At 61.2% G+C, this 115,343-nt stretch carries 98 protein-coding genes, 1 tRNA gene, 1 rRNA gene and 1 pseudogene (1 of these 101 running past the window's edge); 66 read left to right on the forward strand and 35 right to left on the reverse strand.

From position 1 onward, the window contains the following. Positions 1–147 precede the first annotated feature (147 nt). Positions 148–260 (forward strand): 5S ribosomal RNA (gene rrf, locus ACQ4WS_RS09325). A gap of 129 nt (positions 261–389) precedes the next feature. Here rrf and uraH read toward each other — a convergent pair. Beyond that, positions 390–743 carry a hydroxyisourate hydrolase gene (uraH, locus tag ACQ4WS_RS09330; protein ID WP_035824942.1) on the reverse strand — a complete coding sequence of 118 codons (354 nt, stop codon included), beginning with the start codon at positions 741–743 and terminating at the stop codon, positions 390–392. Positions 744–864: 121 nt separating this feature from the next. On the opposite strand from uraH, the gene puuE reads away from it, so the two are divergent. The 10 genes from puuE (at position 865) to ACQ4WS_RS09380 (ending at position 18,028) form a co-directional block, all read left to right on the forward strand. Next, a complete protein-coding gene (gene puuE / locus ACQ4WS_RS09335; protein ID WP_436475622.1) occupies positions 865–1,818 on the forward strand; it encodes an allantoinase PuuE in 954 nt (317 codons plus the stop codon). A 99-nt stretch (positions 1,819–1,917) separates the two neighbouring features. Continuing rightward, positions 1,918–3,384, forward strand: a complete 1,467-nt coding sequence (gene xdhA / locus ACQ4WS_RS09340; protein WP_436475623.1) for a xanthine dehydrogenase small subunit — start codon at positions 1,918–1,920, stop codon at positions 3,382–3,384. 10 nt (positions 3,385–3,394) lie between these two features. Beyond that, complete coding sequence (gene xdhB / locus ACQ4WS_RS09345) at positions 3,395–5,740, forward strand: xanthine dehydrogenase molybdopterin binding subunit (RefSeq protein ID WP_436475624.1); 2,346 nt, start codon at positions 3,395–3,397, stop codon at positions 5,738–5,740. A 9-nt stretch (positions 5,741–5,749) separates the two neighbouring features. Then, complete coding sequence (gene xdhC, locus ACQ4WS_RS09350; protein ID WP_436475626.1) at positions 5,750–6,829, forward strand: xanthine dehydrogenase accessory protein XdhC; 1,080 nt, start codon at positions 5,750–5,752, stop codon at positions 6,827–6,829. A 9-nt stretch (positions 6,830–6,838) separates the two neighbouring features. Then, positions 6,839–8,155, forward strand: coding sequence for a guanine deaminase (gene guaD / locus ACQ4WS_RS09355; protein ID WP_436475628.1), 1,317 nt, complete (start codon positions 6,839–6,841; stop codon positions 8,153–8,155). Positions 8,156–8,198: 43 nt separating this feature from the next. Then, positions 8,199–9,686 carry an adenosine deaminase family protein gene (locus ACQ4WS_RS09360; protein WP_436475630.1) on the forward strand — a complete coding sequence of 496 codons (1,488 nt, stop codon included), beginning with the start codon at positions 8,199–8,201 and terminating at the stop codon, positions 9,684–9,686. Between the two features lie 793 nt (positions 9,687–10,479). Further along, complete coding sequence (locus tag ACQ4WS_RS09365; RefSeq protein ID WP_436475632.1) at positions 10,480–13,881, forward strand: TonB-dependent receptor; 3,402 nt, start codon at positions 10,480–10,482, stop codon at positions 13,879–13,881. Between the two features lie 112 nt (positions 13,882–13,993). Next, a complete protein-coding gene (locus tag ACQ4WS_RS09370; protein WP_436475634.1) occupies positions 13,994–15,703 on the forward strand; it encodes a bifunctional metallophosphatase/5'-nucleotidase in 1,710 nt (569 codons plus the stop codon). Positions 15,704–15,719: 16 nt separating this feature from the next. Next, a complete protein-coding gene (locus ACQ4WS_RS09375) occupies positions 15,720–16,949 on the forward strand; it encodes a phospholipase D-like domain-containing protein (RefSeq protein ID WP_436475636.1) in 1,230 nt (409 codons plus the stop codon). Between the two features lie 8 nt (positions 16,950–16,957). Further along, complete coding sequence (locus ACQ4WS_RS09380; protein WP_436475638.1) at positions 16,958–18,028, forward strand: S1/P1 nuclease; 1,071 nt, start codon at positions 16,958–16,960, stop codon at positions 18,026–18,028. 36 nt (positions 18,029–18,064) lie between these two features. On the opposite strand, the gene ACQ4WS_RS09385 is transcribed toward ACQ4WS_RS09380, so the two are convergent. Then, positions 18,065–18,829 (reverse strand): DeoR/GlpR family DNA-binding transcription regulator, encoded by a 765-nt coding sequence (locus ACQ4WS_RS09385; protein WP_436475640.1) that lies wholly within the window; start codon positions 18,827–18,829, stop codon positions 18,065–18,067. A 75-nt stretch (positions 18,830–18,904) separates the two neighbouring features. Here ACQ4WS_RS09385 and ACQ4WS_RS09390 point away from each other — a divergent pair. After that, a pseudogene (locus tag ACQ4WS_RS09390) lies at positions 18,905–19,489 on the forward strand (NUDIX domain-containing protein); the annotation flags it as partial. A gap of 419 nt (positions 19,490–19,908) precedes the next feature. On the opposite strand, the gene ACQ4WS_RS09395 reads toward ACQ4WS_RS09390, so the two are convergent. The 7 genes from ACQ4WS_RS09395 to ACQ4WS_RS09425 all read right to left on the reverse strand — a co-directional run bounded on the left by ACQ4WS_RS09395 (position 19,909) and on the right by ACQ4WS_RS09425 (position 28,106). Next, on the reverse strand, positions 19,909–20,880 hold the full coding sequence (locus tag ACQ4WS_RS09395) for an ABC transporter permease (protein WP_131688622.1): 972 nt from the start codon (positions 20,878–20,880) through the stop codon (positions 19,909–19,911). A 4-nt stretch (positions 20,881–20,884) separates the two neighbouring features. Then, positions 20,885–21,964 (reverse strand): ABC transporter permease, encoded by a 1,080-nt coding sequence (locus ACQ4WS_RS09400; RefSeq protein WP_436475642.1) that lies wholly within the window; start codon positions 21,962–21,964, stop codon positions 20,885–20,887. Then, on the reverse strand, positions 21,961–23,490 hold the full coding sequence (locus tag ACQ4WS_RS09405; RefSeq protein ID WP_436475644.1) for an ABC transporter ATP-binding protein: 1,530 nt from the start codon (positions 23,488–23,490) through the stop codon (positions 21,961–21,963). Before ACQ4WS_RS09405 ends, ACQ4WS_RS09400 begins: the two co-directional genes overlap by 4 nt. Before the next feature lie 81 nt (positions 23,491–23,571). Further along, positions 23,572–24,567 (reverse strand): BMP family lipoprotein, encoded by a 996-nt coding sequence (locus ACQ4WS_RS09410; protein ID WP_436475646.1) that lies wholly within the window; start codon positions 24,565–24,567, stop codon positions 23,572–23,574. 458 nt (positions 24,568–25,025) lie between these two features. Then, a complete protein-coding gene (locus ACQ4WS_RS09415) occupies positions 25,026–25,928 on the reverse strand; it encodes a LysR family transcriptional regulator (RefSeq protein ID WP_436475648.1) in 903 nt (300 codons plus the stop codon). An 87-nt stretch (positions 25,929–26,015) separates the two neighbouring features. Further along, complete coding sequence (locus ACQ4WS_RS09420; protein ID WP_436475650.1) at positions 26,016–26,945, reverse strand: pseudouridine-5'-phosphate glycosidase; 930 nt, start codon at positions 26,943–26,945, stop codon at positions 26,016–26,018. 3 nt (positions 26,946–26,948) lie between these two features. Next, on the reverse strand, positions 26,949–28,106 hold the full coding sequence (locus ACQ4WS_RS09425; protein ID WP_436475651.1) for a carbohydrate kinase family protein: 1,158 nt from the start codon (positions 28,104–28,106) through the stop codon (positions 26,949–26,951). Between the two features lie 537 nt (positions 28,107–28,643). Here ACQ4WS_RS09425 and xapA point away from each other — a divergent pair. From xapA to ACQ4WS_RS09460, 7 genes are all read left to right on the forward strand, one after another. After that, the gene (gene xapA / locus ACQ4WS_RS09430) at positions 28,644–29,483 is read left to right on the forward strand and encodes a xanthosine phosphorylase (RefSeq protein ID WP_436475653.1); all 840 of its coding nucleotides are present in this window, start codon (positions 28,644–28,646) and stop codon (positions 29,481–29,483) included. A gap of 117 nt (positions 29,484–29,600) precedes the next feature. Next, the gene (locus tag ACQ4WS_RS09435) at positions 29,601–30,794 is read left to right on the forward strand and encodes a phosphopentomutase (RefSeq protein WP_436475655.1); all 1,194 of its coding nucleotides are present in this window, start codon (positions 29,601–29,603) and stop codon (positions 30,792–30,794) included. Next, positions 30,791–31,750, forward strand: coding sequence for a deoxyribose-phosphate aldolase (deoC, locus tag ACQ4WS_RS09440; protein ID WP_046685481.1), 960 nt, complete (start codon positions 30,791–30,793; stop codon positions 31,748–31,750). Before ACQ4WS_RS09435 ends, deoC begins: the two co-directional genes overlap by 4 nt. 12 nt (positions 31,751–31,762) lie before the next feature. Then, positions 31,763–34,144: an aldehyde dehydrogenase family protein gene (locus tag ACQ4WS_RS09445; RefSeq protein WP_436475656.1), complete on the forward strand. Its 2,382-nt coding sequence runs from the start codon at positions 31,763–31,765 to the stop codon at positions 34,142–34,144. 74 nt (positions 34,145–34,218) lie between these two features. Next, positions 34,219–35,541 (forward strand): thymidine phosphorylase, encoded by a 1,323-nt coding sequence (deoA, locus tag ACQ4WS_RS09450; protein WP_436475657.1) that lies wholly within the window; start codon positions 34,219–34,221, stop codon positions 35,539–35,541. Positions 35,542–35,623: 82 nt separating this feature from the next. Next, a complete protein-coding gene (locus tag ACQ4WS_RS09455) occupies positions 35,624–36,031 on the forward strand; it encodes a cytidine deaminase (RefSeq protein ID WP_034754695.1) in 408 nt (135 codons plus the stop codon). Positions 36,032–36,035: 4 nt separating this feature from the next. After that, positions 36,036–37,253 (forward strand): nucleoside deaminase, encoded by a 1,218-nt coding sequence (locus ACQ4WS_RS09460; RefSeq protein WP_436475848.1) that lies wholly within the window; start codon positions 36,036–36,038, stop codon positions 37,251–37,253. A 1-nt stretch (position 37,254) separates the two neighbouring features. Here ACQ4WS_RS09460 and ACQ4WS_RS09465 read toward each other — a convergent pair whose 3' ends face one another. The 4 genes from ACQ4WS_RS09465 to ACQ4WS_RS09480 form a co-directional block, all read right to left on the reverse strand. Next, entirely contained in the window at positions 37,255–38,418 is a 1,164-nt protein-coding gene (locus ACQ4WS_RS09465; protein WP_436475659.1) for a dipeptidase, read from the reverse strand. Positions 38,419–38,429: 11 nt separating this feature from the next. Next, positions 38,430–38,852 (reverse strand): VOC family protein, encoded by a 423-nt coding sequence (locus tag ACQ4WS_RS09470; RefSeq protein WP_070260147.1) that lies wholly within the window; start codon positions 38,850–38,852, stop codon positions 38,430–38,432. 159 nt (positions 38,853–39,011) lie between these two features. After that, positions 39,012–39,281: a hypothetical protein gene (locus ACQ4WS_RS09475; RefSeq protein ID WP_436475662.1), complete on the reverse strand. Its 270-nt coding sequence runs from the start codon at positions 39,279–39,281 to the stop codon at positions 39,012–39,014. 142 nt (positions 39,282–39,423) lie between these two features. Beyond that, on the reverse strand, positions 39,424–39,906 hold the full coding sequence (locus ACQ4WS_RS09480) for a hypothetical protein (RefSeq protein WP_436475664.1): 483 nt from the start codon (positions 39,904–39,906) through the stop codon (positions 39,424–39,426). 310 nt (positions 39,907–40,216) lie between these two features. On the opposite strand from ACQ4WS_RS09480, the gene ACQ4WS_RS09485 reads away from it, so the two are divergent. Then, complete coding sequence (locus ACQ4WS_RS09485; protein WP_436475666.1) at positions 40,217–41,152, forward strand: choice-of-anchor A family protein; 936 nt, start codon at positions 40,217–40,219, stop codon at positions 41,150–41,152. A 28-nt stretch (positions 41,153–41,180) separates the two neighbouring features. On the opposite strand, the gene ACQ4WS_RS09490 is transcribed toward ACQ4WS_RS09485, so the two are convergent. Continuing rightward, positions 41,181–41,864: a TetR/AcrR family transcriptional regulator gene (locus tag ACQ4WS_RS09490; RefSeq protein WP_436475668.1), complete on the reverse strand. Its 684-nt coding sequence runs from the start codon at positions 41,862–41,864 to the stop codon at positions 41,181–41,183. Between the two features lie 10 nt (positions 41,865–41,874). Further along, a complete protein-coding gene (locus ACQ4WS_RS09495; protein ID WP_436475670.1) occupies positions 41,875–43,344 on the reverse strand; it encodes an aminotransferase-like domain-containing protein in 1,470 nt (489 codons plus the stop codon). A 199-nt stretch (positions 43,345–43,543) separates the two neighbouring features. Here ACQ4WS_RS09495 and aptA point away from each other — a divergent pair, with 199 nt between their 5' ends. From aptA to ACQ4WS_RS09530, 7 genes are all read left to right on the forward strand, one after another. Continuing rightward, a complete protein-coding gene (aptA, locus tag ACQ4WS_RS09500; protein ID WP_436475671.1) occupies positions 43,544–44,860 on the forward strand; it encodes an omega-aminotransferase AptA in 1,317 nt (438 codons plus the stop codon). Positions 44,861–44,868: 8 nt separating this feature from the next. Next, positions 44,869–46,371, forward strand: a complete 1,503-nt coding sequence (locus tag ACQ4WS_RS09505; RefSeq protein WP_436475673.1) for a CoA-acylating methylmalonate-semialdehyde dehydrogenase — start codon at positions 44,869–44,871, stop codon at positions 46,369–46,371. A gap of 47 nt (positions 46,372–46,418) precedes the next feature. Beyond that, positions 46,419–47,786 (forward strand): NAD(P)-dependent oxidoreductase, encoded by a 1,368-nt coding sequence (locus ACQ4WS_RS09510; RefSeq protein WP_436475675.1) that lies wholly within the window; start codon positions 46,419–46,421, stop codon positions 47,784–47,786. Further along, positions 47,786–49,066, forward strand: a complete 1,281-nt coding sequence (gene preA, locus ACQ4WS_RS09515; protein WP_436475677.1) for an NAD-dependent dihydropyrimidine dehydrogenase subunit PreA — start codon at positions 47,786–47,788, stop codon at positions 49,064–49,066. Before ACQ4WS_RS09510 ends, preA begins: the two co-directional genes overlap by 1 nt. Positions 49,067–49,188: 122 nt before the next feature. Further along, on the forward strand, positions 49,189–50,673 hold the full coding sequence (locus ACQ4WS_RS09520) for an NCS1 family nucleobase:cation symporter-1 (RefSeq protein ID WP_436475679.1): 1,485 nt from the start codon (positions 49,189–49,191) through the stop codon (positions 50,671–50,673). Between the two features lie 16 nt (positions 50,674–50,689). After that, entirely contained in the window at positions 50,690–52,081 is a 1,392-nt protein-coding gene (gene hydA, locus ACQ4WS_RS09525) for a dihydropyrimidinase (RefSeq protein WP_436475681.1), read from the forward strand. 10 nt (positions 52,082–52,091) lie between these two features. After that, positions 52,092–53,327, forward strand: a complete 1,236-nt coding sequence (locus ACQ4WS_RS09530; RefSeq protein ID WP_436475683.1) for a Zn-dependent hydrolase — start codon at positions 52,092–52,094, stop codon at positions 53,325–53,327. A gap of 2 nt (positions 53,328–53,329) precedes the next feature. Here the strand turns inward: ACQ4WS_RS09530 and ACQ4WS_RS09535 are convergent, their stop codons facing one another. Together ACQ4WS_RS09535 and ACQ4WS_RS09540 are read right to left on the reverse strand one after the other, a co-directional pair. Then, complete coding sequence (locus ACQ4WS_RS09535; RefSeq protein ID WP_436475685.1) at positions 53,330–55,084, reverse strand: allantoate amidohydrolase; 1,755 nt, start codon at positions 55,082–55,084, stop codon at positions 53,330–53,332. Between the two features lie 73 nt (positions 55,085–55,157). Continuing rightward, positions 55,158–56,096, reverse strand: a complete 939-nt coding sequence (locus ACQ4WS_RS09540) for a LysR family transcriptional regulator (protein WP_034754583.1) — start codon at positions 56,094–56,096, stop codon at positions 55,158–55,160. Positions 56,097–56,227: 131 nt separating this feature from the next. On the opposite strand from ACQ4WS_RS09540, the gene ACQ4WS_RS09545 reads away from it, so the two are divergent. From ACQ4WS_RS09545 to ACQ4WS_RS09585, 9 genes are all read left to right on the forward strand, one after another. Beyond that, positions 56,228–57,454, forward strand: a complete 1,227-nt coding sequence (locus tag ACQ4WS_RS09545) for a urate hydroxylase PuuD (RefSeq protein ID WP_436475688.1) — start codon at positions 56,228–56,230, stop codon at positions 57,452–57,454. Next, positions 57,451–58,683 (forward strand): M20/M25/M40 family metallo-hydrolase, encoded by a 1,233-nt coding sequence (locus ACQ4WS_RS09550; RefSeq protein ID WP_436475690.1) that lies wholly within the window; start codon positions 57,451–57,453, stop codon positions 58,681–58,683. The genes ACQ4WS_RS09545 and ACQ4WS_RS09550 overlap by 4 nt, the downstream gene beginning before the upstream one ends. A gap of 63 nt (positions 58,684–58,746) precedes the next feature. Then, positions 58,747–60,108: an amidase gene (locus ACQ4WS_RS09555; protein WP_436475692.1), complete on the forward strand. Its 1,362-nt coding sequence runs from the start codon at positions 58,747–58,749 to the stop codon at positions 60,106–60,108. A gap of 129 nt (positions 60,109–60,237) precedes the next feature. Continuing rightward, positions 60,238–61,530 carry a paraquat-inducible protein A gene (locus ACQ4WS_RS09560; protein ID WP_436475694.1) on the forward strand — a complete coding sequence of 431 codons (1,293 nt, stop codon included), beginning with the start codon at positions 60,238–60,240 and terminating at the stop codon, positions 61,528–61,530. Next, positions 61,523–63,154, forward strand: coding sequence for a PqiB family protein (locus ACQ4WS_RS09565; RefSeq protein ID WP_436475695.1), 1,632 nt, complete (start codon positions 61,523–61,525; stop codon positions 63,152–63,154). Before ACQ4WS_RS09560 ends, ACQ4WS_RS09565 begins: the two co-directional genes overlap by 8 nt. Continuing rightward, entirely contained in the window at positions 63,151–63,747 is a 597-nt protein-coding gene (locus ACQ4WS_RS09570; RefSeq protein ID WP_436475697.1) for a PqiC family protein, read from the forward strand. Before ACQ4WS_RS09565 ends, ACQ4WS_RS09570 begins: the two co-directional genes overlap by 4 nt. 47 nt (positions 63,748–63,794) lie before the next feature. Next, positions 63,795–64,202, forward strand: coding sequence for a DUF2946 domain-containing protein (locus ACQ4WS_RS09575; protein ID WP_436475699.1), 408 nt, complete (start codon positions 63,795–63,797; stop codon positions 64,200–64,202). Between the two features lie 79 nt (positions 64,203–64,281). Next, the gene (locus ACQ4WS_RS09580) at positions 64,282–66,405 is read left to right on the forward strand and encodes a TonB-dependent receptor family protein (protein ID WP_436475701.1); all 2,124 of its coding nucleotides are present in this window, start codon (positions 64,282–64,284) and stop codon (positions 66,403–66,405) included. Positions 66,406–66,413: 8 nt separating this feature from the next. After that, entirely contained in the window at positions 66,414–67,757 is a 1,344-nt protein-coding gene (locus ACQ4WS_RS09585) for a PepSY-associated TM helix domain-containing protein (RefSeq protein ID WP_436475703.1), read from the forward strand. Here the strand turns inward: ACQ4WS_RS09585 and ACQ4WS_RS09590 are convergent. Continuing rightward, the gene (locus tag ACQ4WS_RS09590) at positions 67,729–69,126 is read right to left on the reverse strand and encodes a hypothetical protein (RefSeq protein ID WP_436475705.1); all 1,398 of its coding nucleotides are present in this window, start codon (positions 69,124–69,126) and stop codon (positions 67,729–67,731) included. The two genes, ACQ4WS_RS09585 and ACQ4WS_RS09590, sit on opposite strands and share 29 nt — an antisense overlap. After that, positions 69,123–69,551, reverse strand: a complete 429-nt coding sequence (locus ACQ4WS_RS09595; RefSeq protein WP_436475707.1) for a hypothetical protein — start codon at positions 69,549–69,551, stop codon at positions 69,123–69,125. The genes ACQ4WS_RS09590 and ACQ4WS_RS09595 overlap by 4 nt, the downstream gene beginning before the upstream one ends. Before the next feature lie 165 nt (positions 69,552–69,716). Here ACQ4WS_RS09595 and ACQ4WS_RS09600 point away from each other — a divergent pair, with 165 nt between their 5' ends. After that, positions 69,717–70,853 (forward strand): YncE family protein, encoded by a 1,137-nt coding sequence (locus ACQ4WS_RS09600; protein ID WP_436475709.1) that lies wholly within the window; start codon positions 69,717–69,719, stop codon positions 70,851–70,853. A 74-nt stretch (positions 70,854–70,927) separates the two neighbouring features. Further along, positions 70,928–71,314 (forward strand): hypothetical protein, encoded by a 387-nt coding sequence (locus ACQ4WS_RS09605; RefSeq protein ID WP_436475710.1) that lies wholly within the window; start codon positions 70,928–70,930, stop codon positions 71,312–71,314. Positions 71,315–71,613: 299 nt separating this feature from the next. Here ACQ4WS_RS09605 and ACQ4WS_RS09610 read toward each other — a convergent pair. Together ACQ4WS_RS09610 and ACQ4WS_RS09615 are read right to left on the reverse strand one after the other, a co-directional pair. After that, positions 71,614–71,687: transfer RNA gene (locus tag ACQ4WS_RS09610), tRNA-Pro, on the reverse strand. Positions 71,688–71,741: 54 nt separating this feature from the next. Then, a complete protein-coding gene (locus ACQ4WS_RS09615; RefSeq protein ID WP_436475712.1) occupies positions 71,742–73,835 on the reverse strand; it encodes an AsmA family protein in 2,094 nt (697 codons plus the stop codon). A 121-nt stretch (positions 73,836–73,956) separates the two neighbouring features. Between ACQ4WS_RS09615 and ACQ4WS_RS09620 the strand changes: the two genes are divergently transcribed. Genes ACQ4WS_RS09620 through arsH form a run of 3 tightly spaced genes read left to right on the forward strand, consistent with a single transcriptional unit; the run spans position 73,957 to position 75,477 of the window. Next, positions 73,957–74,328 carry an ArsR/SmtB family transcription factor gene (locus ACQ4WS_RS09620; protein WP_436475714.1) on the forward strand — a complete coding sequence of 124 codons (372 nt, stop codon included), beginning with the start codon at positions 73,957–73,959 and terminating at the stop codon, positions 74,326–74,328. After that, positions 74,325–74,747, forward strand: a complete 423-nt coding sequence (gene arsC, locus ACQ4WS_RS09625) for an arsenate reductase (glutaredoxin) (protein ID WP_436475716.1) — start codon at positions 74,325–74,327, stop codon at positions 74,745–74,747. Before ACQ4WS_RS09620 ends, arsC begins: the two co-directional genes overlap by 4 nt. Position 74,748: 1 nt before the next feature. Beyond that, on the forward strand, positions 74,749–75,477 hold the full coding sequence (gene arsH, locus ACQ4WS_RS09630; RefSeq protein ID WP_436475717.1) for an arsenical resistance protein ArsH: 729 nt from the start codon (positions 74,749–74,751) through the stop codon (positions 75,475–75,477). Positions 75,478–75,525: 48 nt separating this feature from the next. On the opposite strand, the gene ispB is transcribed toward arsH, so the two are convergent. Beyond that, positions 75,526–76,515: an octaprenyl diphosphate synthase gene (gene ispB / locus ACQ4WS_RS09635; protein WP_322427377.1), complete on the reverse strand. Its 990-nt coding sequence runs from the start codon at positions 76,513–76,515 to the stop codon at positions 75,526–75,528. 304 nt (positions 76,516–76,819) lie between these two features. On the opposite strand from ispB, the gene rplU reads away from it, so the two are divergent. The 5 genes from rplU (at position 76,820) to proB (ending at position 80,237) form a co-directional block, all read left to right on the forward strand. After that, the gene (gene rplU, locus ACQ4WS_RS09640; RefSeq protein ID WP_034754730.1) at positions 76,820–77,131 is read left to right on the forward strand and encodes a 50S ribosomal protein L21; all 312 of its coding nucleotides are present in this window, start codon (positions 76,820–76,822) and stop codon (positions 77,129–77,131) included. A 40-nt stretch (positions 77,132–77,171) separates the two neighbouring features. Continuing rightward, on the forward strand, positions 77,172–77,444 hold the full coding sequence (gene rpmA, locus ACQ4WS_RS09645) for a 50S ribosomal protein L27 (RefSeq protein WP_010395157.1): 273 nt from the start codon (positions 77,172–77,174) through the stop codon (positions 77,442–77,444). A 113-nt stretch (positions 77,445–77,557) separates the two neighbouring features. Continuing rightward, positions 77,558–78,667: a GTPase ObgE gene (gene obgE / locus ACQ4WS_RS09650; protein WP_034754647.1), complete on the forward strand. Its 1,110-nt coding sequence runs from the start codon at positions 77,558–77,560 to the stop codon at positions 78,665–78,667. Between the two features lie 13 nt (positions 78,668–78,680). Continuing rightward, complete coding sequence (locus ACQ4WS_RS09655) at positions 78,681–79,091, forward strand: hypothetical protein (RefSeq protein ID WP_436475720.1); 411 nt, start codon at positions 78,681–78,683, stop codon at positions 79,089–79,091. 27 nt (positions 79,092–79,118) lie between these two features. Then, a complete protein-coding gene (gene proB / locus ACQ4WS_RS09660) occupies positions 79,119–80,237 on the forward strand; it encodes a glutamate 5-kinase (RefSeq protein WP_436475721.1) in 1,119 nt (372 codons plus the stop codon). A 127-nt stretch (positions 80,238–80,364) separates the two neighbouring features. Here proB and nth read toward each other — a convergent pair whose 3' ends face one another. Further along, the gene (gene nth, locus ACQ4WS_RS09665; protein WP_436475723.1) at positions 80,365–81,012 is read right to left on the reverse strand and encodes an endonuclease III; all 648 of its coding nucleotides are present in this window, start codon (positions 81,010–81,012) and stop codon (positions 80,365–80,367) included. Then, the gene (rsxB, locus tag ACQ4WS_RS09670) at positions 81,009–81,740 is read right to left on the reverse strand and encodes an electron transport complex subunit RsxB (protein ID WP_436475725.1); all 732 of its coding nucleotides are present in this window, start codon (positions 81,738–81,740) and stop codon (positions 81,009–81,011) included. Before rsxB ends, nth begins: the two co-directional genes overlap by 4 nt. A 363-nt stretch (positions 81,741–82,103) precedes the next feature. Between rsxB and ACQ4WS_RS09675 the strand changes: the two genes are divergently transcribed. Both ACQ4WS_RS09675 and ACQ4WS_RS09680 read left to right on the forward strand, forming a co-directional pair. Continuing rightward, on the forward strand, positions 82,104–82,844 hold the full coding sequence (locus tag ACQ4WS_RS09675) for a substrate-binding periplasmic protein (protein ID WP_436475726.1): 741 nt from the start codon (positions 82,104–82,106) through the stop codon (positions 82,842–82,844). Positions 82,845–82,923: 79 nt separating this feature from the next. Then, positions 82,924–83,070, forward strand: coding sequence for a hypothetical protein (locus ACQ4WS_RS09680; protein ID WP_436475728.1), 147 nt, complete (start codon positions 82,924–82,926; stop codon positions 83,068–83,070). Between the two features lie 54 nt (positions 83,071–83,124). Here the strand turns inward: ACQ4WS_RS09680 and ACQ4WS_RS09685 are convergent, their stop codons facing one another. The 4 genes from ACQ4WS_RS09685 to ACQ4WS_RS09700 form a co-directional block, all read right to left on the reverse strand. Then, positions 83,125–84,345: a polyhydroxyalkanoate depolymerase gene (locus ACQ4WS_RS09685; protein WP_436475730.1), complete on the reverse strand. Its 1,221-nt coding sequence runs from the start codon at positions 84,343–84,345 to the stop codon at positions 83,125–83,127. Between the two features lie 275 nt (positions 84,346–84,620). After that, positions 84,621–84,944, reverse strand: a complete 324-nt coding sequence (gene fdxA / locus ACQ4WS_RS09690; protein WP_034782458.1) for a ferredoxin FdxA — start codon at positions 84,942–84,944, stop codon at positions 84,621–84,623. A 332-nt stretch (positions 84,945–85,276) separates the two neighbouring features. Continuing rightward, positions 85,277–85,564: a protealysin inhibitor emfourin gene (locus tag ACQ4WS_RS09695; protein WP_436475732.1), complete on the reverse strand. Its 288-nt coding sequence runs from the start codon at positions 85,562–85,564 to the stop codon at positions 85,277–85,279. A gap of 89 nt (positions 85,565–85,653) precedes the next feature. Next, the gene (locus tag ACQ4WS_RS09700) at positions 85,654–87,051 is read right to left on the reverse strand and encodes a gluzincin family metallopeptidase (RefSeq protein ID WP_436475734.1); all 1,398 of its coding nucleotides are present in this window, start codon (positions 87,049–87,051) and stop codon (positions 85,654–85,656) included. Between the two features lie 200 nt (positions 87,052–87,251). Between ACQ4WS_RS09700 and ACQ4WS_RS09705 the strand changes: the two genes are divergently transcribed. The 4 genes from ACQ4WS_RS09705 to proX all read left to right on the forward strand — a co-directional run bounded on the left by ACQ4WS_RS09705 (position 87,252) and on the right by proX (position 91,519). Continuing rightward, positions 87,252–87,536, forward strand: coding sequence for a polyhydroxyalkanoic acid system family protein (locus ACQ4WS_RS09705; protein WP_436475735.1), 285 nt, complete (start codon positions 87,252–87,254; stop codon positions 87,534–87,536). 579 nt (positions 87,537–88,115) lie between these two features. Beyond that, positions 88,116–89,348 carry a glycine betaine/L-proline ABC transporter ATP-binding protein ProV gene (proV, locus tag ACQ4WS_RS09710; protein WP_436475736.1) on the forward strand — a complete coding sequence of 411 codons (1,233 nt, stop codon included), beginning with the start codon at positions 88,116–88,118 and terminating at the stop codon, positions 89,346–89,348. Then, positions 89,345–90,448, forward strand: coding sequence for a glycine betaine/L-proline ABC transporter permease ProW (gene proW / locus ACQ4WS_RS09715; RefSeq protein WP_436475738.1), 1,104 nt, complete (start codon positions 89,345–89,347; stop codon positions 90,446–90,448). Before proV ends, proW begins: the two co-directional genes overlap by 4 nt. A gap of 12 nt (positions 90,449–90,460) precedes the next feature. Next, on the forward strand, positions 90,461–91,519 hold the full coding sequence (gene proX, locus ACQ4WS_RS09720; RefSeq protein ID WP_436475740.1) for a glycine betaine/L-proline ABC transporter substrate-binding protein ProX: 1,059 nt from the start codon (positions 90,461–90,463) through the stop codon (positions 91,517–91,519). Positions 91,520–91,610: 91 nt separating this feature from the next. On the opposite strand, the gene ACQ4WS_RS09725 is transcribed toward proX, so the two are convergent. The 3 genes from ACQ4WS_RS09725 to ACQ4WS_RS09735 form a co-directional block, all read right to left on the reverse strand. Next, the gene (locus ACQ4WS_RS09725; RefSeq protein ID WP_436475742.1) at positions 91,611–92,081 is read right to left on the reverse strand and encodes a GNAT family N-acetyltransferase; all 471 of its coding nucleotides are present in this window, start codon (positions 92,079–92,081) and stop codon (positions 91,611–91,613) included. A gap of 47 nt (positions 92,082–92,128) precedes the next feature. Then, a complete protein-coding gene (locus tag ACQ4WS_RS09730) occupies positions 92,129–92,383 on the reverse strand; it encodes an acyl-CoA-binding protein (RefSeq protein ID WP_034782468.1) in 255 nt (84 codons plus the stop codon). A gap of 200 nt (positions 92,384–92,583) precedes the next feature. Further along, the gene (locus ACQ4WS_RS09735; RefSeq protein WP_101484045.1) at positions 92,584–92,940 is read right to left on the reverse strand and encodes an FKBP-type peptidyl-prolyl cis-trans isomerase; all 357 of its coding nucleotides are present in this window, start codon (positions 92,938–92,940) and stop codon (positions 92,584–92,586) included. Between the two features lie 197 nt (positions 92,941–93,137). Here ACQ4WS_RS09735 and ACQ4WS_RS09740 point away from each other — a divergent pair, with 197 nt between their 5' ends. The 6 genes from ACQ4WS_RS09740 to ACQ4WS_RS09765 all read left to right on the forward strand — a co-directional run bounded on the left by ACQ4WS_RS09740 (position 93,138) and on the right by ACQ4WS_RS09765 (position 101,137). Next, on the forward strand, positions 93,138–94,109 hold the full coding sequence (locus ACQ4WS_RS09740; RefSeq protein WP_495542689.1) for a YVTN family beta-propeller repeat protein: 972 nt from the start codon (positions 93,138–93,140) through the stop codon (positions 94,107–94,109). Positions 94,110–94,123: 14 nt separating this feature from the next. Further along, positions 94,124–94,963, forward strand: a complete 840-nt coding sequence (locus ACQ4WS_RS09745; protein ID WP_436475850.1) for a polysaccharide deacetylase family protein — start codon at positions 94,124–94,126, stop codon at positions 94,961–94,963. Next, entirely contained in the window at positions 94,960–96,000 is a 1,041-nt protein-coding gene (locus tag ACQ4WS_RS09750) for a sterol desaturase family protein (protein WP_436475747.1), read from the forward strand. Before ACQ4WS_RS09745 ends, ACQ4WS_RS09750 begins: the two co-directional genes overlap by 4 nt. After that, positions 96,000–96,827 carry an EI24 domain-containing protein gene (locus ACQ4WS_RS09755; protein WP_436475749.1) on the forward strand — a complete coding sequence of 276 codons (828 nt, stop codon included), beginning with the start codon at positions 96,000–96,002 and terminating at the stop codon, positions 96,825–96,827. The genes ACQ4WS_RS09750 and ACQ4WS_RS09755 overlap by 1 nt, the downstream gene beginning before the upstream one ends. Before the next feature lie 31 nt (positions 96,828–96,858). Continuing rightward, complete coding sequence (locus tag ACQ4WS_RS09760) at positions 96,859–97,644, forward strand: competence/damage-inducible protein A (RefSeq protein WP_436475751.1); 786 nt, start codon at positions 96,859–96,861, stop codon at positions 97,642–97,644. Between the two features lie 364 nt (positions 97,645–98,008). Next, positions 98,009–101,137 carry a transglycosylase domain-containing protein gene (locus ACQ4WS_RS09765; RefSeq protein ID WP_436475753.1) on the forward strand — a complete coding sequence of 1,043 codons (3,129 nt, stop codon included), beginning with the start codon at positions 98,009–98,011 and terminating at the stop codon, positions 101,135–101,137. A gap of 83 nt (positions 101,138–101,220) precedes the next feature. Here ACQ4WS_RS09765 and ACQ4WS_RS09770 read toward each other — a convergent pair whose 3' ends face one another. Then, on the reverse strand, positions 101,221–101,826 hold the full coding sequence (locus ACQ4WS_RS09770; RefSeq protein WP_436475755.1) for a glutathione S-transferase family protein: 606 nt from the start codon (positions 101,824–101,826) through the stop codon (positions 101,221–101,223). A gap of 130 nt (positions 101,827–101,956) precedes the next feature. On the opposite strand from ACQ4WS_RS09770, the gene ACQ4WS_RS09775 reads away from it, so the two are divergent. After that, positions 101,957–103,327, forward strand: coding sequence for a TAXI family TRAP transporter solute-binding subunit (locus ACQ4WS_RS09775; RefSeq protein WP_436475757.1), 1,371 nt, complete (start codon positions 101,957–101,959; stop codon positions 103,325–103,327). On the opposite strand, the gene ACQ4WS_RS09780 is transcribed toward ACQ4WS_RS09775, so the two are convergent. The 3 genes from ACQ4WS_RS09780 to ACQ4WS_RS09790 form a co-directional block, all read right to left on the reverse strand. Beyond that, positions 103,314–103,598, reverse strand: coding sequence for an XRE family transcriptional regulator (locus tag ACQ4WS_RS09780; RefSeq protein WP_099760471.1), 285 nt, complete (start codon positions 103,596–103,598; stop codon positions 103,314–103,316). The two genes, ACQ4WS_RS09775 and ACQ4WS_RS09780, sit on opposite strands and share 14 nt — an antisense overlap. After that, on the reverse strand, positions 103,595–103,945 hold the full coding sequence (locus tag ACQ4WS_RS09785; protein ID WP_436475760.1) for a type II toxin-antitoxin system RelE/ParE family toxin: 351 nt from the start codon (positions 103,943–103,945) through the stop codon (positions 103,595–103,597). The genes ACQ4WS_RS09780 and ACQ4WS_RS09785 overlap by 4 nt, the downstream gene beginning before the upstream one ends. Before the next feature lie 156 nt (positions 103,946–104,101). Next, complete coding sequence (locus ACQ4WS_RS09790) at positions 104,102–104,563, reverse strand: rhodanese-like domain-containing protein (protein WP_436475762.1); 462 nt, start codon at positions 104,561–104,563, stop codon at positions 104,102–104,104. Between the two features lie 384 nt (positions 104,564–104,947). Between ACQ4WS_RS09790 and glnA the strand changes: the two genes are divergently transcribed. From glnA to ACQ4WS_RS09825, 7 genes are all read left to right on the forward strand, one after another. After that, positions 104,948–106,363 (forward strand): type I glutamate--ammonia ligase, encoded by a 1,416-nt coding sequence (gene glnA / locus ACQ4WS_RS09795; RefSeq protein ID WP_029496182.1) that lies wholly within the window; start codon positions 104,948–104,950, stop codon positions 106,361–106,363. 156 nt (positions 106,364–106,519) lie between these two features. Continuing rightward, positions 106,520–107,029, forward strand: a complete 510-nt coding sequence (locus ACQ4WS_RS09800) for a DUF4124 domain-containing protein (RefSeq protein ID WP_436475765.1) — start codon at positions 106,520–106,522, stop codon at positions 107,027–107,029. Positions 107,030–107,034: 5 nt separating this feature from the next. Next, complete coding sequence (glnL, locus tag ACQ4WS_RS09805; protein ID WP_436475767.1) at positions 107,035–108,123, forward strand: nitrogen regulation protein NR(II); 1,089 nt, start codon at positions 107,035–107,037, stop codon at positions 108,121–108,123. A 48-nt stretch (positions 108,124–108,171) separates the two neighbouring features. After that, positions 108,172–109,659 carry a nitrogen regulation protein NR(I) gene (gene ntrC, locus ACQ4WS_RS09810; RefSeq protein WP_436475769.1) on the forward strand — a complete coding sequence of 496 codons (1,488 nt, stop codon included), beginning with the start codon at positions 108,172–108,174 and terminating at the stop codon, positions 109,657–109,659. A 146-nt stretch (positions 109,660–109,805) separates the two neighbouring features. After that, positions 109,806–110,771, forward strand: a complete 966-nt coding sequence (gene corA / locus ACQ4WS_RS09815; RefSeq protein ID WP_101484056.1) for a magnesium/cobalt transporter CorA — start codon at positions 109,806–109,808, stop codon at positions 110,769–110,771. 134 nt (positions 110,772–110,905) lie between these two features. Further along, entirely contained in the window at positions 110,906–112,288 is a 1,383-nt protein-coding gene (locus tag ACQ4WS_RS09820) for an ATP-binding protein (RefSeq protein WP_436475771.1), read from the forward strand. A gap of 414 nt (positions 112,289–112,702) precedes the next feature. Then, positions 112,703–115,343 carry the 5' portion of a TonB-dependent receptor gene (locus ACQ4WS_RS09825; protein ID WP_436475773.1) on the forward strand. 53 nt of this gene lie beyond the right edge of the window, so only the first 2,641 of its 2,694 coding nucleotides appear in the window; the start codon lies at positions 112,703–112,705; its stop codon lies off the right edge, out of view.

The raw sequence follows: 115,343 nt of genomic DNA on the forward strand, positions 1-115,343 counted from the left end.
CTTGTCCCTATAACCTTAGCAGGTACAGAGGATAAGACGGTACAACGTTGTGAGTTTGTTGATACTACTATTCATTACCCCAATCTTTGCTTCTTCCAGATTCAGGCTTTGTCGCTCCATCGAGGACAAACGCCAGTACAAGTTATGCCTGATGACCATAGCAAGTTGGTCCCACCCCTTCCCATCCCGAACAGGACCGTGAAACAACTTTGCGCCGATGATAGTGCTGCAACCAGTGTGAAAGTAGGTTATCGTCAGGCTTGTTATTCGCAGTAGAGAAAAACCCGACCAGAAATGGTCGGGTTTTTTTTCGTCTCGCACTTTGTCTGGCAAGGCTTGCAGGCGTAAAAAAAGCAGCGCTGCACGCTGCCTTTGTCGTCGAACGTCGCTTAACTTCCTCGATAAGTCGAATACGACCACGGCGACACCACCAGCGGCACATGATAATTCTCATCCGTATGCGCAATGCCGAAGGCCAGGGTGACCAGGTCGATGAAGCGGGGCGAGGGCAATTCCACCCCCTGAGCGGCGAAATAGTCGCCTGCATTGAATACCAGCTCATACTGGCCCGCTTTCATGCTATCGCCTTCCAGCAAGGGCGTGCTGCAGCGGCCGTCGCTATTGGTCATATCCATCTTCAATAACACTTTGCCTTCCGGCGCGACTGAAAACAGGGCCACCTTGACGCCGGCTCCCGGCCTGCCGTGGGCGATATCGAGTACATGCGTGCTGAGTTTTCCCATTTGCTATCCTGTATATAGGGTGAATGACTGTGCTTATCGTGCAAATCATATACCGGTGACTGCGCCGGGCTATATGATTGGGCATATAGCCAACATTGTCCTCCTATAGGCGCGCCTCCGCATGAACAATTACGAACATTATCCACGCGACTTGATCGGCTATGGCCATACTCCACCCCATCCGCAATGGCCGGGCAAGGCCCGCATCGCCCTGCAATTCGTCCTCAATTACGAGGAGGGGGCGGAAAACAGCGTGCTGCATGGCGATCCCGCTTCGGAAACGTTTTTATCGGAAATGATCGGTGCGGCCGCTTTTCCTGCACGCCACCTCAGCATGGAGTCGATTTATGAATACGGTTCGCGCGCCGGGCTGTGGCGTTTGTTGCGTATGTTCGAGGAGCGGCGCCTGCCGCTGACCGTGTTTGGCGTATCGATGGCCTTGAAACGCAATCCGGATGCGGTGGCCGCCTTCCAGGAACTGGGACATGAAATCGCCTGTCATGGCTTGCGCTGGATTTCCTATCAAAACATGGATGAAGCGACGGAACGCGAACACATGCGTGTAGCCGTGCAGATCATCCGCGAATTGACAGGTTCCGCCCCGCAAGGCTGGTACACGGGGCGCGATTCGCCGAATACGCGCAAACTGGTGGTCGAGCACGGCGGTTTCCGCTACGACGCCGATTATTATGGCGATGACTTGCCATTCTGGGAGAAAGTGGCGTACACGGATGCCGCCGGCCTGCCCGCCGTGCAGCCGCAGCTGATCGTGCCCTACACCCTGGACACGAACGACATGCGCTTTGCCGCCATGCAAGGCTTTAATTCTGGCACGCAGTTTTTCGATTATCTGAAGGATGCCTTCGATGTGCTGTATGCGGAAGGCGATCCGAACGGCTTGAACCAGCCGAAGATGTTGTCGGTGGGTTTGCATTGCCGCCTGGTGGGGCGTCCGGGACGGGCCGCGGCGCTGGCGCGCTTCCTCGACTATGTGCAGCGCCAAGAGCAGGTGTGGATCACGCGCCGCATCGATATTGCCGAACATTGGCATGCGACACATCCTTGTACTATTTGATGGGTATTGATATTGGATGATAAGTAAAATCAGTCTTTGCATATAGTTGTCCCATATGCCGGTGTTAATCTCCTATACTGGGACTATACCGAGGCCAGCATGTCAGAACCGATCCGCTTTTATTACCGTGGTGCCGTACAGGAAGTACGCAATGCCGCCCCTACGCAGACTGTGTTGCAGCACCTGCGCGAGGATTTGCATTGCACGGGCACCAAAGAGGGCTGCGCCGAAGGCGATTGCGGCGCTTGTACGGTGGTCATCGGTAGCCTGGTGGATGGCCAGGTCGAGATGAAGGCTGTCAACGCTTGCATCCAGCTCACGCCCACCCTCGATGGCAAGGCCCTGTTTTCCGTGGAAGACTTGCAACAGCCCGACGGCGCCTTGCACCCGGTGCAGCAGGCGATGGTGGAATGTCACGGTTCCCAGTGCGGTTTTTGCACACCTGGTTTCGTGATGTCGCTGTGGGGCATGTATCTGCAGAAAAACGGAGCTACTCCCACGCGCTGCGAAATCGACGATACGCTATCCGGCAATCTGTGCCGCTGCACCGGCTACCGGCCTATCATCGATGCGGCCAGACGCATGGGCGAACTGCCGCGTGTCGCGTTTGACCGCGATGCCCTGGCGCAGCAATTGCAGGCGCTTCAGCGCGACAGCGCGAGCACCTATGAATACGGCGGCCAGCACTTTCACGCACCACGCAGCATCGATGAACTGGTGGCACTGCGCGCGGCAAAGCCGCAAGCGTGCCTGCTGGCCGGCTCCACCGACGTGGGCCTGTGGGTGACCAAGCAATTGCGCGACCTGGGCGACATCATTTATCTGGGCAACGTGGCAGCCCTAAAAACCATCGCCGTGGACGATGGCAAGCTGCACATCGGCGCCGGTGCCAGCCTCAACGATGCCTATGCGGCGCTGTGTGGGCACTATCCGCAAGAATTGTCGGAACTGTGGCAGCGCTTTGCTTCCTTGCCGATCCGCAACGCGGGTACCTTGGGCGGCAATGTGGCGAATGGTTCGCCCATCGGCGATTCGATGCCGTGGCTGATTGCACTGGGCAGCGAGATCGTGCTGCGCGGCCCCGGCGGCCAGCGCAGCATGCCGCTGGAAAACTTCTATCTCGGTTACCAAAAGAAAGATCTGCAGCCCGACGAGTTCGTCGAAGCCGTGCGCGTGCCCTTGCCGCGTGCCGACGTGCATTTCCGCACGTATAAACTGGCCAAGCGCTTCGACCAGGATATATCGGCCGTGTGCGCCGCGTTTGCCTTCCAGCTCGACGGCGAGCGCATCATCGATGCGCGCATCGCCTTTGGCGGCATGGCGGCCACGCCGCAACGCGCCGCGCAAACGGAAGCGTTTTTGCAGGGACAGTCGTGGACGGAAGACAACCTCGTCATCGCCATGCGCTTGTTGGCCGACGATTACGCGCCCCTGTCGGACATGCGCGCGTCGAATACCTACCGCATGACGACGGCGCAAAACCTGCTGCGCCGCTTCTGGCTGGAAACACGCCCTGGTGCGCCTTTGCTGCGCACTGCCGTCAACGCCTACGCTTGCCGCGCCTGAAAGGAGCAGCATGAACCATCCTGCCACGCCTGAACTGCGAGCGGCCGCCTGGGCCGCCGTGGGCAAGCCCAGCCCCCATGAATCGGCGCAATTGCATGTGCTGGGACAAGCCACGTACACAGACGATATTGTCGAACTGCAAGGCACTTTGCACGCGGCGTTGGGCTTGTCGCAAAAGCCCCATGCGCGTATCACGGCCATGGATGTCTCGGCCGTGCGCAGTGCGCAGGGTGTCGTCGCCGTCTACACGGCGCAGGACATTCCCGGCACCAATGATTGCGGCCCCATCATCCACGACGACCCCATCCTGGCTTGTGATCTGGTGCAATACGTGGGCCAGCCCATCTTCATCGTCGTGGCCGACACGCATGACCATGCACGCCGCGCTGCCCGCCTGGCGCAGATATCGTATGAGGAATTGCCTGCGATCATGACGCCGCAGGCGGCCAAGGCCGCGCAATCATATGTGTTGCCGCCGATGCAATTGACGCGTGGTAACTACCAGGCCGCCTTCGAGGGCGCGCCGCACGTGGTCAAGGGCCAGCTGTATGTGGGCGGACAGGAACAGTTTTATCTGGAAGGACAGATTTCCTACGCCATCCCCAAAGAAGCGCAGGGCATGCTGGTGCTGTGTTCGACCCAGCATCCGAGTGAGATGCAGCACGTGGTGGCGCATGCGTTGGGCGTGCATTCGCACAACATCACCGTCGAATGCCGGCGCATGGGCGGCGGTTTTGGCGGCAAGGAATCGCAATCGGCCCTGTGGGCGGCGGCCGCATCGATTGCGGCGGCAAAACTGCAGCGTCCCGTGAAACTGCGCGCCGACCGCGACGACGATATGCTGGTGACGGGCAAGCGCCACTGTTTTTACTATGAATACGAAGTAGGCTACGACGACGAGGGCAAGATTCTTGCCGCCAAGGTCGACATGACCACGCGCGCCGGCTACTCGGCCGATCTGTCCGGCCCCGTCGCCACGCGCGCTGTTTGCCACTTCGATAACACCTATTATTTGTCCGACGTGGATATCCGCGCCGCCTGCGGCAAGACGAATACGCAGTCGAACACGGCTTTCCGTGGCTTCGGCGGGCCGCAGGGCGCCATTGCCATCGAGTACGTGATCGATGAAATCGCCCGCCACTTGCAACGCGATGCGCTCGATATCCGCCTGCTCAATTTCTATGGCCGCAACGAAGCCGAGGGGCGCAATGTCACGCCGTACGGGCAAAAAATCGTCGATAACGTGATCCACGAGCTCGTCGCTGAGCTGGAGGAGAGCAGCGATTACCGCGCGCGCCGCCGCGCCATCGATGCCTACAACGAGGCCAGCCCTATTTTGAAGAAGGGCCTGGCATTCACGCCGCTGAAATTCGGCATCGCCTTCAACGTCACGCATCTGAACCAGGCGGGTGCCTTGGTTCACGTGTATGTGGATGGCTCCGTGCTGGTCAACCATGGCGGCACGGAAATGGGGCAGGGCATCAATACCAAGGTCATGCAGGTGGTGGCGCACGAGCTGGGCCTGGACCTGGACAGAGTGCGGGCCACGGCCACCGATACCAGCAAGGTGGCGAACACATCTGCCACGGCAGCGTCCACCGGTGCCGACCTGAACGGCAAGGCGGCGCAGGATGCAGCGCGCCAGATCCGCGAACGCCTGGCCGATTACGCGGTCAAACTGTATGGCGGCGACGTTGCTGCTGTGCGCTTCTTCGATAACCATATCCATGTGAATGGCCATGTCGTTGCGTTTGCTGAACTGGTGCAGAAGGCGTATCTGGCTAGGGTGCAACTGTGGTCGGACGGCTTTTATGCCACGCCTGGCTTGTCGTGGGATGCAAAGACGATGACGGGCCATCCGTTTTCCTACTATGCGTATGGCGCGGCCGTGGCCGAAGTGGTGGTCGATACCTTGACGGGGGAATGGAAGTTGCTGCGCGCGGACGCCTTGTACGATGCGGGCCAGTCGCTTAACCCCGCGATTGATCTGGGTCAAGTGGAAGGCGCATTTATCCAGGGCATGGGCTGGCTGACGACGGAGCAGCTGTGGTGGAATGCGGCGGGCAAGCTGATGACGCACGCGCCATCGACATACAAGATTCCCGGCATTTCGGATTGCCCGGAAGATTTTCGCGTCAAGCTGTTCCATAACCGCAACGTGGAAGACAGCATCCACCGTTCCAAAGCCGTGGGCGAGCCACCGCTGCTGTTGCCATTTTCCGTCTTCTTTGCTATTCGCGACGCCATTTCCAGCGTGGGTCATCATGCCGTGCAACCACCGCTGAATGCCCCTGCCACCAGCGAGGAAATCCTCAAGGCGGTGATGGCCGTGCAAGCGGCGCATGCCGGCGCCTAGGAGCAAAGAATGAGCGACTGGCTGACAGCAATCGAAAATGACACGCAGGCCTCCGTGCTGGTGACGGTCGCCCTGGTGGAAGGTTCCGGCCCGCGCGAAGCGGGCGCGAAGATGCGCGTCAGCCTCGATGGCCAGGTCGACACCATCGGTGGCGGCCACCTGGAATTGCGTGCCGTGGAAATCGCCAACACCATGCTGGCCACGGCAGATACCCATGCGCGGCTCGCGCGTTTTGCGCTGGGCCCCAGCCTCGGACAATGCTGCGGCGGCGTCGTCCACCTGGCTTTTGAATATGTCGATGCCAGCCTGGCAGGTGTGCTGGCCGCCTTGCGCGAACGCCGCCAGCAAGACAGCTGGCGTTTGACTGCGCTCGACGGTGAACCCGCCTCGGCGCTGTTCGACGCTGCCGGTAGCTTGATCGCCGGCACGCCAGGCCAGGCGCCTGACACGTTTTCGCGTGAACGCAGCACCCATGTCGCTCAGGATGGGAAGGGGCGGCGCTGGTTGGTCGACCCTTGCCTGGCGCCGCGCGCGCACCTGACCTTGTTTGGCGCCGGTCACGTGGGTGCCGCCATCGTGCGTGCGCTGGCCCACTTGCCCTGCAATATTACCTGGGTCGATGAACGCGAAGACATGTTTCCCGCAGCGTTGCCGGCGGGGCTGCCAAGTAATGTGCGCATCGCCGCCACCGACACGCCCGAGGAATTCATCGCCATGGCGCCGCCGGGCGGCAGTTTTCTCGTCATGACGCATAGCCATGCGCTGGATCAGCGCTTGACGCAAGCCATCATGGAGCGCGAGGATGCTGGCTGGTTCGGCTTGATCGGTTCGCACACGAAACGCAAGCAATTCGAGCACCGCCTGCAGGCGCGCGGCGTGCCGGACGAGCGCATTGCCGCCATCGTGTGTCCGATCGGCATGCCCGGCATCCGCAACAAGGCCCCGGCCGTGATCGCCGCCTCCGTTGCCTGTCAATTACTCATGGTGTGGGAGCAAGCCGCCAGCGCGGCCCTGGCCGCACCGCTGCGTCTGGCCTCTGCCAGCGCACCGCCGCGCCGCCCAGCACGCGCCGCCATTCACCCGTTATAGAAAGAAGTCATGCCGATTGTTCCCGCCACATTGCAAGCTTACCGTGCCAGCTTGCTGCACTTTCACGCCGATCCTGCTTTCACCGAGGAGGCGCACGCCTGGCATGCGGACGGTTTGCTGATCGTGTCCGATGGCAAGGTTGTGGCGGCTGGCGATTACGCGCAACTGCAAGCGACTTTGCCGCCTGGCACGCATATCGTCGATTACCGGGGCAAGCTGATCGTGCCGGGCTTTATCGACACGCATTTGCATTTCCCGCAGACGGAAATGATCGCCTCGCCCGCGCCGGGCTTGTTACCATGGCTGGAAACATATACCTTTCCCACCGAGCGCGCGTTTGAGAATCCCGAGCATGCGCGCAACGTGGCCGAGTTTTTCCTTGATGAACTGCTGCGCTGCGGCACCACCACGGCGATGGTATATGGCAGCGTGCATCCGCAATCGGTGGACGCGTTCTTTGGCGCCAGCGAGGCGCGCGGCTTGCGCATGGTGGCGGGCAAGGTCATGATGGACCGCAACTGTCCCGAGTTCCTGCGCGACACGGCCGAGTCGGGCGCGCGCGAAAGCGAAGAGCTGATCCGGCGCTGGCACAAGCATGGCCGCTCGCTGTATGCCATCACGCCCCGTTTCGTGCCCACCTCGACGAATGAGCAGATGTACCTGGCGGGCGAACTGGCGCGCGCCTATCCGGATACGTATCTGCAGACGCATGTGTCGGAAAATGAGGATGAGTGCCGCTGGGTGCGCGAACTGCATCCGCAGGCGCGCAGCTACCTCGACGTGTATGACCAGTACGGCATGCTGCGCCCGCGCGCCATGTTCGGCCATTGCATCTGGCTCGACGAGCGCGACCGCGCGCGCATGGCGGAAACGTCCTCGGCGGCCGCCATTTGTCCTACATCAAACCTATTCCTCGGTAGCGGCCTGTTCGATTTCGAGCGGGCCGATGCGGCGCGCGTGCTGCTGTCGCTGGCGACCGACGTGGGTGGCGGCACCTCGTTCTCGATGTTGCAAACCATGAACGAAGCCTATAAAGTAGCACGCTTGAAAGGCAGCTATCTGCCCGCCTTGCGCATGTTTTATCTGGCGACCCTGGGCGCCGCGCGGGCCATGCAACTGGAAGGCACCCTGGGCAATTTTTCGGCTGGCACGGAAGCGGACTTCATCGTGCTCGATAAGCAATCGACGCCGCTGCTCGAGCGCCGCACGGCCGGCTGTCAAAGCCTGGAGGAATTGCTGTTTGCCTTTGCGCTGCTGGGCGACGACCGCGCCGTGGCTGCCACCTATTCAGGCGGGCAATGCGTGCATGTGCGGGGGCAGGGCTGACCTACCCGTTGTTCCATACGAATTATCCTGAGCGAGAACGCGAATGCACATAAAACTCACTGGCCTGGCGCTTGGCGCCGCGCTGGCCTTGACCGGAACGGCGCAGGCCGCACCGTCTTCCAATGAAGCGGCCACCGCGCGCCATTTTGCCGCCCTGGTGTCGGGCGCGCAGCCGAAGACAGCCGAGTTGAGCCTGTTTTTTTCCATGATGCCCAAGGGCGGTGATTTGCATCACCATTACTCGGGCGCCATTTACGCCGAGCAATTCCTCGACTGGGTCGACAAGGAAAACTATTGCGTCAACAAGACGACGTACCGCATCGAAAGCAACAAGGACGTCGTGGCAGCCGAGCGCGCCAAGCCGGCCGCGCAGCGTGGATGCCTGTCGTCCACGGAAGTGTTTGCCGACGCTGGACTGTATGCGCAATTGCTGCAGCGCTGGTCGACCAAGGATTTCTATAACCACGGCGCCATCCAGACGCCGCCGGACCGCACCTTCTTCGATACCTTTGGCTACTTCGGCCCCGTCGCATCGACCAATACGGCCGACGGCCTGAAAACCCTGAAGCAGCGCGCCATCGCGGAAAACCTCAGTTACATCGAGACGATTTTCGAGCTGTCGCCATTCGTGCAAAACACGCAGTTCGACCAGCAGGTGCTGGCGCCGGGCTTGCAGCCGGCAGTGTTGCACGCCGTGCTGGCCAACTGGACGCAGAACCTCGAGCAGGATGCCAGCTTCCAGAAAAGCATCAGCGCCTATAACGACAACGTCAACACCAGCAGCGCCGGCATCGACGATGCCAACTTCACCATGCGTTACCAGGCGTATGTGCTGCGTTTCCTGTCGCCATCGCAAGTGTTCTCCTCCATGGTGGCCGCGTTCAAGGCAGCGAGCCTGAATCCGCTGCTGGTGGGCGTGAATATCGTGGGCCAGGAAAGCGTGAACGTGTCCATGCGCGATTACAGCCTGCACATGGAAATGTTCAAGTTCCTCAAGGCAAAGTATCCGAACGTCAAGATCGCCTTGCACGCCGGTGAGCTGGCGCTGGGCATGGTGCCGCCGGAAGGCATGGCGTTCCATATCGCGGAAGCCATCGATGTGGCGGGTGCCGACCGCATCGGCCACGGCATGGATATCGCCTACGAGCGCAATGCGCTGGCGACCATGCAAAAGATGCGCGAACGGGGCATTCCCGTAGAAGTGAATCTGACCAGCAACGATTACATTCTCGGTATCAAGGGGCAGGCTCATCCGATCACTCTGTACCGTAAATATGGCGTACCGTTCGTGATTTCCACCGATGACGCGGGCGTCTCGCGCAATACCCTGTCGAATGAGTATGTGCTGTTTGCCAGCCAGTACAAGACCGATTATGCGGAAATCAAAAAGCTGTCATACAACAGCCTGCGTTATTCCTTCCTGGCGGAAGCGGACAAGCAACGTTTGCTGAAAGCGCTCGATGTCCGTTTCACCCGTTTTGAAGCGCAAATTGCCGCGGCCGACAAGGTGGGCAAGAGCAGAAAACCGTAAGTTGCACGACGTTCACAACTGATACTTTCAGGGCGGCCGGATATTCCGGCCGTTTTCCATTTACCTTCTCAAATTCCTATAGTGTTTTTCTGTTAATTTTGTGGCGGCCATGCGACACAATTAACGGCAGATACACGACTTTATCCAATTTCCTGGATGAATCAATTTCAAGTACATATTGCTCATTTATAATCACGCGCCATAAGCCCGGACGCTGTCAGTACGATATCAATCCAGCTAGTTACCCTATGCTATTTATATTTTAAATATATAAATATGTAAAAAAAATCGTATTTGTCATCCATTTTTTGATGATGCATAGTGGGATGAAGGTGATATTAAAAAGTCACAATTCATCTGGGCGATATCGTATGAAGATGGGTATTTGCAGTAAATAAAGGTGAGATGCAGAATGAAACAAACAGTCGCGCAGCTAAATGACGACATTCTTCTGTATTTTACCGCCGTGTCACAGTCTTGAAATATTTAACAATTACACTCGCGGCTTGCCATGTTAGCCGGGTAAGCATGTCGGATGAATGACACAGGTGCTAGCGCCCTGGGTCGTACGGATTGGATGCAGTTTTTCCGCCGTTATTGTCTGGATAGGAATAGCTGTGATGTGTGGAGCGGCGTTTTGTGATGGTCTTGTCAGGACCGCAGCCAGTCCCGCCGGCGTAACAGTTGCAGCATCGTAAAGAGGAGATCTTGTGTTTGTGTTGCTGTGCGGCGCAGCCGGGCGGTGAGGCAATCGGGGATTTTCAAAAAATAATAGTCTTTTCTGGGATTAAAGATGATCAATCACAAGCGACTTCGGCTAACGCAAATCGCGTTGAGCCTGTCTATTGCACTGGCAGCGGCACCATCGTTCGCACAGAACACTACGTCTTCCATTGGCGGCCGTATCTCGGCCACTGACGGCAAGCCGGCAGCTGGCGCGCAAGTTAATATCGTTCACGTTGAGTCCGGTTCGGCCAGCAACGTGACCACCGATGCAGAAGGCCGTTATGTTGCGCGCGGCCTGCGTGCCGGCGGTCCTTACACGATTACCATCACCAAGAACGGTGAAGTGGAAAAACGTGAAAACGTTTTTGTGGACTTGGCTGAAACAGCCAACGTCGATGCCACCCTGGGCGCACCGATGCAAGTGGTTAGTGTGGTTGGCTCTGGCGTGCGTGCACAGATTTTCAACCGCAACAATATGGGAGCTGGTACCAATATCAGCTCGGCAGACCTGGCTTCCCAGGCATCTATCTCGCGTAGCCTGCAGGACTATGCACGTGCTGATCCGCGCCTGTCGCAAACGGACAAGGATCGTGGCGAGATTTCCGTTGCCGGCCAGAACTCGCGTTACAACTCGATGACGATTGACGGCGTAGCCGTGAACGATACCTTTGGCCTTGAGGCTTCCGGTACTGCTACCGGTAAACAGCCGATTTCGATCGAAGCCATCCAGTCCGTGCAAGTGAACGTCGCCAACTATGACGTGACACAAAAAGGCTACACGGGCGCCAATATCAATGCTGTGACCAAGTCCGGTACTAACAAGGTCAAGGGTAGTGTCTATTATGTTTTCCGTAATGACAAGATGGCTGGTGATCGCTACAACGACACAACTGGCGAATATTATGCGCCACCGAAATCGAAAGACACTACCAAGGGTATCACCCTGGGCGGCCCGCTGATTGAAGACAAGTTGTTCTTGTTTGCAAACTACGAAAAGAGCAGCAGCAGCCGCAGCTCGCCGACGTTTGGTCCAATTGGCAGCGCGCTGACCAACGTGACGATTCCACAAGCGGCTATCGATAGTGCCATTGCGATTGGCCAGAATACCTACGGCATCCCAATCGGTACGTCGGCAGTACCTGGTGGCACCGAATTCACAGCCACTGAAAAGCTGTTGAAGTTGGACTGGAACTTGACCGATACCCAGCGGATGATGCTGCGCTACTCGAAGACTGAACAGTCGGAACCAATCTTCCCTGGCTTCACGAAAGATGGCTTGTCGCTGAGTTCGTATTGGTATGCCCAGAACAAGAGCTTGGAGACCCTGGTGGCCCAATGGACCTCCGAGTGGACGCCGACTTTCTCGACCGAAGTGAAATTCTCGACGCGCAAATATGATAGTGTGCCGCAGAACAATGCCAATCTTCCATCTATAGGCCTGAAATTTACTGGCGCCGCGCCAATTGGCTCGCCTTCCGGTTTGAGTACTGCAGACCGTTACCTGAATTTCGGTACCGAATCGAGCCGTCAAAAGAACGTCTTGAATAACAAGGCGCTGGACGCTTATGTCGGTGCCACGTGGTCGTTGGGTGAGCATGAAATCAAGTTCGGTACTGACTATAACGCAACCAAGGTCTATAACGCCTTCTTGCAAAACGTCAATGGTAACTATACATTTGGTTGCGTGACTGGTCTCAGCTACTCGTTTGGCGCCTTGGACTGTACACAGGCAACGGTTGCTCAACAGCAAGCTGCAATCCTGGAAAACTTCCGGAGGGGGCGTCCTGCTTCCTACACGCTGCAGGCGCCGGTCGCTGGCGGTTCGCTCGATAATGCGATTGCCCGCTTCACGCTGAAAAATATCGGCCTGTTCGTGCAAGACAGCTGGAATGTCAACAAGCAGCTGACTGTAATGGCCGGTCTGCGCGTCGACGGTACGCGTATCGGTGAAAAACCAATCCGCAACGCGATCGCAGCTCAGCCTGTAGGCCCTGTCGTCGGTGGTCGTCAAACAGGTGGATTTGGCATCGATAATACGCATACGATCGATGGTGAAAACCTGGTTCAGCCACGTCTGGGCTTTAACTACAAGCTCGACGCGGCGCGCCCAACACAGGTGCGCGGTGGTTTCGGTCTGTTCCAAGGTGCAGCCATGGCTGTATGGCTGGGTAATCCATACCAAAATACGGGTGTGGCCACGCTGAACTATACCTGCAGCTCAACCGGTAAAGCATGCCCTACGAACGACGGTTTCTTCAGTACCGATCCCTTGAACCAACCTAGGAACGTTGGCGCCACTGTCCCTGCCATGAAAGTTGATGTGCTGAGCAGCGATTTGGCACAACCTTCTGTCTGGAAGGGTAATCTGGCGCTGGAGCATGAATTGCCATGGATGGGCCTGGTGTTTGGTGCGGAATACATGCGCACGCAAACCAAGGATGCGATCTACTATCAGGAGCTGAATCTGGGTGCGCCGACCAAGACTGGTACGGATGGCCGTGCATTGTACTGGGGAGCGAATGCTTACCTGAACAAGTGCTGGGATGTGAGCAAAGGTGCCCTGACAGGAAAGTCTGATTGCCGTGCTGATACCAAAGCCGGTAACAATGCCGCATTTGGCCAGGTACTGATGGCAACCAAGACCGACAAAGGCGCAGGTAATATCCTGACACTGTCGCTGCGCAGTCCAATGCGTAGTGGCCTCTCGTGGGGTACTTCGTACACCTACACGGACGCTACCGAAGTGTCGCCGCTGAGCTCGTCGACTTCCAGTTCGAACTGGGGTGGCCGTGCTTCGTTCAACCCGAACGAAAACGTTGCCTCGAATTCGAACTACATGGTTAAGGACCGCTTTACTGCCAACGTGAATTGGCAAAAGCGTTTCTTTGGCGAATACAAGACCGGATTCGGTCTGTTCTACGAAGGCCGTAGCGGTAAGCCATATAGCTGGACCTTCAATAATGACTTGAACGGCGACGGCCTTGGTGGCAATGACCTGATGTACATTCCAAAAGCACCAGGCTCGGGCGAAGTGGCGTTCTACGGCAAAACTGCAGCTGAGAGCGCAGCCAATGAAGCGGCATTCTGGAAAGTTGTGAACAGCAATGGCGATTTGCGCAAGGCCGCTGGCGGCGTTACTCACCGTAACGATAGCTTCTCTCCATGGACCAACAGCTTTGATGTGCGTTTCAGCCAGGAGGTGCCGGGCTTCTTTAAAGGTAATAAAGGTATCTTTACTTTTGATATCTTGAACGTTGGTAATATGATCAACCGTAAATGGGGACGTATCAACGAAGTTGCTTTCCAAGCGCAAGGTGGCCAGGTACGCAGCTTTGTCGACTTTGTTGGCATCGACCCACAGGGCCGTTATATCTATAACACCCGTCCGGTGACGGAAGGCACGGAAACGCGCCAAACCAAAGGCGAATCGCAATGGGCACTGCAAGCCACGATCAAGTACGAATTTTAATGTCGTAGTTGCCTCGTAGCTTGGCAAGTTGAAAACGGCTGGTGGCGACACCAGCCGTTTTTTTTATAGACCAGATGGTTTACTCTTTCCTCTTTTTGACAAATATCATTCCATGGCTCACTTCCTACGCACCCCGGTCGCCAGCGCGGCGCTGATTCTGTCCCTGTCTGCCTGCAGCAATTTTGCTTCCGCGCCGCAGCTTGCCGCGAGTGGCCCGATTGAAGTGAACCTGGTCGCCCTGAACGATTTTCACGGCAACCTCGAGCGCAGCAAATTTAGCTACACGAGCGTCGCCGATGCGGAGCGCAGGACGGTACAGGCCGGCGGCATCGATACCTTGTCTGGCGCTCTGACGGCGTGGCGCCGCGAAGATGCGCAACTGATCTTTGTCGGCAATGGCGACCTGGTCGGTGCCAGCCCCGCCATGTCGGCGCTGTGGGCGGACGAACCGAGCATCGTCGCCATGAACATGCTGGGCATGAAGGCCAGTTCGGTCGGCAACCATGAATTTGACCAGGGCAAGGCGGAATTGCTGCGCCAGCAGCGCGGCGGCTGCGACTCCGCGCGCGCGGATAAGGCCTGCAAGTTCACGCCGGACTTCAAGGGCGCCAGCTATACCTATATGGCGGCCAATGTCATCGACACGCAAACGGGCAAGTCCCTGCTGCCCGCCTACCGCATCGAAGAGGCGCATGGCGTCAAGGTGGGCTTGATTGGCGCCGTGTTGAAAGATACGCCGTCCGTGGTGACGGCCGCCGGCATTGCCGGCCTGCAGTTCGGCGATGAAGCGGACGCCATCAACGCCACCTTGCCGCAGTTGCGCGCGCAAGGCGTGGGCGTGTTCGTCGTGCTGTTGCACCAGGGCGGCGAGACGAAGGAAGCCGTCGACCAGGCCGATTGCAGCCATTTGAAGGGCGAAGTGGTCGACGTGGTGAAACGCCTCGACCCGGCCATTCAATTGGTCATCAGCGGCCATTCGCACCAGGGCTATCTGTGCCGTGTCGATGGCCGCCTCGTGACGCAAGCGCAGATGGGCGGACACATGTTGACGCGCATCAAGCTCAAGGTCGATCCCCTCAAGAATGCCGTCGTCGATGCCAGCGCGCAAAACGTCGTCATGCTGCCAGGTATGTATGAGCCGGACCCGGCCGTGGCAGCTTACCTGGAATCGGTCAAGCAGCGCAGTGCGGCCGAATTGTCGCGTCCCGTGGCCAGCATCGCCGTGCCGAATGTGGGCCGCGGCACCAAAGGCGGCGGCGCATCCCCGCTGGGCGATCTGGTGGCCGACAGCACCTTGTTCGGCGCGCGCGCTTTTGGCGCGCAAATTGGCCTGATGAACAATGGCGGCATTCGTAAGGACCTGGAAGCGGGCGCCGACCTGATGACGAACGTGGGCCAGAACCAGGCAGTTGTCCCGTTCGGCAATACCCTGATCGTCGTGAGTCTTTCCGGCGCACAAATCCGTACCTTGCTCGAACAGCAATGGCCGGGTGCCGAAGCGGAAGATAACAACTTGCTGCAAGTGTCCGAAGGTTTCAGCTATCGCTGGGACAGTACACGTCCCCAGGGGCAGCGCGTGCTGCCAGGCAGCATCATGCTCAATGGCAGCCCTATTGATGACAATCAACAATACCGTGTCGCCGCCAACAGTTTCCTCGCTGGCGGCGGCGACCGTTTCAGCGTGCTGGCAGCGGGCACGCGCCGCCTGGACACGGGCGTGCGCGACATCGATGCTTTCAGCAATTACCTGATAGCCCGCGCGCGCGCCGGCAAGCCGGCTGGCAGCGCCACGGCGGCCGGCCGCATCGTACGTGTCAAATAATTTACAAGGAATAACCATGCGTCGTTTATCTGTTTCCCTGCTCGTCACTACCCTGTTCGCGGGCACGGCCCACGCCGATTTCACCATTCCCGGCTTTGAGCTGGTGCACACTTCGCCCGTGGAAACGAGCTTGACCAATCCCGACCTGCGCGAGCCCGTTGCCGTGTGGAGCGAGCTGTTCGATTCTGCCAAGAAAGAGATCGTCATCGCCCAGTTCTATGCCGTCAGCAAGCCGGGTACGGCTTTTGAAAAAGTGCTGGCCAGCTTGACGGCCGCCGGCCAGCGCGGCGTGAAAATCCGCTTCCTGCTGGACCAGAAGGGCGTGGGCCTGTCGGAGGCGGCGACCATCGCCCGGATCAAGGCGATTCCGAATCTGGACTTGCGCCTCATCGATTTCAATAAAATCACGGGCAACGGCATCGTGCACGCGAAATACCTGGCCGTCGATGGCCAGGTGGCGTACATCGGCAGCCAGAATTTCGACTGGCGCTCGTTCGAGCACATCCATGAGACGGGCTTGAGAATCACCGAGCCCGCCATGGTGAGCCAGGTGCAAGCCATCTTCGAGCAGGATTGGCAAGCCCAGGCATTGACGTCGCAAGGCAGCCGCGCCACGGTGCTCAACAGTAAGGTGGTGCCGGCCAACTATGCGCAAAACGCATTTTTGCTGGCCAGCCCGAATGCGTACAACCCGGCTGGCGTGGGCGACTCGGAAACGGGCTTGCCCGCCTTGCTGGCGGAAGCGAAAATCGAAGTGCGCATCCAGCTGCTCGATTACGCGCCCTTGTCCTACGGCCCGAACCGCACGCGCCCGTACTACGCCTTGATCGACAACGCCGTGCGTGCAGCCGCCCAGCGCGGCGTGAAAATCAAGCTGATGGTGTCGGCCTGGAACACGGAAGCGCCCGCCATCGCCTACTTGAAAAGCCTGGCCCTGGTGCCGAACGTGGAAATCCGCATCGTGACGATTCCTGCCGCTTCGACGGGTTTCATTCCCTTCGCGCGCGTGATCCATAGCAAGACCATGAGCATCGATGGCAAGCTGGCCTGGGTCGGCACGAGCAATTGGGCGGGCGGCTATTTTGACTTGTCGCGCAACCTGGAAGTGGTGCTGCGCAACGACGCCATGGCGCAGCGCATTGCCGCGCTGCATGAGCAGACGTGGAGTTCGGCGTATGCGCAGCCTATCGACATCAACAAGCAGTATCCGAAACCGGCCAAGGCCGCGCCGCAAGGCAAGGAGTAATGGTGAACATGAAAAAATTACTCTGCGTGCTGGCGCTGGGCTCCGCTTTCGCTTCCGGTAATGTGCTGGCGTGGGGCAACGACGGCCACCGTGCCGTGGGCGCCATCGCCGATCAATTGCTCAAGGGTAGCGCCGCCCAGGCACAAGTGGCCAAGTTGCTGTTGCCTGGCGAAAGCCTGGAAAAGATCGCCAACTGGCCCGATTGCGTGAAGGGCACGTATTGCGGCCCGCAAACGCCGGAAATGCTGAGCTATGTGGCGGCGAACCCCAAGCATGGCGAATACCATTACACGAACGTGCCTTTTCAGAACGCGCACTACCATGACCATGGCGTGGGCACGGCCGACGACGATATCGTGCAAACGCTCAAGCAGGCGATCCTGGTGTTGCAAGGCAAGGCTGATGCGGCCAGCAATCCGCACGGCTTCAGCCAGCGTGTAGCCTTGATTTTGATCACGCACCTGGTGGGCGATATCCATCAGCCATTGCATGTGGGCAATGCGTTTCTCGGCAAGGATGGCCAGTTTTTCGTGCCCGCCACGCAGGCGCAGATTGACGACGTCGCCATTTTCAACGCACGCGGCGGCAACGATCTGCTGCTCGACGATGCGAAGATGACGGCACTGTCGGACGCCGTGATTCCCGCGCCGCTGCCCGCCGAGGATGGCGCAGCCAAGCCTGCCAGCAGCTATCCGAAGTCGCCCACCAAGCCCCTGCATTCCTACTGGGACACGACCGTGGTCGATTACGCCATGCGCCGCCTGAGCACGCGTACGCCGCAGCAGTTTGCGCGTACCGTGATCGCCAGCGCGCCTGTGGTGAGCGCCAATAGCGGAGACCCCGCCACCTGGCCGTATCAGTGGGCCGATGCCTCGCTGGCGGCGTCAAAGATTGCTTTCACGGACGTGGTGGCCGGCCCCGCCACGCAACAGACCAGCCGCAAGGGCGATGTCTATAACGTGTGGGCCTTGACGGTGCCGGACAACTATCCCGTGCCCAGCTCGGCGCTGGCGAAGCAGCAACTGATCGCGGGCGGCTATCACCTGGCCGCCGTGTTGCAATCGATTTGGCCGCAATAAAGATGTCATGCGAGAGCGGCCTGCGGGCCGCTTTTTTCATGCCAGGGTGACGCTGATTCCCATCTCGCGGTAGGGCGCGAGCAGGGCGTCGTCCACGTCGCGGTGCACGATGATATCGTTGACCTGGCTCAAGGGCGCGATCTGGAACGGCGAGGTCGTGTTGAACTTTTCCGGCGACGCCAGCACGACGGTGCGGCTTGACGCCTCGCTCAGGGCGCGTTTCACGCACGCTTCTTCATGGTCTCCCGTGGTGATGCCCGCTTGCGGATGCAGGCTGGACACGCCCATGAAATACAGGTCGGCGCGGATGCGGCCGATGGCTTCCACTGTCGCCGCGCCGACTCCCACGATCGAGTGCTTGTACAGGCGCCCGCCCAGCATCAGCACCTCGATGCCAGAATGATTCACCAGTTCGACGGCAATCGACGGGCTGTGCGTGACGATGGTGGCGCGCAAGTCGCGTGGCAGCTGGCGCGCCAGTTGCACGGCGGTCGTGCCGCCATCGAGAAATACCACTTGCCCCGTCTGTATCATGGCGCCCGCCGCGCGGCCGATGGCGGGCTTGGCTTCGGGTGATATCTGTTCGCGCCCCGCAAATGGCGCCAGCGCGGGCGAGCGCGGCAGCAAGGGCAGGGCGCCGCCGTGCACGCGTTCCAATAAACCCTCTTTCGCCAGTTCGCGCAGGTCGCGCCGTATCGTGTCTTCCGACAAGCCCAGGCTATCGCTGACGGCCCTGGCGACGATCTGGCCTTCGCGTTGAAGCAGGTTCAGCAGGTATTGTTTGCGTTGATGTGTCAGCATGATTTTTCTTGTATTTTCTTGATATTGCACGAGTTTGCATGATAAAGTCGAAAAGGACAAGGACAAGGAGACACTATGCGCGAAGAAAATAGCAGTCAGGAACGGGTACGCATCCAGGGCGTGCAGACCCTGTCGCACGACTGGTATCTGCTGCAAAAGACCACGTTCGACTATCTGCGCCGCGATGGCGAATGGCAGACGCAGACGCGGGAAACCTATGACCGGGGCGATGGCGCCACCATCCTGCTCTACAACAAAATCAAGCGCACGGTGATCCTGATCCGCCAGTTCCGCTTTCCCACCTACCGCGAAGGCCACGATGGTTTTCTGATCGAATCAGCGGCCGGCTTGCTGGAAGAGGCCAGCGCGGAGCAGCGCATCCGCGCCGAAGTGGAAGAGGAAACCGGTTACCGGGTGGGGCAGGTACAAAAGATCTTCCAGGCTTTCATGAGCCCCGGTTCCGTGACGGAGCGTTTGCATTTCTTTGTTGCCGAGTACGACCCCGCCAGCCGCATCGGCGATGGTGGCGGCCTGGCGCATGAAGGCGAGGATATCGAGGTGCTGGAGCTGCCGCTGGCGCAAGCGCTGCAGATGGTGGCCGATGGACGCATCTGCGATGGCAAGACCATCATGCTGCTGCAGCATGCGCAGTTGCACTTGATGCCAGTCAAGCAGGGTATGCAGATATTGATTGCCGGTCCCTACCGTTCCGGCACGGGCGACGATCCCGCCCTGATGGCGGCGAATGTCGCGGCCATGCAAGCCGTCTGCCTGCCCCTGTACGCCAAGGGGCACATGCCCGTGCTTGGTGAATGGCTGGCCTTGCCCATGCTGGCGCTGGCTGGTTCGCGTCAGGTGGGCGATGTTGTGTATGAGGAACTGTTCCATGCACATGCGACGCGCCTGCTCAGTCACTGCGATGCCGTGCTGAGGATAGGCGGTGCGTCTGGCGGAGCGGACCAGATGGTGGTTGTAGCGCGCAGCCTGGGGTTGCCCGTGTATTGTTCGCTGGACGAGATTCCACAGGCATAAAAAAAGCGAAGCCCGCGGGCTTCGCTTTTGCATTCGCTCGTTGAAATTTAACGAGATTTGACGAATGGGATACCGATGGCTTTCGGCGCGATGGATTTCGCCATCAAGCCCGCCAGCACGATCACCGTGACCACGTACGGCACCATCTGGATCAGCGAGCCGGGGATGCGGCCCACGACCGGCAAGTCCACGCCTTCGATCTGGATCTGGATGGCGGCGAAGAAGCCGAACATCAGACAGCCGAGGAAGGTATAGACGGGGCGCCAGTTGCCGAACACCATGGCCGTCAGGGCCAGGTAGCCGGCGCCGGCTGACATGTCGCGCAGGAAGAAGCCGCTTTGCACGATGGCAAGATACGCGCCCGAGAACGAGCACAGGATGCCGGCCACCAGCATGGCCAGGTAGCGCGTCGCTTCCACGCTCACGCCGGCCGAGTCGGCAGCATGCGGGTTTTCGCCGCAGGCGCGCAGGCGCAGGCCGAAGCGCGTGTGGTACAGCAGCCAGTGCACCAGCGGGATCAGCAGGAAGGCCACGTAGACGAGGATGGAGTGGCCGCCGATCAGATGGGTATATACCCAGCCGATGAAGGGAATGTGCTCCACGTACTGTGTGCCCGGCAAGACCACGTCAAACAGCCGCGCCGAACCGAGGTCGGGCGTGCGGCCGCCTTGCTGGAAGAAAAATTGCGCCAGCACAAACGTCAGGCCGCTCATGGCGATATTGATCGCCATGCCCGCCACCAGCTGATTGCCCTTCTGCGTGATGCTGACATAGGCCTGCAGCAAGGCCAGGGCGACGCACACCAGCATGCCGGCAGCCATGCCGTAATACGGGTTTTGCGTCGTGTAGGCCACGGCGGCGGAAGCAAAAGCGCTGGCCAGGATCTTGCCTTCCAGGCCGATGTCGATCATGCCGCTGCGTTCGGCAAACAGGCCGGCCATGGCGGCAAAGATCAGGACGGGCGCATTGCGCACGGTCGATACCAGGATGCTGGCGAATTGAAAGTCGTCGAGTGTCATGGTGTTAGCCTTTGGTGCGCTTGAGCAGGGCGGAAATGGCCGGTGCGTAGAAGTTTTCCATGGCGCCGCAGAACAGGATGATCAAGCCCTGGATGAAAATGAAGGTTTCCGTCGGGATATTCGGTTTCTCCAGCGACAGGTCGAAGCCACCCTGGATCAGCGCGCCGAACAGCACGGCCGACAGGAAGATGCCGACCGGATGCTGGCGGCCCATCAGGGCGATGGCGATGCCGATGAAACCGGCGCCGCCGACGAAATTGAGCGACAGATAATGCGTCGAACCCATGATGGAATTGACGGAACCGAGGCCCGCCAGCGCGCCGGAGATCAGCATGACGATGATGATCATCTTGCTGATCGACACGCCTGCATAGTGGGCCGCATGCTTGTTCAAGCCCGTGGCGCGCAGCTTGAAGCCCCACGACGAGCGCCAGACCATCACGCCATAGATCACCAGCGCGGCGATTGCCAGGATAAAGCTGATGTTCAGCGGCGTGTCGCCCAGCGACGGGAACCAGGTGGAGAGGCGCGGCATTTCGCCGCTTTCCGCAAACACGCGGCTGGCCGTGTTCTGTTCGCCCGGTGGAATCAGGTACTTCACGATCACGAAGTTCATCAGACTGGCGGCGATGAAGTTGAACATGATGGTGGTGACGACGATGTGGCTGCCGCGCCTGGCTTGCAGATAGCCGGGCAAGAAACCCCACAGCGCGCCGAACAGGGCCGCGCCGATCATGGCCGCGGGAATCAGGAGCCAGGCGGGCAGGGTCTGGTCGAAGGCCAGCATGGCCACCGTCAAGCCCAGGCCACCGATATACATCTGGCCTTCGGAACCGATATTGAACAGGCCGGCCTGCATCGCCACGGAGACCGACAGGCCCGTGAAAATGAAGGTACTGGCGTAGAACAGGGTGTAGCTCAAGCCTTCCGGATTGAGTACGGCGCTGTTGACGAGGATACCCAGCGATTCGGCCGGATCTTCGCCCAGCATATAAATCACCAGGGCGGCGACCAGCAAGGCCGACAGCAGGTTTAACATGGGCATGACAAAGGCTGTCGCCCAGCGTGGCAAGTCGTTATTCATGATTTATGCATTCCCCCCATCAACAGACCGATGCGGGTGGTATCGAATTCTTCAATTTTCAGTTCGCCGGTGATGCGTCCGCCGCACATGACGAGAATGCGGTCGGCCAGCGCCCGCACTTCTTCCAGTTCGACGGACACCAGCAGGATCGCCACGCCCGCGTCGCGCAGGGCCAGCAATTGCGTATGGATGCTTTCGATGGTGCCGATGTCGACGCCACGCGTGGGCTGGCCCACCAGCATCAGTTTCGGCTTGGCCAGCACTTCGCGCGCGATCACCACCTTTTGCTGGTTACCGCCCGACAGCAGGCCGATGCGCAGGTCCGGATTGGCCGGGCGCACATCGAAAGTCTTCAGCAGTTCCGCGCAGCGGGCGCCGATGGCCTTGAAGTTGAACAGGCCCCAGCGGTTTTTCAGGTGATCCTGGTAGCCGAGGATGGTGTTTTGCATGACGGAGAAATTTTTCACCACGCCATCGCGCAAGCGGTCTTCCGGAATGTGGGCGATACCCAGTTCGCGGAAGGCCAGCGGCAAGCCGTCGGCGTCAGTGCGCTTGGCAAACGGCAAGTCCTTGTCCAGGAAGCGCAGCTTGCCCGAAGTGGGCAAGCGCATGCCCGACAAAATTTCCAGCAGCTCGCTCTGGCCATTGCCGGAGACGCCCGCGATGGCGACGATTTCGCCGGCGCGCAGCTTGAAGCCTATGTCGGCCAGCAATTTCACCTGTTGCTCGTCGGCCAGTTGCAAACCGTCCACTTCCAGCACCGTGGCGCCCGGATTGTACGGCGCACGCGGCAGATGGCTCTGGATGGGGCGGCCGACCATCATGTTGGCCAGTTCCTCTTTCGAGGTAGTCGCCGTGGCAACGGCGCCCACCACCGTGCCGCCGCGCATGACGGTGACGTTGTCGGTGATTTCCAGGATCTCTTGAAGCTTGTGCGTGATCAGGATGATGGTCTTGCCCTGTTCCTTGAACAGGCGCAGGATTTCAAACAGCGATGCCGTTTCCTGGGCCGTCAGCACGGCCGTCGGCTCGTCGAGGATCAGGATATTGGCGCTGCGGTAAATCTGCTTGAGGATTTCCACGCGCTGCTGCGCCCCGACTGACAGGTCTTCGATCTTTGCCAGCGGGTCGACGTCGAGGCGGTAGCGCGCGCAAATTTCGCGCAATTTGGCTTCCGCTTCCGTGCGGTGGCTGGCCAGGCGAAAACCGCCTTCCGTGCCCAGCATGATATTGTCGAGGACGGTGAAGTTCTCGACCAGCATGAAGTGCTGGTGCACCATGCCGATGCCGAGATTGATCGCTTCCTGGCTGTTGCGGATAGGCTGTACTTTTCCGTCGAGCAAGATTTCTCCGCCGTCGGCACGGTAATACCCGTACAGGATGCTCATCAAGGTCGATTTGCCGGCGCCATTTTCCCCCACCAGGCCATGGATACTGCCCTTGGCGATGGAGAAGCTGACGTCGGCGTTCGCCTTCACATGTCCAAACTGCTTGGAAATGCTGCGAAATTCTACTGCTGGCTGCATAGGTTCATAACTGGATAGTTTCATGGAAACGCGCCGCGCGGAGACTGGCCCCGGCGGCGCGCTAAAAGATACGGAGAAAAATTAAACCGGGCAGCTGCTGCCGACGCGGTAATCGATCACTTTGATCTTGCCATCGATAATGTCCTTACGCGCACCCAACACGCGCTTTTCGATTTCCGGCGTAATCAGCTTGCGGTTGTTCGCGTCGAGCGCCCAATCCACGCCGCCTTCTTTCAAGCCTTTATAGCTGACGCCGCCCTTCCAGGTGCCGTTCTTGACTTGCATGAAGCTGTCGTAGACCGTGTTGTCGACGCGCTTGACCATCGAGGTCAGGATGCTGCCTGGATAAAGGTGATTCTGGTTCGAATCGACGCCGATGGCCAGCTTGCCTTTTTCCTTGGCCATTTGCAGGGTACCCATGCCGCTGCCGCCAGCGACGGCGAAGACGACATCGACGCCGCGCTCAAATTGCGAGCGGGCCAGTTCGCCACCCTTGGCCGGGTCATTCCAGGCGCCGGACGTGGTGCCGACCATGTTTTGCGTGATTTCCATCTTCGCATTGACGGCCTTCGCACCTTGCGCGTAGCCGCAGGCGAAGTTGCGGATCAGGGGAATATCGATGCCGCCGATGAAGCCGACCTTCTTGCTCTTGCTGGCCATGGCCGCAGCCACGCCCACCAGGTAGGAGCCTTCTTCTTCCTTGAAGACGACGGAATTGACGTTGCTGCCGGCGGCCTGGCCATCGATCAGCACGAATTTTACGTTCGGGAATTCCTTGGCGACCTTTTGCACGGCTTGCGTTTGCGCAAAGCCGATGGCGGCAATCATGTCGAGTTTCTTGCGGGCCAGGCCTCGCATGACTTGTTCAGCCTGCGTATCGCTCGATGCCTGCACTTCGATGAAGGAAATGCCCGTGTCTTTTTTGAAGCGCGATGCGCCTTCGAAAGCGGATTGGTTGAACGACTTGTCGAACTTGCCACCCGCGTCATACACGACACCCAGTTTTGGGGTAGCCGCGGACGCTTGAGCAGTCAGAAATACGGCTGCGATCGTCAAACTAAATTGTGTAAGTTTCATGAATTGGCTCCTGGAAGATCGATATTGTATATTTTTTATAGGTGAAACATATAATTTGGGGCCGATTTAGCCTGTTTTTGATGCACGAGGTGATAATTCCTTATCAACATTGCACTGTATTGCACAAGATCATTGCTGGCCTTGGCTGCTTTTATGTCGACAGTGTGATGCTCATGCAACAGTCGCGCCCCGTCTCTTTTATAGGTACAACATCGAATGGGGCTGCCGGAGCGGGCTGGGATGCGCCGTCAATGGACGGGCAGGGCAAGCACGGGACCGGCGCCGCGATGGGCGTCCGAATCACTATGCATCATGCCAGATATGTATGACAAATACGTTTTTGTTTAATTATTTATATGAAAGTCATATAAATTGGAATGCAAACCCAAAACGAAGGGCCGCCCCCGGTCTTGCGGCGTTTGGGCTTAGCGTTGCTTGGTGATGCTTGAGGCTTTGCCTCAATTAGCTGGGGGATTGATGATATTCAAAAAGGCCCGCACGACAGGTGCGTCGTCCAGCGTGGTGTAGCTGATATACAGGTTGGCCGACGGTGGATTGGTCTTGATGGGCAGGAAGACGACGCCGGGCCAGCCGATGCGGCTCGTCGTTTCCGGTACCAGGGTCACGCCCAGGCCCGCGCCCACCATGGCTAGCAGGGTTTGCGGCTCGCTCGCTTCCTGGAAAATCACGGGTTCGAAACCGGCGTTGATGCAGCATTGCACCAGGTAGCGGGGAAACGCGGATTTATCCAGGTTCAGGGTGAGCATCGGCTCGTGGGCGATGTCGATCAGTTCGATGGCCGTGTTTTTCGCCAGCGGATGGTGTTCATTGACGGCCACGCAGACGTTTTCGCGGAAGCACAGTTCCTGGCGCAGATTGTCGTGACGCAAGTCGTCGTCGTTGAGCTTGGGTTCGCGCCAGAAACCCACGTCGATCTGCTTGGCGCGCAAGGCTTCGTATTGCACCGTGGGACCGAATTCATGGATGGTCCAGGTGACGCGGGGAAATTTGGTCTGGAATTCTTCCAGCAGGCTGGGGATGGGGCCCCACATGGCCGAGCCGACGATGCCCACGCGCAAGCGGCCCACTTCGCCGCGGTCGATCTGGCGGATGGTGTCGATGGTCATGCGCATCTTGGCCAGCAGGTCGGCCGCCTCGTTCATCAGCGCCTTGCCCGCCACGGTCAGCTCGAAAGTGCGCGTGGTGCGCGCAAACAGGCGCACGCCCAGTTCGCTTTCCAGTTTCATGATCTGCTGGCTCAGGGGCGGCTGCGAGATATGCAGGCGCTCGGCAGCGCGGCTGAAGCTTTTCTCCTCGGCAACGGCAAGAAAATACTTTAACTGTTTCAGATCGATGGACATGCTTTCCTTGGCGTTGCGTGGTGCTTGGCGATGGAACGGCGCGCAGACCTTGATGCAGGCATGCGCGCTTTCTTTACAGCAGTCCTATTATCGTGCCACGACTGCCTGCATGGCAATGGCAAGTGCCGTACCGACCTGGGCATTGTGCTTGACCAGGGCGATATTCGTCGCCAGGCTGCGGCCATCCGTCAGTTGCTTGATGCGCGACAAGAGGAATGGCGTGACTTGCTTGCCCTTCACGCCACCCGCGTCGGCTTCCTGCAGCGCCTGCGTGGTGATCGCATCGATCTCTTCCTTGGGCATGGCTTGGGCGGCCGGTACGGGGTTGCTGACGATCACGCCGCCTTTCAAGCCCAGCTGCCACTTGGTGCCGATGAAGGCCGCCTGCTCGGCGGCCGTGTCGAGGCGGAAATCGGCTTTGTAGCCGCTTTCGCGCGTGAAGAAGGCGGGAAAACCTTCCTGGCCCACGCTGATGACGGGCACGCCATGGGTTTCCAGGTATTCCAGGGTCAGGCCGATGTCGAGGATGGATTTGACGCCCGCGCAGACGACGGCCACGGACGTTTGCGCCAGTTCCTGCAAGTCGGCGGAAATGTCGAAGCTCGTTTCCGCGCCGCGGTGCACGCCGCCGATGCCGCCCGTAACGAATACGGAAATACCAGCCAGTTCCGCGCAGATCATGGTGGCGGCCACGGTGGTGGCGCCCAGTTTGCGCTGCGACAGGACGAACGGCAGGTCGCGGCGGCTGACCTTCATGGCGTCGGGCGAGGTGCCCAGCAATTCCAGCTGCTCGGGCGACAGGCCCACGCAGATCTTGCCGTCGATGATGGCGATGGTCGCCGGCACGGCGCCGCCGTCACGGATGATCTGTTCCACTTCGCGCGCCATTTCCACGTTTTGCGGATACGGCATGCCGTGCGAAATGATGGTCGATTCCAGCGCCACGATGGCCTTGCCGGCGGCGCGCGCGGCTAGCACTTCTTGCGAGAACGAGAGGAAATTATTCAATTGCGTCATGTGTCAGTCCTGTTGAAAGAGGGTAGGGGGAGGTGGCGCCAGGTCGGCGTCGTCAATGTTGTCGAGCGCGCCGGCGGAAATCAGGGGGGAGACGGTGGCAGCCGATTCCAGGGTCATGGCGGCCAGCTTCAGGCCGCGCCGGCACGCCAGTTTCAAATCGCTGCTGTCGTGGTACAGCGACCAGCAGACGGCGGCGGAAAACGCGTCGCCGGCGCCCGTCACGTCGACGGCGTCCACTTCGCGCGCGGCCAGGTGCACGACAGGCGCGTCCTGGCTGTTGCCATCCGTGAAATACACGCCTTCGCTGCCGCAGGTGACGATCACCTGGCGCGCGCCTTGGCGCTGCACTTCGCGGCAGGCGGCGCGCACCTCAAACGCCGTCGGCAAGGCCCGCGCCACGCGCGTTTCCAGTTCGCCACGGTTGAGGATCAGCAAATGCAAGCCCGACAGGTCTTGCGGCAGGTGTGCCATTTTCGGCTGCGAGACGGCGACGATGACGAGCGGCGTGGCGTGGGCCGCGTCCTGGCGCGCATCGGCCAGCAGTGCCTGCACGCTGTCGTGGCCCAGGTTCAGGTCGCAGACGGTGAGGGCGGCAGCCGCGCGCTGTGGCTGGCGGCTGTGCAAAAAGGCGGGGGTCAGCTGTTCGTAGAGTTGCATGTTGGCCATCGCCAGCAGCATTTCGCCATGTTCGTCGAGCACGGCCGTATAGGTGCCGCTGCTGGTGTTGCTCAGGTGTAAGCTGCCGCGCATGTCGATGCCCGCGTCTTCCGCATGCGTCTGCAGGGCGTGCCCGGCCGCATCGTCGCCCAGCGCCGTCAGCAGTGCCACGGGGATCGACAATCGGGCCAGGTTTTCCGCGATGTTGCGGCCCACGCCGCCAAATACTTCTTCCGAACGCACGGGATTCGAGGTGCCCATCTGCAAGGTCGCCATGGTGCGCATCTTGCGGTCGAGGTTGGCGGCACCTATGCACAGCACGGGACGGCTGTCGGGCAGCACGTAGGCGCGTCCCAGCAGGCGGCGCTCGCGGATCAATCCGGCGATGTGGCCGGCGACGGCCGAGCGCGACAAGCCCAGCTCGCTCGCCAGGTCTTGCTGCGAGATGAAGGGGTTGTTGCGGATCAGCGTGTACAACTGGTCTTTTTTATTGGTATCGGTCACAAGGTTTTCACTGAAGGTTTAAACATTTGTCCGAAACTGTAAACATTTGTCTTTGGCGTGTCAAGCTTGTGTGAACTTCGTCTCAGGCGTGCGCGAAAAGTGCTCGTATGGAGCTTGTATGCACAGATTTCCCGGGCATGGCAGGCTTGGGCTTGCCTCGACTATAATATCGGCCATTTATATTTGAATTGTATAAATGGGCAAGAAAAATGGTATTTGCCATACATATTCCGTTTGATGCATAGTGGCGGCAAATAGAGGCTATCCCAGTAGGGAGCGTCTTCTGCTGGCAGCGCATCAGGAGTGCGGATAAGGCGTGAGGAGGAAGCGTGGCGAGCCACGCGACGACGATCAACGCAGTCCCCGCTTCTGAGGTGCGCCAGCAGGGGATGTATTCATCTACTGGGATAGCCTCAATGGCAATACGCATCTGGATATACCAGTAACACCCATACATACCCGATACCTGGGCGCGATGCTTTGCTAGCATGGCCGCGCAGGCAGCAACCTTCATCATTAGTCAATCAGAGGATAACCATGTCGAACAACACCCCTTTCCACGCCGCCGAAATCATTCGTGCCCGCGCTCCTGAAAATTTCAAGCCGCGCGTGGCGATGATCCTCGGCTCCGGCCTGGGTGTGTTGGCCGAGCAGATGACGGACGCCGTCAGCATCAGCTTTGACGAATTGCCAGGCTTCCCGATCAGCACCGTGCACGGCCATGCCGGCGAACTGGTGATCGGTACCCTGTCGGGCGTCGCCGTCGTCTGCATGAAGGGCCGTGGCCACTTCTATGAAGGCTATGGCATGGGCGTGATGACGAGCGCCATCCGCACCTTGAAACTGCTGGGCTGCGAAATGCTGTTCGTCACCAACGCCGCCGGTTCCCTGCGTCCGGAAGTGGACGCCGGCAGCCTGGTGGCCATCAGCGACCATATCAACCTGCTGCCAGGCACGCCGATGGTCGGCCCGAACGACGACCGCTTCGGCCCGCGCTTCTTCAGCATGGCCAACGCTTATGATGCGGACCTGCGCAAGCTGGTCAAGGACACGGCGGCCTCGAATGGCATCACCCTGCACGAAGGCGTGTTCGTCGCCTATCCTGGCCCGAACTTCGAGACGGCCGCGGAAATCCGCATGATGGCCCGCCTGGGCGCCGACACGGTCGGCATGTCGGTGGTGCCGGAAGTGGTGTCGGCCCGCCATTGCGACCTGAAAGTGGTGGGCGTGTCCGTCATCACCAACCTGGCCGAAGGCATGTCGCCATTCGCGCTGTCGCACGAGCAAACCCTGAAATACGCGGCCATCGGCGCGAAAGATCTGGTCAAGCTGATCCTGGCCTTCCTGGCCACCGTATCGGCTACTCCGCAAGCCTAAGCACTTTTTTACGCAGTAGCGGCGCGCCGGCCACCGGCGCTGCCGCGCGGCAGGCCGGGTAAATCCGGCCTACACTGTCCGCATCACCCCGCATCATTCCCTAAAGCGAGCCTTATCATGTCACGCGCATTTATCCTCCTGCTTGATTCCTTCGGCCTTGGTGCGACGCCAGACGCCGCCAAGTATGGCGACGCAGGTGCCAATACCTTTGGCCACATTGCCAGCACTGTCGCCAAAAGCGGCAAGACCTTGAAACTCCCGAACATGGAACGCCTGGGACTGGGCGCCGCGGCGCACCTGGCCAGCGGCGAATGGGCCACGGGCTTCGACCAGCGCGACGGTTTTACCGGCGCCTACGGCGCGGCGCGCGAGCGCTCCACCGGCAAGGACACGCAGAGCGGCCACTGGGAAATCGCCGGCGTGCCCGTCGAATTCGACTGGGGCTACTTCCCGCGCACCACGCCATCGTTCCCCGCCGACCTGACCGACAAGCTGAAAGCCCTGTCGGGCGTGCCGGGCTTCCTCGGTGACTGCCATGCCTCGGGCACGGACATCATCAACAAGCATGGCGATGAACACGTCGCCACCGGCAAGCTGATTATCTATACCTCGGGCGACTCGGTGATGCAGATCGCCGCGCACGAAGAATCATTTGGCCTCGAACGCCTGTATCAAGTGTGCGAAATGGCCTTCAAGCTGGTCGAGCCGTACAACATCGGCCGCGTCATCGCCCGCCCGTTCACCGGCAGCAACGGCAACTACACGCGTACTTCCAACCGCCACGACTACGCCGTCGCGCCGCCAAGCAAGACCCTGCTCGATCACGTCAAGGATGCGGGCGGCGAAGTCGTCGGCCTGGGCAAGATCAGCGACATTTTCGCTACCCAGGGCATTTCGCGCGTCGTCAAGGGCGTCGACAACATGGCGCTGTTCGAGGCGCTGTTGAAGACGGCCGATGAAGTGCAGGACAAGTCGCTCACCTTCGTGAACTTCGTCGATTTCGACCAGGCCTTCGGCCACCGCCGCAACGTCGAAGGCTATGCCGACGCGCTGCGCGAAATGGATGCGCGCCTGCCAGAATTCATGGCCAAGCTGAAGGAGGGCGACCTGGTCGTGATCACCGCCGACCATGGCTGCGACCCGACCTGGCACGGCTCCGACCACACCCGCGAACACATTCCGATGATCTTCTTCGGTCCCGGCGTCGCCCCGCGCGCACTGGGTATTTCCGAGACTTTCTCCGATATTGGCCAAACCCTCGCCAAGCACCTTGGCGTACCACCACTTGCTAATGGAACCAGCTTGTTATGACACTCATGCACCCCGAATTCAAGCGTAATGAGGCCGTTGGCCTCGACCTGGGCTGGATCAACCAGATTCGCGTCAACCGCGCCGCGACGGACCGCCGCGCGGCCAGCCTGGCGAACCGCCGTACGGTGAAAAAAGAATACCAGGCCGCCTGGCTGGTCAAAGCCATCCAGATGATCGACCTGACCACCCTGGGCGGCGACGATACGCCAGGCCGCGTGGAGCGCCTGTGCATGAAGGCCATGCGCCCGCTGCGCGCCGACCTGATGGACGCACTGGGCTTGACGGAACTGAGCACCGGCGCCGTGTGCGTGTACCACGAGATGATTCAGCCAGCCGTGAAAGTCATTCAGGGCCGCTTGCCCATCGCTGCCGTGTCGACGGGTTTCCCGGCCGGCTTGACGAGCATGGAAACGAAGCTGCGCGAGATCGAACTGTCGGTCGCCGCCGGTGCTTCCGAGATCGATATCGTCATCACGCGCCAGCACGTCCTGAACGGCAACTGGCAAGTGCTGTACGACGAAATGCTGGCTTACCGCAAGGCGTGCGGCGAAGCGCACGTGAAGGCGATTCTCGCCACGGGCGACTTGCTGACCATGGAAAACGTGGCCAAGGCTTCGTGGGTCTGCATGATGGCGGGCGCTGATTTCATCAAGACCTCCACCGGTAAAGAGGGCGTCAACGCCACCATTCCCGTGGCCCTGACGATGGTGCGCACGATCCGCGAATACCACGAGCAGACGGGCTTCCAGGTGGGCTTCAAGCCGGCCGGCGGCGTCAGCTCGGCCAAGAGCGCGCTGCAATACCTGACCCTGATGAAGGAAGAACTTGGCAACGAATGGCTGCAGCCGCACCTGTTCCGCATCGGCGCTTCCAGCCTGCTGACCGACATCGAGCGCCAGCTCGAGCACTACGTCACCGGCAGCTACTCGGCCAATCATCGTCACGCACAACCTTAAAGAACAATCGTCATGCCAACAATTAACGAGATTCTCAATACTATGGACTACGGCCCTGCTCCCGAAAGTCAAAAAGAAGCGCAGGCTTGGCTCGATGGCCACCAGCGCACATTCGGTTTGTTCATCGACAATGCCTGGAGCGAGCCGGCGGAACTGTTTGCCTCAACCAATCCTGCCGATGGCACGCAACTGGCCGAACTGACGCAAGCGAGCGACACGGACGTGGAACGCGCCGTGGCAGCGGCGCGCCGCGCGCTGCCCGTATGGCAAGGTATGGGTGGCCACGGCCGCGCGAAAGTCATGTACGCGCTGGCACGCCTGCTGCAAAAGCATGCGCGCCTGTTCGCCGTGCTGGAAACCTTGGACAACGGCAAGACCATCCGCGAAACGCGCGATATCGATCTGCCGCTGGCCGCGCGCCACTTCTACCATCATGCTGGCTGGGCGCAGCTGCAGTCGGAAGAATTCGCCGACTACCGCGCCGTGGGCGTGGTGGGCCAGATCGTGCCGTGGAATTTCCCCCTGCTGATGCTGTCGTGGAAAATCGCCCCGGCCCTGGCGGCCGGTAACACGGTCGTCTTCAAGCCGGCTGAATTCACGTCGCTGACCGCCATGCTGTTCGCCGAATTGTGCGTGCAGGCGGGCGTGCCGGCCGGCGTGGTCAATATTGTCACCGGCGACGGCCGCGTGGGCTCGGCCATCGTCAACCATCCTGGCGTCGACAAGATCGCGTTTACGGGCTCCACGGAAGTGGGCCGTTTGATCCGTGTAGCGACGGCCGGCAGCGGCAAGAAGCTCTCGCTGGAACTGGGCGGCAAGTCGCCGTTCATCGTCTTCGAAGACGCTGACCTGGATGGTGCCGTGGAAGGCCTGGTCGATTCGATCTGGTTCAACCAGGGCCAAGTCTGCTGCGCCGGTTCGCGCCTGCTGGTGCAGGAATCGATACAGGAGCGCTTCCTGAACAAGGTGCGCGCGCGCATGGAAAACCTGCGCCTTGGTTCGCCCCTGGACAAATCGATGGACGTGGGCGCGCTGGTCGACCCGGTGCAGCGCCAGCGTATCGCCGCGCTGGTCGACTCTGCCCGTGCCGAAGGCTGCGACGTGTGGCAGCCCGCGTGCGAATTGCCGGCAGACGGCTCCTGGTTCCCGCCTACGCTGATCACGGGCGCGTCGACGTCGGCTGCCGTGGCACAGGCTGAAATCTTCGGCCCCGTGCTGGTGGCCATGAGCTTCCGCACGCCGCCCGAAGCGGTGCAGCTGGCGAATAACACGGTGTACGGCCTGGCCGCCAGCGTGTGGACCGAGTCGATCAGCCTGGCGCTGGACATTGCTCCTGCCATCAAGGCTGGCGTGGTGTGGATCAACAGCGCCAACCAGTTCGACGCCGCTTGCGGCTTCGGCGGCTACCGCGAGTCGGGCTTTGGCCGCGAAGGCGGCCGCGAAGGCATGCTGGAATATATGACGGCCCTGGCCGAAGATGCGCGCCCGGCCTTGCCCGTAGTCGAATCCAAGGCTAAAGGCAACGCAAAACCGGCGGCAGCCGATCCGTTCGCCATCGACCGCACGGCCAAGATGTACATCGGCGGCAAGCAGGCACGCCCTGACGGCGCCTACAGCGCACCGGTGTTCGGCGCGAACGGCGCCCTGCTGGCCGAAGTGGGCGTGGGCAGCCGCAAGGATATCCGCAACGCCGTCGAAGCGGCCCATAAAGCGTCCGGCTGGAGCAGCGCCACGGCGCATAACCGCGCGCAAGTGCTGTACTACATCGCCGAAAACCTGGCTGCGCGCGCCGACGAATTCGCCGCCCGCATCGCCGCCATGACGGGCAGTAAAAATCCTGAGAAGGAAGTGCAGGCATCGATCGAACGCCTGTTCTACTACGCAGCCTGGGCTGACAAGTACGACGGCCTGGCGCACCAGCCGCCCACCAAGGGCATCACCGTGGCACTCAATGAAGCGGTCGGCGTGATCGGCATCGTCTGCCCGAATGAAGCGCCACTGCTGGGCTTCATTTCGCTGGTGGCGCCGGCCATCGCGCTGGGCAACCGCGTGGTGGTGGTGCCGTCGGAAGCGCATCCGCTCTCCGCGCTGGACCTGTACCAGGTCTTCGATACGTCCGATCTGCCGGGCGGCGTCGTCAACATCATCAGCGGCAACGCCGATGAACTGGCGCGCACCCTGGCCACGCACGCCGACATCGACGCCGTCTGGCGCCATGACGGATCCGCCGAAGGCTGCGCGGAAGTCGAGCGTCTGTCGGCCGGCACCCTGAAGCGCACCTGGGTCGGTGGCGCCAAAGGCCGCGACTGGTACAGTGCCGCCCAAAGTGGTGGCCGTGCCGTGCTGGCGCATGCATCGCAAGTGAAAAACGTGTGGATACCTTACGGCGTCTGATGAGCAACTAGTGTTGCAAAGCTGGGGTCAGAGCCGTCGGTTCTGACCCCAGATCTCATGATTGGAGTTATTCCATGTTGTTAACCCAAGAAATCATCCGCAAGAAGCGCGACAAGGGTGTTTTGAGCGCCGAGGAAATCCAGTTTTTCGTGCGCGGCATCACTGACGGCAGCGTCAGCGAAGGCCAGATCGCGGCACTGGGCATGGCCGTCTTTTTCAACGACATGAACATGGACGAGCGCGTGGCGTTCACCCTGGCCATGCGCGATTCCGGCCACGTGCTGGACTGGCGTTCGCTGAACCTGCCTGGTCCCGTCGTCGACAAGCATTCGACCGGCGGCGTGGGCGACGTGGTTTCCCTGCTGCTCGGCCCTATGGTCGCCGCATGCGGCGGCTACGTGCCGATGATCTCGGGCCGCGGCCTGGGCCACACCGGCGGCACCCTGGACAAGTTCGACGCCATTCCCGGCTATTGCACGGTGCCGGACAATGAATTGTTCCGCAAAGTAGTCAATGAAGTTGGCGTGGCCATCATCGGCCAGACGGCGCAGCTGGCGCCGGCCGACAAGCGTTTTTACAGTATCCGCGACGTCACCGCCACCGTGGAATCGGTGGCCATGATCACCGGCTCCATCCTGTCGAAGAAACTGTCGGCGGGCCTGGACGCGCTAGTGATGGACGTGAAAGTGGGCACGGGCGCCTTCATGCCGACCTACGACAAGTCGGTGGAACTGGCCGAGAGCATCGTTGCCGTAGGCAATGGCGCGGGCATGCAGACGTCGGCGATTTTGACGGACATGAATGAATCGCTGGCGCCGTACGCCGGTAATGCGCTGGAAGTGCGCGGCGCCATGGATTATCTGACGGGCCGTTCGCGTCCCGCGCGCCTGCATGAAGTGACCCTGGCGCTGTGCGCCGAGATGCTGGTGCTGGGTGGCCTGGCCGCCACCGAAGAGGAAGCGCGCGTCAAATTGATGGCGGCCCTCGATTCTGGCGAAGCGGCTGAACGCTTCTCGCGCATGGTGTCCGCCCTGGGCGGCCCGGCTGATCTGGTCGAGAATCCGGACAAGCATCTGGAAAAAGCGCCGTTCGTCGTGCCGGCACCGGCGTTGTCCGCCGGCTTTGCCAACGTGCGCGATTGCCGCGCCATCGGCCTGGCCGTGGTGGCCTTGGGTGGTGGCCGCCGCCGTCCGACGGACAGCATCGATTTCGTTGTGGGCCTGACGGATCTGGTGGGCCTGGGCGAGCAAGTTGCCATTGGCCAGCCGCTGGCCATGGTGCACGCGCGCACGCAAGCGGCGGCGCAGCAAGCCGTCAGGGAAATCCAGGAAGCGTATGCCATCAGCGCGGTGGCGCTGACAGCCAAGCCGGTGATTTACCGTACCATTCGACCATAACTTAACCCTAGAAGCAAAATCCGGGGTCAGACCCTGAGGGTCTGACCCCGGCCTTTCGCGGGTTTTACAGACAGATAAGCAAATGAACAACCAAGAACTGATCGCGGAAGCCAACGCCGGCCGTGAACTGGCCTACGCGCCGTATTCGCGTTTCAAGGTGGGCGCAGCATTGCTGTGCAAGGATGGCCGCGTCTTCCGTGGCTGTAACGTGGAAAACGCCGCGTATGGCCTGTGCAACTGTGCAGAGCGCACGGCGTTTTTCAGCGCCATCGCGCATGGCTGCAAACCGGGCGACTTCGCCAAGCTGGCCGTCACGGGCGATACGGCGGAACCGATCTCGCCATGCGGCGCCTGCCGCCAGGTGATATTCGAGATGGGCGGTGCCGACTTGCCGGTGATCCTGACGAACCTGAAAAACGATGTCATGGAAGTGACGGCGGGCTGGCTGCTGCCGCACGGCTTCGGCAATTCCGACCTGGACATGAAGTAACAGGATCCGCTTGAACAAGACGATCGACATCCAGGCGGCCGTGGCGATTGCCGCGGCCGAAGCCATGGCAGCCAAGACGCAAGGTACCTTTGGCGTGGGCGGCGTGCTGCTCGATGGCACTGGCAACGTGCTGCAATCGATGCACAACAATGTCGTGCGCCTGGGCCTGGTGTTCGACCCCACCGCGCATGGCGAGCGTCAGCTGGTGGACTGGTATTTCGCCGAGCGCGCCAAGGGCACGCCCTTGCCGTCGCCTGGCGAACTGACTATCGTCACTTCGCTCGACCCCTGCTGCATGTGCACGGGGGCGATTTTGGCGGCCGGTTTCAATGTGGTGGTGGCCGCGCCCGACGTCAAGGCAGGTATCAATTACGATGGCGCTGCCACGTTCACGGCCCTGCCGGCGCCGCTGCAGGCGCAGGCCGGCCGCAGCTTTTGCTATCCGGCCGTGCGCGGCGCCAGCGAGTATGCGCGCCTGCCGTCCGGCGCCGCGCCCAAATCTTTTTTCATCGGCAAGAGCATCCACGAGGCGACGCAGGCACTGTGTTCGCTCGTGTTTGAAGCGACATCGGCGCAGGTGATGCAGCTGCTGAACGCCGGCGACGACGTGCACTTGCGCGATCCGGCCACCTTGCCGTCCGAGCATGTCGTGGTGCGCGCCTTGCGCCGCCGTTATCCCGACGCCCTGACTTACCGCTGCGCCCCGCATGCACCCGATGCCGGCCTGGCGCCATTCCTGCAAGCGGCCATGGAGCAAGATGTGCGCGATGGCGGCCAGGGCGACGCGGCCGCCTTGCTCGATTCCTTTGGCAACCTGCTGCTGTGCATGCCGGGGAAATTGGCGCAATCGGCCATCCGCACGCCGTTCATGGAATGCACGCGCCAGTACGCGCAATTGCGCTATGAATTGATGGCCGGCGCCGAGCCGGCGCTGCAGGAAGAAATCAAAAGCTATCTGGGCCACCCCAAGCATGGCACCTTCGTGCTGGCCATCGGCCCGGACGACAGCGCCGCCAGTTTCATGACCCTGGGCGCTTACGGCTCCACGATGGAAGGGGCGCTGCCGGAGAATAATCCGGCGCAATTCCAGTACGTGCGTCCCGGTATGCCGGCAGACGCGCTGCTGGCGCTGTGCGAGACGATGCCGCCGCTGTACCGCAAGCTGATACGCATCCGGCCGTGCCAGGTGGCGAACCAGGCCCTGATCCAGGCGCTAGGCTAGTCTAGGCGTCATCATCGGGCAGGTTTTTCAGTAAAAAGTCGCGCACGTTTTCGCCCGCCACGCGGCGGACCTGCGCTTCCGACAAGCCTGCGTCGAGCAGGGCTTGCGTCAAGCGCGGCAAGCCGGTGGCGTCGATGGCCGTGGTGACAGCACCATCGAAGTCCGAGCCATAGGCCACGTGTTCCGCTCCGATCAGTTTTACCGCGTACTTGATGGCGCGCGCGATGGATGCCACGTCCTTGCCGCAGACGGCCGTATTCCAGAAACCGATGCCCACCAGGCCACCCTGGGAGGCGATGCGTTTCAGTTGTGCGTCGCTCAGGTTGCGCCCATTGGCGCAGGTGCCGCGCACGCCCGTGTGCGACACCATCACGGGGCGTTTCGCCAACGTTAACACGTCGTCGATGGTGGCCGGCGAGGCGTGTGCCAGGTCGACGATCATCTTGCGCTGCTCCATGGCGCGCAGCCATTGCTTGCCCAACGGCGTCAGACCGCCTTTCTTCAGGCCGTGCTGGGAGCCCGAGAGTTCCGTATCGAAGAAATGCGTGGGCGCGGCCATGCGGTAGCCGGCCTGGTACAGGGTGTCGAGGTTGTCCAGTTTGCCTTCGAGCGCATGCGCACCTTCCAGTGTCAGCCAGCCGGCCAGCAGGGCGGGATCCTTTTCGCGCGCGGCGATGAAGCTGCGCAGCTGGGCGCGGCTGCCGATGACCCGGACCTTGCCATGGCTCTTGGCCGCTTGCTGACGCAGCTCGCCGGCCTGCCAGGTGGCGCGTGCCAGCAGGCTGTTCCAGGTGGCAGGCGGCAAGCCTTGCGCCACCACCAGCGCCGTGATGTTGTCCGTGTCGCTGCCATTGCGCTCGATATTCATCTTGCGCGGCGTCTTGGTGACGACGGAAAAGGCTTGCAGCGCCACGTTGGCCCGTTGCAGGCGGGGGAAGTCGACATGTCCGCGCTGCTTGTCGCGGTTCAGATTGCGTTGCCACAGCAGGCTGTCGGCGTGCAGGTCGGCGATCCACAGGTTCTGGTGCAGGGCTGCAGTGGCTGCCGAAGGCGCCTTGCCGGACGGAGGGTGGACACGGTTGAGGTGCTCGTCCACGAGGACGGGAGCGGACAGGAAACCGCCGATCAACGCAAGGCTGGCGGCGGTGAGGGTACTGATAATCATTGTTCTCCGTTTTACCATGGATCGTAGGTGCCCAGGCTCCAGATATGGCCTTCCGGGTCGCGGCAGGTAAAGCCCCGTCCGCCGTAATCTTCATCCTTGATGTCGAGCACGATTTCGGCGCCGGCTTCGCGCGCGCTGCGGTAGACGGCATCGGCATCGCTGACGACCAGGTAGCAGCTTTGCGTGTTGGCGCCGCCGATGTCGCCGGGCAGTTTCATCAGGCGGCCATAGTCGCTGTCGAGGGCCGGCGCCACCATGACCATGCCATTGCCAAAGCTCAGTTGCGCATGGGCGACGCCACCGTTGCCGTCAGGCACGATTAATTGTTTTTCAAAGCCGAGCGCCTTGCACAGCCATTCGATGGCGGCGGGCGCGTCGCGGTAGCGCAGGCAGGGAATGGTCGTAGCTGCTGTCGCTTTTGCTGTCGTGGTCATCAGAAAACTCCTATGGCTGTGGGGGAGTAGCTTCGATCATGGATACTGCGTAGCGTTCCGTCTCAAAGCCCTCCATCGAGATGGGTTTGATGCCCGTCAGTGCCGCGCCCATCCATAGTGCCATAGAACCATCATTGCACTCTTGCCACGACGAAATTTTTATTGCGGCGACTGCTGCGAGCCTGGCGTTTTTTCGTCTGCGCAGACATCGTCGCTGTTGCTTGCCCATTTCAGCAGCATGACGAGGGCAAACAGCATGATGGCAAGCGGCAAGATGGTGATCAGGAACGCCAGGCCCAGGCAGCATGCCAGCAGCATGGGCCAGGACATGGCGCGCAGGGCGGCCATGCCCTGGCGCATGTAAGCGCACAGCTCGTTCCAGAAAGCGCTGAAGGAAGTGCTGCCCGGTGCCGAATTGATGTCTTTCATGCCGTTCTCCTGTCGTGTGGGTGCCGTTGCCGTATGCATGCTGGCGATGAATCCACTATAGGTAAAACCTTGCTGCCGGGCATCGCGTATGCGACGAATGGCAGGAATGGCGGACCGAACGGTGACAGGCAGTGACAAACGGCTATTCGAACACCTTGAGTTTCAGCTGGAAACTGAGGGCGCCATACAGGCGATCCTTGTAGGACGGCACGATGGCGATATTCACACCCACGCGCTGGTATTCATAGCTGATGGTGGGGACCAGGGCCGGGAACCAGCCGCCATCGCGCATCTTCGGATAGCCGCTGAAGCCGCCAACGACGGCGCCGATGCGCAGCGGGCCCACCTTGATCGGCTGGTAGTACACGCCCAGGTAGTTCGAATAGGCGCGGTCGCTATTGTAGAAGCGCCCGGCCGTGATCGAGGCGACGGTGGAAAAGCGGTACTCGGCGCCCAGGCCCGGATTGCTGTCGTTCAGATTCTTGTCGCGCTGAAAGTGGTACGAATAAAAGCCCGCGTTGAGCCAGGTTTCGCTCAGCGGCTGGTTATCGATCATGTTAACAACATCGGCGTGCGCGCCGCAGGCATATGCCAGCATCAGTGCGCCTAGGGACAATCGTTTCATGCGTGCTTCATCCTTATGATTTCGTACTATGTGGGCTGGCCTGACCTGGCGCTGCCGCGATCGTATCATCAAGTTGCCTGCGCTTCTCAGCAATATTGAAAGTGCAGAACAGACGGCTGTTCTGCCGTCTGCTCAAAGCTTCATCCGGATGGCCTGGGCATTCTCCGGGCAGCGACGGGGGAATAATTCTCATTTCGCAACTGTGTTTGCATAATCATTACAAAATTTGTTGAATAGCGACATCTCAAATCAGATAGATATGATATTCTGGCGTCAAGTTAATTTTCTTTTTGGAAATAAAATGCCAAGCATGCCTAAATTGCCACTCCTTCTCGTTCTGTCGACCGTGTTTGCCGCCGGTGCCGCGCAAGCCGGTGTTGTCGATCTGGGTATCGGTGGCGCCAATTTGTATTCCCTGAGCAACTTCAGCGCGTCCGGCAGCGATGTCGAAGGCGGCGTGCTGGTTGCCGGTAACCTGTCGGCGTCGAGCTATTCGATCAATGAGAAGAACAAGGACGCCTACGTCACGCACGGCAATACCGGCTATGCGCTGGTCGTTGGCGGCAACCTGAACTACAGCTCCGGCTCGATCAAGAACGGCAATTACTTTGTGGGCGGCAGCACGACGACAAGCAGCGTGGGCCTGAAGACGGCGACCAAGACCACGGCGTCGCCCGTATCGTTTGCATCCACGTCGGCCCAACTGAAGAACACCTCGACCTCGCTGGCGAAAGTGGCGTCCACGGGCAGCAGCTCCGTGGCTTACGGCGGCATGACCCTGAAGGGCGGCACGGGCAGCGTGCAAGTGTTCGATCTCAATTCCGCGACGTTGGGCTCGGTGAATAACTTCAAGTTCAGCAACCTTCACACGAATGACACGCTGATCCTCAATATCAGTGGCAAGAATGTGAACCTGTCCGGCGGCTACGGCGATTTCAGCAAATATAATGTGCTGTACAACTTCTACGAAGCGCAAACCATCACCTTGAACGGCGTCGGCTTGTACGGCAGCATTCTGGCGCCGCTGGCGACCCTGGCCGGTGGCAATGGCCAGATCAACGGCAACGTGGTGGTGGGTAACTGGGCCTCGAACATCCAGGTCAACGCCAACCATTATTTCAACGCCACCAACGTGGCCGGTTATGTCTCGGCCGTGCCGGAACCGGAAACCTATGCGATGCTGTTGGCAGGCTTGGGCCTGGTTGGCTTCATGGCGCGCCGCCGCAAGGGCAAGACGGCGGCGTAAGTTTGCGCGCTGTTCAGGAAACCGCCTTTCAAGGCGGTTTTTTTTCGCCTGCTGGCGGCATGGATACCGCCGCCTGCACCATGTGCGCGATGAGGATTTCCGCATCCTCGTAATCCTTGCGCGTGAGTTGCTTGCGTTCCAGCACCAGCGCCATTTGCGCTGAAAAATCCGCGTACGATTGCGTCATTGCCCAGATGGCGAACATCAGATGCGTGGCGTTGACGGGCGCGATCCTGCCGGCGGCGATCCAGGCTTCGAAGACGGCGATATCTTTGCGCAGCAGGGGCACGACCCGGTCGCGTATCTGTGCACCGTACAGTGGCGCGCCATTGATCACTTCCAGCGCATACACGCGCGAAGCCCACGGCTGTTCGTGCGAAAAACGCAGCTTGGCGCCGATGTACGCGCGCAGCACGTCGCGCGGCTCGTCGTGTTCATTGGCCAGCGACTCCATGCGCGCCAGCCAGTCGTCGAGCACGTCGTCGAGCACGCGCTGGTACAGCAGCTGCTTGGAGGGGAAGTAATACATCAGGTTTTGCTTCGACAGGCCGGCCCGTTCGGCGATGGTGGCGATTGACGCGCCTTCATAGCCGCTTTGCGCGAACGCGCGCACGGCTTGCTCCAGGATGTCCGCTTCCAGGCGGTCGCGGTTTTGCAGGCGCCGGCCGCCGGCATTTTTCACGGGAAGGGCAGGGGATTTGTCGCTGGCCATGACGGGTTCTTTAGCTTGGGCGTATCGATTGCAGGAAAGTCTGCAGCACGGGGGTATCGGTGTAGGCCGCGTTGAAGCGGAACCATACCGTTTCGGGCGCGCGCAGCATGAAAAATTCGTTCGGCGACAGCAGGATGCCGGCCTTCAAGGCCATGTCCGCGATGATCTTGCCATTCCATTCCGGCGTCTGCAGGTCGGGCCAGCCGGCGCTGACGAACATGCCGCCACGGGGCCGCGCCACGGGTGCCATGCCCGCCTGCGCCAGGCATTCGATGCTGCGCTCGCGGGCCGCATCGAGCTGCGCCACCAGGCGTTCCACCATGCGCTTGTAGGGCCGTGCGGAGATGGCGTGGTAGACGGCGCGCTCGTTGATTTCCGACGTCGTCAACCCTGCCAGCATTTTCACGCGCACCAGCTCGGCCACCAACGACGGCGAGGCGCAAATCGAGCCCACGCGCAGCACGGGCGACAGGGTCTTGGAAAAACTGCCCACGCGGATCACGCGGCGCAAGCCATCCATGGCCGCCAGCGACGCGTCGCCGCGCGCCGCCAGTTCGCGGTAGATATCGTCTTCCACCAGCCAGAAATCGAATTGCTCGGCCAGCGCCAGCAGGCGGTGCGTCTGCGCCTGGCTCAGCGAGGTACCGAGCGGATTTTGCAGCACCGTGTTGACGAACATCAGCTTGGGTTGCGCGCGTGCGGCTTCGCTGGCCAGTGCATCGAGATCGAGGCCCGATTCGCCGCGCGCAATGCCCACGGGGATGCAGCCGTGGTGGAGGATCAGCGACTGCAGATTGCTGTAGCCGGGGTCTTCCACCAGCACCGTGTCGCCCGGTTTGGTCAGGCTGCGCAGGATCAAGTCAAAAGCATGCGTGGCGCCGTGCGTCAGCAGGACCTGGTCCGGCTCCACCTGGAACAGCTCTTCCGACAGGCTGCTTGCCAGGTGCTGGCGCAGCGAGGCAAAGCCCAGTGGGTGGCCGTAGCCGCGCAGGCGGCTGGCGGGAATGCGCATGGCCTGGCGCACGGCATCGAGCACGGTCGCTTCGCCATACATCTCGGGCGGCAGCCAACCCGCACCCACGGGCAGGGCATCGGACACGCCCGAATACAGGTCCGGCGTGAGGGCGTCGATGGCGGTGGGGCTGGCAAGGGTGTTGGCAATGAGTGCCGCCTGTGGCGAGGCGGCGATATCGTGGCGCGCGACGAAATAGCCGGAACCGCGCCGCGACGACAGCAAGCCGAGGTTGACCAGGCGGTCATACGATTCGACGACGGTAAACGTCGACACGCCATTGCAGCGGGCGAACTGGCGCACGGATGGCATACGCGTGCCGATGCGCAGGGCGCGGCTACCCACCATGACGCTGATGGCGATGACGATTTGCTCGACGAGGCCACCCTTCTTCTGGCGGTCGATGTCCAGCACGGGCCAGTCACTGGCGCTACCTTCGCCCTCGTCCTGCTTCACGTTATGCGTCACCGGTGGCTCCTTTGTTGCCTTGCACAAAACTGTACTGGTTTTCCGACCTGTACGGTTGGGGTACTTTGCCGTTTGTGTATCTGTGCCATTGGAGGTGGCCTGTCTATTATTACATCAGCTTTTTGCCAACTGGTAAATTATTTTACGCTTCGTCAAAAACGATCCTGGCCCCGCGCCAGTCCATCCCAAGGAGAAGGTCATGAACGAAACAAGGCCGGAATCGATGTCGGCATTCTGGATGCCGTTTACGAACAACCGTGATTTCAAGGCCAAGCCGCGCTTGCTGGTCTCGGCCGAAGGCATGTATTACAAGGATGTCGATGGCAACGCCATCCTCGATGGCACTGCCGGCTTGTGGTGCGTGCCATGCGGCCATGCGCAGCCGAAAATCGTCGAGGCCATCCGCGACATGGTGGGCCAGCTCGACTTCGCTCCCACTTTCCAGATGGGCCATCCGGCCGCCTTCGACCTGGCGGAAAAACTGATGGACTACACGGGCCACAAGTTCGGCCATGTGTTCTACACCAACTCCGGCTCCGAAGCCGTCGACACGGCGTTGAAGATTGCGCTGGCCTATCACCGGGCGCGCGGCGAGGGCGCACGTACCCGCCTGATCGGCCGCGAACGCGGTTATCACGGCGTGGGCTTCGGTGGCATTTCCGTGGGCGGCATCGGCGGCAACCGCAAGACCTTCGGCCCCTTGTTGCCCGGCGTGGACCACCTGCCGCACACGCACAACCTGGACAAGAACGCCTATACGGTGGGCGAGCCCGAATACGGCACCCACCTGGCCGATGAACTCGAACGCATCGTCGCCCTGCACGACGCCTCGACGATTGCCGCCGTCATCGTCGAACCGGTGGCCGGTTCCACGGGCGTGCTGATTCCGCCGAAAGGCTATCTGAAACGCTTGCGCGAGCTGTGCACCAAGCATGGCATCCTGCTGATCTTCGATGAAGTCATCACGGGGTTTGGCCGTATGACGACGCCATTCGCAGCCGACTATTTCGACGTCGAGCCTGACCTGATGACGACGGCCAAGGGCCTGACCAACGGCATGGTGCCGATGGGCGCCGTCTTCAGCAAAAAGTATATCCACGACGCCTTCATGGATGCGCCGCCCGGCATCGAGCTGTTCCACGGCTACACGTATTCCGGCCACCCGCTCGCCTGTGCCGCTGCGCTGGCCACCTTGCACGTGTTCGAGGAACAGGACATCCTCGGCCACGCTAAAGCGATGCAGGCGTATTGGAGCGACGCCGTGCATTCCCTGAAAGGCTTGCCGCACGTGATCGACTTGCGCAGCATCGGCCTGATCGCCGGCATCGAACTCGCTCCCATCGCCGGCAAACCAGGCGCGCGCGCCTTCAACGCTTTCAAGCAGGCCTTCGCCGACGGCGTGCTGATACGCACGACAGGCGACATCATCGCTCTGTCGCCTCCGCTGGTGCTGGAAAAACAGCATGTCGACGAGCTGTTTGGCAAGCTGGCCAAGGTATTAAAAAATCTCGACTAAGGATTACCATGAACGATCTCGATACCATCACCCACTACATCAACGGCGCCAAAGTCGACACCCGGAGTGGCCGCTACGGCGACGTCTACAACCCCGCTCTGGGCGAACCCGTCGCCCGCGTGGCGCTCGGCACAGTGGAAGACGTCGACGCGGCCGTGCAGGCGGCCGCCGCCGCCTTTCCCTCGTGGTCGGCCACGCCGCCCTTGACGCGTGCCCGCGTGCTGTTTCGCTATCTGCAGCTGTGCCAGCAGCACACGGATGAATTTGCCGCCATGCTCACGCGCGAACATGGCAAGACCTTTGCCGATGCGCAGGGCGAAGTGGCGCGCGGCATCGAGATGGTGGAGTTTGCCGTCGGCATTCCGCAACTGTTAAAGGGTGAATTCACGGACCAGATTTCGCGCGGCATCGACGCCTGGTCCATGCGCCAGGCGCTGGGCGTGGTGGCCGGCATCACGCCATTCAACTTCCCGGTGATGGTGCCGATGTGGATGTTCCCCGTCGCCATCGCCTGCGGCAATACCTTCGTTCTAAAACCATCCGAGCGCGATCCGTCCGCGTCCTTGCTGCACGCGAAATTGCTGAAAGAAGCGGGCTTGCCCGACGGCGTCTTCAACGTGGTACAGGGAGACAAGGTGACGGTCGACGCCTTGCTCGACCATCCCGTGGTGCAGGCGATCAGCTTTGTCGGCTCGACGCCGATCGCCGAATATATCTATGCGCGTGGCAGCGCCAGCGGCAAGCGCGTGCAAGCCTTGGGTGGCGCGAAGAATCACATGGTGGTGATGCCCGACGCGGACATGGACATGACGGTCGATGCGCTGATCGGCGCGGCCTACGGTTCGGCGGGCGAGCGCTGCATGGCCATCTCCGTGGTCGTGGCCGTGGGCGATGCGGGCGACAAGTTGATCGACGCACTGGCAACGCGCACGGCTGCACTGAAAGTGCGCGACGGCATGGCTGATGGTGCGGAAATGGGGCCGGTCGTGTCGCTGGCAGCCAAGCAGCGCATCGAGAAACTCATCGCCTCGGGCGTGGAGCAGGGCGCGACTCTGGTGGTCGATGGCCGTAACCATGTGGTGCCGGGCCGCGAGAACGGTTTCTTTGTCGGCGGTACCCTGTTCGACCATGTGACACGCGATATGAGCATCTACAAGGAAGAGATTTTCGGTCCCGTGCTGTGCGTGCTGCGCTGTCCTGATGTGGTGCATGCGGTGGAGCTGATCAACGCCAATGAGTATGGCAACGGCGTGGCCATCTACACGCGCGACGGCGGCGTGGCGCGCGAATTCGTGCGACAGATCCAGGTCGGCATGGTGGGCGTCAACATCCCCTTGCCCGTGCCGATGGCCTTCAACAGCTTTGGCGGCTGGAAGCGCAGCATGTTCGGCGACCACCACGCGTATGGCCCCGAAGGCGTGCGCTTCTACACGCGCCACAAGGCCGTGATGCAGCGCTGGCCAAACACGGCAAGCGCTGGTGTGGAATTTGCTTTTCCCCAGATGAAGTGACGGTTTAAAACTAAAAATCCACCGCAGGCTCAAAGAAGGAAAACGCGATGATCGAGTCCCTGAACTATTTGCCGCATCCCGCCCTGCCCAACGAGGAATTGGCGGGCCATTTCACGGACCTGGCGCCGCCCCTGACGGCGCGCCAGGCGGCCATCGAAAGCGCCCGCTGCCTGTATTGCTACGACGCGCCGTGCAGCCGTATCTGTCCGTCGGAAATCGACGTGGCCAGCTTCATCCGCAACATCCACGACAAGAACATCAACGGCGCCGCCGCCGGCATCCTGAAACAGAATATCCTCGGCGGCAGCTGCGCCCGCGTCTGCCCCACGGAAATCCTGTGCGAAGACGTCTGCGTGCGCAACCACGACGCGGAAGGCCAGCCGGTGAAAATCGGTCTCTTGCAGCGCTACGCCGTCGACCACATGCACTTTGCCAGCCACCCGTTCAGGCGGGCGGCCGCCACGGGCAAGACGATAGCCATCGTCGGCGCGGGACCGGCGGGACTGTCGTGCGCGCACCGCCTGGCCATGCTGGGCCACGACGTGGTGATCTTTGAAAAGGAAGGCAAGGCAGGCGGCTTGAATGAATACGGTATTGCCAAATACAAGCTGACGGACGACTTCGCGCAAAAGGAAATCGACTTCCTGCTGGACATCGGCGGCATCGAGATCCGATGTCGCCAGGCGCTGGGCGAGGACCTGCAGCTGCGCGACTTGCACGCGCAGTACGATGCCGTCTTCCTCGGCCTGGGCCTGGGCGCCAGCCGCAAGCTGGGCCTGACGGGCGAAGACGCTCCTGGCTTGCTGGCCGCCGTCGACTACATCAGCGCGCTGCGCCAGGCCGATGACCTGACCGCGCTGCCCGTGCCGAAACGCGCGATTGTGATTGGCGCCGGTAATACGGCCATCGACATGGCCGTGCAAATCCAGCGGCTGGGCGCCGAGGAAGTCACCTTGGTGTACCGGCGCGGCTTTGAGGCCATGACGGCCACCCACCATGAACAGGATATCGCCAAGGCCAACCAGGTGCGCATGCTGACCTGGGCCCAGCCGCAGCAGGTGCTGCTCGATACTGCCGGCAAGGTCGCCGGCATGCGCTTCGAGAAGACGCGGATGCAGGGCACGCGTTTGGCGGGCACGGGTGAAACGTTTGACGTGGCGGCCGACGCCATCTTCAAGGCCATCGGCCAGAGTCTCGACACCGGCATGCTGCATGATCCGATGGCGTCGCTGCTGCAGCGCGAAGGCGACAAGATCGCCGTCGATGCAGGTTTTCGCACGGTGCTGCCGGGGATCTACGCGGGCGGCGACTGCGTGGCGCCGGGGCAGGACTTGACGGTGCAAGCCGTCCAGCATGGCAAGCTGGCCGCACTGGCCATCCATTCCGATTTCCTGAATAAAGTGGAGGCTGCATAATGGCTGATCTCAGCATCGATTTTTGCGGCATCAAGGCGCCGAATCCTTTCTGGCTGGCCTCTGCGCCACCCACCGACAAGGCCTACAACGTGGTGCGCGCGTTCGAAGCGGGGTGGGGCGGCGTCGTGTGGAAAACGCTGGGTGAAGACCCGGCGGCCGTCAACGTCTCGTCGCGCTATTCGGCCCTGTATGGCAAGAACCGCGAAGTGGTGGGCTTCAATAACATCGAACTCATTACTGACCGTTCGCTGGAGATCAACCTGCGCGAAATCACGCAGGTGAAAAAGGACTGGCCGGACCGCGCCATGATCGTCTCCCTGATGCTGCCCTGCGAAGAGCATTACTGGGCCGACATCCTGCCCAAGGTCGAGGCGACAGGAGCGGACGGTATCGAGCTCAATTTCGGCTGCCCGCACGGCATGCCGGAGCGGGGCATGGGCGCGGCCGTGGGCCAGGTACCCGAATATGTGCAAATGGTCACCGCCTGGTGCAAGAAGCACAGCCGTCTTCCAGTCATTGTCAAGCTCACGCCCAACATCACGGACGTGCGCATGCCGGCGCGCGCGGCCAAGGCGGGTGGCGCGGATGCCGTCTCGCTGATCAATACCATCAACTCGATCACCTCGCTGGACCTGGATCGCATGGTGGCCTTGCCCATCGTGGGCGGCGCCAGCACACACGGCGGCTATTGCGGGTCTGCCGTCAAACCGATCGCGCTGAACATGGTGGCGGAAATCGCCCGCGATCCGCAGACGCGCGGCTTGCCTATTTCCGGCATCGGCGGCATCGGCAACTGGCGCGACGCGGCCGAATTTCTCGCCCTGGGCGCCGGCTGCGTGCAAGTGTGCACGGCGGCCATGCTGCATGGTTTCCGCATCGTCGAAGAGATGAAGGATGGCTTGTCGCGCTGGATGGACGAGAAGGGCTACGAGCGCATCAGCGATTTTTCCGGCAAGGCCGTGGCCAACACGACGGACTGGAAATATCTGGACATGAATTACCAGGTCATCGCGCAGATCAACCAGGACGACTGCATCAAATGCGGCAAGTGCTACGTGGCTTGCGAAGACACGTCGCACCAGTCGATTGCACAACTGATCGACGCCGCCGGCACGCGCACGTATGAGGTGATCAAGGAAGAATGCGTGGGCTGCAACCTGTGCGAAATCACCTGCCCGGTGCAGGGCTGCATCACGATGGTGCCGCAGGCCACGGGCAAGCCGTACATGAACTGGACGCAGGATCCGCGCAACCCTCGGGCATTGGCGGAGTCGGCATAGGGCACGTTTTTTGCGTGCGTTATATTTGTAAACAGCGGCTGGCCTTTGCGGTAAGCTAGATTGACTTAAAAGTCGAGCCGTTTCTATAAAACCGATCCCCTCCCAACCGATGGAGCATACCTGTGAACCACGACTATTCAGGCAACACGCAACTCTGGAATGAAGACCTGGCGCCCACCACGGCGGCGCAGCGCACCTGGCGCTGGTATCACTTCGCCGCCCTGTGGGTCGGCATGGTGATGTGTATTCCCGCCTACACCCTGTCGGCTAGCCTGATCGACAGCGGCATGTCCGGTTACCAGGCCGTGCTCACGGTATTTCTCGCCAACGCCATCGTGCTCTTGCCCATGCTCCTGATCGGCCATGCGGGCACCAAGTACGGTATCCCGTATGCCGTGCTGGCGCGCGCCTCGTTCGGCACCATGGGCGCGCGCTTGCCGGCCCTGATGCGCGCCGTCGTCGCCTGCGGCTGGTATGGCATCCAGACCTGGTTCGGCGGCCAGATGATCTACACCCTGATGGGCGTGTTGGTGGGCCATGAACTGGGCGGCGAGAAGATCGCGGGCCTGGGCATCAACGGCAGCCAGCTGCTGTGCTTTCTGGCTTTCTGGGCCATCCAGTTCTATTACATCCTGCACGGCATGGAATCGATCCGCAAGCTCGAAACCTACACGGCACCCTTGAAAATTCTCATCTGCTTCGTGCTGCTGTACTGGGTGCACAGCAAGGCCGGCGGCGTGGGCAGCCTGCTGGACCAGCCATCGCAATTCATCCCGGGCGGTAAGAAGGCGGGCCAGTTCTGGAGCGTCTTCTGGCCATCGTTGACAGCCATGGTGGGTTTCTGGGCCACCCTGGCATTGAACATTCCCGACTTCACGCGCTTCGCCAAGACGCAGCGCGACCAGGTGATCGGCCAGTCCATCGGCTTGCCCGTACCTATGGGATTGCTGGCCATGCTGGCCGTGATCGTCACTGCCGGCTCCGTGGTCATGTATGGCAAGGCCATATGGGACCCCGTCGACCTGGCCAGCCGCATGACGGGCGCCGCCGTGCTGGTCGCCCTGATCATCCTCCTGATCGACACGGTCAGCGTCAACTTGGCGGCCAACCTGGTGGGACCCGCGTATGACTTTTCCTCGTTGGCACCCAAGCAGATTTCGTACAAGATGGGTGGCTACATCACGGCCTTCATCGCCATTGTCATGATGCCGTGGAAGGTGCTTGAATCGACGCAGGGCTATATCTTCACGTGGCTGATCGGCTACTCGGCCCTGCTGGGGCCCATCGCCGGCATCCTCATCGTCGACTACTACTTTGTGCGCAAGACGCAGCTCGACGTCAAGCAGCTGTACCGCGACGACGGCGTCTACTCGTATGGCAATGGCTGGAACATGGCGGCGCTGATCGCCTTTGTCATCGCCGTGCTGCCGAACATCCCGGGCTTTTTGAACGCGGCCTTTCCCACGGCGTTTCCCGGCGTGGCCGAAGGCTTTAAAACCATTTATACCTACGCCTGGTTCGTGGGCGTGGCCATCGCCGCCGTCGTCTACGGCGTCATGATGAAGGGCAAGGCCGTGGCGCACGTGCAGCAGGCGCCGCAGTCGTAATCACAAAGGAGACAAGATGACTACACTGATACGTGGCGGTACTGTCGTCAACGCCGACCGCGCCTTCCGCGCCGATGTGCTGATCGAGGGTGATACCATCGCCGCCGTCGGCGAGAACCTTTTGGCACCCGCCGGCGCCAACGTGATCGACGCGGGCGGCCTGTACGTGATGCCGGGCGGGATAGATACCCACACGCACATGAACCTGCCCTTCATGGGCACCGTGACGTCGGATGATTTTTTCACGGGCACGGCGGCGGGACTGGCAGGCGGCACCACCACCATCATGGACTTCGTCATTCCCGCACCGAAGCAGTCGCTGATCGAGGCCTATCACCAGTGGCGGGAATGGTCGGCCAAGGCGGCCGGCGACTATACCTTCCACGTAGCGATCACCTGGTGGAGCGAGCAGGTACATGAAGAGATGGGCACCCTCGTGCGCGAGCATGGCGTGAACAGCTTCAAGCATTTCATGGCGTATAAAAACGCCATTATGGCCGACGATGAAACCCTGGTAAAAAGTTTTACCCGCTCGCTGGAACTGGGGGCATTGCCCACCGTGCATGCGGAAAACGGCGAGCTGGTATTCCAGTTGCAGCAGGCGCTGCTCAAGAAGGGCATCACGGGGCCGCAGGCGCATCCCCTGTCCCGTCCTCCTGCCGTGGAGGCAGAGGCGGCCAACCGCGCCATTGCCATCGCCAATGTTTTGAATACCCCCGTGTACATCGTGCACGTCTCGTGCGCCGAGTCGCTCGACGCCATCACGCGTGCGCGCGCCAATGGCCAGCGCGTGTATGGCGAAGCGCTGGCTGGCCATCTGGTGATCGACGACAGCGTCTATCAGAGTGATGATTTCGACTACGTGGCGGGCCACGTCATGAGCCCGCCGTTTCGCGGCAAGCACCATCAGGCGGCCCTGTGGCACGGCCTGCAAAGCGGCAACCTGCACACGACTGCCACCGACCACTGCACCTTTTGCGCCGAGCAGAAGGCGGCCGGCAAGGACGACTTCACGCGCATCCCGAACGGCTGCGGCGGCGTCGAGGAACGCATGGCCGTCGTGTGGGATGCGGGTGTCAATTCCGGCATGCTGACGCCCTCCGAATTCGTCAAGGTATCGTCGACCAATGCGGCGCAGATCTTCAATATGTATCCGCGCAAGGGTGTCATCGCCGTAGGCAGCGACGCCGACATCGTGCTGTGGGATCCGCAGGGCAGGCGCACCATTTCCGCCGCCACGCAGTTCGCCAAAGGGGGCTTCAACGTCTTCGAAGGACGCACCGTGCGCGGCGTCCCCAGTACCACGATTGCCGCCGGCAAGGTGGTCTTCCACAAGGGCGAATTGATGGCCGTCGAAGGGGCGGGGCGCTATGTCGAACGGCCCGCGTTTTCCGCCACCACGGTATAAGGAGTTGACGATGGATGAATTGCGTATCAATGGCGAGCGCCTGTGGGCGGCCCTGATGGAACTGGCGCAGATCGGCGCGACAGTGAAGGGCGGCGTCAAGCGCCTGGCCCTGACTGACCTGGATAAACAGGGGCGCGACCTGGTGGTGCGCTGGGGCCGGGAGGCGGGCATGAGCATCACCATCGACCAGATCGGCAATGTCTTCATGCGCCGCGACGGCACGGACAATACCCTGCCGCCCGTGATGACGGGCAGCCATATCGATACGCAACCCACGGGCGGCAAGTTCGATGGCAATTACGGCGTGCTGGCGGGCCTGGAAGTGGTGCGTACCCTGAACGACCTCAATATCAAGACGCGATCGCCCATCGAGGTGGCGTTCTGGACCAACGAGGAAGGCTCGCGTTTCGTACCCGTGATGATGGGTTCCGGCGTATTTTGCGGTGCCTTCTCGCTCGAAACGGCCTACGCGGCCAAGGACACGGAGGGGAAAACGGTGGGTGAGGAGCTGGCGCGCATCGGATACAAGGGCGACCAGGTGCCGGGCGACCATCCCATCGGCGCCTATTTTGAAACGCATATCGAGCAGGGCCCCGTGCTGGAAGACGCCGATAAAGTCATCGGCGTGGTGCCTGCCGTGATGGGACTGTCATGGTACGACTGCGTGGTGACGGGCATGGAAGCGCATGCGGGACCCACGCCCATGGGCCTGCGCAAGGATGCGCTGCAGGTGGCCACCAGCATCATGCAGGAGGTCGTCGCCATTGCCAACCGCTACCCGCCGTATGGACGCGGCACGGTGGGCATGGTGCAGGTCTTCCCGAACAGCCGCAACGTGATTCCCGGTGAAGTTAAATTCAGCATCGACCTGCGCAATGTGAACGACGAACTGCTCAACACCATGCATGGCGAGATCACGGCCTTTATCGACGCCACGCGCACCGGTACGGGACTGGATATATCTCTTGAACGGGTGTCCTATTACCCGCCATGCCCGTTCCACCCCGATTGCGTGGGCGCCGTGCGCAACGCCACGGCAAAGCTGGGATACTCCGTGATGGACGTGGTGTCCGGCGCCGGCCACGACGCCATCTACGCGGCCCGGCTGGCGCCGGCCGGCATGATCTTCGTGCCGTGCAAGGACGGCATCAGCCACAATGAAATCGAAGACGCCAAGCCCGAGCACCTGGAAGCTGGCTGCAACGTGCTGCTGCACGCGATGCTGGAGCGGGCGGTGGCTGTGTAACCTTACGGCTTGGGTTGGTAATTGCGCAAAAAAGCCAGCAGCGCGCGCGCCGCGATGTCGGCGTCGTCGGCCGTCATGGTTTCCAGCGGGTTGTGGCTGATGCCGCCATTGCCGCAGCGGGTAAACAACATGGCCACGTCGGTGATGGCGGCCATGGACATGGCGTCGTGGCCGGCGCCCGATAGCAGCGCATACGGTGCTATGCCCACGGATTCCACGGCCTGCGCCAGCTGCGCCATCAGCCATGGCGCGCACGGCGCCGCATGCGCCGACAGCAGCAGCTCCAGCTGATAGTCGATCTGGCGCCGCGCGCAGATGGCGGCGATGCCGTCGAGAATATCGTCGACGGCCGTTTGGCGTACAGCATCGCTGGCGGCGCGGATATCGAGCGACAGGGTGCAGGCGCCGGCGATCACGTTGACGGAACCGTTAGGCACGTGCAGCTGCCCCACGGTGCCCACCAGCGCTTCGCCATGGCTGCAGCGCTGCTCCACCAGCAGGATGATTTCGGCCGCCGCGCTGGCCGCATCCTTGCGCATGGTCATGGGCGTGGTGCCTGCGTGGCTGGCCACGCCGCCAAGATTGACCAGGTAGCGCGAGCTGCCGGCAATCGCCGTGACGATCCCCAGCGGCAGGTCGCGCTCCAGCAGCACGGGGCCTTGTTCGATATGCACTTCCACATAGCCGAGCAAATCGGCCGGATCGCGCGCGATGGCGCCGATGGCGCTCGCCTCGTGACCGGCGGCGGCCAGCGCGTCGCGCATGCTCACGCCATCCGCATCGAGTTGCTCCAGCAGCGACACGTCGAACTTGCCCGTGACGGCCGTGCTGCCCAAAAACGTGCTCTTGAAACGCACGCCTTCCTCCTCGGCGAAGCCGACAATCTCGACGTGGAAGGGCAGCTTTTCGCCCCGCTCATGCAGATGGCGCACGACGGCGATCGGCAGCACGATGCCCAGCCGGCCGTCGTACTTGCCGCCGTTGCGCACCGTGTCGTAATGCGATCCCGTCATCAGCGTCTTTGCGCCTGGCGCGTCGGACAGATAGCGGCCGACCACATTGCCGACGGCGTCGATGTGCACCTGCATGCCAGCCTCCCGCATCCAGTCGGCCAGCTGCGCTGCCGTTTTCTGGTGCGCCGGCGTCAGGTAGGCGCAGGTCAGGTTGTAGTCGCTGTCGCTCCAGCCGGCCAGGGTTTCCGCCTGCTGCATGATGGCCGGGCCGAAGTCCAGGCGCACGTCGAACAGGTCGTTCAGGCGCAGTTCGGCGATGCGTTTGATCTGCCGCAGCGATTCGGCCAGTTCATCGGCGTGGCGGTTTTTCAGGCGCCGCGCAAACGTGGCGATGATGTCCTGGCGCGTCAAGCCTTCGCCCGTCGGACCCTTGACGGCCAGGATGAAGGGAAAGCCGAATTTGGCGTTGTACTCGCTGTTGAGGCGCTGCAGGGAGGCGAATTCGTCGGCACTGCACAGGTTCAGGCCGGACTTGGCCTGCTCGCGCGTCGACTCCGCCGTCAGCTGGCCCGCGATGGCGGCCTTGCCGGCCAGCTCGGGGTGGGCGCGTATCAGCCCCAGCTGCTCTTCGGGCGAGGCTTGCGCCAGCACGCGCTGCAGTTCCGTCTTGAGTGCCGTCAGGCTGGCGAACGGCCGGGCGGGCGCCGCTCGCTGGGCGATCCAGGGCGAATGTTCGTAGATACCGTGCAGGTGGGCGATAAAATCGGCCTGGCTGCCGGCGTTCAGGTCTGAAAGGGTGGTCATTGTTTTCCGATCATGCAAGCGGTGATGATAGCGCCCCGTTCCTGTCTCTATTATATGCGCGCGCTGATAGCGGCTATCGCTGCACCAGCGCCTTGGCCGCCGCGCTGACCTGGTCGCGCAGCCATTTGTGCTCGGGCGCCTGGTGCACGCGCTGGTGCCACAACTGGTAAAAACGCATGGGTGGGAATTTCAAGGGCACGGTATACGTTTTCAGCGGCAGGGTTTTTTCATAGAAGCGCATGAATTGCCGGCCCGTGGTGAGCACCAGGTCCGTCTGCGTCAGCATGTAGGGGATCAGGCCGAAATACGCCGATTCCACCACCACGTTGCGCTGCAGGTTTTGCCGTTCGAGGAAGGAATCGATCACGCCGTGGTAGCCGGGCATCATCTGCGACGGCGCCACGTGAGGCAGACTCAGATAATCGTCGAGTGTCATGGCATCGCTGGCCGTGCGCCGCGCATAGGCGTTTTCCGCATGCATGGCGCAGATGATGGGGTCTTCAAACAGTTTCGAGATATGCAGATGCGCGGGCGGCTCGTCCCAGTTGGCGATGACCAGGTCCAGGCCTCCATCGGAGAGTTGGCGGATATGGTCGATGCCCGGCCCCAGGCTGTGCAGCACGACGCGGCTTTTCGGTGAACCTCGGCGCAGCAGGGCCACCACGTTGGGCAGGAACTGGCTGTCCAGGTAGTCGGGCGCGGCGATATGGAAGGTACGCGCCTCTTCCTGCGCCACGAACGGCGTCTTCTTGACGAACAGGCTCTCCGTCTGGTCGAGGATGCGCTTGGCCGGATTGAGCAGGCTTTCGCCATGCTGGGTCGGCACCATGCCGCGCGCGCCGCGTACCAGCAGCGGGTCGCCCGTCAATTCGCGCAGCTTGCGCAAGGAGGCGGAAATCGAAGGCTGCGGCTGATTGAGTTTGAGCGCCACGCGCGAGACATTCTTTTCCACCAGCAGCAGGTAGAGGATGCGGATCAGGTGCAGGTCGAGGTGTTGCGGCAGGCTGGACATGTGGCGGCGGCTCTGTTGTATATCGATTTGAATATGTCAAATATACGATATTTTTCATGTGATGGGCGGTAAATCCGTTTATCTTGTGTAGATTGGCACGAATATGGCTTCGGTCTGACTAGAGGAAATTTATGGAAGTATTTGCCTACCTGATCCCGTACGGCCTGGAGTGGCTGAACCTGATCGTCCGCTGGCTGCACGTCATCACGGGCATCGCCTGGATCGGTGCTTCCTTTTATTTCGTCTGGCTCGACAACTCGATACGCCCGCCCGCGCCCGGCTCCGAACTGGCGAAGAAAGGCGTGGCGGGGCAATTGTGGGCCGTGCATGGCGGCGGTTTCTACAACCCGCAAAAATACCTGGTGGCGCCCGCCGAACTGCCGAAGGAACTGCACTGGTTCAAGTGGGAAGCGTATTCGACCTGGCTGTCCGGCTTTGCGCTCCTGACCATCGCCTACTACTTCAATGCGCAGGCCATGATGATCGACAAGGCCGTGGCCGATCTCTCCAGCGGGCAGGCCATCGGCATCGGCATCGCCACGCTCGTCATCGGCTGGACCGTGTACGACCTGCTGTGCCGTTCGAAGCTGGCGCAATATGAACTGTGGTTCGGCGTGACGGTGTTCGCGCTGATCGTCGGCGCCGCGTACGTGCTCACGCATTTGCTCAGCGGCCGCGCCGCCTATATCCACGTGGGCGCCATGATCGGCACCATCATGGTGGCCAATGTGCTGATGCTGATCATTCCCGGCCAGCGCAAGATGGTCGAAGCCATGGCGGCCGGCAAGCAGCCCGATCCCAAGCACGGCTTGAAGGCCAAGCAGCGCAGCGTGCATAACAATTATTTTACCTTGCCGGTGCTGTTCATCATGATCAGCAACCACTACGCGATGACTTATCGGAACGACCATGCCTGGCTGGTGCTGGCGCTGATCATGGCGGCCGGCGTTTTCATCCGCCACTTCTTCAACCTGCGCCACAAGGGCCGTGTCGAGTGGCGTTATCCGGCAATCGGCGTGGCCTTGCTGGTGGCCGTGGCCGTGGCCATCGCGCCGAAAGCGCCCGTGGCGGCGGTACCTGCGGTGGACCCTGCCGCGCAGTTCAAGAGCGTGCATGCCATCATCGCCCAGCGCTGCGCCACCTGCCATTCGGCCCAGCCCACGCAAGCGGGTTTCGCCACGGCGCCGGCCGGCATGATGCTGGATAATGAAACGGAAATCCGCCAGCATGCGGCGCAAATCTACAAGCAGGCCATCGAGCTGAAAGCCATGCCGATCGGTAACCTGACCAATATGACGGAGGCCGAGCGCAGCGAATTGGGCGCCTGGCTGCAACAGACCATGCAAGGAGCAAAATGACAACGCACGCGGAACGAATCACGGCCTGGATCGACGCACACTTCGACGAAGAAGTCGCATTTTTACAGAAGGTGGTGCAGCAGCCGACGGATACGCCGCCCGGCAATAACGCGCCCCACGCGGAACTGGTGGCGCAACTGCTGCAGGCGTATGGCTGGAACGCCGAAAAGCATGCGGTGCCTGCGGACCAGGTGGTGGCATATGGCATGCAAAGCATCACCAACCTGATCGTGCGCCGCCCGTATGCCGCAGGCGGGCCGACGGTGGCCCTGAATGCGCATGGCGACGTGGTGCCGCCCGGCGACAACTGGTCGTATCCGCCGTATGGCGGCCAGATCGACGGCGGCTATATGTATGGCCGCGCGACGGCCGTCTCGAAGGGCGATTTCGCCACCTATGTGTTTGCCGCGCGCGCGCTCGAAGCGCTGGGCGTGCCCTTAAAGGGGCAGTTGGAACTGCACTTTACCTACGACGAGGAATTCGGCGGCTTGCTGGGGCCGGGCTGGCTGCTGGAACAGCAGCTGACGAAGCCCGATTTCGTCATCGCAGCCGGTTTCAGCTACGGCATCGTCACGGCGCACAATGCCTGCCTGCAGCTGGAAATCACCGTGCATGGCAAGTCGGGCCACGGCTCCATGCCGGAGACGGGACATGACGCCCTGCAGGCGGCCAACAAGATCCTCAACGCCATCTACGGCCAGCTGCCGGAGCTGAAAAAGATCAAATCCAAGGTGGCGGGCATCGACTCGCCCACCATGCTGGTGGGCCGCATCGATGGCGGCACGAACACCAATGTGGTGCCGGGCAAGGTGGTCATGAAGATGGACCGGCGCATGATCCCGGAGGAAGACCCGGTAGCGGTGGAAGCGCAGGTACGCGCGCTGATCGAAGACGCCGTGCGCGGCGAACCTGGCATCCGCGTCGAAATCCGCCGCCTGCTGCTGTCGCACGCGCTGCGGCCCTTGCCCGGTTCCGAGCAGCTGGTCGCCAGCCTGCAGAAAAATGCGCAAGCCATCCTTGGCGAGACGATTCCTGCCGTCGGCACGCCCCTGTATGCGGATGCGCGCCTGTATGGCGAACGGGGCATACCCGCCGTGCTGTATGGCGCCGGCCCGCGCACGGTGCCCGAGTCGAATGCGAAAAAGGCCGATGAACGCCTGGCGCTCGATGATTTGCGCAAGGCCAGCAAGATCGTCGCCCTGACCCTGCTGGACTTCCTGGGCGCCTGACAGGGCGGCGACTATGCCGCTTGCATCCGGTAAGATGCATGCCTGGAAAATCGAGGAGGCAGCATGGAATTGACTGGCAAGACGACGATAAGGGAACTGGCGGCCGACCTGGCTGCCGGCCGCATCACCAGCGTGGAGCTGACGCAGCGCATGCTGGCGCGCGCCGAGGCGCACCGGGCGCAGGGTGGCCATGCTTATGTCAGCCTCGATGGAGAACAGGCGCTGATGGAAGCGCGCGCCAGCGATGCGGCGCGCGCGGCCGGCATCGTTGCCTCGCCCCTGGCCGGCGTGCCCATCTCGATCAAGGACCTGTTCGACGTCAGGGGGCAGGTCAGCAGCGCCGCCTCGCTGGCGCTGGCCGACGCGCCGCCCGCCGATGCCGATGCGCTTGCCGTGGCGCGCCTGCGCGCGGCCGGCGCCGTCCTGCTGGGCCGCACCAACATGAGCGAATTCGCATTTTCCGGCCTGGGCTTGAATCCCCACTACGGCACGCCGCGCAACCCGCTGGACCATGAACGTGTGGCGGGCGGTTCCACCTCGGGCGGCGCCGTCACGGTGGCCTTGGCGATGGCGGCCGGCGCGCTGGGCACGGACACGGGCGGCTCGATCCGCATCCCGTCCGCCTTTTGCGGCTTGACCGGCTTCAAGCCGACAGCGGCTTGCGTGCCGCTGGCCGGCACGGTGCCTTTGTCGCGCTCTCTCGACTCGGCTGGGCCCATTGCCCACAGCGTCGATTGCTGCGCCATTCTGTACGCAGCGCTGTCGGGCCATGACATCGGCGCCCAGGCGCCAGCCCTGAAAGGCTTGCGCTTCGGCTTTACGACTGATTATGTCGGTACGCATGTGGCGCCGCTGGTGCAGCAGGCTTTCGACGCCGCGCTGGACAAGCTGCGGCAAGCTGGCGCCCTGGTGGAGCAGTTCGATTTCCCCGAATTGCTGGAACTGCCGGCGATTAATGGCGGCGGGGGGCTTGTGGCGGCGGAAGCCTGGCACTGGCACCGGGTACTACTTGAAGAGAAGGGCGCGCAGTACGACCAGCGCGTTGCGGCGCGCATCCGCCGCGGCCAGCAGCAGGGCGCGTTTGACTACATCGATTTGCTCGATGCGCGCGCACGCCTGATCGGCGTTGCCCGGCGGCGTCTGGCGCCGTTCGACGCCTGGCTGATGCCCAGCGTGGCGATTCTAGCGCCGGAAGTCGCGCCCCTGGAAGCGGACGATGCCACTTTCTTTGCCACGAATGGCCTGGTGCTGCGCAATGCCAGCGTGATCAACTTCCTCGATGGTTGCGCGCTGTCGCTGCCTTGCCATGCCGACGGCGAGCTGCCCGTGGGGCTGGGCATTTGCGCCCTGGCCGGCGCCGACGATACAGTGCTGCAAATCGGCCGCGCCGTGGAGACCCTGTTGCAGGGGAGTGGAAAAGAATAATGCCGTAGTGCAGGAAAATGCCAACTCTGTCATGATGGCTGGCATTGACATGGGATAGTCGCGCTTTCCTGCGCTGGCAAACTTCACACTGTGCACAGATACGACCTGATTAGCTGTCATGACTGCGGCATGCTGTACCGCAAACGTCCGCTGCGTCCCCGCGAAAAGGCGCGCTGCATCCGTTGCCGCTCGGTGCTATATCGGGGCGGCCACGCGCGGGGCGCATCGGCCGAATTGACCAAGGTGGTGGCGCTGACCCTGGGCGCCGCCTTGGTCTTTTTAATCGCCCAGTTTTTCCCCATCGTCGAACTCGACGTCAATGGCCTCACTTCCAGCGCCACCTTGCTCGGTTCCATCCGCGTGCTGTGGTCTGAGCAGATGCACATCGTTGCGACGATGGTCTTCCTGTTTACCATTCTATTTCCCGCCATCGAACTCGGTTCCCTGCTGTATGTGGCGCTGGGTTTGCGCGGCGGCGTCAAGGTGCCGGGCTTCAACCGCGTGCTGCGCGCCGTGCAGACGGCGCGCGAATGGGGCATGACGGAGGTGCTGATGATCGGCATCCTGATCACCGTCGTCAAGATGACCAGCCTGGCCACGGTGCTGCCGCAACCGGGCTTGTTCGCGTTTGGCGCGCTGACCCTGATGCTGGCCATCGTCGTCTCGTTCGACCCGAAGGCCCTGTGGAACCTGGGCGACGACCTGACCCGGCAAGCGCTGCCCGGCATCCGCTACAAGGCCTTTGCACCGGGCGAGATGGTGCTGCCCTGCCATGCCTGCGGCCTGGTGGCGCCGCCCCTGGGCAAGGGCAAGCACCTGGCGTGCGTGCGCTGCGGCACGGCCCTGCATGTGCGCAAACCGGACAGCATCAACCGCACCTGGGCCTTGCTGATCGCCGCCATGATCCTCTACATTCCCGCCAACCTGCTGCCCGTGATGGTGACGTATTCCCTGTTTGGCGCACAAAACGACACCATCATGAGCGGCGTGGTGCTGTTCTGGACCAGCGGCTCGAAAGGCCTGGCCATCATCATTTTCGTCGCCAGCGTGGTCGTGCCCATGCTCAAGCTGGGTGTGTTGGCGCTGCTGGCGTTCACCGCGCAGCGGCGTTCGCGCTGGCGGCCACGCCAGCGCACCATTTTGTACCGCATGGTCGAATTCATCGGCCGCTGGTCCATGCTCGACATCTTCGTTGTCACCCTGACGGTGGCGCTGGTGCGCTTCAAGTCGCTGGCCGTGATCACGGCCGGTCCCGGCGCGCTGGCCTTTGGCGCCGTGGTGGTGCTGACCATGCTGGCGGCGATGCAGTTCGACCCGCGCCTGATCTGGGACCCCGTCGACGGACAGGTGCCTGGCGAGGAAGAACCCGTGGTGGTGGCAAATACCGGAAACAATACAGTGATAGGAGAACAGCATGTCTGACAAAGAAGCGGGCGGCCTTGCCGAAACGGGGGATCGTCCCTTGCCGCAACCCGATGTGGAACAGGGCAGCCGCTGGCTGCCATCGCTGGTATGGCTCATTCCGCTGCTGGCCGCGCTGATCGGCGCCGGCCTGGCCGCCAAGTCCATTCTTGACCAGGGACCCACGGTGACGGTCAGCTTCAAGAGCGCCGAAGGCCTGGAGCCGGGCAAGACCAAGGTCAAATACAAGGATGTCGACATCGGCCAGGTACGCGCCATCACCCTCGGCGAGGACTTGAGCAAAGTGCTGGTGACGATCGACATGAGCAAGGAAGCGCGCCGTTTTGCTACAAACGATTCGCGCTTCTGGGTAGTGCGCCCGCAGATCGGCGCCAGCGGCGTGACAGGCCTGGGCACCTTGCTGTCGGGCGCCTACATCGGCGTCGATACGGGCAAGTCGGAGCAGAAGAAGGACAACTTCGTCGGCATGGAAAATCCGCCCGCCGTGGCCGGCGACCAGAAGGGCAAGCTGTACACCCTGCATGCGGACAGCCTCGGTTCCGTCGACGTGGGATCGCCGCTGTTCTTCCACCGCCTGCGCGTGGGCAAGGTGGTCAGCTTCGCGCTGGACAAGGATGGCAACGGCATCACCATGTCGGTGTTCGTGAACGCGCCGTATGACCAGTTCGTCGGAAAGAATGCGCGCTGGTGGCATGCCAGCGGCGTCGACGTGCGCCTCGATTCCAACGGCTTCAAATTGAATACGCAGTCCTTGGCCGCTATGCTGGTGGGCGGCATCGCCTTCGAGGCGGAAAATGGCCGCAAGCCCGAAGAACCGGCGCCGGCCAATACCAATTTCCGTCTGGCGGCCGACGAGGCGAGCGCCATGCGCGAACCCGATGGCGAGGCGATCACCACCGTGTTTTATTTCGACCAGTCGCTGCGCGGCTTGCAGCCTGGGGCCACGGTGGATTTCCGCGGCATCGTATTGGGTGAAGTGCGTTCGGTGGGCATCGAGTTCGATCCCGTAAAGAAGAACTTCCGCATGCCGGTCACCGTTAATCTGTATCCGGCGCGCTTGGGCATGCGTTTCAAGGCGGCCGTCGACGATGAAGAAGGCTCGGCCGGTCATCAGCTGCTCGAACGCATGGTCAGCCGTGGCTTGCGCGCCCAGCTGCGCACGGGTAACCTGCTTACCAGCCAGCTGTATATCGCGCTGGACTTCTTCCCGAAAGCACCGAAGGTGGCGCTGGACTTGAACAGGTATCCGCTGGAAGTGCCCACCGTACCGAATACCCTCGATGAATTGCAGACGCAGATCGCCAGTATCGCCCGCAAGCTCGATCAAGTGCCGTATGCGGAGATCGGCAACAACCTGAACGCCACGATCAAGCAGGCCAATACCCTGTTCAAGCAACTCGATGGCCAGGTGGTGCCGGAAATGCGCGATACCCTGACGGCGGCGAAGCAGACCTTCGGCACGGCCGAACAGGTGCTGCAAAAGGATTCGCCGCTGCAGTCGGACGTGCGCCAGGCCTTGCAGCAGCTGACGCAAACCCTGCAATCGCTGAACGCGCTGTCGGATTACCTGGAGCGTCACCCAGAGTCCCTGATCCGCGGTAAAAAAGGAGATGAAAAAAAATGATGAAACCGATTCTTTCCGCTCTGCTGGTGGCCAGCCTGCTGGGCGCCTGCTCCACGCCCCAGCCCGAGCATTTCTATACGCTCAGCGGCGGCGCCGACGCGCAGCCGGCCAAACCCGTCAAATACTATGTCGAGGTGCTGGCCGTCAGCGTGCCGCAGCAGGTGAGCCGTAACCAGTTTGTCGTGACGGCGCCATCGGGCCGGATCGAATTGCTGGAGCAGCAGCGCTGGGCGGGGCCACTGGCCGGCGAGATCGGCCAGGCCCTGTCGACGGCCGTGACGAACGACCTGGGCGCCATCGATGTGTTTCGCACGCCGCACCCCGACAACCTGCCCGTGTACCGCATCAGCACCAATGTGCAGCGTTTCGAGTCCGTGATGGGCCAGTATGCGCTGATCGACGCCGTGTGGAGCGTGCGCCAGCTTGCCAGCAGCAAGGTGCTCACTTGCCGCACGATAGCCAGTGAAAAAGTGGGCGTCGGCTACGATGAACTGGTGCTCGGTCATCGCCGCGCCGTGCACCGCATCGCCGCCGATACGGCGAGCGTGGTGCGCGCTTTTGACAACGGCAACGCCACCTGCCCGGCCGCCTGAGCGGCATTGCGCTACCCAGTCCCGGCGGCCGCTGGTAAAATGCGGCCATGGGAATGACCTTGTTCACGCGCCGCTTTGCCGCCTGGATCGCATGTTTCGCGATCCTGCTGGCGGCGCTTGCGCCGTCGATTTCCCAGGCCGTCGCCAACGCCAAGCAGCAGTCCGGCTCCGGCTGGGCGGAAATCTGCTCGGTGGCCGGCATTCGTTTTGTCCAGCTTGTCCAGGCCGATGATGGCGCCGCCGATGAAAAATCCGGCGGCAAGGCCATGCAGATGGAGCATTGCGCCTTCTGTTCCACGCATGCGGGTTCCGTCGGCCTGCCGCCGGCCAGCCCCATGCTGCCGCTGCCCGTCGCCAGCGGCACGGCCATTTTTCCGGCGCTGTACTACCAGTCCCCATCCCCGCTGTTCATCTGGTCCACCGCGCAGTCGCGCGCGCCGCCCATCTTCGTCTAAGTTTCTTTGCTTTTTCAATGCTGGCGCTGTCCACCTTGCGGTGTGACGCGCCGCATCCGCACACTTATACGAGAATCACATGAACAAGAAATTATTGGTGCTGGCCGTCGCCATCACGCTGGCTTATCCGTGCGCGCAGGCGCAGCAACTTGACCACGCCGATCACGCCATCGACACCGTCGTCGTTTCCGGCTCGCGCGCGCAATCGTGGCTGTCCGAGACGCCGCAGGCCATCGGTGTCGTCAATGCCAAAACTCTGGAACGCGACAAGCCCAAGACCATGGGCGATATCCTCAACCGCATCGCCGGCGTGTACTGGAATGATCTGGGCAACGAGCAGCACAGCATGAGCATACGCCAGCCCATCGGCACGAATGCCGTCTACCAGTACCTGGAAGATGGCATCCCCATCCGTCCGCTGGGCGTCTTCAACCACAATTCGCTCAATGAAATGAACATGGCAGGGGCCAGCGGCGTGGAAGTGGTGAAGGGCGCTGCTTCCTCGCTGTACGGCAGCAATGCCGTCGGCGGCGCCGTCAATTTCCTGACGGCCGGCGCCAGCGCCACGCCGACGGCCAAGGTGGGCGTGCGGCGCGATAACGTGGGTGGTTATACCCGCTACGACACCTCCGCCAGCGATACCTGGGGTCCGCTGGGATTGCGCTTTTCTCATTACAGCTCGCGCCGTTCGCGCGACAACTGGCAAGAGTACAGCTATGGCGACAAGGATTCGTTCTCGCTGCGCGCCGACTATGCGCTCAGCCCCACCTCGCAGCTGCGCGCCACCCTCGTCCACACGGATCTCGATGCGGCCATGACGGGCAGCCTGTTTGAAAACGATTACCGCAACCATCGGGGCAAGAGTTTGAACACGTTTACCTACCGCAAGGACAAGACCACGCGCATGAATCTGGCGTGGGAGGGCGCGACGACGGCCAATGGCAGCAGCACCGTCACCGTGTTTACGCGCAAGAACGACCATGGGCAGATTCCCGCGTATTCCATCGGCAGCTGTGCGGGTCTGCTGTGCAAGGGTGTCATCAACAACAACCACGTCGATTCGCTGGGCCTGGACGTGAAGCACCAGCAGAATTTTGCGTGGTTGAATTCACGCCTGGTCGCCGGCGTCTACGTGGACAAGAGCGACAATCCCTTTGTCAGCGATAACCTGTCCATCGTGCGCGATGCCGCCACGGGCTGCTATCTGCGCTATACGCTGGCCAATGCCAGCAATCCGCAGGGCGTGCGCGACTACCAGACGGACATTCTGAACACGGCCGTTTTCGCGCAATGGGAATTTGCTCCGCTGGCGGGCACGCGTGTGGTGCTGGGCGGCCGCTCGGATGCCATCCGCTACGATTACCATAACATGCTGGCGCCAGGTGGCAGCGTCAATTATGGCGCGCCCGACGAGTCGCGCCGTTTTTCGCATGTGAGCCCGAAGCTGGGCGCCACCTACGCCATCGGCCAGGCGGGCAGCGCGTATGCGAACGTCAGCCAGGGCTTTACCCCGCCCGAAGTGAGCCAGCTATATGGCAAGACGGGCATCGCCGACCTGCAGCCGTCCGTCTATAACAACTATGAACTGGGCTTGCGCTGGGCCTTTTTGCAGGGCCGCTTGAAACTCGACACGGCCCTGTACCGGCTCGATGGACGCGACACCATCGTCAGCTATACGCTCTCGCCGGGCAACAGCGAAAACCGCAATGCGGGACGCACGCGCAGCGAAGGCCTGGAGCTGGGCCTGAACTATGACAGCGGCCCGTTTGACGCGCGCTTTGCCACGGCCATCGCGCGCCACCGCTACCTGCGCTACCAGGTGTCTGCCACCCTCGATTACAGCGGCCGCGCCATGCCGCAGGCGCCACGCGACATCACCTCGATCGAGATCGGCTACAAGCCCGTGGCCGGCGCGCGTATCGCGCTCGAAGCCGTGCACCAGGGCCGCTACTGGATGAATAACGCCAATACGGTGGAGTACAAGGGCCACGCACTGCTGAACCTGCGCGCCAGCTACCAGCTCGCGCGCGGGCTGGAAGCGTGGGCGCAGGTGCGCAATCTGATGGACAAACGCTATGCCGATTCGGCCAGCAGCAGTTATGCGGGCGTGGGCAGCTACGCGCCGAACAGCCAGAACCAGTACACGCCCGGTGCGCCGCGCAGCGTGATGCTGGGCATGGGCTACACCTTCAACGCACTGTGAGGATGGCCATGGACGATTACACCTTTCTTATCGCACGGCGCAAAAGCCTGTACTGGCGCATCCATTTCTGGGCTGCGCTGATCGCCTCGCCGTTTGCCCTGGTGGCCACCCTGACGGGCATTTTGTATGTGTTTACACCGCAGATCGAGGCAAGGCTGTACCAGCATCTCGATCATGTGGTGCCGCAGGCGTCCATGCTGCCGCTGGACGCCGCCGTGGCGGCAGCGGAACGGGCCGCGCCGCGCGGCTGGGCGGTGCAGCACGTGGTGCCGCCGTTTCAACAGGATGACGCGGTGCAGGTGGCATTCGCACCGCCTGGCGGCGCGCAGGATGAACATGCGGGCCATGGCGCACATGCCACGCCGGCCACCCCAGCCAGGCCGAAGTTCGGCCTGCCCGCGCAAGCCATCATCGTGTATGTGAATCCGTATGACGCGCGCGTGCTGGGCAGCCTGGCCAGCAGTGAACGCTTCGGCAACTGGGCGAAAAAGCTGCATTCGCGCCTGCTGCAAAACGATGGCTGGCGCTGGATGATCGAGTTGGCCGCCAGTTGGCTGATGGTGATGCTGGTGACGGGCGTGATCCTGTGGTGGCCGCGCGGCGCGCAATCGGGCTTGCCGAAGCGGGGTGTGCGGGGCCGCAATGGCTGGCGCCAGTGGCATGCTTTTCTCGGCGTGGCGCTGGGCATCGTCAGCGTCGTCATCCTGACGACGGGGCTGACGTGGAGCCAGCAGGCGGGCGGGCGCATACGCACGCTGCGCGACGTGAGCGGCCAGGCGCCGCCGCCCGTGCCGCGTGGCTTGCACTCAACCGAGGAGGGTGCGCCGCTCGACTGGCAGGATGCCTGGCGGGTGGCGCGCAGTCATGCGCCCGCCATCGCCGTGCAACTGACGGCGCCGGCCAGTCAGGACGATGTGTGGCGCGCCACCATGGCCGACCGCAGCCAGCCCACCTTGCGCTTCGACCTGCAATTTGACGCCTACAGCGGCAAGTCCCTGTATTACGCGGGCTGGGAGGCGCAGACGGCGTTCGGCAGGGCCACGGCCATCGGCATCCCGTTTCACCGCGGCGAATTCGGCTGGTGGAACCAGGCCTTGCTGCTGCTGTTCGGCGCCAGCGTGCTGTTTTCGCTGGTGTCGGGCTGGGTGATGTTTTTCAAGCGGCGCTTGCCTGGCTCGCTGGGTTTGCCCAAGCTGCTGCCGGGCGCCTGGACCTCACCTTCCGCGCTGGCCTGGCTGGTGGCAGCCGGCATGTGCGCGCTGATGCCGCTGCTGCTCGTTTCTGGCGGCATGCTGTTGCTGCTGGAGCTGTTCCTGGCACGCGCTAGCCGCCGACGATGGGTTGCGCGATGATCCAGAGACTGAGCAGGGTGTAGGCGATCATCAGGGCCAGCATCGGATACTGGCTGCGCAGGGCCGCGCGGCGGCTGGCGTACAGGCGCAGCGCGCAGACGTGGGCCAGCCACACGGCCGCCACGTGGCCTGCGACGATGGCGAACAGCGAGACGTACCACACCACCTTGGCGTCGACGATGCCAAGGCGGATGAAGTACAGCTGCGTGCCGAACAGGTCCCAGCCCAGTCCCAGCGGGTCTGACGCCAGCGGAATCAGATACTGGACCGCCATCGCCAGGAAAGACAGGTAGTGGGCGAAATGGTAGGCGATGGCGATCGGCACCAGGGTCAGCACGAAGTGGCCGGCCACGCGCAGCAGCGGCAGGGCAGGCTGGCCATCGCTGGCGCCGCAGCGGGCGATCAGCGCGCAAACCAACAGAAACACCAACAGGAACAGGGCCGGCATCAGCAGCAGGGCGGCCGTGGTGATCCAGGCCAGCGCGCCGGGCGCCACGGCGAGGACGGCGTCGACAAGGTCGTACCACGTTTGCGTTTCCATCATGCCGTCGAAACTGACGGAGGCCAGCATGAGGATCACCAGCACCAGGCAGGCGGGACGCACGGGTTGCACCGTCAGCAAGCCCGCCGCATACGGCCGCACGTAGCAGGCGCCGTCGCGCAAGGTGACGGGCGCGAATCGCGCCAGCAGGCCGAAGACGACGCGGAAAACTTCCGCATGGCGCAGCCAGGCGGCGCGGCCAAACAGCGCCATGCCCGTCCAGGTGCCGACGGAATACAGTAGCATGGTCCAGGCCAGGCTGGCCGGCTGCTCGCTGCCCTCCCAGTTCAGCTCCATCCAGATAAAACAGAAGAACAGGGCCGCCGCCGGCCAGCTGTCGAGCCAGCGCGGCCACGCCAGCGGCGCGCGCCAGTGGGGGAACAGTTGCTCTGCCGCGCGCGCCACGCTGTCGAGCGGATTGACCAGCGCCCACAGGTCGCCCAGCAGCGCCGATACGTAGGCCATGCCCACCCACCAGATGGCCCACACCATGGCGGGCGCGATATTTTTCACGGGATTTTGCACGCCCACCAGCCCCGCCACGATCACCAGCAGGTACAGGGCCAGTACCAGCAGGCGCAGCGCGAGGGCGATGACGCTCGCGCCGGGGATACGCCGCAGGAGCAGGCGCGCATAGTCTCCCATGTAAGGCGCTGCGTCCCCGCGGCGCCACAGGGCCAGGAAGGCAAACGACAGCGCTACTGTCAACGCCGCGCCGGTGAGATATAGCCATAGCGGCAAGGGCAGGTCGTAGCGCTGGCCAAAACCGTGCGCATGGACGATGCATGGCGCGGCCAGCAGGCCGGCAGCGACAGCGCGCCGCATCATCGCGGCAGCACTTCCAGGTACATCAGGGGCGTCTCGCGGTGATGCTTGTGCTGCCTGCCCTTGCCCTCCGTTTGCGTGCCATAGCCATGCGCGGAAACGGGGAAGCGTCCCGGCACCTTGGCGTCGATGCGCATGGCGTGTGTCTCGCCCGGCTTGACCGCCAGCAGCTGATCGTAGCCATGTAGGTGGATACTGACTATTTCGTCGGTACTCCAATCCAGGATGATCCGGGTATGCTGCCGGACCCGTATTGTCGGTGGTTTCGCGGCGATTTTTCGCTGCTCAATGGCCAGCGCTACACTCTGTTCCGGCAACTGCTGGCTAGCCGGCGGGCCGCTCTGCGAATGGCTTTGCGCCGATATGCATGGCAGGAAAATGGCCAGGCCCAGGCTGGCGAGCGGAGCGCGGAATGAATATTTTTTCATGCTTAAATTTTAGAAAAAATTACCCTCGTTGACCATCTGAAGAAAAACACCAGTTTGGAAAAGTGCGGCCGTAGAATGATCGGCGCGGATCCGACGACACATGGGAAAAGACAGGGGGGGATGATGAAAAATAAAAAAGCGATGTTTGCACTGGCAGTGACATGCATGGCGGCGTTGCCTGCGTCGGCTGAAATCCTGGCCATGGTCAATTACGAGAGCAAGGCGCCCGAATCGTTGAAGTCGCTGAAAAGTCCCGTCGCGCCGCCCTCGCGCAAGGAGGGCATCGCCATCATCGATGTGGATCCCGAGTCGACAAACTTCGGCAAGATCGTGCGCGACATTCCCCTGCCGCCGGACCTGGTGGCACACCATATTTTTTACAATCACGATATGAGCAAGGCCTACATCACGGCGCTGGGCAAGACGCAGCTGCGCGTGATGGACATGCGCCACAAGGACTTGCCGATCAAGGTGATCGAGGTGCCGACTTGCCAGGTGGGCGAGGACATCGTCTTTTCAGATGACGGCAAGCGCTGGTATCTGAGCTGCATGGGATCGCAGGCGATGCTGGAAGGCGATGCCATGCACGACAAGCCGGGGCGCACCATCAGGCTGCCCGCGCCTTATCCGCATGGTCTGGCCGTCCACGATGGCATCGACCGTACCCTGCTGACGAGTACCATCCGCCCCACGGACCTGGGCGATGCGGGTGAAGTCATCAGCGTGGTGGAAACGAGTACGGGCAAGGTGCTGGACACGCACAAGCTGTCGAAAAAGCCGTCGCCGTCGGGCGAAGCCCCGGTGGAAGTGCTGTTCGTCCAGGGCAGTAGTCCGCCCGTCGCCTACGTCGCCAATATGTACGGTGGCACCGTGTGGACCGCAACGTGGAATCCGAAGACGAAGGATTTCGACACGGCTCAGGTGCATGACTTTGCCGAGCAAAAGGCGGGCGTGCCGCTGGAGCTGTATTTCAACAAGGGCGCGACGCGGCTGTACCTGACGACGGCCAAGCCGGGGCACCTGCATATCTTCGACCTGGCGGGCGGCATCGGCAAGCCCCGCCTATTGAAATCGATACCCGCCGCCGAAGGCGCGCACCACGTGGCGTTTACCAGGGATGGCCGCTATGCCTTCGTGCAGAACGCGCTGCTCAATCTGCCGGGCATGAGCGATGGCAGCATCACCGTCATCGACATGAAAAAGGAGGCGGTGGTGGGCAGTGTCGATACCCTGAAAAACAAGGGCCTCAATCCGAACAGCATCGTGCTGTTGCCAAAGTGGAATGACTTCATGGGGCATTGAAAGACGCATTCCGCTAGAATGAAAGGGCGTGGCCAGGCTCGTTGCCAAAGGCCGCACCTTTGCAATGGCTGAACATGATATTCATCGATTTCCCCGCCTTGTCCGCGCTGGCCGTCAGGTCGGAGCTGGCGACAAAAAAATGCAGCTGCTGCGCCGTTTCGCTCGATGCCTGGCAGCGACTGCCTACCTCGCTGGAGTTGGACCGCTTCGAAGAAATCGGCACTCTGCGCGAAGATCCGTACGAGGAACCGACGTTTGCCGAGTACCACCCGCACGGCACGCGCTACGACAGCATCGATGCGCCCATCGCGCCGCGCTACTATCCCGCGAACCTGAGCCAGGTGGCACGCTGCCTGAACTGCGGCCGCCACTACCTGCGCTACAACGAGGCGGGTGGCTACTTCACGGAGCTGCGCATCCGCGCGCTGCGTCCCGAATTGCTGGTCGACGCCGCCCTCTAGCTGCTACAGGCTTTCCTTGACGTGCGCGCTGCCGTGTTCATCGTAGATCGAGTACACGGCAGCGAGGAGCTTGTCCAGTTCCGGCGAGCGGTGCATATGAAGCGGGACCGGTTTTCAATAGATGCCATGAGGCTATGCTCCTAAGTAATGGAGCAAGGTCTAATGACTTCGGCTTATATTTTTTGCGGTCAAACCGCAAGTTTTGCCACTAATTTGCCACTAAGCCAATAATGTGGCTAAAAATGTCAAACCATAGGCGCCGAAAATTGAAAGTTTCCTGATTTATAAGGGGTTTTTTGTCGGGGTGAGAGGATTCGAACCTCCGGCCTCTGCGTCCCGAACGCAGCGCTCTACCGGGCTGAGCCACACCCCGCTTTCCTTCATTACAGCAGATGGCAGGGCGGGTTTCAAGCGCCTGCATCAAGGTCTATTTCTTTTCCTGCTGCGCCTTCTTGATCTCCGCTACACTGACCTTTTTTGCTGGCGCATGCGTCGCCGGCGAAGTGGGGTTTTTCCGCGTGGCATTGGCTTGCGCCATGACGGCGGCGCAGTCCGTGTCGGGGGCTTTGTCGACGTTGACCAGCGGCAGCAGGGCGGCCAGCGGCGTGACGATGGTCGCCAGCGCCACGGCGGCGCCCGCTTTCAGGGCCAGCGGGCCTTTTTGCGGGCCCACGTCCGGGTTCTTGAACGTGCCTTTCGCGTACAGCGGCGTGCGCAGGGTGATGATGCGGGCGCCCTTGGTACGGGGGCGCACGTCGAGGTCCAGGGTTTCGCTTGCCAGGTTGACGTTGCCCGTGACATTCACCACGGCCGTGTCCGTGTCGAGCACGAAGCGGCGTACGTCGGCTTGGCCATTCGTGACGGCGAAGTCGCTGGCCAGGCAGTTCAGGTGGACTTGCTTGTCGCCAAAGATTTTCACGAAGACGGCATTGGCCAGGTTCAGGCCCGCCAATTCCAGCATGAACTGGCTGACGGAGCCTTCGCTGACGGTGGCTGCCAGTTCGCCATTTGCGCTGGCCAGCATGGCCGAGATGGAATTGCCATGACCCGTGAGTGCCGCATCGCCATACACTTCGCCGAAGCTCGCTTGCATCGATTGCAGCTTGGGAAACAGTTCGCGTATCTTGAGGTGGCGCGCCGCCACCTTGGCTTGCGCGGCGATGGGCTGTTGGCGGCCATCGAGCGTGATGTTCGAGGTGATGTCGCCGCCAGCCATGCCGAAATTGAGCGGTGTCAGACTCAGCACCTTGTCTTTCATGTGGATGTTGGCGACGATATCGTTGAGCGGGATATCGTGTGTGCGCACCAGTTTTTTGCCCGTGAACTTCACGTCGGCGTCGAGCGCATTCCATTTGGCCGTATTGAACTGTTCCACGGGCAAGGCTTTGCTGTCGGGCTGCACGGGCGCCTTGCCGCGCGCCTGTTTCTGCGCATTGCTGTCGGCGCCGATGGTAGGGCCCAGGTCTTCCAGGCGCAATTGCTGCGACGTCACTTCGCCGCGCAGCAAGGGACGGGGCTGGCGCGGCAAGTATTGCAGGGTGCCGGCCAGGTCGCTCTTGCCCACCGTGCCCTTGAAGTTCTGGTAAGTCCAGTTCCAGGTGGCGCCGTCTTTCTTGCCCAGCAAACGGCCCTTCGTGGCGTAGTCCGGCGTTTCCGGCAGCAGCACGCCCGTCAGCGGATACAGGTCGGCCATGCTGGCGCCGGCCAGGCTCAGTTGCAAATCGATGCCCGACAATGCGCGCGGGTCTGTCAGCGTGCCATCGATGCTGGCCTTGTTCTTGCCCAGCACGGCATGCGCCTGCACGGGATAGACCGTGTTGTTGTCGGTCAAGGACAGCACGGCGCCCGCCTTGCCGCCGCCCGTCACGGGCGCCTTGCGGTAGCTGCCGCCCAAGGCAAATTGAATGCCGTATTTCTGCACGGGGGCATTGTCTTGGGCGTCACCGGGCGTCGCGTCGGGCGCCGTCGAGCTGACCTTGGCGCGCAGGTCCAGCGCGATGCCTTCGTCGAGGTAGCGGATGGCGCCGTCACCGAAGGCCATGCGCTGGATTTCCACTTCCCATGCCGAAGGGCCGTTATCCTTCAAGGTCCAGCTGTTGCTGCCATCGGCGCGCCGCTGCAGGGCAATGGTGGGAGAGTCGAGCGCCAGGTCCGTCAGAACCAGCCTGTGCTGCAACAGGGGCAGCGGATGGATGGCTACGTCGATGCGTCTCGCGCTGGCCAGTTGCGGGCCCGCCGTCGCCCAGTCAGGATTGCTCATGCGCACGTCTTGCGCGCTGATGAGGGGCCGCGGCACATAGCGGCGCCAGCCCGGCTCCGTCTTCAGGCCTTGCTGCCATTTCACCTGCAAATCGCCGCCGATGACGAAGCTACGGCCCGTGCTTTCCGACACCTTTTCGTTGATGTAGGGGCGGGCGCGGTTCCAGTCGAAGGTCAGCACAAAGATGAGCAGAATGGTGATCAGGGCCAGCAGGGCGGCCAGGCTCCAGCCGAGAATTTTCAGGGGTGTCGAGCGTGTCATGGGAATGCCAATCGCAGTGATTTTTTCATCAAGGTAGACCGATAGGCCATCACGGTCGGTGCGCTGGGTTACGTAAGAGGCTACGCTTGAAATGATTCAATAATTCGACTATTATTGAAATATGAAAAATGCAGAGACAATAGCAAGCGGAGCGACACCGCTGACGAATGCTTCCGCCATCGTGGCCCTGGCTGCGCTGGCACAGGAATCGCGGCTGGCCGTGTTCCGCCTGCTGGTGCAAGCGGGGCCGCAAGGCATGGCGGCGACGAAAATCGCCGAAGCGCTGGCGATTGCACCCTCGTCGCTGTCGTTTCATCTGAAAGAACTGGCGCATGCCAATCTGGTGACGGCGAGCAAGACAGGTCGCTCCATCATCTACGCCGCCAACTATGCGGGGATGAATGGCTTGCTGGCCTTTTTGACCGAGAACTGCTGCGCTGGCGCACCTTGCTGCGTCAGCGAATCACATTTATTGAAGGAAACGACGACATGACGATCACGATCTATCACAACACGGCGTGCGGCACCTCGCGCAATACCCTGGCCCTGATCCGCAACACGGGCGTCGAGCCCGTCATCATCGATTACGTCAAGAACCCCCCATCGCGCGAGGAACTGGTCGACCTGATCAAGCGCGCGGGCCTGTCCGTGCGCGCCGTGATGCGCGACAAGGGCGCCCTGTACGACGAGCTGGGCCTGGCCAATCCGGACTTGCCAGACGCGGCCCTGCTGGACGCCATGCAAGCCCATCCTATTTTGATCAACCGCCCCATCGTCGTCACGGAACTGGGCGTGCGCTTGTGCCGGCCATCTGAAAAAGTGCTGGACATCCTGCCGCTGCCGCAGCAAGGCGCATTCGTCAAGGAAGACGGCCAGGCCGTGGTGGGCGCCGACGGCAAGCCGGTGGCCTGAGATGGAGGATTTACCCAACATCAGCGCAGCCCACCTGGACTTGCCCAGCCTGGATAAACTGGCGCCGGTCAACGTTTCCACGCATGCGCCGCGCATCCTGCTGCTGTATGGCTCGCTGCGCGAGCGTTCGTACAGCAAGCTGCTGACCTTGGAAGCGGAGCGCATCCTGCGCCACTTCGGCGCCGACACGCGCGTGTTCGATCCGCACGGCTTGCCCATGGTCGACAGCGTCTCACCCGAGCATCCGAAGGTGCAGGAATTGCGCGCGCTGTCGCTATGGTCGGAAGGGCAGGTCTGGTGCAGCCCGGAGCGGCATGGCGCCGTCACGGGCGTGTTCAAGTCGCAGATCGACTGGCTGCCGCTGGAAACGGGCAGCGTGCGGCCCACGCAGGGACGCACCCTTGCCGTGATGCAAGTGTCGGGTGGTTCGCAATCGTTCAATGCCGTCAACGGCTTGCGCGTGCTGGGGCGCTGGATGCGCATGGTGACCATTCCGAACCAGTCTTCGGTCGCCAAGGCGTATCAGGAATTCGACGATGACGGCCGCATGAAGCCGTCGCCGTATTACGAGCGTCTGGTCGACGTGATGGAGGAGCTGTACAAATTCACCCTGCTGGTGCGCGACCGCCGCGATTACCTGGGCAGCCGCTACAGCGAACGGCTGGAAGCGGCGCCGGCCATCGTGCAGGCATTGGCGGGCGCGGCCATGGAGCATGAACGGCAGGAATAGAAAACGGCGCCAGTGGCGCCGTTTTGTATTGCATATAGTAAAACGCGATCAGTGATTGCGGTCCACCGCAAACGAGCACAGTTGCAGCATGGATTGTTTATAAACACTGTCCGGCCAGCCGGCGATGGCATCGGCGGCGCGCTGGCCGGCGATTTCCGCCTGCTTGCGCGTGTAGTCGAGGGCGCCACTATTGGTGATGGCGGCCAGGATGGCGTCGAAATGCTGTTCGTCGCCTTGCTCGATACAGCTGCGCACCAGTTCGCGTTGCTCTGGCGTACCGTTTTCCATCAGCCAGATCAGCGGCATGGTCGGTTTGCCTTCGCGCAAGTCGTCGCCCACGTTCTTGCCGATTTCGGCGGCGTCGCCTGCATAGTCGAGCACGTCGTCGATCAGCTGGAAGGCCGTGCCCAGCGAGCGGCCGTATTCGGCAGCCGCTTCGATATCGTCTTCGCTGGCGCCGGCGATCAGGGCGCCCAGTTGCGCCGATGCTTCGAACAGCTTGGCTGTCTTCGAGCGGATGACGTTCAGGTAGCTCTCTTGCGTCACATCCGGATCATGCATGTTCAGCAACTGCAGCACTTCGCCTTCGGCGATCACGTTGGTAGCGTCGGACAGAATTTGCATGACGCGCATATTATTGAGCGAGACCATCAGCTGGAACGAGCGCGAGTGCAGGAAGTCGCCCACCAGCACCGAAGCGGCATTGCCGAACAGGGCATTGGCCGTCTGGCGTCCGCGGCGCATCGACGATTCATCGACGACGTCATCATGCAGCAGGGTGGCGGTGTGGATGAATTCGACCACGGCGGCCAGTTCATGGTGCGCCGTGCCGCGATAGGCGTGAGCATTGGCCACCAGCAAGATCAGCACGGGACGGATGCGTTTACCGCCTGCGCTGATGATGTATTCAGCGATTTGGTTGATCAGAATCACATCGGAGTGCAACTTTTGGCGGATCACCGTATTGACTGCATCCATATCGGCGGCAATCGTTTGCACGATGGTGTTTTGGTTAACGTGTTTGTTAGCGTCAGACAAGGCGAACCTGCATTAGATTGTGGGTGCGGCGATTATACGACAAGGCTTGCGCGTGCGTGACGTTTGCCTATGACTGTAGAGCAATTGATTGATCTTGTTGGCACTGGCGCGCGTTTTCCTGTCCACCTGGCGCAAGCCTGACCTGATGGTCAGGTTGTCGACATACCACGATCATCGGCCTTTGTGAATAGTTTTTGACGCAATTTCTCAGTCCGTGTATAATCGCTGGTTCCCCCTGTTGTGCACGGCTTGCTTTTCATGGCAGTGGGACAAATTCTTTCAACATTTGATGAGGTTTCAAATCATGTACGCGGTCATAAAAACCGGTGGCAAACAATACAAAGTTGTCGCTGGCGAAAAACTTAAAGTAGAACAGATACCGGCAGACATTGGTTCCGAAATCACCATCGATCAAGTTCTCGCAGTAGGCGCGGGCGATAGCATCAAGTTTGGTGCTCCATTGGTCGAAGGTGCAACGGTACTGGTTACGGTTGTGGCGCATGGTCGCCATGATAAGGTCAAAATTTTCAAGATGCGTCGTCGTAAGCACTACCAAAAGCATCAAGGCCATCGCCAGAATTTTACCGAAATCCAAATCGTTTCGATCAACGGCTAATCGCCGCTGTTTGAATTAATCAGCTATCAAGGAGTCTTAAATGGCACATAAAAAAGGCGGCGGCACAACGCGAAACGGCCGTGATTCAGAATCAAAACGTCTGGGCGTTAAAGTCTACGGCGGCCAAGCTATCAATGCTGGCGGCATCATCATTCGTCAACGCGGCACCCCAGTGCGCGCTGGCGAAGGCGTAGGCATGGGCAAAGACCACACCTTGTTCGCGCTGATCGCGGGCAAAGTGAAGTTCGTTGTCAAAGGTGCTGGCTCGAAGCAATTCGTGACCGTTGTACCTAACGCAGCAGTACCAGCGTAATTCATCGCGGAGCGCCAGTTCGCTCCGCAATGATCGCATGATGTAAGGCGCAAGCCTTCAATCGAAAGGCTCTGCCCAAGGTAGAGCCTTTTTAGTTTTATGGCGGCAAAATTATGAAGTTTATCGACGAAGCAAAAATCGAAGTCATCGCGGGCGATGGCGGCAACGGCTGCGCCTCTTTCTGCCGTGAAAAATTCCGGCCTTTCGGCGGTCCCGATGGCGGCGATGGCGGCAAGGGTGGCACCATTTGGGCAGTCGCCGACCGCAATATCAACACGCTCGTCGATTTCCGCTTCTCCAAAATGCACAAGGCTCGCAATGGCGAGCCTGGCCGTGGCGCAGATTGCTATGGCAAGGGCGCCGATGACATCCACCTGCGCATGCCGGTCGGCACCTTGATCATCGACAACGCGAGCGGCGAAATTCTGGCCGATCTGACCGAACACGGCCAGACCGAAATGCTGGCCAAGGGCGGCGAAGGCGGCTGGGGCAATATCCACTTCAAGTCCTCGACCAACCGCGCACCGCGCCAAAAAGGCGAGGGCAAGGAAGGCGAACGCCGCGAACTGCGCCTGGAACTGAAAGTCCTGGCCGATGTGGGCCTGCTGGGCATGCCGAACGCCGGCAAATCGACCTTCATTTCGGCCGTCTCGAACGCGCGTCCGAAAATTGCCGATTACCCATTTACTACCCTGCACCCGAACCTGGGCGTGGTGCGCGTGTCGCACGAGAAGAGCTTTGTGATCGCCGACATTCCCGGCTTGATCGAAGGCGCTTCCGAAGGCGCGGGCCTGGGCCATCAATTCCTGCGTCACTTGCAGCGCACGGGTCTGCTGTTGCACATCGTCGACCTGGCGCCGTTTGAAACCAACGTCGATCCTGTCAAGGAAGCCAAGGCGCTGGTCAAGGAATTGAAGAAGTACGACGAGTCGCTGGTCGACAAGCCGCGCTGGCTGGTGTTGAACAAGCTCGACATGGTGCCGGAAGAAGAGCGCAAGAAGATCGTCAAGGACTTCCTCAAGCGTTTCGCCTGGAAAGGTCCCGTCTTCGAGATTTCCGCGCTGAACCATCAGGGTTGCCCGGAACTGGTGAATGCAATTTACCAGCATCTGGAAGAGAAGAAACACAGCGAAAGCCGTGCCGAAGAGACGCAGATGACCGAAGAAGCACGCGGTATCTCGTCGATCGACCCGGATGATCCGCGTTTCAAGATCCTCGACTAAGCGCTTTACCCTGATGTCGGTACAGTCGGCCGCTGCCGCGCCAGCGCGCAAGCAAGCGTGGCAGCGCCGTGTATTGCATCTGATCGCGTATGCTTACGGGCTGAGCGCGGTCGCCTGCCTGCTGTTCGCCGACGAAATGGCGGCCGGCATGGGCATCTTCCTCAATGGCGTCAATGGCTACAGCCAGTTCTACGCTACTCATGTCGGTGTCTGGGGCGCTACCGCGCTGCTGGCGCTGTTCGCGGCACGGCAGGGCGAACCGCCTGTCCTCGGCGATATCACTGCAATGTTGGTCCTGGCGCAGCCTGCCGGCCGTCTGTTCGCGGCCATCAGCTTCGGCTTGCCCCAGGGTTTTGTGTTGTTCATGTGCGCAATCGAGCTGACGGCGGGGCTGGCCTTGCTGCTGCTGCGTCCTGCGCGCTGACGTCTAATAAGTGAAGAGCGCCGCCCCATGGATTCCGTGATTCAAAAAGCTACCCGCATCATCATCAAAGTCGGCTCCTCGCTGGTCACCAACGATGGCCGCGGACTCGACCATGCCGCCATCGCGCGCTGGGCCGCGCAGATTTCCGGCTTGCGCGCCCTGGGCAAGGAAGTGGTGCTCGTGAGTTCCGGCGCCATCGCCGAAGGCATGCTGCGCCTCGGTTTCGAGCAGCGCCCTACCGATATCCACGAATTGCAGGCCTGCGCCGCCGTCGGCCAGATGGGCCTGGCGCAAATCTATGAAAGCAGTTTCCGCGCCCACAGCCTCGGCACGGCGCAAGTACTGCTCACGCACGCCGACCTGGCCGACCGCGAACGCTACCTGAATGCCCGCTCCACCCTGACGACCCTGCTGCGCCTGGGCGTGGTGCCGATCATCAATGAAAACGACACGGTCGTCACCGACGAAATCAAGTTCGGCGATAACGATACGCTGGGCGCCCTGGTGGCCAACCTGATCGAGGCCGATGCGCTGGTCATCCTGACGGATCAGCACGGCCTGTTCTCGGCCGACCCGCGCAAGGATCCGAACGCTTACCTGATCACGCAAGGCATCGCTGGCGATCCGGCCCTGGAAGCGATGGCCGGCGGCGCCGGCAGCAGCCTGGGACGTGGCGGCATGCTGACGAAAATCCTCGCCGCCAAGCGCGCCGCCAAGTCCGGCGCCCACACGATCATCGCCTGGGGCCGCGACAGCGACGTGCTCAGCCGCCTGGCCCAGGGCGAAGCCATCGGCACGCAGTTGCGGGCACAAACGGGACAATTAACGGCGCGTAAGCAGTGGATGGCCGATCATCTGCACACGGCCGGTGCCGTCGTGCTGGATGCGGGCGCCGTGCAAAAGCTGCGCCAGGAAGGCAAGTCCCTGCTGCCGATCGGCGTGACGGGCGTGAACGGCGAATTCGGCCGTGGCGCCGTGATCACCTGCATCGATGCCGATGGCGCACCGGTGGCGCGCGGCCTGTCGAACTACACGAGCGGCGAAGCGCGCCGCATCATGCGCAAGCCTTCCACCGAGATCGAGTCCATCCTTGGCTACATGGAAGGCCATGAGCTGATTCATCGCGACAATATGGTCTTGCTGTAGGTCGGATTAGCGCGTCGCGCGTAATCCGACAGCCCCACAGGCCAACAATGTTGTCGGATTACGGCGCCTTGCGCCTAATCCGACCTACGCAGCGACTCCATCGGCCCTATTCGGGCCGTTTTTTTGCCTACACCACGGCCGGCATCGGCGACTTGTCCTTGAAATCGCACAGGTCGGCAATCATGCAGTTCCAGCATTGCGGCTTGCGCGCCGTGCATGTGTAGCGGCCGTGCAAGATGAGCCAGTGGTGGGCGTCGTGCAGGAATTCCTTGGGCACGTATTTGAGCAGTTTTTGCTCGACGATATCGACATTCTTGCCTGGCGCGATGCCGGTACGGTTCGAAACGCGGAAGATATGCGTGTCGACAGCCATGGTCGGTTCGCCAAACGCCGTGTTCATGACCACATTCGCCGTCTTGCGGCCCACGCCGGGCAAGGCTTCCAGCGAGGCGCGGTCGCGCGGCACTTCGCCGCCGTGCTGATCGAGCAGGATCTGGCAGGTGGCGATGACGTTCTTCGCCTTGGTGCGGAACAGGCCGATGGTGCGGATGTAGCTGGCCAGCTCGTCCACGCCCAGGGCCAGTATCCTGGCCGGCGTATTGGCGACCGGATACAGCAAGCGGGTCGCCTTGTTGACGGACACGTCCGTCGCCTGCGCCGACAGCAGCACGGCGATCAGCAGCTCGAACGGCGTCGTGTAGTCGAGTTCCGTTTTTGGCGAAGGATTGGCGGCGCGAAAGCGCGTAAAGATTTCCAGGCGTTTGGCGGCGTTCATGCGTCTTTTTTCGGGGTGGTGGGCGCTGCTTGGACAGTGTCCGTGCTGGCGGCAGCGGCCTTGGCGCGCGCGCGCTCCATGGCGGCGGCGATGATGGCGCGCTTGCGCTCTTTTTCCGCCTGTTCGTCTTGTTTGACGGGCACTTCCTGCGTCACTTCCCGCATCTTGGCGACGGCCTTGGCGGCCAGGCGCGCGTCGTTTTCCTGCGTTTCGCGGCGCAGGCGCTGCGTGCGGAAATCGTGGCGCGCGCGCGCGTCATCCGCGTCCATCTGGCTCCAGGCATCCCAGCCCGTGGCGTCGCCGCTGACGGGGTACATGACGATGCAGTCGACGGGGCAGGGCGCCACGCACAAGTCGCAGCCCGTGCACAGATCGGTGACCACTGTATGCATTTGCTTGGCGGCGCCGACGATGGCGTCGACGGGACAGGCCTGGATGCACAGGGTACAGCCGATACATAGCGATTCGTCGATATAGGCGACAGATCGCGGACGTTCGAGGCCGTTGACGGGATTGAGCGGAATGACTTTTTTGCCCAGCAAGTCGGCCAGGCGCACGATGCCCTCTGCGCCGCCTGGTGGGCACTGGTTGATGTCGGCGCTGCCTGCGGCAATCGCTTCCGCATACGGGCGGCAGCCGTTGTAGCCGCATTTGGTGCATTGCGTTTGCGGCAGCAAGTCTTCGATCTGGTCAGCAAGTGGGGGGGAGGCGGGATGCGGCACGGTCATCTTCAATACGGTAAAACGTCATTATCGGCCATCTGGGCCGCGCACAAGTAAAAACCTGTTTCCTGAGAGGGAATAGCGTGTGGAATAGCAGGCTGTTGCAGGCGCGGCGCAAGCATATTTTATTTCTCATAGTGATATCGAAATGAAAGTAAAAAACTTTGCAATTTCTATTTTTTGTGGGAGCATGATTTTTATCCAGACCAGCATCAAAAAAGCCGACGCCAGTCCTGTTGCCGCGCCTGCACTGTAAGGTGTGCCTAGCCATAGGAGCAAAACATGCGTTTCCTCCGGACAGTTGGTTTGCCCTTCTGTTTATTCATGCACTCTACACTTGCCCTTGCAAACGGGCAGGCGACCTCCCCCATGGCGCCGCCGGGCGCTGCCAGCTCGCGCATCGTCCGCTTCGCGGCGGAAGACTGGCCGCCCTTCATTTCACACAGCCTGCCTGCCGATGGCATGTCGGGCGCCATGGTCAGTAGCGTCTTCGAGCGTCTCGGCTACACGGTCAGATATGAATATTTTCCCTGGAAGCGTGCCATGCAGTTTGGCCTGGCCAGTCCCCGCTATGCCGGGCTGCTGGCCGTCTGGCGCACGCCCGAACGGGAAAAACTCTGCCACTTTTCTGTTCCGGTTGGCGGCACGCAGGGTGTGCTGGCCTACCTGAAGGAGGATGGCGTGCCCGGCGCCAGCCTGATGGAGCTGGGCAAGCTGCGCATCGGCACCGTGGCCGGCTATTCGAATGGAGAACAGTTCGATGGCATGGTGGCGCGCGGCGAGCTGAAGACGGAAGAGGGCTTGAACGACGCGACGAATCTGAAGAAACTGCTCATCAAGCGTTATCGCGTAATCGTCATCGAGCGCCATGTCCTGCAGCATTTGCTGATGGGCCGCAACTTCAGCAAGGCCGAGCGGGAGCGCATCGCCATCATCGATACCGTCTTCAAGGAGCGCCCCGTGCATGTGTGCTTCCAGCGCGACGCGGAAGGTGCTGCGCAGCAAAAGCGCTTCAACGAGGCGGCGCGCGATATCGACACAGCCAAGCTGGAGCGCGATTACTGGAAGCGGTTCGACCAGAGCCTGACGACCGCCCCAGCCAGTCCCTGACACGGCGCGCTGGCTGTTGCCCCGTTCGATGCCGTGAGCGTGACAGGCGCGCGCGGCAATTGCACAGGTCACGGGCAAGTTGAACTTGCACGATGCGCTGGACACGGCCCTGCCACCGTATAACTTGCCGGCCCGCGTGCAGTCTGAACTGGGTAGCTTCGCCTGCGCCGGCCACCTGCGCATTGATGGCGGCACGCGCCCGACGGTGAAAATCGGGCGCGCATGAAAAAGCGGCACGCCAAAATAAGCTGGCGTGCCGCTTTGCTTGAAACGATCCGGGTCAGGAATGTTTCTGGATGAATTCGCCGATTTTCGGGCAAATAATCTCGCGCCAGCGGCGGCCCGAGAAGATGCCGTAGTGGCCGCATTTCGGCGCCACGAAGTCTTGCTGCATCTCGGCAGGGATGCCGGAACACAAGTCATGCGCCGCCTGCGTCTGGCCGGCGCCGGAAATGTCGTCCAGTTCGCCTTCCACGGTGAACAGCGCCACATTCGTGATGTCTTGCGGACGCACCAGCTGGCCGCCCACTTTCCAGGTGCCCATCGGCAGGCTGAATTCCTGGAAAACCGTTTTGATGGTTTCCAGGTAGTACTCGGCCGGCATGTCCAGCACGGCGTTGTACTCGTTGTAGAACTGGCGATGGCCTTCCGCCGGCTCGTCGTCGCCCGTCACCAGGTGCATGTAGAACTCGCGGTGGCTTTGCGCGTGGCGGCCCGGGTTCATGGCGATGAAGCCGGCGTGCTGCAGGAAGCCCGGATACACCTTGCGGCCAAAGCCAGGGTAGTTCGGCGGCACCGCGTAGATCACGGTGTTTTCAAACCACGAGAATTTCTTTTCCGTCGCCAGGTTGTTCACTTGCGTGGGCGAGCGGCGCGGGTCGATCGGGCCGCCCATCATCGTCATGGTTTTTGGCATGTGCGGATCTTTGGCTGTCGCCATCAGCGAGATGGCGGCCAGCACGGGCACGGTCGGTTGACAGACGGAAATGACGTGCAAGTCCGGCGCCAGCAGGCGGATGAACTCTTGCACATAATAAATGTAGTCGTCCAGGTGGAACGGGCCTTCCGTCAGCGGTACCATGCGCGCGTCCGTCCAGTCGGTGATGTAGACATCGTGCTCGGCCAGCAAGCCGCGCACGGTATCGCGCAGCAGGGTCGAGTGGTGACCGGACAGGGGGGCAACCAGCAAAACTTTGGGCTGTTGCAAGCCAGTGGCTTCTTTTTTGAAGTGAATCAGGCGGCAAAACGGTTTTGTCACGACAACGTGTTCGCGGATGTCGACGCTCTCGCCTTGGACGAGAACGGATTGGATGTCGAATTGTGGTTTTTCGTAGTCTTTGCCAAGGCGGTACATCAGCTCGTAGCCGGCTGCGATGCGTTGCGAAAACGGGGTGTGGGCCAGTGGAGAAACCGGGTTGGTAAATAACTTGGAGGACATGTCTGCCCATTGCATCACCGGAGTGAGGAAAGAGCGTTGCAGTTCGTGCAGTTGGTAAAGCATATAGAGTCCTTGTTTAATTCCAAGCGCCAATATCGGCTCAAATATCATAATCCAATTTTACGATATGTGTTGAGGACAAAATGTGCTTTACCGCGCATAGGCTCACAGTTTGCGCTTTGGTGTGACAACACGCCACACTTGCGTGGATAGACCTGCAACGATGCTTTAAAAGCAAAAAAAGCAGCGTTTCCGCTGCTTTTTGTCTGTTTTTTCGCCGCCACGCCCTTGCGGAGAGGAATCTCCCCGCAAGAACGGCCGCGGCAAGTGCCGTGCGCTTAGCGCACCAGCATGTCGAGCTTGTCCTTGACGTCCTTGAATTGCTCGGCTTCCGGCAAGGCAGCCTTCGTCTTGGTGATCGAAGGCCAGTTACGCGCCAGATCGACGTTGATCTTGATGAAGGCTTGCTGGTCGCCTGGCACGTCTTCTTCCGCGAAAATCGCGTTCACCGGGCACTCTGCCACGCAGACGGCGCAGTCAATACATTCGTCCGGATCGATCGCCAGGAAGTTCGGGCCTTCCCGGAAACAATCTACCGGGCAGACATCGACGCAGTCGGTATAGCGACAGGCGATGCAGGATTCGGTGACAACGTGGGTCATAACAGTCCTATCAATTTGGGGGAGGTGCTGTAGCGCCTGCAGGAACCTCGGCGGCGCATACTAAAGCAAAGCATTGTATTTTAAGGCAATTCGCTACTTCTCACAAATCCCGCTTATATACAATACATATAAGCAAATTCATTTTTTGGCAGTGCCGTAGCCGCGCAGAGCGGGCAATTCAGCGACTATCCGGGACGTTGCCATGAAGAACGCGGCAAGAAAGCGACAGTCACCCGATGTGGCAGGGTGCGGGGCGGGCGGGGGACTGGCTTGCCGTGTGGTGTTTTTGTTTTACTCAAATCAAGACCGGCACAAAATAAGTGCCGGAACACTCAGGCGCTGGCGCGTATTTGTGTCAGTAACTGTTGCCAACGTGCATTTTCTGCACTGCCATCCTCGGCAAACGTGATGGTGCGGCGCGCGGTGGGCGCGTCGACGGTGATCTGCCATTGGGGGATGTCGGCGCCCACCTGCTCATCCGTAGCCTGCGGGTGCGTGAAAAAGCCGCTGCTGGCCAGTGCCGCTTCCAGCCCTGGGCCGGCTGGATGGACTTGCGTATCGATGTCGTACTGTTCGCTCAGGCCGGCAAAGCCGCCGCTGCTGCGGGCTGAAATTTTCATGCTGCTCCTTCTGGTGGACGGTGGAGGGGACGTGGTGCGGCATGCCATCGCCTGCGGCTGAGTGCTGGCAGGCTAGCGGCGGATAGTGTTTATCGGGGCGCGTAACTGCGGCACCAGGCCGCCAACGCTTCGCGCTCCGCTTCCAGCAATTGATCCGATTCGCTGTATTCCGCATGGGTCATGGTACCGCAGCAGGCGCGCCTGTCTTGCACGGCTCCCTCGTCATCGACGATGCCTGCAGCAAAGGTCATTTGCCCATCCTCCGTCATGGTATTGTCCTTGAGCACTTCGCGCACGGTAAAGCTGTTGCGGATGAAGTCCAGGTAGGCGGCATAGCCGTCGGCTTGCGCCAGGGTCAGCATGTGGCCGGCCACATCGGCATACGTGGCTGCGTGGTCGGGAGCGGCTACCAGGGCGCGCAAGACCAGGCTGCGCAGGTAGTCGCCGCAACGGTGCAGCACGGCCGCGTCGTCTTCCAGCTGGGGCTGGCGTTCGTGGGCAAAGATGTCGGCCAGGATGTCGTAGATGGCGCCGGTAAACACTTGCGAGATGGCGTGCACTTCCGTGCCTGCCTTCGACAATTTGATGTCATTGTCGGCGTTGCGCAAACCGTTCGGCCGGCCCAGCGCCAGGCCGAATTGTTCCGCCAGGTCGGCCAGGAAGGTTTTATCGTGCAGGTCGGACTTGGTTTGCGCGATCACGGCTTCGACCTGGTCCAGCTGCGACAGGGCCAGGAAGATAGCCGTCAGGTCGCCGAACGATTCATGCAAGCCGCCCGTCTGCGGCGGGTTATTGTTGAGCAGCCAGTTCGGCTTGAGGCCATCGAGGATGGCGTGTCCCGCTTCATGCGCGACGATGTCGAGCGAACGGCAGGTGTAGACGCGCTCGGTGGCGCCGCTGGGAATGAAGTCGCCGAACTTGAGGGCCTTGTCGCTGCGGCTGTAGTAGGCATTCATGACATTGGGCAAGCCGTGCGGGAACACGCGCAGCGGAGCCGTATTGCTGGCGCTATTCCATTGCCAGGGCAGGGGCGAGGCCGTGCCGTTGCTGGCCAGCGCGCGCTGGTACATGGTGAGCGTCATGCGCACGATGGCAAACGTGTGCACGGCGTCGAACTGGTCGGTATTGGGCGAGACGATGAAGTCGCCAAAGGCGTTCGGGCTGACCTGGGCGATGCCCGGCTCGCCAAAGGTGATGCGCGCATCGCGCGGGCCTTGCAGGGTCAGGCCGGGCAGGAAGGTCTTGCGCGTGCCCAGTTCGCTCACGGAAGGGTCTTGCTTCCAGATCAGCACGCGCGAACCGACCGGTACGGCTTCGAGCTTGCGGGAGACGGGGTCGAGCACGCGTGGCGGGCCCGGCTGCAAGGTCAGTTGCGCATTCTTGCGGTGCAGGCGGTAGGACGCCGATGGGGTGGGGACATAGCCGACGGGCAGGGACACGCATTTGGTCAGTACGGCTTCGACCGGCACGATGACTTTCTGGTCCATGGTAGCTCTCCAAGATATGCGCAACTGGAATTGCCATAGTCGGCCTGCTTCGGAGGTTTCGGTTTGATGCGGCGCAAGTGCTGCGCAGGAAAGTGCGTTTTTTTCCGCGTGCCGGCGCCGTCCATGGCCGCGGCTGCCGCACGGTGGCTGGTATGATGCTGGCCGTATTGCCCCCGTTTTTATAATAAAAGGATCGTTTGATGGCGGATATAAATATAGTTCAGCAACATAAGCTGACAGCAGAAAAGGCGCGCGAAGCGGCGCAGCAAGTGGCCGACAAGCTGGCCCAGGAATATGACCTGGCGTGCGCCTGGGATGGCGATGTGCTGCGTTTCGAGCGCAGCGGCGTCGACGGGTCGCTGACCCTGGAAAAAGAGCAGGCGCAACTGCAAATCAAGCTGGGCTTCATGCTCAGCGCCTTCGCTTCCACCATCGAAGGCAAGATTGCCGAGAAGATGCGCAAGGTGTTTGCCGAGTCAGTTTGATGGCGTTCCCCCTCGCTTGTCTGGCGCCCTGTTTGGTGCTAGGAAGCGTGTCGCAGTGATGGGCGAAAAGACGATGAAAACACGTTTCTTTTCGCCTTTTTTACGTCTGACTGTGCGCTGGCGAACATTGCTAGCACATTTCTATTTGGAAAGCCATTGGACTTTGGTGGCTTTTTGCGTTATACTTGAGTCATATTTACAACAGCTACACCGCGTTTCACCTTCTGCTTCGCAGTACTCTCCGCTCGCTGAGTGGTGAATAATTCTTCGGGTTTTACACCCTCCAGTTAAAAAGTAGCTTGGTCGATTTTTTCGGTCAAATACATTTGGTGCCATGTATTTGCATGGCGCTAGCGTTGTTAAAAGTCCTGAACCACAGCCTCTTTTAGCACGCACACGGCACCCCGGCACCGGCTTTGGCCATCCGCTGGTCACACGCGTGTCACCCCCTGTTGCCTGTCGCTCCCGTGCGCTTTTGCGCCGTGGCGTAGCCGACGCAACAGGGTTTGCTGATTCCCGCCGCAAGCTAGCAGCTTGCTGGGTTTCATTCCATTCGTCAAATCGAGGGAGAACCACATCGTGGCAAAACAAATCATTATCGACCATGTATTCAAAGTGTTCGGCGACAAGCCAGAAGAAGCACTTGAACTCGTCCGTCAGGGCGCCAGCAAGCAGGACATCCTGGCCAAGACCGACTGCACCATCGGCGTTTTCGACGCCACCTTTACCATTGAAGCAGGCGAGATTTTCGTCATCATGGGCCTGTCCGGTTCGGGCAAGTCGACCCTGGTGCGCATGCTGAATCGCCTGATCGAGCCGACCGCCGGCCGCATCATGATCGACGGCAACGACATCAATACCTTGCCGGACGCCCAGTTGCGCGCCCTGCGCCGCAAGGACATCAGCATGGTGTTCCAGTCGTTCGCGCTGCTGCCGCAAATTACTGTACTCGACAACACTGCCTTCGGCATGGAACTGGCCGGCATGCCCAAGGCCGAGCGCCATGCGCTGGCCCAGCAAGCTTTGGAGCAAGTGGGCCTGGACGGCTACGGCGCCAGCTATCCCGACGAATTGTCGGGCGGCATGCAGCAGCGCGTGGGCCTGGCCCGTGCGCTGGCCTGCGATCCGTCGATTTTGCTGATGGATGAAGCGTTTTCCGCGCTCGATCCGATTATCCGTACGGAAATGCAATCGGAACTGCTGCGCTTGCAGCAAATCAAACGCCGCACTATCGTCTTCATTTCGCATGACCTCGACGAAGCCATGCGCATCGGCGACCGCGTCGCCATCATGAAAGACGGCCATGTGGTGCAAGTGGGCACGCCGGAAGAAATCCTGCGCAAACCGGCCAATGATTATGTGCGCAACTTCGTGCGCGGCGTTGATGCTGCGGCCGTCTTCAAGGCCAGCGATATCGCCCGCAAGAGCCAGATCGTCGTGTCCGAGTCGCCGAGCCGCGGCTCGCGCGCCGCGCTGTCGATGCTGGAAGAGCAGGATCGCGCCTTTGCGTATGTCGTCAATCCGCAGCGCAAGTTCCTCGGCGTGGTCTCGGCCGATTCGCTGCGCAGTGCGCTCGACGGCCATGTGGGACCGCTGGGTCTGGTGCATGCCTATTTGCCCGACGTGCAGACCATCAATGCGGATGAGCCAGTTGCCGGCCTGTTCGGCCAGGTGGCGCAACTGCCTTACGCCGTCCCTGTGGTGGCCAATGACGGCAGCTTCCGCGGCGCCATCAGCAAGACGACCTTGCTGAAATTCCTCGACCGCGACACGCCAGCCATCGCCGAACAACAACAGAAAGGACAAGCATGAACCCAAGCACCGTTTCCACAGTAGAACCTGTTGTTGAGCAGGCCGCCCAGATCAATCCCTGGGCGCTGACGCCGCCCACCGACGCCAGCACCGCGTGGCTGGACGCCGCCGCGCCTGTCGTACAGCCGGAACATGCGACCGGCTTTCACCTGACACAGATTTTCGACGGCTCGCTGCCGCTGGAAAGCTGGATCAACCAGGGCCTGGGCTGGGTCGTCGCGCATTTCCGTCCCTTCTTCCAGGCCGTGCGCGCGCCGATCGACAGCACCCTGAACGGCGTGGAAGGCGTGCTGCTGGCGGCCCCGTCGCTGACGGTGATCGCCATCATCGGCTTGCTGGCGTGGCAATTTACCAGCCGCACGCTGGCCGTCGGCACCGTGCTGGCGCTGCTGGTGGTGTCGATGCTGGGCATCTGGCCGGAAGCCATGACGACCCTGTCGCTGGTGTTGACTTCCCTGGCGTTCTGTCTGGCCATCGGTTTGCCGTTGGGCATTTTCCTTGCCAGCAGCGACCGCGCGCAGAATATCCTGCGCCCCCTGCTGGACGCCATGCAGACGACGCCCGCTTTCGTCTATCTGGTGCCGGTGGTGATGCTGTTTGGTATCGGTAATGCGCCGGGCGTGATCGTGACGATCATCTTTGCCCTGCCGCCGCTGGTGCGCCTGACCAACCTCGGTATCCGCCAGGTGCGTCCCGACCTGATCGAAGCGGCCCGCGCCTATGGCGCCTCGCCGTGGCAGTTGCTGACCCGCGTGCAATTCCCGCTGGCCATGCCATCCATCATGGCTGGTATCAACCAGTCGCTGATGCTGTCGCTGTCGATGGTCGTGATCGCCTCGATGATCGCCGTTGGTGGCCTGGGCCAAATGGTATTGCGCGGTATCGGTCGCCTGGACATGGGTCTGGCAACCGTGGGTGGCCTGGGCATCGTGCTGCTGGCCATTACCCTGGACCGCTTGACGCAAGCGATGGGCCAGCCACGCCGTGGCGTGCGCCACTGGTACCAGACGGGTCCTGCCGGTTTCGTGCTGCGCCTGGTGCGTGGCAACACGGAGAAAAATAATGTTGAACAGCAAGCCACGCTGGCCAACGCACAATAAGAAAGGATTTACATGCATCAAATTGACAATTTTAAAGTGACGCAAAAATCGCAACGCAAGTTCCAGCTGTTTTCCGCCCTGGCGATCGCTGCCATGGCCCTGACCACCAGCCTGGCCATGGCGCAGACGCCGGCCGTGGCCGCCGATGCGCTGCCCGGCAAGGGCGTCAAGGTGCAGCCGCTGCAAAGCTCGATCGCGGAAGAAACCTTCCAGACCATGCTGGTCGACAAGGCCCTGGAAAAGCTCGGCTATGAAGTGCAGCCGATCAAGGAGGTGGAGTACCCGACGGCGCACATCGCCATCGCCAATGGCGACGCCACCTTCATGGCCGTGCACTGGGATCCGATGCACAAGGATTTCTATAACAATGCGGGCGGCGACGCCAAGCTGTTGCGCACGGGCCAGTATGCCGGTCCTGCCGCGCAAGGTTATCTGATCGATAAGGCGACTGCCGAGAAGTACAACATTACGAATATCGACCAGTTGCGCGACCCGACCCTGGCCAAGCTGTTCGACCACGATGGCGATGGCAAGGCTGACTTGACGGGTTGCAATCCCGGCTGGGGCTGCGAAGCGCTGATCGAGAAGCACATGGATGCGTACAAATTGCGCGACACGGTGACGCATGTGCAGGGCAGCTATGCGGCCCTGATCGCCGATACCCTGGGGCGCTACAAGCGTGGCGAATCCATCCTGTACTACACGTGGACGCCGTACTGGGTCAGTGGCGTGCTGGTGCCGGGCAAGGACGTGGTCTGGCTGAAAGTGCCGTTCTCGGCCAATCCGGACAAGATGAATACCCGCCTCGACGATGGCAGTGATTACGGCTTTGCCGTCAACACGGCGCGCATCGTGTCCAACAAGGCCTGGGCGGAGAAAAATCCGGCCGCGGCCAAGCTGTTCGAGGTGATGCAACTGCCGGTGGCGGACATCAATGCGCAGAACGAGCGCATGCGCCGCGGCGAAAACACGCAGGCCGATATCGCGCGCCATACGGCTGGCTGGATCAAGTACCACCAGCAAAAGTTTGACGGCTGGATCGCGCAAGCGCTGGCGGCGGCAAAAAAGTAAGTTTGCGTCGCTTGCAGGTATAAAAAAGTGGCTACCGATTTGGTAGCCACTTTTGCGTTAACCGCCTATTTTGGTGATTTTTGGTGAGTTTTTAGCCGTTTTCGGCCAGTTTCAGGTGCAAAATGGGAAAAGGCTTGCCGAACGGGTCAAGCGCCGAGCGGTCTTCCACGATAAAGCCCACGTGCTGGTAAAAGCCATATGCCTGCGTATTGTGTTCGTTGACGTCGACGGCCGTGGCGCCCAGGGCGGCGAGGGCATGCTGAACCAGGGCGCGGCCGGCACCGCTGCCGCGCAGATCGGGATGCACGAACAGCATCTCGATCTTGGCGTGCTCGACGCACAGGAAGGCATACGCGACGCCGTCATCGGCGCGCAGCACGTGCAGCAGGCGTTCGGCCGTCACTCTGGCCAGCTCATCGCGGACGAAGGGTATCAGGAAGGCGATATCGCCATCGGCAAGAAAATCGTGGGTGGCGCGTACGGACAGGTGCCAGACGTCGAACAAACGGGGCAGGTCGGCGGCATGGGCCAGCGAAACCCTGGAAATTGGTGATGGTGTCATGCAGAAATTATACTGCCCCGGCAGGCGCCGGGGCAGGGGAGGGACGATCAGTCCTTCAAGTCTTCGATCAAGTCGATGTATTGCTGTTGCGCCTCTTCTTTCGAGGTGCCGGCCAGCGCCGCCCAGGCGTCGAACTTGGCGCGGTTGACGAAGTCGGTCATGCCAGGACGCTCGCCCGTGGCGTCGCCGCTCGACGCTTGCTTGAACAAGGCGTAGATTTTCAACAAGGTCATATTGTCCGGGCGCTCGGACAGGGTCTTGGAATCGAGCTGCGCTTGTTCGAATTGCTCTTGTAAACTCATGATGGCTCCTGTGTGCTGATGGAATCGCTGAAAAAGTGCGGCAGGCCCGGCGGAGTGGCCACCGTGCGTGCTGCATTGCCTGACATCATAGTGAAAAAAGCGCGCCGTGCATTAGAGGACACATTCAAAATAAGAACGCCGCCGCTGAGTGAACAGGGGCGGCGCGTGGCGCAATCGCTTGAGCGCTGCAGAGTCTGTGCTTATACGCCCAGCAGTTCGACGTCGAAAATCAGGGTGGCGTTCGGTGGAATCGCGCCGCCGGCGCCGCGTGCGCCATAGCCCAGTGCTGCCGGGATGATCAGTTGGCGCTTGCCGCCCACTTTCATGCCTTGCACGCCTTCGTCCCAGCCTTGAATGACGCGGCCGGCGCCCAGCGGGAATTCGAATGGGTCGTTGCGGTCCTTGCTCGAGTCAAATTTCGAACCGGCGCTGCCGTCGTCGTTTTGCAGCCAGCCCGTGTAATGCACGACAACATTGTTGCCGGCTTGCGCTTCAGCGCCTTCGCCAACGACGGTATCGATGTATTGCAGGCCGGAAGCGGTAGTGATGGTGGTCATGATAATCCTTGTGTAGGCGATGAAAGCTTCAGATTGTAGAGCAATGAGTTGCAAAGCGCCATTCCATGCCCTGCGCAAGGAAAAAGGGGAAATTACGGCGATGTGTGGCTGCCGGTCGCATTTAAGGGGGGATTTCACACAATAAATACAGTGTTCCACGTAAAATGCATGTTTTGTATTTAACAGTGATTTCTTCCATGTTCCGCAGTCTACGCCGCCTTGTTTTTTCCTCGCTGTGCCTGGTTTCCGCAATGTCTACGGCGCAAGCCGAAGTGGTGGTGGTGCTCAATTCCCGTGATGCTACGGTGCAACTGCTGGACCAGAAAACGTATGTTCCCCTATCTACCTTTGCCGTCGGCAAGGAACCGCATCATTTGATGGAAACGCCGGATGGCAAGTCGCTGATCGTTGCCAGTTCCGTCGGCAACGAGCTGATTTTCCTCGATCCCGTGTCGGGCCAGATCCAGCGCCGCATCAGCAACATCCTCGACCCTTACCAGATCGGCTTTTCGCCGGACCAGAAATGGTTCATCTCGAATTCGCTGCGCCTGGACCGCATCGACCTGTACCGCTACGACGGCAAGAACCTGACCCTGGCCAAGCGCATCCCGCTGCCAAAACTGCCCAGCCACATGGCGTTCACGGCCGACAGCAGCATGGCCTTCATCACGCAGCAGGGCAGCAACCAGGTCAGCGCCATCGATCTGGCCACGCAAACCGTGAAATGGACCATGCCTGTCGGCCCGGCGCCGGCCGGCATCACGATGACGCCCGATGGCAAGCATTTGCTGGTGGGCATCATGGGCAGCGATTACGTGGAAGTGATCGACTGGCGCACGCAAAAGACCGTCAAGCGCATCAAGGCGGGCGCCGGCACGCATAATTTCCGCGCGCTGGGTGACAAGCGCATGACGTTTGTCTCGAACCGCGTGTCGAACACCATAAACATCATCGACCAGCAAACCTTGGAAAACGTGGGCACCATCAATGTGCCGGGCGGACCGGACTGCATGGAAATCACGCCCGATGGCAAGACCATGTGGGTGACCCTGCGCTGGATCAAGAAAGTCGCCGTGATCGATTTGACCACGCGCAAAGTGATCAAGATGATACCGGTGGGCCGCTCGCCCCACGGCGTGTATTTCGCCACCCATTCGCCGCGCATGTGATGGCGGGTGTGATGATGAAGCGTTTGATTCCTGCGGGCCACGTGTCCGCCATGCTGCTGTGCGCCAGCGCCATGCTGTCGCCCGCGCATGCCGCCGCACCGGCACCAGCAGCACCGACCCCAGCCGCATCTTCAGCCCCGGCCGCCTGCAAGGGCACCATCTACATGACGTTCGACACGGGTAGCCAGTCGCAAGCGCAACTGATCGCCGACGTGCTGAATCAACACCATGTGAAGGCAACCTTCTTCCTGGCCAATGAAAAGACCACGCGCGGCGACTATTCGCTCGATGCCTCGTGGGCGCCGTACTGGAAAGCCAGGGTCGCCGAAGGCCATGCATTTGGCACGCATACGTTTGACCATGTGTACTGGAAGAAGGATCTGGTCAACGGTTTGATCCAGGTCAAACCCCAGTTCGGCAAGGACGGCGGCAAGCTGGCGTCGTTTTCCGATAAGCAGTTCTGCGAGGAATTGCGCCGCGTCGATACGCGTTTCCAGCAGCTGACCGGGCACCAGCTCGATCCGTTCTGGCGCGCGCCGGGCGGCTACACGTCGCCGCGCACCCTGGCCGCCGGCAGCGCCTGCGGCTACCAGCATGCGGGCTGGGCACCGGCGGGGTATTCGGGTGATGAACTGCCCAGCGACAAGTATCCGAACGCCATGCTGCTGAAAAAAGCCCTGGCAAACTTGCGCAGCGGCGACATTTTCATTGCGCACATGGGCATCTGGTCGCGCAAGGAGCCGTGGGCGCCTGCCAATCTGGACGCTCTGATTACCGGTCTGCAAGACAAGGGTTTCTGCTTTGCCACCCTGCGCGAGCATCCTGCTTACGCGCAAAAGAAGGGCCAGCCATGATCTCCGCCGACATCCTCGGCCTTGTCACGCCCGTCATCGACACCGTGGTCGACGCCTTTGGCGTGGCGCAAGGCTGGTTGTTCCAGACGGTGGTCAATCCCCTCGTGTATCACCTGGGCTTTGGCGAATTCACGGAAGAGGCATTCGAGGGCACGGAGTGGCTGCTGATCGGCCTGTGCGAACTGGTGCTGCTGTTTCTTGTGCTGCGCCCGCTCGAAGCCTTGATTCCCGCGCAAAAGATGACGGATCCGCGCGCCCGCTGGAACGACTTCATTTACACGGTGCTGCACCGCATCGGCCTGTTTTCTGTCGTGGTCTTCTTCACGCTCGATCCGCTGATGGATGCCTTGGCGGGCGCTTTGCGTTTCGACAATATTCATCCCTTGAACCTGGAGTCGCTGTTGCCCGGCATCAGCCCGCTCTTGAGTTTTATCATTTACTTTGTCATTTTGGATTTTGTCGACTATTGCTACCATCGGGCCTCGCACCACTTCGGCTGGTGGTGGGGCTTGCACAGCCTGCATCACAGCCAGCAAAACATGAATTTGTGGAGCGATGACCGCAACCACTTGCTCGATGACTTCTTGCGCGACGTGGTGATGGCCCTGGTGGCGCTCGGTATCGGCGTGCCGCCGGGCCAGTATGTGCTGCTGGTGTCGATTTCACGCATTCTGCAAAGCTTGCAGCATGCGAATGTGAGGATACACTTCGGCCGCATCGGCGAGCGGCTGTTGATCTCGCCCCGTTTCCACCGCACGCACCATGCGATCGGCGTGGGACACGAGTCGCAGGGCAAGGGCAGCATGGGCGGTTGCAACTTCGGCGTGGTCTTGCCGATTTGGGATATGCTGCTGGGCACCGCGAATTTCTCGGCGGGCTATGCGCGCACGGGCGTGCGCGACCAGTTGGCCCGCATCGACAACCATGGCGTGGGCCGGCCGGGACGCCACTATGGCCACGGCTTCTGGCAGCAGCAATGGCTGGGCCTGCGCCGCATGGTGGAATTTGCAAGAATCAAACGAAAAGGACGCCGTTGATGCGTAATGTGTTGAATTCGTATGGCCGTGCTTTCCTGTCGCAATTGCACGGCAAGATACTGTTGCTGAGCGTGGCGCCCTTCATCCTCTCGCTGATACTGTGGGGCGGATTGCTGTATGTAGGCTTGCAGCCGCTGATCGACAGCCTGCATGCGCTGTTTACGCAGTACGATTTCTTCCGCACCAGCGGGCAGGTGCTGTCCACCTTTGGCCTGGGCGTGCTGAAAGCCGTGATCGTGCCCCTGATCGCCATGTTCATGCTGCTGCCGCTGATGATCTTGACGGCGCTGATCTTCATGGGCCTGTTTGCCATGCCGGCCATCGGCCGCCATATTGGCGGGCGGCACTTTCCGCAATTGGAAAAGAAGCATGGCGGCAGCCTGATGGGCAGCGTGGGCACCTCGCTGACCACTTTTTTACTCTTTATCGTCGCCTGGGTCATCATGCTGCCCCTGTACGCGTTTCCGCCGGCCGCGCTGGCGGGGCAGGCCGTGCTGTGGGGCTGGCTGACGTACCGCGTGATGGCGTATGACGCCATGGCCGATTACGCCAGCGCGGAAGAGCGCCACGCCATCATGCGCACGCAGCGCTGGCCCCTGCTGGCTATCGGCATGGTCTCCGGCGCCGCCGGCGCCGTGCCGGGCATGCTGTGGATGGGCGGCGTGATGTCGGTGGTGTTCTTCCCCTTCCTGGCAGCGTTCGCCATCTGGTTGTATGTGCTGATCTTTATCTTTACGGGCCTGTGGTTCCAGTATTATTGCCTGGAAGCACTGTCGCGTTTGCGGGGCGTACGCGGCATGACCGACGTGGCGCCGGCGGACGCTTGAGTATTTTTACCGAATTCTACGAGGGAGCTTCATGGCTATCGGATTGATCATCATCGGCGACGAAATCCTGTCGGGCAAGCGCACGGACCAGCATTTCCCGAAAGTGGTGCAAATGCTCAAGCAGCGCGGCTTGCAGCTGAGCTGGGCGGAATACGTGGGCGACGAACCGGCCCGCCTGGTCGCCTTGCTCAAGCGCAGCTTTGCCAGCGGCGACATCGTCTTCAGCTTTGGCGGCATCGGCGCCACGCCGGACGACCATACGCGCCAGGCGGCAGCCGATGCGCTGGGCTTGCCGCTGGTGCTGCACCCGCAGGGCAAGCTCAATATCGAGCAACGCATCACGGAAATGGGTGCCGAGGCGGGTGTGCCGGCCGATTTGAACTCGCCGGAAAACCTGCACCGCCTGAAAATGGCGGAATTTGTGGAAGGCGCCGCGCTGATTCCGAATCCGTACAACAAGATTGCCGGCTTTGCCGTGCGCGAACATTATTTCGTGCCCGGCTTTCCCGTCATGTCCTGGCCCATGATCGAATGGGTGCTCGACACGCATTACCGCCATTTGTTCAACCAGGTGCCGCACGCGGAACACGCCTTGCTCGTGTATGAAACGGCCGAATCCCTGCTGACGCCGCTGATGGTGCGTCTGGAAGCAGAGTTTCCGCTGATCAAGGTATTCAGCCTGCCCAGCGTAGGCGATGCGCAGACGCGCCGGCATATCGAACTGGGCGTCAAGGGCGAACCGGCGCAAGCTGCGGCCGCCTTTGCGGACATGCGCGCCGCGCTCGACGCCCTGCACGCGGAATACACTACCATCTGAGCTGCTGCCAGCACGGCGCCGGCGGCTTTTCCGCTGGCGTCCAGTCCGCCTTGCATCGATGTATGCAAGCGACCGTTCCAAGGCGTTGTTTTTTTGCGAAAATCTTCAATGAAGCAAGATTTTTGTGTGCGCTCGTCAGTCGTTCTCATGCCGATGTGGTGGAATGGTGAACAGGAGCCTGGCGCGTCAAACGCGGGGTTGCCTGCCTGTGCAGTAGCGTGTTTTTTTGATTCACCGGTATGGACATCATGTTAAGCAAGCTTTGTCGTGACCGGCCCTGGCCGGCCCTGGTCTTATCCCGCGCGGAGCGGTATCGCTGCCGCATTTCCCGCGCCGTCCAAACCCAACCTTACCCCAGCATCCCATGAAAGACACAGGCGTCAATCTGGCCGCGCAAGAGCGGCCCCCCTCTGATCCACTCGCCGACACGGGCGCCGAGGCGCCGCCGCCGGCGAGCCCGCCGAAGAAGCGCCGTTCGCGCATCTGGCCGATCTTTGCCATTATTCTGCTGGCGCTGCTCGCCGGCGTGGCCTGGTTCGTCATGCGCGAAGTGCGCACCTCGGCCCTGCAGGCGGAGTTTTTCATGCGCCTGGACCGCCAACTTGCCTTCAAGGTCGAGCCTGGCCCGGCACCGGCGGGCGCCATCCGCTATCCGCAGCACGGGCCCTACGACGAGCGCCTCGGCTATGCCAGCCTGCCGGACTTCATTACCAAGCTGAATGCGCGCGACTATGCCGTGACGGCGCAGGCGCGCATGTCGCCGAAAATGGTGCAACTGGTCGACCGGGGCATCTTTGCCATCTATCACGAGAAAAACCGCGCGGGGCTGAGCATCCTCGATTGCCGCGCCGCGCCCCTGTTCGCCGCCAGCTATCCCGAACGCATGTTCGACGGCTTTGCCGAAGCGCCGTCCGCGCTCGTGCAAAGCCTGCTGTTCATCGAAAACCGCGAATTGCTCGACCCGGGCACGCCCGAGCGCAATCCGGCCGTGGAATGGGACCGCCTGAGCAAGGCTGTCTTCGACAAGGCGCTGAACCTGTTTGGCGGCCACCGCAGTGGCGGCGGCAGCACCCTGGCCACGCAAATTGAAAAATACCGCCATTCGGAAGACGGGCGCACCAGTTCCATGCAGGACAAGCTGCTGCAAATGATCTCGGCCAGCCTGCGCGCGTATCAGGATGGCGAAAACACCATGGAAGCGCGGCGCAAGATCGTCGTCAATTACCTCAATACCGTACCGCTGTCGGCCAAGAGCGGCTTTGGCGAAGTCAACGGCATTGGCGATGGCATGTGGGTCTGGTATGGCCGGCCGTTTGCCGAAGTGAAAACTTTACTCAAAGGTAATATGGACCAGCCGGGCAGTGCGCTGGCCTACAAGCAGGCACTGAGCTTGCTGATCGCGCAGCGCCGTCCTTCGCACTACCTGGTGGCCGGTGGCGCCGACCTGGAAGAATTGACCAATAGCCATCTGCGCCTGCTGGCGCAAGCGGGCGTGATCTCGCCGCAGCTGCGCAATGCGGCCATCGCCGAGAAGCTGCGCCCGTCGACAGCCTCGGGCGTGCAATCGGAAGCATCGACCTCATTCGTCACGCGCAAGGCCTCGAATGCCGTGCGCAACCACCTGGCCAGCATGCTCGGCGATCCGCGCTTGTACAACCTCGACCGTCTCGACCTGAAAGTGGTCAGCACGCTCGATGCGCAGGCGCAAAACGCCGTCACCAAGGTCTTGCGCGAATTGCGCGACCCGGAAGTGGCGAAAGCGGCCGGCCTGACGGGCAAGGGCATGCTGGGCAATGGCGACCCGGCCAACGTGGTCTACAGCTTTACCCTGCTGCAAAAGGGAGACCAGGCCAACTTGCTGCGCGTGCAGACGGATAACTACGACCAGCCGCTCGACATCAACGAAGGCGCCAAGCTGGACCTCGGTTCCACGGCCAAGCTGCGCACCCTGGTGACGTATATGGACATCATCGACCAGTTGCACCAGCGTTACAGCGGCATGGGCGCCGCCGAGCTGGGCAAGATCGCCGTCGATCCGAAGGACATGCTGTCGCAGTGGGCGATTGCCTATCTGAAACCATTGCCGCTCGGCGAGGCGCGCAATTTGCCCGCCATGCTGGCCGCCGCCATGGAACGCAAATATTCGGGCAACCCGGGCGAAGGCTTCTTCACGGGCGGCGGCTTGCACCATTTCGGCAACTTCTCCAAGCTCGACGACAGCCGCATCATGACGGTGCAGCAGGCGCTGCGCCAGTCGACCAACCTGGTATTTGTGCGCCTGATGCGCGACGTGGCCCGCTACTATATGTTCTCGCGTCCCGATTCCTCGGCCTCCCTGCTGGCGGATGCGGACGATCCGCGCCGCGCGCAGTACCTGAGCCGCTTTGCCGACAAGGAAGGGCGCGAATTCCTGCACCGCTTCTACCAGAAGTACCGTGGCAAGAGCGTCGATGAGCAGGAAAAGATTTTGCTGGCCAGCATACGCCCGACCCCCGTTCGCCTGGCAAATATCTTCCGCACCGTCAATCCGAAGGGCACGGTGGCGGAATTCGGCGACTTCCTCAACGCCAACCTGCCGTCGCAAAACGAAGTGCCGCCCGAGCGCGTCGCCAGGATGTACCAGCAGTACGCGATGGAAAACTGGTCGCTGGCCGACCGCGGTTATCTGGCCAATGTGCATCCGCTGGAACTGTGGATGGTGGCGTATTTGCGCCAGCACGAAGGTTCCACCCTGTCGCAGATGGTGGCGGCCAGCGAAAAGGAACGCCAGGAAGTCTATAAATGGCTGTTCAATACGCACCGCAAGCATGCGCAGGACCGCCGCATCGCCAATTTGCTGGAAGTGGAAGGCTTCCTGGAAATCCACCGCCAGTGGAAGAAGATGGGCTATCCCTTCGATTCCCTCGTGCCGTCGTATGCGACGACACTGGGCGCGTCGGCCGACCGTCCCGCCGCGCTGGCCGAGTTGATGGGCATCATCATCAACGACGGCGTGCGCAAGCCGAGCGTGCGCATCGATTCCATGCATTTCGCCGCCAACACGCCGTACGACACCATGGTCAAGCGGGGCAGCAAGGTGGAAGCGGAACAAGTCTTGTCGCCGGACGTGGCCAAGGCCGTCGCCAAGGCCATCCGCGAAGTGGTGTCGGACGGCACGGCCAAGCGGGCGAAGACGGCGTTTGTCGGCGCCGACGGCGTGCCGATCCCGATGGGCGGCAAGACGGGTACGGGCGACCAGCGCTTCGACGTGTATGGCGCCGGTGGCCGCCTGATCGAGTCGCGCTATGTGAACCGTTCGGCCACTTTTGTCTTCAATATTGGCGAGCGCTTCCATGGCAGCATGACGGCGTATGTGCGCGGACCGGAATCGAAGAACTACGATTTCACCAGCGCCTTGCCGGTGCAACTGCTGGTGTCGCTGGCGCCTAGCCTGATGCCGTTGATCGAGGCGCCCGCGCCGGCCGAGGGCGTGGCCAGGCAGTGCACGAATTAAGGTGTTGTAGCAGCTGAAAGCCGGTCTTCACGGGCCGGTTTTTTTTGAGGAAGAGAAGGATGCATGGACAGCACGCAGCAGATTTAGCCGGCAAACACGGCGGTTTTATCTTCCAGGCGCGCGTGATACGCGGCGATGGCCGGATACGCGGGGCGTTGCATGGGCGTCATCAGCCAGCGCTTGGCGGACAGGCCCAGCACGATATCGGCCAAGGTAAACACTTCGCCGCAGACGAAGGCGCCTGTGCGCTGCAACTGCTGTTCCAGCACGCCCATCATCTTGTTCCATCCGGCAATACCGGCCGTCAGTTGCGCCGCATCCTGGTGGGCGGGGCTGTGGCGCACCAGCGACATGAAGGCGTAGCGCCAGCTGTTGTTCAAATCACCCATTTGCCAGTCCATCCATTTTTCCACCTCCGCGCGGGCGCGGGGATGACTCGGCAGCAAGTCGTCGCGGCCCGATTGCGCGCACAGGTAGCGGCAAATCGTGTTTGATTCCCACAGGACCAGGTCGCCATCGAGCAGCACGGGTACCATGGCGTTCGGGTTCAAGGCCAGGAAGGCCGGCTCGTCGGTGCTGCGAAAGCCGCTGCCCCAGTCTTCGCGTTCATACGGCAGGTCGAGTTCCTCGCAGGTCCACAAGACTTTGCGGACATTGATCGAGGCGGATTTTCCAAGAATTTTCAGCATGCGGGGCTCCAGGGGGCAGGTGATCGATCTGCCACTGTAGCCGAAATGACTATGCCGCGCATGTGAGATGCCTTGCATAGTTGGGCTTTTCTTGGCATCGTAGCCACCTATGAAACCTATGCGCCACCACATGTCCAAAATCCTCGCGTTCAGCCGCTTCTCCGTGCGCGATTTCCTCGCCACCGCCGGTCCCACCCTGCTGCTTGTGGGCGCGTTTTGTGCGCTCGCTTACTGGCTGGTCGACCCTGCGCCGCCGCGCCAGGTGAGCCTGTCGACGGGGCAGGACAACAGCGCGTATGAAGAATTCGGCAAGAAATATGCGGCCACCCTGGCCAGGCACGGTATCAAGGTGAGCTTGCAGCCATCGCTGGGCTCGCAGGATAACCTGCAGCGCCTCAATAGCGGCACGACCGATATCGCCTTCGTGCAAAGTGGCTCGACGGAACACGATGATGCCGAACGCCACGGCTTGATTTCCCTGGGCAGCCTGTTTACGGAACCTGTCTGGTTGTTCATGCGCGAAGACAAGGCGGTGACGGAACTGACGCAATTGAAGGGCATGAAGATCAACCTGGGGCCGGAAGGCACGGGCGTACCCGGCTTGTTCCGGCAGTTGCTGTCCGTGAATGGCGTCGAAGCCAAGGAATTGACGGTGAGCGACCTGCAAAACACGCCCGCCACGGTGGAGCTGCTGGAAGGACGCATCGACGGCCTCGTGTTCAGCTCGGCGCCGGAAGCGCCGCTGATCCAGATGCTGCTGCAGACGCCGGGTATCAAGCTGTTTGATTTTTCGCAAGCGGAAGCGTACACGCGGCGCCTGCCTTTCCTCACGCACGTCGTCTTGCCGCGTGGCATCGTTGACCTGGGGCAGAACATTCCCGCGCAGGATTATCACCTGATCGCGCCGACCGCCACGCTAGTCGCGCGCGAAGACTTGCATCCGGCCCTGGTCGACCTGTTCGTGCAGGCGGCGGCCGGCATCCATGGTGGCACGGGCTGGTTCCAGCAGCAGGGGCAGTTCCCGTCCGCGCGCTACACGGAAATTCCCGTCGCGCCCGAAGCGCTGAAATTCTACAAGGATGGCGCGCCCGTGCTGCAGCGTTATATGAGTTTCTGGCTGGCCAATTTCTTCGACCGCATGTGGGTGCTGGTGGTGGCGCTGGGCGCCTTGATCCTGCCCCTGTCGCGCGTGGTGCCGCCCTTGTACGTATGGCGCATCCGCTCGCGCGTGTACCGCTGGTATGGCCAGCTGCGCACGGTAGAACAGGCGCTGGAAGACGTGCCGCAAGAGCAGCGCGCGCAAGTGTATGCAGCGCAATTGCAACGGCTGGATCAGATCGAGGAAATGGTTAACCAGATATCGATTCCGCTGTCGTTTGCCGATGGCCTGTATGGCTTGCGCAGCCACATCAACTTCGTGCGCAAGCGCATATTGACCTTGATGGGCGAGCATCCTCCCGCAGAGGCGGGTAAGCCGGCCTCTGCGCTTAAACGAGGGTGATCGACAGCTTGCGCCCGACCAGCGCGGCGGCCCGCTCCAGGGTGGAAAGCGTCACGTCGCTGCTGGGGTCGAGCAGGCGGTCGAGCTGCGAGCGGCTTGTCTGCAGCAGGGCCGCCATGCGCGTTTTCGACATCGCTTGCTCCTGCATCGCCTGCGTCAGTTGCCAGGCAATGACTTCCTTGATGGCGCGGTTTTGCGTTTGCTCGAAGATGCCTTCTTCCTTGAGGAAGTCGTCGAGACTGCTGCCGAGATGGGGGGCGGTGGCGTTCATATCAGTTCCTTGTAGCGTTTGCGGGCCAGCGCCAGGTCGTCGTCCGACATGGCGCGGGTTTTCTTGATAAAGCCGTGCAGCGCTACCAGGCAATCGCCATGATGGCAGATCAGTACGCGCGCGATGCGGTTGCCGGGCAAGCTGCTGCGCACCTCCGATAAACCTTGTCCCAGGTGGCGGCACAGGGGCATGCCCACGGGCCAGCGCCATTGCGCATGCATCAAGTCTTGCCCGATCACATGGCGCTCCTCGATGGGCAGCGACTTGAGCCAGTCGCGCACGGGTTCGCCGCCATTGCCGTTTGCATAGAACAACAGCGCAATCTGCCGCAAGGCGGAAGCATCCATGAGCACCTCTACGTTGTATCATAAAAGGTACATATTCGCAAGTGGAATTTGCGCCGCAATGCAAGAAAACGGGCGCGCATGGATGGTTGTAGCCGATGGCGGGCCACCGCGTGGCTCGCCAGATCAAACCCTGTTCAGATAGTCAGGCGGCCAGCGTCAGGCGCCCAGCCACGGCAGCCCCGCCTTGCACCAGCCGCCGATCTGCTTGCGGTGGCCGTCGGCGTCCTTGTCGCCTTCGAAGCCTTCGAGGATGTCGAAGCAGTTGATATAGCCGTGCTCGGTGGCCAGCTTGGCGGCATGGCGCGAACGCACGCCGGAGCGGCACAGGAACAGCAGCACCTCATCCTTGCCGGCCTGGGCGGCCAGCTGCGCGAGGAAGTCGGGATTCGGCACGCCGCCCGGGTAGGTGGCCCACTGTACCGCACCATGCTGGGTATCGGCGAGGTCGACCCGGCCAACCCAGTCACGCTCGGCATTCGTGCGCACATCGATGAGTTTGGCGGCTGCATCGAGCTGCAGCAAGTGGTACGCTTCGTGCGGCGTGACGGCACCGGCATACGGCGCACCTTCATTGGCCCGGCTGCGGGCGGTGGTCAGGATGTCGGCGGCGGTAGTCATGGCGTCCTCGATGAAAGTGAAAAGGGTTGGTCGATTATAGTGCGCTGTCCGCGCTCCGCAAACGGGAATACTTGGTGCACGGCGTATGCACCACAACGAGGCATTTTTCAAGAATCAGCGCAAAATGCACGATAATAGTGCGTTATTCGTTTTTTGCACTTGCATAGTGCATTCTTGATGTGGCGCAAACGCACGTGAAAATCGCGGGCAGGAAAACTTTCACTGGGATGGCCGGGTTTTGACCTCGGCGGCCACGTCCGTCCAGAAGCTGGCATGGAATCTGCTATGATCCCTATGAGTTTTGGTGGCACGCAATGTTTGCTTCGCTTCATCAGCCCAGACGCATTAAGGTCGGCTCACCCCACATTCATTTAGGAGATACGCATGGCAATGACAGCCGCAGAAGTCTTGAAGATGGTAGAAGAAAACGAAGTCAAATTCGTTGATTTCCGCTTTGCTGATACCCGTGGTAAAGAGCAGCACGTGACGGTTCCCGTGTCGCACTTCGACATGGACAAATTCGAGTCGGGCCACGCCTTTGATGGTTCTTCGATCGCTGGCTGGAAAGGCATTGAAGCGTCCGACATGATCTTGCTGCCGGATCCAAACACGGCCAATATCGACCCGTTCATGGAAGAGACGACCCTGTTCATGCAGTGCGACGTGATCGAACCGTCGGACGGCAAGGGCTACGACCGCGACCCGCGCTCGATCGCGAAACGCGCCGAAGCCTACCTGAAATCGTCGGGCATGGGCGACACCGCCTACTTCGGTCCTGAGCCAGAATTCTTCATCTTCGACAGCGTGCGCTGGAAGATCGACATGTCGGGCTGCTTCGTCAAGATCGGTTCGGACGAAGGTTCGTGGTCGACCGGCAAGGACATCGAAGGCGGCAACAGCGGCCACCGTCCTACCGTCAAGGGCGGCTACTTCCCCGTGCCACCAGTGGACAGCTTCCAGGACATGCGTTCGGAAATGTGCCTGATCCTGGAGTCCTTGGGCATCCCGGTTGAGGTACATCATCACGAAGTGGCCGGCGCCGGTCAGAATGAAATCGGCACCAAGTTCTCGACCCTGGTCGAGCGCGCCGACTGGACGCAAAACCTGAAATACGTGGTGTGGAACGTGGCGCACAGCTATGGCAAGACCGCCACCTTCATGCCGAAACCTATCGTTGGCGACAACGGTTCGGGCATGCACGTGCATCAATCCGTATGGAAAGATGGCAAAAACCTGTTCGCCGGCGACGGCTATGCCGGCCTGTCCGATTTCGCCCTGTACTACATCGGCGGCATCATCAAGCATGCCAAGGCACTGAACGCGATCACCAACCCGGGCACCAACTCGTACAAGCGTCTGGTCCCAGGCTACGAAGCGCCAGTGAAACTGGCGTATTCGGCGAAAAACCGTTCCGCCTCGATCCGTATCCCGCACGTGGCCAATCCAAAAGGCCGCCGCGTCGAAGCGCGCTTCCCGGATCCACTGGCGAACCCGTACCTGTGCTTCGCCGCACTGCTGATGGCTGGCCTGGACGGCGTTGCCAACAAGATCCATCCGGGCGAAGCCGCCTCGAAAGATCTGTACCATCTGCCGCCAGAAGAAGACGCACTGATCCCGACCGTGTGCGCTTCGCTGGAAGAAGCACTCGATGCACTGGACAAGGACCGCGAGTTCCTGACCCGTGGCGGCGTGTTCAGCGATTCCATGATCGACGCTTACCTGGAACTGAAAATGCAGGACGTACAGCGCATGCGCATGACCACGCATCCTGCCGAGTTCGACATGTACTACTCGCTGTAATGGCGCCATGCCGGCAACTTGCCGGTAGTGAATAAAAAACGCGGGTGAGGCGATGGTCTTGCCCGCGTTTTTTTATGCAGTACGCCAAGGCGGTGATCGTGCGGTGTTGTATAGTCGGCCCAGGAACGATGCGGCACGAGCCGACAGGAGTGAAGATTGACCAAGCATTACAGAATGGCGCTGATGGCAGGATTGCTGGGCGCGGCGGCACAGGCGCACGGACAGCTGTATGTCTGCGCCGATGCGCAAGGACACAAGACCTACACGGACAAGCGCGCCGGCGCGCATTGCCAGCTGCTCGATTTGCCCGGCGCCATGACGGAGCCGCCGCGCAAGACGGCGCCGCTGGCCGGCGCGCCGGCCCGGTCCACGGTGCAGGCGGCTGCCACGGCAGCGCCTGCCGCCGGCGCGTTTCCCAGGGTCGATGGCGCAGAGCAGCGCGCGCGCGACCTGGACCGGCGTCAGATATTGCAGGACGAATTGCGCAGCGAAGAGCAGAAACTGGCGGCACAGCGCCTGGAATTGAACGGCGGCCAGCCTGAGCGCCAGGGTAATGAGCGCAACTACGCGAAATACCAGGAAAGAGTGGCGCAGTTGAAAGAGAATATCAACCGGACCCAGCAGAACGTCGAGGCCCTGAAACGCGAGATCGCGAATATTCGGTAAAGCACATGACACTAGACAACCATTCCAGCCGTCCGGCTCACCTGGCCGGCCTTGATTTGCTGGCCTCGGCCGTGATCCTGCTCGATGGCGACGGCCGCATCAGCTATGCCAACGCGGCGGCGGAAAACCTGCTGGAAAGCTCATTGAAGGCTCTGTCGCGGCAAAAGCTGACGGCGCTGTTCCTCAATCCCGACGAGCTGGCGGGCATTTGCGCGCAGGCGCTCGAACATAAATTTTCCGACTTGCGCCAGGACCTGAGCCTGGAGCGCCTTGGGCGCGAACCGCTGCGCGTGCACAGCATCATCAGCGCGCTCGATGCGCCGCGCGACGGCGTGCTGATCGAGCTGCGCGAAAACGTGCAGCAGTTAAAACTCGACCGCGAGGAGCGCATCCTCGACCAGAGCCAGGTCAACAAGGAGCTGATCCGCAACCTGGCGCATGAAATCAAGAATCCGCTGGGCGGCATCCGTGGCGCGGCGCAGCTGCTGGAGCTGGAGTTGCCGGCCTTGCACCTGAGCGAGCTGCGCGAATACACGCAAGTCATCATCAAGGAAGCGGACCGTCTGCAGACCCTGGTCGACCGCCTGTTGGCGCCGCACCGCCGCCCGCATATCGTGGGCGACGTGAATATCCACGAGGTGTGCGAAAGGGTGCGCAGCCTGATCCTGGCCGAGTTTCCCAGCGGCCTGACCATTTCGCGCGATTACGACGCCTCGATCCCCGAATTTCGCGGCGACAAGGAGCAGCTGATACAGACCGTGCTCAACATTGCGCACAACGCGGCGCAAGCCCTGGCCGAACGCATCGAGGCGGGCGATGCGGAGCTGACTTTCAAGACGCGCGTGGCGCGCCAGGTGACCCTGGCCAAGATCCGTTACGGCCTGGCATTAGACTTGCATATCATCGACAATGGACCGGGCATCGCACCCCAGATCCGCGACCGGATTTTCTACCCGCTGGTGTCGGGCAGGGAGGGCGGCAGCGGGCTGGGACTGACCTTGGCGCAAACCTTCGTGCAACAGCATCTGGGCGTGATCGAGTGCGAAAGCCGGCCTGGATACACCGATTTCAGGATCGTTCTACCCTTGCCATAAGCGAGGCGGTATCCCACCCATGAAATCCATTGCGGGACGCACACACTAATGAAGCCAATCTGGATAGTTGACGACGACGAATCAATCCGCTGGGTGCTGGAAAAAGCCCTGGCGCGGGAAAATCTCGCCACCAAGAGTTTTGCCAATGCGCGCGACGCCATCGCCGCACTGGAATTTGACACGCCGCAAGTGCTGGTGTCCGATATCCGCATGCCGGGCGCCTCCGGCCTGGAATTGTTGCAGACGGTCAAGTCGCGCTTTCCTGGCTTGCCGGTGATTATTATTACCGCCTTTTCCGACCTCGATTCGGCCGTCGCGGCCTTCCAGGGGGGCGCCTTCGAATACCTGGCCAAGCCCTTCGATATCGACAAGGCCGTCGAGCTGATCCGCCGTGCGCTGGAAGAAAGCTTGCGCGAGACCAGCGTCGAGTCGGGCCCGTCGGAAACGCCGGAAATCCTTGGCCAGGCGCCGGCCATGCAGGAAGTCTTCCGCGCCATCGGCCGCCTGTCGCAATCGAATGTGACCGTGCTCATCACGGGCGAATCCGGTTCCGGCAAGGAACTCGTGGCGCGCGCGCTGCACAAGCACAGTCCGCGCGCGGCGCAGTCCTTCATTGCCCTCAACACGGCGGCGATCCCCAAGGATTTGCTGGAGTCCGAACTGTTCGGCCACGAACGGGGGGCGTTCACAGGTGCCCAGACGACGCGCCGGGGCCGCTTTGAGCAAGCCGAGAACGGCACTTTGTTCCTCGATGAAATCGGCGACATGCCGTTCGACCTGCAGACGCGCTTGCTGCGCGTGCTGTCCGACGGCCATTTCTATCGCGTCGGCGGCCATCAGCCGATGAAGGCCAACGTGCGCGTCATTACGGCCACGCACCAGAACCTGGAGCAGCGCGTGCGCGACGGCCTGTTCCGCGAAGACTTGTATCACCGGCTGAACGTGATCCGCTTGCGCCTGCCCAGTTTGCGGGAGCGGCGCGAAGATATCCCCATCCTGGTGCGCCACTTCCTGGTGCAAAGCGCGCGCCAGCTGGGCGTGGAAGCCAAACGCATGAGCGAACCGACGATGCAATTCCTCAGCAGCCTGGATTTGCCCGGCAATGTGCGCCAGCTGGAAAACCTGTGCAACTGGATCACCGTCATGGCGCCGGGCCAGACGGTGGAAATCAAGGACTTGCCGCTGGAACTGACGCAGGGGCAGGGCGATGGCGCCAGCACGGCGGCGGGCGACGACGCACCGGCTGCCGTTGTGCACCCGCACGGCGGCCAGGTGTTCGAAGCGGTCGCGCCTGCCACCGGCGCGCCGCCGGGCTGGATTGGCTTGCTGGAATTGCAGGCGGCCGGCATGCTGGGCGCGGGGCAGCAGGAAGTCATGGCCGTGCTGGGACGGCAATTCGAGTCGGCCCTGATCAAGACGGCGCTCAAGCATACGCACGGGCGCAAGAACGATGCCGCCGTGCGCCTGGGCATAGGCCGCAACACCATCACTCGCAAGATATCCGAACTGGGCATTGACGGCGCCAAGGACGAATGATACCCGTCCGGACGGGGCCCCGCCCCGTCCGCTTCCCCTCCTGGCGTCCCTTGCACGCGACAACACCCACAACAATGGCAGGCGATAAGGTAAGCTGGCGCCTGCCGGACTGTTTCGTCCGGTCTTAACTTTCATTGTGGAACTGTATGCTGATTAACTGCGTGGCCTACCAGGATGGCAAAAAACTGGCCGACTTGCCGATTGACGACATCAGCGATTACGTGGAGCGGCCCGATTGCTTCGTCTGGGTCGCCTTGCTCGACGCCACGCCGGCTGAGCTGAAACAGATGCAGCATGAGTTTTGCCTGCATGAACTGGCGGTGGAAGACGCGCAGCGGGGGCACCAGCGTCCGAAGATCGAGGAATATGGCGATTCCCTGTTTGCCGTCGTGAAAACCGTGGAAATGGTCGAGAACGAACTGGTCATGGGCGAAGTCGACATTTTTGTCGGCGCCAATTATGTGCTCTCGTCGCGCAGCAACAGCTCGCAAGGTTTTCTCGGTGTGCGCGCGCGCGCCGAGCGCGAACCGCATCTGCTGCGCCAGGGTTCGGCCTTCGTGCTGTACGCGCTGATGGACGCCGTCGTCGACCGTTACTTTCCCGTGCTCGACGCGCTGGAATCGGAGCTGGAACTGATCGAGGACCGCATCTTCGATCGTGGCACCGAGCGCGACAATATCGAACGGCTGTATCAATTGAAACGCAAGGTCATGGTCTTGCGCCACGTGGTGGCGCCCCTGATGGAAGCGGTGGGCAAATTGCACGGCGGGCGCGTGCCGCCGCTGTGCCACGATACCCAGGAGTATTTCCGCGACGTGCACGACCATCTGGCGCGCATCAATGGCACGCTCGACACCATCCGCGACACCATCAGCACGGCCATCCAGGTGAATCTGTCGATGGTGGCCATCGATGAGAGCGAAGTGAACAAGCAGTTGGCGGCCTGGGCAGCTATCTTTGCCGTGTTTACCGCGTTTGCCGGCGTGTGGGGCATGAACTTCAAGTTCATGCCGGAGCTGGACTGGCAATACGGCTATCCCGTGGCCGTGGGACTGATGAGCTGTGTCTGCGGTTATATGTATTACCTGTTCAAGCGTTCCGGCTGGCTGTAAAAAATTCCTGTATATCTGTATTATTAAGCAATAGCCAGGGGTACAATCGCGACAGGTCCGCTGGGGCGGGCCATGACTGAGAGTCGCCGCGCCGGCAGCTGTGCCTGCGCTTCCGGTGCTGTGCAGGAGCATTCATGAGTATTCCGTTGTTTGATGTGAATTCGCAAGAACCCCTGTTTGATGCCGAGCAGCGGCGCACCCTGGCGGAAGCTGCCCTGCGCTCGATTACCGCCTCGACGGCGCACGCCCGTGGCGACGACTTTCTGCGCATCCTCGTCAAGGACCTGGCCGAAGCGCTCGACGTGCACTACGTGATCGCCGGGCGGCTGGTGCACATGGACGATGGCAGCGAAGGCATCCGCACCCTCGCCCTGTGGGGCGGGAATGACTACCAGCCGAATATCGAATACAGCCTGCAACACACGCCCTGCCAGGACGTGACCTGCCAGAGCATGTGTTTTCATGGCAGCGATATCCAGCGTCGCTTTCCATTCGATAGCCTCCTCGTCGACATGCGGGCGGAAAGCTATGTCGGCATGCCGCTGATCGATACCGATGGCAAGACCCTGGGCATCCTGTCGGCCATCGACACGCGGCCCATCGATGAAAACAAGCGCTTGCTGGCGCTGCTGCTGCTGTCGATCTTCTCGGCCCGCAGCGCGGCCGAGCTGCAGCACCAGGAGCGCACCCAGCAGCTGGAAGAAATTGTGCGCGTGCGCACCGAGTCGCTGCTGGCGGCGCAAGCCAACCTGATCGAGCAGGAACAGATGGCGGCCCTCGGTTCGCTGGTGGCCGGTGTCTCGCATGAAGTCAATACGCCCATCGGCGTGGCGCTGACGGCGGCGTCGAGCATGGGCAGTTATGCCGACCAGCTGGTGCAGCTGCTGGGCGGCGCCAAGGTCAGCCGCGCGGAACTGATCGACATTGCGGAAGCGCTGAAGGGCGCAGCCGCCTTGATCGAGCGCAACCTGGCGCGCGCCGCCGACCTGATCGGCAATTTCAAGCAGCTGGCCGTGGACCAGGTCAGCGAATACGTGGCCGACCTGGCCCTGCACGACTATGTGCACGGCCTGGTATCGGCGCACAGCCCGGAGCTGCGCAAGGCGGCGCTAGGCGTGGAACTCGATATCGCGCCCGATTGCCAGGTGCGCCTGGCAGCCGGCAAACTGTCGCAAATCCTCTCGAACCTGCTGATGAACAGCGCCCGCCATGGTTATCCGCAGGGCGGGCCAGGGCGCATCACGATACGCGCTCGCATCGAGGCGGACGGCGATGATGCGGCTGCGCGCTGGCTGCTGCTGGATTTTTCCGACGACGGCATCGGACTGGCGCCGGCCGTGCGCGAACATATGTTTGAACCGTTTTTCACCACCAAGCGGGGCCAGGGCGGCTCCGGCCTGGGCATGCACATCGTCTACACCATCGTGCAGCAACTGGGCGGCCAGGTGTGCGCCATCGACTGCAGTCCCGGCTGTCATATACAGATCAGGCTGCCGCTGGTCTCACCGCAGGCGTGAAAAAGTCTCACTGACATAGTGCAGCGGCGCTGATTCATGGTGCATACAGTACACCATCATTGTGCAAAATAGTGTTACTGAATTACAAATTGTTGTTTTTTATTCCTGCGCTCAGTACATCGTTGACACCTTCCAATTCCGCGTGTTTTGATGGCTCATTAAGGTTCAGTTTGCCAACGGCAACTGTGCCTTTGACCTGTAGTGGCATGGCGCTTATGCATCATCATTCATCCAGTTCGGCCCTCCTTCAGGCAGGGGCCGGAATGCGGTTTTCATAACGCAAAAGAATGTTAATGAGCGGATAGCCGCCATGCATGGAGCGCCGCATCCGCAGTTTGGTGGCGCCGAGTTGACATGATAATAATGTAATAAAAAACTAATCAAGGAGAGTTTGCAATGTTGATGGAAAAGGTCTTGTCTCGTTCTTTGCGTTTGATGTTTACGGGTAGTGCCGTCGTCGCTGGCCTGGCCATACTGGCCCAGCCAGCCATGGCTCAACAGAACGATGCACCCATGCAGCGTGTCGAAGTCACCGGCTCAGCCATTAAACGGATCGATGGTGAAACCTCGGTGCCGATCACCATCCTGAAAATGGATGATCTGAAGAAACAGGGCATTACCACCATTGAGCAAGTCATGTCGAACCTGAGCGCCTCGCAGTCATCGCAAGGTACCAGCCAGGTCGTCGGCCTGGGTACCGGCGGCGCCTCGTTCGCCGACCTGCGCGGTATCGGCGCCAACAAGACCCTCGTCTTGCTGAACGGCCGCCGCATGGCCAACAATGCGCTCGACGCATCGGCGCCCGACTTGAACATGATTCCATTCGCTGCACTCGAACGCGTCGAAGTGTTGCGCGATGGCGCGTCGTCGCTGTACGGCAGCGATGCCGTCGGTGGCGTGATTAACTTCATCACGCGCAAGGACTTCCAGGGCGGTATCGTCAGCATCGGTGGCGATATGCCGGAGCAATCGGGTGGCTTCTCCAAAAATGCCAATATCGGTTTTGGCTATGGCGACCTGGATAAAGACGGCTTCAATATTTTCGGTATGCTGGATAACCAGAGCCAGCGTGCCATTACCGGTACCCAGCGCAATTACAACAAGCGCTATCCAGGTGGCATTTCGCCTACCACCAGTCCCGCCAACTACTATCAGGATGACCTGACCGGCAATCCGACCGCGCCTAGTTGCGCTGCGGGCACCTTCCTGGTACCGGGTGGCGATGGTCTCAGCTGCAATATGTCGACTTCGAACTTCGTGGACTATGTACCGAAAAGCAAGCGCACGACCGGCTTGCTCAAAGGCGTCCTGAAGCTGAATGCGAATCATGAGATGAGCCTGGAATACCTGAACAGCGAAAGCAAGGTCTACAGCGCCATCGCCCCTGTACCCTACGGTGGCCTGCGCCAGAACCGCACGCGCCTCGATGGTTCGCCGAATCCGTTCTATCCGGGCAATGGCAATTTCACGCCGAACATTCCGCTCGATGCCAACTACGTCGATCCCAACTTCATGCCTGCCGGTGTCAAACCTGGCTTCGTGAACGTCAAATGGCGCGATTTGCCGAACGGTTCGCGCGCTGATGAAAATATTAACAAGCAACAACGTTTCGTTGCTGGCTTGAACGGCAACCTCGCTGGCTGGGATTACAACACGGCGCTGACCTTCAATGAAAACAAGGTCGCTGTGAATCTGACGGGCTACAGCGACGGCGGCATTATCACGAAGGGTGTCTTGAACGGCATCATCAACCCATACGGCGAGCAAGATGCGGCCGGCATGGCCTTGATCGAAAGTGCTGCATTGAACGGCAACGTCCGCAACGCCAAGGGCACGACCAAGGTCGCCGACTTCAATGCAAGCCGGGAGCTGAGCGACTGGTTGGGCGCTGGCCGCGCTGCCGCTCTGGCCGTGGGTGCGCAAGTGGGACATGAGAAATTCCTCAGCACCGCCAATTCGGAATATGCTGCCAAGGTCGTTGCCAGTACCGGTATTGATCCGAACACGCATGATGAAGGTTCGCGCACCACGCAAGCTGTGTACGCCGAATTGAACGTGCCTATCCTCAAGACACTGGACGTGACCGCCGCCGTGCGCTATGACCGTTACAGCGATTTCGGCAATACGACCAACCCGAAAGTGGCGTTCCGTTTCCAGCCGACAAAAGAAGTGCTGTTCCGCGGTTCGTATTCGACCGGTTTCCGCGCGCCATCGCTGTATGAGATCAATTCTTCGCAAACGTACACCAATACCAGCCAGCGTGATGATCCGGTCAATTGCCCGGGCGGCAAGCCATTGCCCGGCAAGCCGAAGGCAACCAATTGCGACCAGCAATTCCAGGCCTTGTTTGGCGGTAATAAGAAGCTGTCGCCTGAAGAGTCGCGCAACATTACCATGGGTGTCGTATTCGAACCGGTCGCCAACCTGAGCATTGGCATCGATTACTGGGATATCAAGCTCGACCATTCGATCGGTGCCCTGCAGGAAGACGATGTGTTTGGCGACCCGGTGACCTACGCTGCCGTGTACCACCGCACGGCGAACGGCAACCTGGCTACCGACGGTTCACAATGCCCGAATCCGGCCACTTGCGGCTATGTCGACCTGCGTACCCAGAACCTGGGTGGCGTGAAGACCCGCGGCCTCGACTTGAGCGTCAACTACCGTTTGCGCACCAGCGACTTTGGTACTTTCGCCCTGATCACCAACAGCACTTACGTCAACAAGTACGAGTATCAAAGTGCCGAAGGCGGCAAGTGGAAGCAGAACGTCGGCGTCTTCTCCGGCTCCGGTCCGATCTTCCGTTGGCAGCATACGGCCAGCGTGAACTGGAACAGCGGCATCTTCAGTGCCGGCATGTCGGGTCATTACAAGTCTGGCTACCTGGACCAGGATGAAGAGCACAATGTGGCGTCCTACACCACCTTTGATGCTTTCGGAACGGTTGCTGCCACCAAGAACGTGAATCTGACCTTCGGCGTGCGCAATCTGTTCGACCGCGAACCGCCACTGAGCTATCAAACCAACACCTTCCAGGCTGGCTATGATCCACGCT

The sequence above is a fragment of the Janthinobacterium leeuwenhoeki genome (assembly GCF_051380795.1).
Lineage (GTDB): Bacteria > Pseudomonadota > Gammaproteobacteria > Burkholderiales > Burkholderiaceae_D > Janthinobacterium.

Bases quoted from the DNA above. Each gene is read 5' to 3' on its own strand.
- ACQ4WS_RS09735 (WP_101484045.1), bottom strand. From the start codon at position 92,940: ATGACCACCATCACTACCGCTTCCGGCCTGCAATACATCGATACCGTC.
- proW (WP_436475738.1), top strand. From the start codon at position 89,345: ATGAACCCAAGCACCGTTTCCACAGTAGAACCTGTTGTTGAGCAGGCC.
- guaD (WP_436475628.1), top strand. From the start codon at position 6,839: ATGCCGATTGTTCCCGCCACATTGCAAGCTTACCGTGCCAGCTTGCTG.
- ACQ4WS_RS09575 (WP_436475699.1), top strand. From the start codon at position 63,795: ATGGGAATGACCTTGTTCACGCGCCGCTTTGCCGCCTGGATCGCATGT.
- ACQ4WS_RS09435 (WP_436475655.1), top strand. From the start codon at position 29,601: ATGTCACGCGCATTTATCCTCCTGCTTGATTCCTTCGGCCTTGGTGCG.
- ACQ4WS_RS09700 (WP_436475734.1), bottom strand. From the start codon at position 87,051: ATGGACCAGAAAGTCATCGTGCCGGTCGAAGCCGTACTGACCAAATGC.
- ACQ4WS_RS09785 (WP_436475760.1), bottom strand. From the start codon at position 103,945: ATGGATGCTTCCGCCTTGCGGCAGATTGCGCTGTTGTTCTATGCAAAC.
- ACQ4WS_RS09455 (WP_034754695.1), top strand. From the start codon at position 35,624: ATGAACAACCAAGAACTGATCGCGGAAGCCAACGCCGGCCGTGAACTG.
- ACQ4WS_RS09595 (WP_436475707.1), bottom strand. From the start codon at position 69,551: ATGAAAAAATATTCATTCCGCGCTCCGCTCGCCAGCCTGGGCCTGGCC.
- ACQ4WS_RS09545 (WP_436475688.1), top strand. From the start codon at position 56,228: ATGGAAGTATTTGCCTACCTGATCCCGTACGGCCTGGAGTGGCTGAAC.
- ntrC (WP_436475769.1), top strand. From the start codon at position 108,172: ATGAAGCCAATCTGGATAGTTGACGACGACGAATCAATCCGCTGGGTG.
- ACQ4WS_RS09530 (WP_436475683.1), top strand. From the start codon at position 52,092: ATGGATGAATTGCGTATCAATGGCGAGCGCCTGTGGGCGGCCCTGATG.
- ACQ4WS_RS09385 (WP_436475640.1), bottom strand. From the start codon at position 18,829: ATGCTGACACATCAACGCAAACAATACCTGCTGAACCTGCTTCAACGC.
- ACQ4WS_RS09790 (WP_436475762.1), bottom strand. From the start codon at position 104,563: ATGACTACCGCCGCCGACATCCTGACCACCGCCCGCAGCCGGGCCAAT.
- arsC (WP_436475716.1), top strand. From the start codon at position 74,325: ATGACGATCACGATCTATCACAACACGGCGTGCGGCACCTCGCGCAAT.
- ACQ4WS_RS09360 (WP_436475630.1), top strand. From the start codon at position 8,199: ATGCACATAAAACTCACTGGCCTGGCGCTTGGCGCCGCGCTGGCCTTG.
- ACQ4WS_RS09695 (WP_436475732.1), bottom strand. From the start codon at position 85,564: ATGAAAATTTCAGCCCGCAGCAGCGGCGGCTTTGCCGGCCTGAGCGAA.
- uraH (WP_035824942.1), bottom strand. From the start codon at position 743: ATGGGAAAACTCAGCACGCATGTACTCGATATCGCCCACGGCAGGCCG.
- ACQ4WS_RS09470 (WP_070260147.1), bottom strand. From the start codon at position 38,852: ATGACCACGACAGCAAAAGCGACAGCAGCTACGACCATTCCCTGCCTG.
- ACQ4WS_RS09535 (WP_436475685.1), bottom strand. From the start codon at position 55,084: ATGACCACCCTTTCAGACCTGAACGCCGGCAGCCAGGCCGATTTTATC.
- xdhA (WP_436475623.1), top strand. From the start codon at position 1,918: ATGTCAGAACCGATCCGCTTTTATTACCGTGGTGCCGTACAGGAAGTA.
- ACQ4WS_RS09370 (WP_436475634.1), top strand. From the start codon at position 13,994: ATGGCTCACTTCCTACGCACCCCGGTCGCCAGCGCGGCGCTGATTCTG.
- ACQ4WS_RS09555 (WP_436475692.1), top strand. From the start codon at position 58,747: ATGGAATTGACTGGCAAGACGACGATAAGGGAACTGGCGGCCGACCTG.
- ACQ4WS_RS09365 (WP_436475632.1), top strand. From the start codon at position 10,480: ATGATCAATCACAAGCGACTTCGGCTAACGCAAATCGCGTTGAGCCTG.
- ACQ4WS_RS09765 (WP_436475753.1), top strand. From the start codon at position 98,009: ATGAAAGACACAGGCGTCAATCTGGCCGCGCAAGAGCGGCCCCCCTCT.
- ACQ4WS_RS09400 (WP_436475642.1), bottom strand. From the start codon at position 21,964: ATGAATAACGACTTGCCACGCTGGGCGACAGCCTTTGTCATGCCCATG.
- ACQ4WS_RS09620 (WP_436475714.1), top strand. From the start codon at position 73,957: ATGAAAAATGCAGAGACAATAGCAAGCGGAGCGACACCGCTGACGAAT.
- aptA (WP_436475671.1), top strand. From the start codon at position 43,544: ATGAACGAAACAAGGCCGGAATCGATGTCGGCATTCTGGATGCCGTTT.
- ACQ4WS_RS09420 (WP_436475650.1), bottom strand. From the start codon at position 26,945: ATGACGCAATTGAATAATTTCCTCTCGTTCTCGCAAGAAGTGCTAGCC.
- ACQ4WS_RS09590 (WP_436475705.1), bottom strand. From the start codon at position 69,126: ATGATGCGGCGCGCTGTCGCTGCCGGCCTGCTGGCCGCGCCATGCATC.
- ACQ4WS_RS09580 (WP_436475701.1), top strand. From the start codon at position 64,282: ATGAACAAGAAATTATTGGTGCTGGCCGTCGCCATCACGCTGGCTTAT.
- ACQ4WS_RS09605 (WP_436475710.1), top strand. From the start codon at position 70,928: ATGATATTCATCGATTTCCCCGCCTTGTCCGCGCTGGCCGTCAGGTCG.
- ACQ4WS_RS09565 (WP_436475695.1), top strand. From the start codon at position 61,523: ATGTCTGACAAAGAAGCGGGCGGCCTTGCCGAAACGGGGGATCGTCCC.
- ACQ4WS_RS09750 (WP_436475747.1), top strand. From the start codon at position 94,960: ATGATCTCCGCCGACATCCTCGGCCTTGTCACGCCCGTCATCGACACC.
- ACQ4WS_RS09540 (WP_034754583.1), bottom strand. From the start codon at position 56,096: ATGTCCAGCCTGCCGCAACACCTCGACCTGCACCTGATCCGCATCCTC.
- corA (WP_101484056.1), top strand. From the start codon at position 109,806: ATGCTGATTAACTGCGTGGCCTACCAGGATGGCAAAAAACTGGCCGAC.
- ACQ4WS_RS09745 (WP_436475850.1), top strand. From the start codon at position 94,124: ATGAAGCGTTTGATTCCTGCGGGCCACGTGTCCGCCATGCTGCTGTGC.
- ACQ4WS_RS09405 (WP_436475644.1), bottom strand. From the start codon at position 23,490: ATGCAGCCAGCAGTAGAATTTCGCAGCATTTCCAAGCAGTTTGGACAT.
- ACQ4WS_RS09395 (WP_131688622.1), bottom strand. From the start codon at position 20,880: ATGACACTCGACGACTTTCAATTCGCCAGCATCCTGGTATCGACCGTG.
- ACQ4WS_RS09780 (WP_099760471.1), bottom strand. From the start codon at position 103,598: ATGAACGCCACCGCCCCCCATCTCGGCAGCAGTCTCGACGACTTCCTC.
- ACQ4WS_RS09505 (WP_436475673.1), top strand. From the start codon at position 44,869: ATGAACGATCTCGATACCATCACCCACTACATCAACGGCGCCAAAGTC.
- ACQ4WS_RS09465 (WP_436475659.1), bottom strand. From the start codon at position 38,418: ATGATTATCAGTACCCTCACCGCCGCCAGCCTTGCGTTGATCGGCGGT.
- hydA (WP_436475681.1), top strand. From the start codon at position 50,690: ATGACTACACTGATACGTGGCGGTACTGTCGTCAACGCCGACCGCGCC.
- rplU (WP_034754730.1), top strand. From the start codon at position 76,820: ATGTACGCGGTCATAAAAACCGGTGGCAAACAATACAAAGTTGTCGCT.
- rsxB (WP_436475725.1), bottom strand. From the start codon at position 81,740: ATGACCGTGCCGCATCCCGCCTCCCCCCCACTTGCTGACCAGATCGAA.
- ACQ4WS_RS09480 (WP_436475664.1), bottom strand. From the start codon at position 39,906: ATGAAACGATTGTCCCTAGGCGCACTGATGCTGGCATATGCCTGCGGC.
- xdhB (WP_436475624.1), top strand. From the start codon at position 3,395: ATGAACCATCCTGCCACGCCTGAACTGCGAGCGGCCGCCTGGGCCGCC.
- fdxA (WP_034782458.1), bottom strand. From the start codon at position 84,944: ATGACCCACGTTGTCACCGAATCCTGCATCGCCTGTCGCTATACCGAC.
- glnA (WP_029496182.1), top strand. From the start codon at position 104,948: ATGGCAATGACAGCCGCAGAAGTCTTGAAGATGGTAGAAGAAAACGAA.
- ACQ4WS_RS09600 (WP_436475709.1), top strand. From the start codon at position 69,717: ATGGCGGCGTTGCCTGCGTCGGCTGAAATCCTGGCCATGGTCAATTAC.
- ACQ4WS_RS09510 (WP_436475675.1), top strand. From the start codon at position 46,419: ATGATCGAGTCCCTGAACTATTTGCCGCATCCCGCCCTGCCCAACGAG.
- xdhC (WP_436475626.1), top strand. From the start codon at position 5,750: ATGAGCGACTGGCTGACAGCAATCGAAAATGACACGCAGGCCTCCGTG.
- glnL (WP_436475767.1), top strand. From the start codon at position 107,035: ATGACACTAGACAACCATTCCAGCCGTCCGGCTCACCTGGCCGGCCTT.
- ACQ4WS_RS09415 (WP_436475648.1), bottom strand. From the start codon at position 25,928: ATGTCCATCGATCTGAAACAGTTAAAGTATTTTCTTGCCGTTGCCGAG.
- ACQ4WS_RS09725 (WP_436475742.1), bottom strand. From the start codon at position 92,081: ATGACACCATCACCAATTTCCAGGGTTTCGCTGGCCCATGCCGCCGAC.
- ACQ4WS_RS09375 (WP_436475636.1), top strand. From the start codon at position 15,720: ATGCGTCGTTTATCTGTTTCCCTGCTCGTCACTACCCTGTTCGCGGGC.
- obgE (WP_034754647.1), top strand. From the start codon at position 77,558: ATGAAGTTTATCGACGAAGCAAAAATCGAAGTCATCGCGGGCGATGGC.
- ACQ4WS_RS09615 (WP_436475712.1), bottom strand. From the start codon at position 73,835: ATGACACGCTCGACACCCCTGAAAATTCTCGGCTGGAGCCTGGCCGCC.
- ACQ4WS_RS09760 (WP_436475751.1), top strand. From the start codon at position 96,859: ATGGCTATCGGATTGATCATCATCGGCGACGAAATCCTGTCGGGCAAG.
- ACQ4WS_RS09380 (WP_436475638.1), top strand. From the start codon at position 16,958: ATGAAAAAATTACTCTGCGTGCTGGCGCTGGGCTCCGCTTTCGCTTCC.
- ACQ4WS_RS09475 (WP_436475662.1), bottom strand. From the start codon at position 39,281: ATGAAAGACATCAATTCGGCACCGGGCAGCACTTCCTTCAGCGCTTTC.
- ACQ4WS_RS09705 (WP_436475735.1), top strand. From the start codon at position 87,252: ATGGCGGATATAAATATAGTTCAGCAACATAAGCTGACAGCAGAAAAG.
- xapA (WP_436475653.1), top strand. From the start codon at position 28,644: ATGTCGAACAACACCCCTTTCCACGCCGCCGAAATCATTCGTGCCCGC.
- deoA (WP_436475657.1), top strand. From the start codon at position 34,219: ATGTTGTTAACCCAAGAAATCATCCGCAAGAAGCGCGACAAGGGTGTT.
- ACQ4WS_RS09770 (WP_436475755.1), bottom strand. From the start codon at position 101,826: ATGCTGAAAATTCTTGGAAAATCCGCCTCGATCAATGTCCGCAAAGTC.
- proB (WP_436475721.1), top strand. From the start codon at position 79,119: ATGGATTCCGTGATTCAAAAAGCTACCCGCATCATCATCAAAGTCGGC.
- arsH (WP_436475717.1), top strand. From the start codon at position 74,749: ATGGAGGATTTACCCAACATCAGCGCAGCCCACCTGGACTTGCCCAGC.
- proX (WP_436475740.1), top strand. From the start codon at position 90,461: ATGCATCAAATTGACAATTTTAAAGTGACGCAAAAATCGCAACGCAAG.
- nth (WP_436475723.1), bottom strand. From the start codon at position 81,012: ATGAACGCCGCCAAACGCCTGGAAATCTTTACGCGCTTTCGCGCCGCC.
- ACQ4WS_RS09740 (WP_495542689.1), top strand. From the start codon at position 93,138: ATGTTCCGCAGTCTACGCCGCCTTGTTTTTTCCTCGCTGTGCCTGGTT.
- ACQ4WS_RS09675 (WP_436475726.1), top strand. From the start codon at position 82,104: ATGGCGCCGCCGGGCGCTGCCAGCTCGCGCATCGTCCGCTTCGCGGCG.
- puuE (WP_436475622.1), top strand. From the start codon at position 865: ATGAACAATTACGAACATTATCCACGCGACTTGATCGGCTATGGCCAT.
- ACQ4WS_RS09560 (WP_436475694.1), top strand. From the start codon at position 60,238: ATGCTGTACCGCAAACGTCCGCTGCGTCCCCGCGAAAAGGCGCGCTGC.
- ACQ4WS_RS09730 (WP_034782468.1), bottom strand. From the start codon at position 92,383: ATGAGTTTACAAGAGCAATTCGAACAAGCGCAGCTCGATTCCAAGACC.
- preA (WP_436475677.1), top strand. From the start codon at position 47,786: ATGGCTGATCTCAGCATCGATTTTTGCGGCATCAAGGCGCCGAATCCT.
- ACQ4WS_RS09445 (WP_436475656.1), top strand. From the start codon at position 31,763: ATGCCAACAATTAACGAGATTCTCAATACTATGGACTACGGCCCTGCT.
- ACQ4WS_RS09585 (WP_436475703.1), top strand. From the start codon at position 66,414: ATGGACGATTACACCTTTCTTATCGCACGGCGCAAAAGCCTGTACTGG.
- ACQ4WS_RS09485 (WP_436475666.1), top strand. From the start codon at position 40,217: ATGCCTAAATTGCCACTCCTTCTCGTTCTGTCGACCGTGTTTGCCGCC.
- ACQ4WS_RS09570 (WP_436475697.1), top strand. From the start codon at position 63,151: ATGATGAAACCGATTCTTTCCGCTCTGCTGGTGGCCAGCCTGCTGGGC.
- ACQ4WS_RS09490 (WP_436475668.1), bottom strand. From the start codon at position 41,864: ATGGCCAGCGACAAATCCCCTGCCCTTCCCGTGAAAAATGCCGGCGGC.
- ACQ4WS_RS09755 (WP_436475749.1), top strand. From the start codon at position 96,000: ATGCGTAATGTGTTGAATTCGTATGGCCGTGCTTTCCTGTCGCAATTG.
- ACQ4WS_RS09655 (WP_436475720.1), top strand. From the start codon at position 78,681: ATGTCGGTACAGTCGGCCGCTGCCGCGCCAGCGCGCAAGCAAGCGTGG.
- rpmA (WP_010395157.1), top strand. From the start codon at position 77,172: ATGGCACATAAAAAAGGCGGCGGCACAACGCGAAACGGCCGTGATTCA.
- ACQ4WS_RS09410 (WP_436475646.1), bottom strand. From the start codon at position 24,567: ATGAAACTTACACAATTTAGTTTGACGATCGCAGCCGTATTTCTGACT.
- ACQ4WS_RS09820 (WP_436475771.1), top strand. From the start codon at position 110,906: ATGAGTATTCCGTTGTTTGATGTGAATTCGCAAGAACCCCTGTTTGAT.
- ACQ4WS_RS09775 (WP_436475757.1), top strand. From the start codon at position 101,957: ATGTCCAAAATCCTCGCGTTCAGCCGCTTCTCCGTGCGCGATTTCCTC.
- ACQ4WS_RS09550 (WP_436475690.1), top strand. From the start codon at position 57,451: ATGACAACGCACGCGGAACGAATCACGGCCTGGATCGACGCACACTTC.
- deoC (WP_046685481.1), top strand. From the start codon at position 30,791: ATGACACTCATGCACCCCGAATTCAAGCGTAATGAGGCCGTTGGCCTC.
- ACQ4WS_RS09685 (WP_436475730.1), bottom strand. From the start codon at position 84,345: ATGCTTTACCAACTGCACGAACTGCAACGCTCTTTCCTCACTCCGGTG.